Here is a 110,560-nt window from a genome sequence, read left to right on the forward strand (position 1 = left end):
AACTCATCGGTCACCACCCACGACTCAACACGTTTCGCCAAGATCTCGATCCATCGCCGCGCCCAATGCGGCTCGGATCGACAGTTTACCTATTTACGGATAAGTTCTAAGTGAATTTTTGCCACAAGGCGGCCAGCCACACGCCGACGCACAGCAGTATCGACAGCAGCACCGCCGCGCTGCCCAGGTCCTTGGCGGCCTTCGACAACGAATGCCATTCGGGTCCTATGCGGTCGATGGCGGCCTCGATCGCGCTGTTGAGCAACTCGACGATCAAGACCAGCACCACCGTGGCGACCAGCAGCGCCACCTCGACCCAGCTGCGGCCGACCCAGAAGGCGGCCGGGACCATGACGACGGCGCAGGCCACTTCTTCGCGGAAGGCGGCCTCGCGCCAACCGGCGCGAAAGCCGTTCACCGAGATCAATGCGGCGTGCCAGACGCGCCGGATGCCGCGCCGCAGGGCCTGCGGATTGACCGGATCGGAGCCGTTCATCGCCGGCTCATCGGCTTGGAGGCGATCAGCCGGGTGCCGGCCCAGGCGTCGTGCCAGAACTGCCGCTCGGGATGGAAGCGCGCCAGCAGGGCCCAGACCGCCACCCAGCCGAGGACCAGCACGGAGGCTTCGCCGCCGCCGAGCTTGAACGGCGCTATGAGCGCGAGCGGCGGCAGGAACCAGACCCAGCTGAGCAGGTAGCGCAGCAGCGCCCGGCCCTGGCTCAACGCCCGGCCCCGGCGGTCAACCACGCGGATGCCCCAGGTCTTCATGGCCAGGGTCTGCCCCTTGGCCCAGAAAAAGACGAAGTAGACGCCGAAGACAATGAACAGGAAGGCCTGCAGCAGATGCCGGCGCGAATCCATCGCGTCACGCATCTGGCCCAGGGTGCTGAAGAGCCAGCCGGCGACGAACACCACCGCGAACAGCAGCATGCCTTCGTAGAGCCAGCAGGCCATGCGGCGCCAGAGACCGGGCGTGCCCGGCAGCGGGGACGCGGCGTCGCCACCGACAGCCGAGTGCGGTCCGGTCGGGCCGGAGAGTGTGGATGCCATCGACGATCAGGGTGCCGACGATGGCTGTTCGGCCTGGCGGACCGGCGGGGTCGATACCACCGGCGGCTCCACGGTGGGGGCGCTGGGGGTTGGCGGCGGCACCTGCGCTTCGGCGGAGACGGGAGGGCTGAACGAGGGCGCCGGGGCGACCGGGCGTGCGACGGCCGTCGGCGCGGCCGGTGGCGCCAGCTGGATTCGCGGCATGTGCTGAGGGTCGGGGCCGGCTGCGGGCACCGGCACCAGCTTCTGGAGCGGCACTGGCCGGATGGCCGCGGCGGCGCCCGGCGAGGTCGTCGGGGCGCTGGCGGCGAGCCGGCTCTTTTCCTCGTCACTGAGGGCCTGGTAGGCCTCCCACTTGGCCTTGCGCTCATCGGCGGGCAAGCGTTTGGCGTCGGCGAAATTGAGACGCGCTTGAGCGCGCTCCTGGTTGCTCAGCTTGGCCCACTCTTCCATGCGGCTGTGCAGGATCTCGCGGTCTGCGGTCGACATCTCCGCGTAATCACGCACGATCGCGAGCCATTTGCGCTTATGGGGCTCGGTCAATTCATCCCAGGTGGACGCCAGGGGCTCCAGGGCCCTCTGCTGACGCGAGGTCAGGTCGCGCCAAGCGGGCTTGGCGATGGCCTTGGCCGCCGGAGCCGGTGCCTTGGCGGGCGGGGCGTCGGCGGGCGGCCCGGCCGCGGTCTCGAACGCGACCAGCACCAGCGCCGCGAACAAGACACCGGCCGCGGAAGAGAAGGGAAGTGAAGGCAGCATTCGTCGCGGGGAGGAATCAGCGCTCGCCAGCGTCGCTGGTCTTCAGGAACTGGGCAAAGCCGGGGTCGGTGTAGGCCGCGGGCGGCAGGTCATCGGTCAGGAGCGCCGAGTCGACTTCCGCCAGTTCGTCGGTACGGCGTTCTTCCTGGATCACGCTGATCGCCATCAGGCCCGCCACCAGTGCCACCAGCGGCACCACCGAGCCGATGCGCGTCCACCAGCCGCCACCCAGGACGGCGGCGTGGCCGCTGGCCACCACCACCGGGACCGATCGGAGTTCGGGTGCGGTCTTGCGGCGTGCCACCGCCTGCACGCGGGCCGCGCGCAAGCGCTCGCCGACCTCGTGCGAGAGATCGAGGTTGCCGGCAGACAGGCGCGCGGCGACCCGGCGGCCGAATTGCTCTTCGAAGGCAACGGCGGACCCTGTCGGGGTGGTGTTTGTTGGTTTCATAGCGAAATTCCCTTGGCTCTGAGCGCCTTGCTCAAGGCGTGCACGGCCCGCGAACAGTGGGTCTTGACGCTCCCTTCGGAGCAGCCCATCGCGGCGGCCGTCTCGGCGACGTCCATTTCCTCCCAGTAACGCATTAGAAAGGCCTCGCGTTGACGTCCTGGCAGTGCGGCAATTTCTTCTTCGATCTCGTGAAAGATCTGCGTGCGCCGGGTGGCGTCCTCGGCGCTCTCGCTTTCGCGCGTGTCGGTCGGGGCCTGAACGTGTTCCAGAAGGTCGAAATCGCCTTCGTCGTCGATCGATTCGAAGTCGCTCAGGTTCGAGAACAGGGCCCGCCGGGTCTTCTGGCGCCGGAACCAGTCGAGCGTGCAGTTCGAGAGGATCCGCTGGAACAGCATCGGCAGCTCGTTGGCCGGCTTGTCCCCATAGTGCTCGGCGAGCTTCATCATGCTGTCCTGCACGATGTCGAGCGCTGCCTCTTCGTCCCGCACGTGGTAGACGGAACGCTTGAATGCCCGTCGTTCGACGCTCTTCAGGAAGTCGGAAAGTTCTTTTTCAGTGGCCAAGCGAATCCGGCGCCGGGGAAGTGCGCCGCGTGGGGAAAAGTCTCGGGGACGTTTGTCTTTTTGTCGCCGCGGATTATGCCCCGGTGCCCGCCGGGCTCGCTCGGGCCGCCAATCGGGCTTCCTGCATGTCATAATCCGCCTTGCAAGTCAAAAGGCAAACGGGTCACGGTCCGGCGGTATACAGATACGCTCATGGTTGTGGCCTCAAGTCCTGACGCGGCTTCAAAAGAGCTGGCGAAGGGGCACCCAAGGTTTTTCGTTCCCGAAAAAACACAAAGGTTCATCATGGAAATCTCCAAGGCGGAACTCACTTCCGCAGCAGCCGCATCCTCCGGGATGAGCAACCAAACCCAAGAACTCATGGGCGCCGAGGTGCTGGTCAAGGCACTGCAGGCCGAGGGCGTCAAGTACGTCTGGGGCTACCCCGGCGGCGCGGTTCTCTACATCTACGACGCCTTCTACAAGCAGGACACCATCCAGCACGTGCTGGTGCGCCACGAGCAGGCCGCCGTCCACGCGGCCGACGGCTACGCGCGCGCCACCGGCGACGTCGGCGTCGCCTTGGTCACCTCCGGCCCTGGCCTGACCAACGCGGTCACCGGCATCGCCACGGCCTACATGGACTCGATCCCGATGGTGATCATCTCGGGGCAGGTGCCGACCGCCGCGATCGGCCTCGACGCCTTCCAGGAATGCGACACCGTCGGCATCACGCGGCCGATCGTCAAGCACAACTTCCTCGTCAAGGATCCGAAGGACCTGGCGATGACCATGAAGAAGGCCTTCCACATCGCCCGCAGCGGCCGCCCCGGCCCGGTGGTGGTCGACGTGCCGAAGGACGTCTCCTTCAAGAAGGTCCCCTACAGCGGCTATCCCGACAAGGTCGAGATGCGCTCGTACAACCCGGTGCGAAAGGGCCACGGCGGCCAGATCCGCAAGGCGCTTCAGCTGTTGCTGAACGCCAAGCGTCCCTATATCTATACCGGCGGCGGCGTGCTGCTCGGCAACGCGACGAACGAACTGCGTACGCTGGTCGACATGCTCGGCTATCCGGTCACGAACACGCTGATGGGCCTGGGCGCCTATCCTGCGTCGGACCGCAAGTTCCTCGGCATGCTGGGCATGCACGGCACCATCGAAGCCAACAATGCGATGCAGAACTGCGACGTGCTGCTGGCCGTGGGCGCGCGCTTCGATGACCGCGTGATCGGCAACCCGAAACACTTCGCCCAGAACGAACGCAAGATCATCCACGTCGATATCGACCCGTCGAGCATCTCCAAGCGCGTCAAGGTCGACATCCCGATCGTCGGCGACGTCAAGGACGTGCTGACCGAACTGATCTCGATGATCCGCGAGAGCACGACCCGTCCCGATGCCGGCGCGCTGGCCAGCTGGTGGAGCACCATCGAGGAATGGCGCGGCAAGGACTGCCTCAAGTACGATCGTGGCAACAAGGAAGTGATCAAGCCGCAGTACGTCATCGAGACGCTGTGGAACATGACCAAGGACGCCGACACCTACATCACGTCCGACGTCGGCCAGCACCAGATGTGGGCGGCGCAGTACTACCGCTTCGACGAGCCGCGGCGCTGGATCAATTCGGGCGGGCTGGGCACCATGGGCGTGGGCATTCCGTACGCGATGGGCATCAAGCTCGCAAAGCCGGAGTCGGAAGTGTTCTGCGTCACCGGCGAGGGTTCGGTGCAGATGTGCATCCAGGAGCTCTCGACCTGCCTGCAGTACAACACGCCGATCAAGATCTGCTCGCTCAACAACCGCTACCTGGGCATGGTGCGCCAGTGGCAGGAGATCGAGTATTCGGGCCGCTACAGCCACAGCTACATGGACGCGCTGCCCAACTTCGTGAAGCTGGCCGAGGCCTATGGCCACGTCGGCCTGCTGATCGAACGGCCGCAGGACGTGGAGCCGGCATTGCGCGAGGCGCGCAAGCTCAAGGACCGCACCGTGTTCATGGACTTCCGCACCGACCCGACCGAGAACGTGTTCCCGATGGTCAAGGCGGGCATGGGCATCACCGAGATGCTGCTGGGTTCCGAAGACCTCTAGCGCGAGCGAAAGCGAAGCCACAAGTCCCCGCGTCCGATGGACCGGGTTTCAACTTTTAAATTGACGAATCTATTGTCCGTCGAGCCCGTGTATTACCGTGCACGGGGGAGGGCGGCGAAAAGAGGAGTCCTGCTGACATGAAACACATCATTGCCGTGCTGCTCGAGAACGAGCCCGGTGCACTCTCCCGCGTCGTCGGCCTGTTCTCGGCCCGCGGCTACAACATCGAATCGCTGACCGTCGCGCCGACCGAGGACGCTAGCCTCTCGCGCATGACCATCGTCACCGCGGGCTCGGACGACGTGATCGAGCAGATCACCAAGCACCTGAACCGCCTGATCGAGGTCGTCAAGGTGGTCGACCTGACCGAAGGCGCCTACACCGAGCGCGAGCTCATGATGGTGAAGGTGCGCGCGGTCGGCAAGGAGCGCGAAGAAATGATGCGCATGGCCGAGATCTTCCGCGGCCGCATCATCGACGTGACCGACAAGAGCTACACCATCGAGCTCACCGGCGACCACGGCAAGAACGACGCCTTCCTCGAAGCCATCGATCGCGGGGCGATCCTCGAGACGGTCCGTACCGGCGCCAGCGGCATTGGCCGCGGCGAGCGCATCCTGCGCGTCTGAACCCATCCATCCACACACCAGCGAATCAACGAAGGAGCACTCTCATGAAGGTTTATTACGACAAGGACGCCGACCTCAGCCTGATCAAGGGCAAGACCGTCGCGATCATCGGCTACGGCAGCCAGGGCCATGCGCACGCGCAAAACCTGAACGACAGTGGCGTGAAGGTCGTGGTCGGCCTGCGCAAGGGCGGCGCATCGTGGGACAAGGTCGGCAAGGCCGGCCTCAAGGTCGCCGAAGTGGCCGACGCGGTGAAGTCCGCCGACGTGGTCATGATCCTGCTGCCCGACGAACAGATCGCCAGCGTCTACAAGAACGACGTCGCGCCGAACATCAAGGAAGGCGCTTCGCTGGTCTTCGCCCACGGCTTCAACGTGCACTACGGCTTCGTGCAGCCGCGCGCCGACCTCGACGTCTGGATGGTCGCCCCGAAGGCGCCCGGCCATACCGTGCGCAGCACCTACACCCAGGGCGGCGGCGTGCCCCACCTCGTGGCCGTGCACCAGGACAAGAGCGGCAAGGCGCGCGACCTGGCGCTGTCCTACGCCACCGCCAACGGCGGCGGCAAGGCCGGCATCATCGAGACCAACTTCCGCGAAGAAACCGAGACCGACCTGTTCGGCGAACAAGCGGTCCTGTGCGGCGGAACGGTGGAGCTGATCAAGGCCGGCTTCGAGACGCTGGTGGAAGCCGGCTACGCGCCCGAGATGGCGTATTTCGAATGCCTGCACGAACTCAAGCTGATCGTCGACCTGATCTATGAAGGCGGCATCGCCAACATGAACTACTCGATCTCGAACAACGCCGAATACGGCGAGTACGTGACCGGCCCGCGCATCGTCACGGACGAGACCAAGAAGGTCATGAAGCAGGTGCTGAAGGACATCCAGACCGGCGAATACGCCAAGAGCTTCGTGCTCGAAGCCGCCGCCGGCCAGCCCGCGCTGATCAGCCGCCGCCGCATCAACGCCGAGCACCAGATCGAAGTCGTCGGCGAGCAGCTGCGCGCGATGATGCCCTGGATCAAGAAGAACAAGCTGGTCGACCAGACCCGCAACTGATCGGAAACTCTCCGAGGCAAGAAGGGCCACCCTGCGGTGGCCCTTTTTCATGGAGGCGCGCTTTGCGCCTGAACTAAACTGCCACCGATGTTTGCCATCTCCCGTCCTGCCCCGTCCCCGAGCCCCTTTCCCACTGGAGGCCGACCCCATGCATGACGACACGCTTCCCGACGACGTGCCGACGCGCAAGCGGCGCAAGGGCATCTACATCCTGCCGAACCTGTTCACGCTGGCGGCCCTGTTTGGCGGCTTCTACTCGGTCGTGATGGCCATGAACGCGCGCTTCGACCTGGCGGCGCTCGGCGTCTTCGCGGCCATGATCCTCGACAGCCTGGACGGCCGCGTGGCGCGCATGACCAATACGCAAAGCGCCTTCGGCGAGCAGATGGACTCGCTGTCCGACATGGTGTCCTTCGGCGCCGCGCCAGCCCTGATCGCCTATGAGTGGTCGCTCAAGGGGCTGGGCCGCTGGGGCTGGATCGCGGCCTTCGTCTATTGCGCCTGCGCGGCGCTTCGGCTGGCGCGTTTCAACGTCAACACCGGGGTGGTCGACAAGCGCTGGTTCCAGGGCCTGCCGTCGCCGGCGGCGGCGGCACTGGTGGCCGGCTTCATCTGGCTCGTGACCGAGTGGGGCAAGCGGGGCGGCGAGGTGCTGTACCTGTCGTGGAACCAGATCACCTGGATCACTTTCGCCTTCACGCTGTATGCGGGGCTGTCGATGGTGACCAATGCGCCGTTCTACAGCTTCAAGGACATCCAGGTGAAGCGCAGCGTGCCGTTCGCCGTGATCGTGCTGATCGCGTTGGGCATTGCGGTCATCAACATCCACCCGCCGACCGTGCTGTTCGGCGTCTTCGTCGCCTATGGGCTGAGCGGCTACGTAGTGTACGCGTGGCGCAAGGCCAAGGGGCAGCAGGTGAGCGTGATCAGCATTTCAACGGATGAGCCCGACGAACGGGGCCTCCACAACTGATTTGCACTGTGCTACATTCACGGCTCCCATGAACAAGATTTCGCTGGCCCTACTACTGATCCCCTTCGGGCGGAGACGGTAGAGCGCGCGCGCAAATCCCTCACCACGGCCCGTTCGCACCAGCAACGGGCCGTTTTGTTTGGGGTTGCTGGTGGACTCCCAACCACAGCGAGAAATCCAAGATGTTGAAGCAACCCGACCGCAAGTACCGCGCCTTCGCCCCGATCGCATTGAAGGACCGCACCTGGCCCGACGCCGTGCTGACCCGCGCGCCGATCTGGCTGTCGACCGACCTGCGCGACGGCAACCAGGCGCTGGTGGAGCCGATGGACATCGCCCGCAAGATGAAGATGTTCGAGACGCTGGTGGCGATCGGCTTCAAGGAAATCGAAGTGGGCTTTCCCTCGGCCTCGCAGGTCGAGTTCGATTTCGTGCGCAAGCTGATCGAAGAAGACCGCATCCCCGACGACGTCACGATCCAGGTACTCACGCAGGCCCGCGACCACCTGATCGAGCGCACCTTCGAGGCGCTGCAGGGTGCGCCGCGCGCCATCGTGCACCTCTACAACGCGGTGGCGCCGATCATGCGGCGCGTGGTGCTGGGCATGGACGAGGACCAGATCGTCGAGCTCGCGACCACCCATGCACGCATGTTCAACGACTGCGCCGCCAGGCAGCCGGCCACGCAGTGGACCTTCGAGTACTCGCCCGAGATGTTCTCGGGCACCGATCTCGCGTTTTCCAAGCGGGTGGTCGATGCGGTCACCGAGGTCTGGGCACCGACGCCCGAGCGCAAGTGCATCGTCAACCTGCCGTCGACGGTCGAGCATTCGACGCCGAACATCTTCGCCGACATGATCGAATGGATGCACCGCCATCTCGCGCGCCGTGACGCGATCGTGCTGTCGGTGCATCCGCACAACGACCGCGGCACCGGCACGGCAGCCGGCGAGTTCGCCCTGATGGCCGGCGCCGACCGCATCGAAGGCTGCCTGTTCGGCAACGGCGAGCGCACCGGCAATCTCGACCTGGTGAACGTAGCGCTCAACCTCTACACCCAGGGCGTGTCGCCCGAGCTCGATTTCTCGAACATCGACGAGATCCGCGCCGTCGTCGAGCACTGCAACCAGTTGCCCGTGCATCCGCGGCATCCGTACGTGGGCGACCTGGTCTACACCTCGTTCTCGGGCTCGCACCAGGACGCGATCAAGAAGGCCTTCAGCGACCGCAAGGACGGCGACATCTGGGACATGCCGTATCTCCCGATCGATCCGAAGGACGTCGGCCGGAGCTACGAAGCCGTGATCCGCGTCAACAGTCAGTCGGGCAAGGGCGGCATCGCCTATCTGCTCGAGAGCGAATATGGGCTCGAGCTGCCGCGTCGCCTGCAGATGGAGTTCAGCCAGACCGTGCAGCGGGTGATGGACGTCGCAGGCAAGGAACTGACCGCGGCCGACCTCTATGCGCTCTTCGAGCGCGAGTACGGCGTGCGCGACGACAGCGGCCCGCAGCACCAGGTGCTCGAAGAGCAGGGCGAAGGCGCCGCCGCATCGGTGGTGCTGCGCGCCGACCTGCCGTGGGAGGGCGACATCCGTCCGATCGAAGGCCGCGGCAACGGACCGATCGACGCCTTCATCCACGCCCTGGCCGGCGCCACCGGGCACGCGATCCGCGTGATCGACTACCACCAGCACGCGATCGGCGCCGGTGCCGACGCCCAGGCGGTCGCCTACCTCGAACTGCGCGTCGACGAAGCGATGACGCTGTTCGGTGTCGGCATCGATGCCAATATCATCTCGGCCTCGCTCAAGGCCATCGTTTCGGGGTTGACCCGGGCGCGGGCGCGGGGCGCGCACAGCGCACAATCGGTGGCTGAACCCGCATAAGGCGACGCACGGACGCGCCCCTTGGGCGCGTCCCGGCACAAGGAGACCACGATGGCTGACAAACTGATCATTTTCGACACCACCCTGCGCGACGGCGAACAGTCGCCGGGTGCCTCCATGACCAAGGACGAGAAGCTGCGCATCGCGCGCCAGCTCGAGCGGCTGCGGGTCGACGTCATCGAGGCCGGCTTCCCGGCCAGTTCGAACGGCGACTTCGATGCCGTGAGCGCGATCGCCAAGGCGATCAAGGACTCCACCGTCTGCGGCCTGTCGCGCGCCAACGACCGCGATATCTCGCGCGCGGCCGAAGCGCTCAAGGGGGCGGCCAACGGGCGCATCCACACCTTCATCGCGACCTCGCCATTGCACATGGAGAAAAAGCTGCGGATGACGCCCGACGAGGTGTTCGAGCAGGCCAAGCTGGCGGTGCGCTTCGCCCGCAACCTGGTGGCCGACGTCGAGTTCAGCCCCGAGGACGGCTACCGCAGCGACCCGGACTACCTGTGCCGGGTGCTCGAGGCCGTGATCCACGAAGGCGCCACCACGATCAACGTGCCGGACACCGTGGGCTACGCCATTCCCGAGCTCTACGGCAACTTCATCAAGTCGCTGCGCGAGCGCATCCCGAACAGCGACAAGGCCATCTGGTCGGTCCATTGCCACAACGACCTCGGCATGGCGGTGGCCAATTCGCTGGCCGGCGTCAAGATCGGCGGTGCCCGGCAGGTCGAATGCACCATCAACGGACTGGGCGAGCGCGCCGGCAACTGCTCGCTCGAAGAGATCGTGATGGCAGTCAAGACCCGCAAGGACTACTTCGGCCTCGAGATGGGCATCGACACGCGCCACATCGTGGCCGCCAGCCGGATGGTCAGCCAGACCACCGGATTCGTGGTGCAGCCGAACAAGGCGGTGGTGGGGGCCAATGCCTTCGCCCATGCCTCCGGCATTCACCAGGACGGCGTGCTCAAGGCCCGCGACACCTACGAGATCATGCGGGCCGAGGACGTCGGCTGGAGCGCCAACAAGATCGTGCTGGGCAAGCTCAGCGGCCGCAACGCCTTCAAGCAGCGGCTGCAGGACTTGGGCGTTACCATGGAGAGCGAGGCCGACATCAACGCCGCCTTCGCCCGCTTCAAGGAACTGGCCGACAGAAAAAGCGAAATATTTGACGAAGACATCCTCGCTCTGGTCAGCGACGGAGAGCTCTCGCACGTTGGTGAGCAGTTCGGCTTTGTATCCTTGTCGCAACATAGTGAAACAGGTGAGCGGCCCCAGGCCCGCATCGTCTTCACCGTGCAGGGCAAGGAGGTCACGGGCGAGTCCGACGGCAACGGTCCGGTCGACGCGTCCCTGAAGGCGATCGAGGCCCATGTGAAGAGCGGGGCCGAGATGGTGCTCTATTCGGTCAATGCGATCAGTGGGTCGACGGAGAGCCAGGGGGAAGTGACGGTCCGTCTGCAGAATGCGGGCCGGGTGGTCAACGGGGTCGGTGCCGATCCCGACATCGTGGTCGCTTCGGCAAAAGCATACTTAAGTGCTCTCAACAAGTTACAGAGCCAAGCTGAGAGAGTGGCTGCACAAGGTTAGTTTTTCCGTGCTCCTTGTATTCGATTTGAAGAAGAGGATGCAAGTAACTGATATTGCGTGTCTTTTTTGATTTCGTTTACACTGCGGTCACCTTTTATCGCCGCTGGAGAGTTTTGAATGTCTGAAGCCCGTTCCTACCGAGTTTCCAGCCAGCGGTTCCTACCAACCCTCCGCCTTGCCGCCGTCGTTCTCTGTACGACGGCGTTTTTGTTGCCCGGCGCGCAGGCCGCCACCGCCGCCAAGAAGAAGACGGCCGTGAGCGCCGACTCGAGCCGCAAGGCCGCTTCGGGCACGAGCACGAAGCAGCCCGGCGGCAAGCCGGTCGCGAAGGTTGACAAAGCCGACAAGAGTGTGAGCGGCGGACGCAACGTGGTGGCGACGATCCGCCAGAAGAATGGCAAGACCGTGGTGGCCGTGCAGCGCCGCTCGATCGTCCGCGTCGCGGAAGCCGCGCCGGCGCGCCAGTCCTTCGGACAGATGGCCGGCCTGCACAGCACCGAAGACGCGCTCGACCTGAAGTCCAGCGTGGCCCTGGTGATCGACCAGGACACCCAGGAAGTCCTGTTCAGCAAGAACGACCACGCCGTGCTGCCGATCGCATCGTTGACCAAGCTCATGACCGGCCTGCTGATCAGCGAGGCCAAGCTGCCGTCCGATGAACTGATCACCATCACCCAGGACGACGTCGACACCGAGAAATTCAGCCGCTCGCGGCTGGTGGTGGGCACCAGCCTACCGCGCGGGGAACTGCTGCACCTGGCGCTGATGTCGAGCGAAAACCGCGCGGCGCACGCCCTCGGCCGCACCTACCCCGGCGGCCTGTCCACCTTCGTGAGCATCATGAATGCCAAGGCCAAGATGCTCGGCATGAAGGACACGAGCTACGTCGAGCCGACCGGCCTGTCGAGCCGCAACCAGTCGAGCGCCCAGGACCTGGCCCTGCTCGTGAATGCCGCTTACGCCGATGCCACCGTGCGCCAGTTGTCGACCTCGCCCGAGTACCAGGTGGAAGTCGGCAACCGTACGCTGCAGTTCAACACCACGAACCGCCTGGTCAAGAGCCCGGATTGGGACATCGGGGTGCAGAAGACCGGCTACATCTCGGAAGCCGGGCAGTGTCTGGTCATGCAAGCCAAGATCGCCGGTCGCAAGCTGATCATGGTGTTCCTGGATTCGGCCGGCAAGTTCAGCCGGATCGGGGATGCGGAGCGGGTCCGCCGCTGGGTCGAGGCGACCCATATGGGCAGGCCGAATCCGGGGATGCAGCAGGCGTTTGTGCACGCTGCGAGCTGAAGGCGAGGGGAGCGGGGACCTTTGATCAGTTGAGGACAGAGCAAAAACCGCTGCGCGGTTTGTTGGTCTGTCCCGCAAGGTCTCAGGTTCCGCAAGGTCTCACGAGGCGACCTGCTGCTCCGCCTTGTAACCCAACGCACCTGAAATCTCGTTGGCGGTGGCTTGCAGCTTCGGCAGCCAGCCCTCGTCGAGCCGGTCGGCCGGTGCCGAGATCGACAGGCCCGCGACCAGCTTGCCCTGGTCGTCGTAGATGCCGGCGGCCATGCAGCGCACGCCGAGCTCGAGTTCCTCGTTGTCGCGTGCGATGCCGTACTGGCGAGCCTTGGACAGCTCGCGCTCCAGGGCCGGCAATTGCGTGATGCTGTTGCGCGTGTGGCCGGCCAGGCCGGTCCGGGTGGCGTAGCTGCGGATGCGCTGGGGCTCGTCGACCGCCAGGAACAGCTTTCCGGTCGAGGTGAGGTGCAGCGGCGCCCGGCCACCGATGGCCCGCACCACCTGCATGCCCGAGCGCTCGCTGTAGGCGCGCTCGATGTAGACGATCTCGTCGCCCTGGCGCATGCTGAGGTTGACCGGCTGCTGGGTGAGCTTGTGCAGCTCCCGCATCGGCGTCAGAGCCGCGTCGCGCACATTGAGCCGGCCCTTGACCAGGTTGCCCAGCTCCAGCAGCCGCATGCCGAGGCGGTAGCTGCCCGCCTCGGGGCGGTCGACGAAGCGGCCGACAGCCAGGTCGTTGAGGATGCGGTGCGTGGTCGACGGATGCAGGCCCGTCTTTTCGCTGATTTCCTTGAGGGAAATCGCTTCTTCACGCGACGCCAGCACATCGATGAGCGAAAACATCCGCTCGATGACCTGGATCACGGGGGTGGCGGGAACGTCAGATTGTGGTTTTCTCATGTGCAACGCGGTGGGAGACCGGTCGCCATTTTACTTGGTGAAATGGGTTTGCGGTTGCCAGCGACCGTCGATCAGCACTTCATGCGGCGTAAAGCGCGCCTTGTAGTTCATCTTGGCGCTGCCTTCGATCCAGTAGCCGAGGTAGACGTGAGGCAGGGCGAGCTTGCGGGCCTGTTCGATCTGCCACAGCACGCTGTAGTTGCCGTAGCCGGCGCCCGGCTCGGGCTCGTAGAAGGTGTAGACCGCCGACAGGCCATCGTTCAGCACGTCGAGGATGGAGACCATCTTGAGGGCGCCGGCGCTGCCGTCGGGGAGCGTCTCGCGGAACTCGACCAGCCGCGAATTGACCCGGCTCTGGAGCAGGAACTGGGTGTACTGGTCGATGCTGTCGTGGTCCATGCCGCCACCCGAGTGGCGGCCGTTCTGGTAGCGCAGGTAGAGCTGGTAGTGCTCGGGCACGAAGCACAGCTTGAGCACCCGGGCCTGCAGGTTGGCGTGGCGCGTCACGGCGCGGCGCTGGCTGCGATTGGGCTTGAATTCGTTGGCCAGCACGCGCAGCGGCACGCAGGCGCTGCAACCGTCGCAATACGGCCGGTAGGTGAACATGCCGCTGCGGCGGAAGCCGCTCAGCACCAGGTCCGAGTAGGCGTCGTTGTGGATCAGGTGGCTCGGCGTGGCGACCTGCGAGCGCGCCTGCCGGTCCGGCAGATAGCTGCACGGATAGGGGGCCGTTGCGTAGAACTGCAGCGTGTGGAGCGGGAGATCCTTGAGGTGCGTCACGTCGGGATGGAGCTTCGCGCAGGCAGGAGTTCATTCCAGTATACGGGCTCGAAGCGCCAGACAGGGCCGGGTTCGCGGCGCGCGTGGGCGACGTGCGACACGAAGCGCTGGCGCGGCATTTCGCGGGCCCCGAGGCTGGCGAGATGGCTGGTTTTCTGCTGGCAATCGATCATGGCGATGCCATGGCGGCGGCAGAACGCGACCAAGGCCGCCAAGGCGATCTTCGAGGCGTCGGGACGGCGCGTGAACATCGATTCGCCGAACACCGCGCGGCCGATGGCGACGCAATAGAGGCCGCCCGCGAGCGCGCCGTCGATCCAGGTCTCGATGCTGTGGGCATGGCCGGCGCGGTGCAATTCGCCGTAGGCGGCCAGCATCTCCGGCAGGATCCAGGTGCCGGACTGGCCGGCCCGCGGTGCTTGGGAGCAGGCCGAGATGACCGTCTCGAAGCCGTGGTCGAAGCGGATTTCGCAGCGCGGCGAGGCGCGGAACGCGGTCAGGGTCTTGCGCAGCGACCGGTGGAGCCGGAAATCGGCCGTCTGGAGCACCATGCGCGGGTCGGGGCTCCACCACAGGATCGGCTGGCCCTCGCTGAACCATGGGAAGATGCCGCTGCCATAGGCCCGCAGCAGACTGGCGACATCGAGGCTGCCGCCGGCCGCCAGCAGGCCGGGCACGGGATCGGCATCGCCCCAGGCCAGGGCGGCATCGGGCAGGGGATCTCCAGGATCGAGCCAGGGCAGTTGCATGGTCGGAGGTATACACGGCTTCGGACGGGGTGGATCCGTTGCACAAGCCGAATGATCGCCAAAACCCTATAGTCGTTCCTGCACCCGCAAAAAATGCCCCCAACAAAGCAAGAGGACCCACGGTGACCACAGATACGAATCCCATGCGCTTCGGCAGCGGCCAGGCGGTCAGACGGCTCGAGGACGAGAAGCTGCTGGCCGGCGCCGGCCGCTACACCGACGACGTCGCACCGGCGGGCCAGAGCTGGCTTTGCTTCGTGCGTTCGCCCTATCCGCATGCGCGGCTGGGGGCGGTCGATACGGCGGCGGCCCGCGGAATGCCCGGCGTGCTCGGCGTCTTCACCGGGGCCGACCTGGACCGGGCCGGCGTCAAGCCGATGCCGGGAGCGCCCTTCAAGCGCGCCGACGGCGCCGACTGCGCGACGCCGCTGCGCCGGGTGCTGGCGCTGGAGCGCGTGCGTTTCGTCGGTGAGCCGGTCGCCGTCGTGGTCGCGGAGACTTTGACCCAGGCGCGCGATGCGGCCGAGGCGGTGATGGTCGACTACGAAGAGCTGCCGATGGTGGTCGACCTGCGGGCTGCGACCGCCGAGGGCGCGCCGCTGATCTGCGACGAGGGCACCGGCAACATCGCGGCCGAGATGCGCCACGGCAGCGCCGAAGCAACCGCGGAGGCTTTCGCCAAGGCCAGCCACGTGGTGGCGCTCGACGTCGTCAACCAGCGCGTGGTCGCGCTGACGATCGAGCCGCGCACCGTGCTGGCCGAGTTCGACCCTGCCACCGACCGGATCACGATCCGGATGAGCACGCAGATGCCTTCCGGCGTGCGCGATTCGGTGTGCGACGCGATCGGCCTCGCGAAGGACAAGGTGCGCGTGGTGGTGGGCGACGTGGGCGGCGGCTTCGGCATGAAGACCGGCGCCTATCCCGAGGACATCGCGGTCGCCTACGCCGCCCGCGCGCTGCAGCGCCCGGTGAAGTGGGTTGCGGACCGCAGCGAAGAGTTCCTGACGACCTCGCATGGCCGCGACATCGAGGCCAAGGCCGAGCTGGCACTCGACGCCCAGGGCAAGATTCTCGGCCTGCGCATCCGCACCCATGCCAACGTCGGCGCCTACGCGACCGGCACCGGGGTCGCGATCCAGCTGCTGATCGGCCCGTGGGTGCAGACCAGCGTCTACGACATCCAGACCATCGACTTCCATTTCAAGGCGGTGCTGACCAACACCGCGCCCACCGGTGCCTACCGCGGGGCCGGCCGGCCCGAGGCCATCTACACGATGGAGCGCCTGATGGACGAGGCGGCGCGCCAGACCGGCATCGACCGGATCGAACTGCGCCGGCGCAACTTCATCGGGCCGGCGCAGATGCCCTACAAGAATCCGATGCAGCAGGTCTACGACACCGGGGCCTTCGAATCGGTCATGGACCAGGCGCTGGCGCTGGCCGACTGGCAGGGCTTCGATGCCCGGGCGGCCGAATCGAAGCGGCAGGGGCGGATGCGCGGACTGGGCATCGCCACCTTCCTCGAGTGGACCGGCGGCAACGTGTTCGAGGAGCGCGTGACCGTCACGGTGCGCGCCGACGGCGTGATCGAGGTGTTTTCGGCCGTCAATGCGATGGGGCAGGGCATCGCGACCACCCTGGCGCAGCTGGTGGTCGATGCCTTTGGCGTGCCGATCGAGCAGGTGCACATCGTGCTGGGCGACACCGACCGCGGCGACGGCTTCGGCAGCGCCGGCTCGCGCTCGTTGTTCACCGGCGGCTCGGCGGTCCGGATCGGCGCCGAGCGCACCATCGAGAAGGGCCGCGAACTGGCGGCGAAAGAGCTCGAGGTGGCGACGGCCGACGTCGAATACGCTGCCGGCGTCTTCAAGGTGGCGGGCACCGACCTGAAGCTCGACCTGTTCACGCTGGCCGGCAAGCAGGCCGAGCAGCAGATCTTCGTCGACTCGACCAGCACGGTGTCGGGACCGACCTGGCCGAACGGCTGCCACATCACCGAGATCGAGATCGATCCGCCCACAGGCGAGATCAGCGTGCAGACCTATGCCTCGGTCAATGACGTCGGCCGGGTGGTCAACCCGCTGATCGTGCGCGGCCAGCTCGAGGGCGGGGCGGTGCAGGGCATCGGCCAGGCGCTGTGTGAGCGGGTGGTCTACGACAGCGAGACCGGCCAGCCGCTGACCGGCAGCCTGATGGACTACGCGGCACCGCGCGCCGACATCATCGCCACCATGTTCCGCATGGAGATGGACGAATCGACGCCGTGCAAGAACAACCCGCTGGGGGTCAAGGGCGTGGGCGAGCTGGGCACCATCGGCGCCACGCCGGCGGTGGTGAATGCGGTGGCGGATGCGCTGGCGCGCAACGGGCTGGCGGATCGGACGCCGCATCTGGACATGCCGTTGACCCCGGATCGGGTCTGGCGGTTGATGCAGGCGGCCTAGGAAGATTCAGTCAGTTGGGGACAGAGCAACAAGCCGCTTCGCCGTTTGTTGGTCTGTCCCGCAAGGTCTCAGAAATTCTCCATCGGCAACCCGACGTAGTTCTCGGCCAGCGAGGTCGAGGCCGCATGCGAATGCACCAGGTAGTCGAGCTCGGCCTCCTGGATCTTCTGGCCGAACTCGCCGGTGTCCGGGAAGCGGTGCATCAGCGAAGTGAACCACCACGAGAAGCGTTCGGCCTTCCAGACCCGGCGCAGGCAGAGGTCGGAGTAGCGGTCGAGCGCAGAGGGGGTCTTGTCGCGGTAGAAGATCTCCAGCGCGCGCGACAGGTAGTCGACGTCCGAGGCTGCCAGGTTCAGGCCCTTGGCGCCGGTCGGCGGCACGATGTGGGCGGCGTCACCGGCCAGGAACAGGCTGCCGAATCGCATCGGCTCGGCGACGAAGCTGCGCAGCGGGGCGATGCTCTTCTCGAGCGACGGGCCGGTCACGAGGCGGTCGCGGGCCTCGGGGTCGAGGCGCAGGCGCAGCTCGTTCCAGAAGGCCTCGTCGCTCCAGTTTTCGACCTTCTCTTCGGTCGGGACCTGGACGTAGTAGCGGCTGCGGGTGGCGCTGCGCATGCTGCACAGGGCGAACCCGCGGGCGGTGTTGGCGTAGATCAGTTCGTGCGACACCGGCGGCACGTCGGCCAGCACGCCGAGCCAGCCGAAGGGGTAGATCTTCTCGTAGGTGTGCAGCGAATCGGCCGGCACGCTGGCGCGGCTGACGCCGTGGTAGCCGTCGCAGCCGGCGATGAAGTCGCATTCGACCTCGTGGGTGGCGCCGTCCTTCTGGTAGCGCACCCGGGGACGGGCGGTGTCGAAGTCGTGCAGGCTGACCGACGCTGCGTTGTAGATCGTGGTCAGGCCGGCGGCAGCGCGCGCTTCCATCAGGTCGCGGGTCACTTCGGTCTGGCCGTACACCGTTACCTGCTTGCCGTCGGTCAGGCCGTGCAGGTCGATGCGGTGCCGGGCGCCCTTGAACAGCAGCTCGATGCCCTCGTGCGGCAGGCCCTCGGCCTTGGCCCGGGTGTCGACGCCGGCGCGGGCCAGCAGGTCCATCGAGATCTGCTCGAGCACGCCGGCGCGGATGCGGCCGAGCACGTAGTCGCCGCTCTGGCGTTCGAGAATGATGTTGTCGATGCCGGCCTTGTGCAGCAGTTGGCCGAGCAAGAGGCCGGCGGGGCCTGCGCCGATGATGGCAACCTGTGTTCGCATGCGAGTCTCCTGAAGTTTGTGCAAGCGTAGGGCGTTGCATCCGTTTCAGGGGACCCGGATGGCACGCGCTGTGCGATCATGAAAGCACTTGCGCGATGATCGCGCAATCCCTTTCGACCATGACCATCGCCAAACCGGATTTCATCGAGGGCATCGCCAAGGGCATGGCCGTGCTCGAGAGCTTCGACACCGAGCGCCAGCGGCTCAATGCCACCCTGGCCGCCGAGCGGGCCGGGCTCACGCGCGCCGCGGCCCGGCGCCACCTGCTGACCCTGGCACACCTGGGCTACCTGGAAACCGACGGCAGCTATTTCTGGATGTCGCCCAAGGTGCTGCGCTTCTCGGGCAGCTACCTGGCGTCGTCGCGGCTGCCGAGGGCGCTGCAGCCGACCTTGAACCGGCTCGCGGCCCAGACCCAGGAATCGTTCTCGGCCGTGGTGCTCGACGGCGAGGAGGTGGTGATCGTCGCGCGCAGCGGCAGCTACGCGGCGCCGACCCGGGTGCTGGCCTATGGCCTGCATCTCGGGGCCCGGCTGCCGGCCCACGCGACCTCCACCGGCCGGGTGCTGCTGGCCGCGCTGAGTCCGGCCGAGCTCACCGAATGGCTCAAGGCGCGGCGGCTGTCGCGGCTGACGCCCCAGACCATCACCCAGGCGCGGGAACTGCGCCAGCGCATCGCGCAGACCCGCAAGGACGATTTCTGCTTTGCCAGCGAAGAGCATGAACTCGGCGTCCAGGCATTGGCGGTGCCGCTTCGCGACATGCAGGGGCGCACGGTGGCGGCGCTCAACGTGGTGCTGTCCGGGGGGCGCTACCAGGAGGACGCGCTGCGCCGCGACCTGCTGCCGCTGCTGTTCGATGCGGCCAGAGAGGTCAGGTCCTTGCTGTGAGTCGCTACCATCTCGTTCGACCCACCGCGGATGACTGAACCATGCGACTGCTGCTGCTCGAAGACGACGTGATGATCGGCGAAGCCGTGCTCGACCTGCTGCGCGCGGAGCAGTACGCGGTCGACTGGGTCAAGGACGGCGACGCCGCCGATACCGCCCTGCGCACGCAGCAGTACGACTTGGTGCTGCTCGACCTCGGCGTGCCGCGGCGCGACGGGCTCGACGTGCTGCGCGCGCTGCGGGCCCGCAAGCAGCGCATGCCGGTGCTGATCGCGACCGCGCGCGACTCGGTCGCGCAGCGCATCGAGGGGCTCGATGCCGGCGCCGACGACTACGTGCTCAAGCCCTACGACCTCGACGAGCTGCTGGCCCGCATCCGGGCGCTGCTGCGGCGGGCTTCGGGGCGGGCCGAGCCGGTCTACGAGCACATGGGCGTGAGCGTCAATCCTGCCACCCGGGAGGTCAGCGTGGGCGGTCAGCCGGTCATCTTGTCGGCGCGCGAATGGGCGGTGCTCGAGCCGCTGCTGGCCCGGCCCGGCATGGTGCTGTCGCGGGCCCAGCTCGAGGAGAAGCTCTACAGCTGGAAGGACGAGATCAGCAGCAATGCGGTCGAGGTCTACGTGCACGGGCTGCGCAAGAAGCTGGGCGCCGATCTGATTCGCAATGTGCGGGGGGTGGGGTACATGGTGCCGAAGGAATGAAGTCGCTCCGGGCTAGGTTGCTGTGGTTCCTGTTGGCGGCCATCGTGCTGGCGGCGGGCACCCAGGCCTTCGTCACCTATCGTGCGGTGCTCGAGGCGGCCGACGACATCTTCGACCAGCACATGCAGCAGATGGCGCTGTCGCTGCGCGCCGGGCTGCCGCCGAGTTCCACGGTCGGCGGCCTTGGCGGCGGCGAGGAGAACTTCGAATTCATCGTCCAGATCTGGACCCTGGACGGCATCCGGATCTTCGATTCGGCCGCCCAGTCGGCGCTGCCGCAGCGCGCGGTGCTGGGCTTTTCCAACGTGAAGGCGCGCAGCACCACCTACCGCGTCTTCTCGCTGGCGACCGGGGCGCTGGTGATCCAGGTGGCGCAGGACATGGCGGCGCGGCGCCGCATGGCGGGCACGCTGGCTTTGCGCACCGTCGGGCCGATCGTGCTGGCGGCGCCGCTGCTGATGCTGGTGGTCTGGTGGGTGGTGAGCCGCTCGCTGGCCCCGGTGGCCCGGGTCCGCCGGCAGGTGGCGACCCGGCAGGCCGACGACCTGTCGCCGCTCAACGAAGCCGACCTGCCCGAGGAGGTGCGGCCGCTGGTGCACGAGCTGAACCTGCTGTTCGTGCGGGTGCGCCAGGCCTTCGAGGCCCAGAAGCACTTCGTCGCCGACGCGGCGCACGAACTGCGGTCGCCGCTGGCGGCGCTCAAGCTGCAGGTGCAGGGCCTGCGGCGTGCGTCCGACGATGCGACGCGCGAACTCGCGGTGGCCCGGCTGGCCGCCGGCATCGACCGGGCGACCCGGCTGGTCGAGCAGATGCTGGCGCTGGCACGGCACGAGGCCAGTGCGGCGGCGGGCGCGCGGCCGGAAGCCGTCAGCCTGCCCGAGGTCGCGCGGCTGGCGATCTCCGACACCGTGGCCGCGGCCCAGTCGCGCGACATCGACATCGGCATCGCGCGGGCCGACCCGGCGACGGTGCAGGGCCAGCCGGAGGCGCTGCGCACCCTGCTGCGCAACCTGATCGACAACGCGGTCAAGTACACGCCGCCCGGCGGCCGCGTCGACGTCGGGATCGCCGCCGGGGCGGGCGCCGTCGAATTGAGCGTCGACGACAGCGGACCCGGCCTGCCCGAGAGCGAGCGCGAGCGCGTGCTCGACCGCTTCTACCGCGCGGGCCAGCCCCAGGCCCCCGGCAGCGGCCTGGGCCTGTCGATCGTCAAGTCGATCGCCGACCTGCACGGCGCGGCGGTGTCGCTGGAGCCATCGCCTCTCGGCGGCCTGCGCGTTCTGGTTCGCTTCCCCGCAGCCTGACTGCCCGGCCGGCGCAGCCCGGCCCGTTGGTGAAACACCGCGGAACTGGCTTTGCCAGGCCGCTGGTGTTGCCCCCGGCAGGGGGCTGAGAGCCGCGGCTCCAAGCCTGCCTGCGCAGGCTTGGACGGCTCCGAAGGGCCGCTGCCTCTGGCAGCGACTCGAGGCGCCCGGACACGAAGTGCCGGGCAACCTGGGGGCGAGCCAATTTAAGCCGGGCCTAAGCTGGCGGCCCGACATTCCTTTCGTGCTCTCTTCCCATACTCGAAAGGATTCCTGATGAAAACCGGTTTGACCTCGCCTCGCGCGCTCGTGCTTTCGCTGGCAGCCGCCGGCGTGATCGGTGCCGTCGGCACTGGCGCCTACACCAGCGCCCGTGCCGTGGCCGCGCCCCCGGCGCAGGCCGTTGCCGTCGCTGGCACCACCACCGCGCCGACGGTGACCATGCCCGACTTTTCCACCATCACCGCCCGCGACGGCCAGGCGGTGGTCAACATCAGCGTCACCGGCACCACCAAGACGGCCGGCGCCGAAGGCGGCCCGCAGATGGACCCGGACGATCCGATGTATGAGTTCTACCGCCGCTTCGGCGGCGGCCAGGGCCCGCGCGGCCAGCAGCCGCAGCGCGAGACCCCGGTCCGTGGCCAGGGCTCGGGCTTCATCCTTAGCGCCGACGGCATCATCCTGACCAACGCCCACGTCGTGAAGGACGCCAAGGAAGTCACGGTCAAGCTGACCGACCGCCGCGAGTTCAGCGCCAAGGTGCTCGGCTCCGACCCCAAGACCGACGTCGCCGTGATCAAGATCGAGGCCAAGAATCTGCCCGTGCTGGCTGTCGGCAACACAAAGGACCTGAAGGCCGGCGAATGGGTGCTGGCGATCGGTTCGCCATTCGGCTTCGAGAACACCGTCACCGCCGGCGTGGTCAGCGCCAAGGGCCGCTCGCTGCCCGACGACGGCTACGTGCCCTTCATCCAGACCGACGTCGCGATCAATCCGGGCAACTCCGGCGGCCCGCTCCTCAACACGCGCGGCGAGGTGGTCGGCATCAACTCCCAGATCTACAGCCGCAGCGGCGGCTACCAGGGCGTCTCGTTCGCGATTCCGATCGAGGTCGCGATGCAGGTCAAGGACCAGATCGTCGCGACCGGCAAGGCCACCCATGCGCGCCTCGGCGTCGCGGTCCAGGAAGTGAACCAGGCCTTTGCCGATTCGTTCAAGCTCGACAAGCCCGAAGGCGCGCTGGTCTCGAACGTCGAGAAGGGCGGCCCGGCCGACCAGGCCGGCCTGCGCTCGGGCGACGTGATCCGCAAGGTCGACGGTGAGCCGATCGTGTCCTCGGGCGACCTGCCGGCCCTGATCGGGCAGAAGAAGCCGGGCAGCAAGATCGCGCTCGAGATCTGGCGCCAGGGTGCGCGCCAGGAAATCTCCGCCAAGCTGGGCGACGCGGCCGAGAAGGGCACCGCGGTGGCGAAGAACGAGGAGGGCGGCGCCAAGCAGGGCAAGCTCGGTCTCGCGCTGCGTCCGCTGCAGCCGCAGGAACAACGCGAAGCCCAGGTCGACGGCGGCCTGCTGATCGCGGAGGTCGCGGGTCCGGCGGCGCTGGCTGGCGTGCAGACGGGCGACGTGCTGCTGGCCATCAACGGCACGCCGGCGAAGAGCATCGAGCAGGTGCGCGAGGTGGTGGCCAAGGCCGACAAGTCGGTGGCGCTGCTGATCCAGCGCGACGGCAACAAGATCTTCGTGCCGGTGCGCCTGGGCTGAGGCGCCGCCCTTTGCGGGCCGGCCGATTGCGACTTAGTGCCGGTCTCGCGGGGTGATCGTCAAGGCAGCGTGCAAAAGTGCCTTGGCGATCAAATCACCGCCCAGTAACAATCCAGGCTTCACTGATCGAAAGGTTTCCCGGTGGCACTTCGCGATATAGCGCTGACTGTTCTCGAACTGGAACCCAATGAATTCCATTGGGTTCTGATGGAGGCAGTTCAGGCCGAGTCCGAGGATTGCCTGGGATTCAGGCCGATCGACTGCTCGACACAGGGTGTTCCGGACTATTCGGAGGCGCTCATCCAGGGCGCCTCGGCGCTGCGCGTGCTGCAGGGCCTCGCGCCTTTCGGCAAGCCGAAGACGCCGGTCAGCATCGGCGAGAGCACCGCGGCCGCCTTGCCCGACCCGGGCGGGGCGACCACCGCCTATTCGAGCGGACCGGACTCGTGCATGTTCACCACGGACCACTCGATCCTCTAGGTTCAGGTTTTGCGTTCAACGGCCCTGGGCATCGAAGTGCAGCGCCGTGACCGCGATCACCTGGGCCGCCCGCGAGCGGATGGTGCCTCGCTGGGACACGCCGCGAAGCACCAGCAACGGCGGGGCCGGCGTGCGGCAGGGTGCAGGGGACTGGCGATGGAAGCCGACCGCCGCGAACGGCAGCAGAAATCTGGCGGCGAGCGTGTCGGGATGTTGCATCATCCTGAAGTTACGCGGCCGCCGCTCTTTCGCCCATCTCTCCGAAGGAGGCATGGCACCCCCAAAGCGGCATAGACCGGAAGGGCGGCCACGCCGTTCGGGTATTCACCAAGGAGAGGATCGAACAATGTCGAGACTGATCGTGCTGCAGAAGAACGGTTCGGCCAAGCAGGTCAACATGACCCGCACGCCCTTCGTCGTCGGCCGTGCCGACAGCTGCGACCTGGTGCTGGACAACCCGCTCGTGAGCCGCTCCCACGCGGTGTTCGAGGCCGTGGGCGAGGCCATGACGATCCGCGATCTGCAAAGCCACAACGGGACTTATGTCAATGGCCAGCGGGTCGAGGGCGGCGCGTTGAGCAATGGCGATGAAATCAAGATCGGCGGCTACCAGATCCGCTTCCTGTCGCAGGGCGGTCCGATCGGGGCCGCGGAGGCGCTGCGCCTCGTGACCGTGCCGGGCCGCCTGGCCGACATCGACCTGCAGCGGCTGAGCGCGAAGTCCTGATCCGCGCCAGCCTCGGTTGGCAACACACGCCGTTTGGCAGATTCCCGTCGACCCGTTTGCGGCGCAGAGTGTGCGCTCGACGACTCCGGGAGCACAGCATGGACTCTGAGGTCTTGACCCTTGGCGTACTGGCGATCCTGGTGGCGGGCGGCTGGTTGATCGACCTCCTCGGCCACCGGGGGGCATCGCCGCTGCAGCGCCGCATGGTCCAGCAGATCAAGAAATCTGCCGACACGATTCGTGGCGCGCCGCTGCGCTGATCCGATCCGCGATCCGTCATCGGGAGGACGTCGGGCGGTTGTTTTTCCGTGAACAATAGCGCCCATGCTCACCCGCACCCTCGTTGGCCACCTCAAGATTTGCGATGGATCGATTCTCTGGGCCGACGAAGACGCGCACACGCTGCTCGACTATCCGTCGGGCGCGCTCACGGACATGCCCTTCGACGATGTCCTGCCGCCCGCGTCCGCAAGCGAGTTGAAGCTCCCGGCGCGCGGCGCGGTGGATGGTCGCCGGGTCGTGTTGCGGGCCCGGCACGGCCACACGATCATGGCCGACCTGCGCGGCGAGCGCATGGACGATCACTGCGTCCTGTGGAGCTTCACGCCGACGGCCCGCGGCGTGCGCGGCGAGCGGCTCGACCTGCTGTCGCGCCATGACGCGCTGACGCGGCTGCCCAATCGCGTGCCCTCGGCCGAGGAACTGAACCCTGCGCCGGTGCGCAATGGCGACGGCGAGCGCCTGCTGGCGGTCTGCTACCTTGACCTCGACCGTTTCCGCGACATCAACGAGAGCTTCGGTCCGGTGGGCGGGGATGCGGTGCTGCGCGAGGTGGCGCGCCGCCTGAAGGCCGCGGTGCCGAACGATGCCAGCGTCGCCCGGGTCGGCGGCGACGAGTTCGCGCTGCTGCTGTTCGTCAATGACGCGGCGCATTCCGAGGCTCTGCTGGAACAGATCCTGGCGCGGCTCGCGCATCCGTTCCGGCTGCAGGACCGTTCGACGCGGCTGCGCACCAGCGTCGGCGTTTCGCTGATGCGCCAGGGCGAGCAGCCGACCGAAGTCATGCTGCAGCAAGCGCAGCACGCGGTGTTCTTCGCCAAGCGGGCCGGTGGCAGCCAGGTCCATTTCTTCGACGCCGTCCTGGCCCACGAGGAACAGCAGGAACAGCAGATCCGGGAGCGGATCCAGGCGGGCCTGGCGAACCACGAGTTCCTGCTGGCCTACCAGCCCAAGGTCGACATGCTGTGCGGCCGGGTGATCGGCTTCGAGGCCCTGGTCCGCTGGCAGCATCCCGAGCGGGGGCTGCTGCAGCCATCCGCCTTCGTGCCGATGATCGAGGACCACGAGCTGGTGGAGCAGCTCGGCGACTGGGCCATCGGCGAGGCGGTGCGGCAGGCGGCCGACTGGCTGGCCGCGGGGGTCAAGACCTCGGTCAGCGTCAACATCAGTCCGCGCCATCTGCTGCGGCCGGATTTCATCGAGCGGCTCGGCTTTCACCTTGGCCGGTTTCCGCAGCTGCACGCGGGCGTGCTCGAGCTCGAGATTCTCGAGACCACCGCCATCAAGGACTTCAGCGCCGTCGCCGATTTCATCGGTGCCTGCAAGGCGCTCGGCGTGCCGGTGGTCATGGACGACTTCGGCACCGGCTATTCGTCGCTGACCTACCTGCGGCGCCTGCCCGTGAGCGCGCTCAAGCTCGACCAGTCTTTCGTGCGCGGCATGCTCGAAGACCCGGAGGACGAGGCGATCATCCGCGGCATCCTGGTGATGGCGCGCGGCTTCGGCCGCAAGACCATCGCCGAGGGGGTCGAGTCGGTGGCGCACGGCAATGCGCTGCTGGCCCTCGGCTGCACGCTCGGGCAGGGCTATGGCATCGCCAAGCCGCTGCCGGCCGCCGAGGTGCCGGGGTGGATCGCCGCGTTCGAGCAGGCCCCGCCCTGGGGCCGGGCGCCGGGCTGCTGAGCGCCAGCAGGTTCCTAGAGCAGCGGCGTGTAGGGCGAGCTCACCGGCTTGAGCGTGGCGCCGGCCGGGGCGCCGTAGCGTCCGGTGTTCCCGAGCATGTAGCGCAGGTACGCGCTGACCGTCGCCTGGCGGTAGTTCTGCGCATTGTTGAAGGCCATGGCCCCGCCCAGGAAGAGCTGCGGCGCCACCTGGTATTCGACGATACCGGCCAGGTTGTAGGCCACGCCCGTGTGGCTGTTCGACAGGTAGTAGCCGGTGAAGGGGGCCTTGTTGAGGCCCAGTCCGGTGGCGGTCGCGACGGCGCTCGCGGCGGCGGCCTGGCGCGCCGGGTCGGTCGGGAACCAGGGCGATGCGTCCTCCGTGAACGACTGGATGCCCAGCGAGGCATTGAGCCGCCACGAGAGCCGGTCGTCGCGGCCGGTCCAGTCGACCGGGAAGGCCACGCTCACATAGGACTGCGGGCTGAAGTAGCCGCCCTGGCCGAAGGTGAAGAAGCTCAGGTTCTTGTCGTAGCTCAGCAGATCGAGGTTCATGCCGGCGGTCAAGGTCGAGCCGGGCTTGTTCAGCAGGTGTACATACATGCCGCCGCCCAGTTCGTAGCGGGAGTTGTCGGCCACGTTGCGGCCGGTGATCGAATGGGCCGAGCCGTAGCCATAGAGGCCGTAGGTGCCGTCGTCGCGGGTCAGGTCGAGCCGCGCGCCGGTCGCCACCACGCCGCCCCAGCGGTCGCCGGTGCGGGTGTCCTCGGTGCCGGCGAACGACAGCAGGCTGTCGGTGACGGCGCGGCGCGACAGGTCGGCCTTCATGGACACGGTGTCGGACAGGGCGCCGCTGTAGGTGAGGTTGCCGACCGCGCTGGTCTCCTGGAAGCCGAGCGGCGTGGTGCCGATGCTGGCGTTCAGGTTCTTGCCCTCGTAGCCGACCGCGAGGCCGACGCCGCTGGCGTGCTGGCCATCCACCGCCGGGACCCTGCCCGCGAGCAGGTCGATCGCCGCCTGCGGCCCGCCGCCGAAACGGCTCGAGGTGCCGTAGTCCTGCGCCAGCGCGCCGTTGTCGAGCACCGTCGGCGTGGCGCTGAGTACCACCTTGCCGTTGCCGGCCGGGAAGCGGGCCTCGATCGGCACCTGCAGGTCCTGCAGGCGGCTCAGGCCCGATTCGCCGTCGCGGCTGCGGTAGACGCTGCCGATGTCCAGCGTCGTGCTGCGTTCGGACTGGAGGTCCTGCAGTTCGCTCAGCAACGGGTTGGCTGGCGCCGCACCGGCGCGCGGCGGGGCGTTCCAGCTGCCTTCGGTCGCCAGGCTGCTGCCGGGCACGGGGGGCGGCAGCGGATAGACCGGCTGGCCGGCGGGCTGGGGCAGCGGATAGGCCGGGGCCTGGGCGTACTGGGGCGCGGCCAGTGCCGGTGGCTGCGATGGTGCGGCGGCCGGCGCGGCCTGCTGGCTGGCCGCGGCATTGCGGCGGCGGAATTCGGCGCTGTTGCGCGGGGCGGTGGACTTGGGCGCGGCCGTGGCGGCGGTCGCCGGTGCGGCCGCGGTGCTGCCGCCGGCGCCCCAGGGCAGGTTGGCGGCCGGCTGGCTCGCGGCCGCCGCATAGACGGGCGGCGCGGCCGCAGGCAACGGCGGCAGCGCCGCCATCGGGGCCGCAGCGCCGCGCATGCCGGCAAAGGGCGAGGCCTGGGCGTTGCCGGCGCTGGCCGGATAGCCTGCCGCCGGCAGTCCGACCGGCTGCAGGTTGGCGGCGAACGGGTTGCCGCCGCTGGCGGCGCCGCCGGTCATGCCAGCGAAGGGGTTGGCCGGGGCCGCCGGCACGCCACCCTGGCCGGCTGCCAGGCCGACGCCGCCGGCCGCACGGCTGTCGGCGGCGACGGCGGCGCGCAGGTATTGCTCGGCCCGCGCGTTGTCGCCCGCATTGCGATAGACGCGGCCGGCCGCCGCCAGCACGCGCGACTGGTCGGGGGCCTGCTTCAGGGCCGCCTGGACGTAGCTCTCGGCCTCGCCGTGGGCGCGCAGCGCGCTGGCGCTGGCGGCGGCGGCGAGCAGGGTGTCGAGGTCGGTCGGACTGCGCTGCAGGATGCGCTGGTAGATCGCCAGGGCCTGCTTCTCGTCGCGCGCCGCCGCATAGAGGCGGGCCAGCGCGGCCAGCACCTGCGGGTCTTCGGGCCGCGCGGCCAGCACCGGCGCCAGCGCGTTGTAGGCCGCTTCGAGGTTGCCGGCCTCGCGCAAGGCGTCGGCTTGGCGCAGGCTGAAGGCGATCGTCAGGCGCTCGTAGTCGGCCCGCTGGGCCGTTGTCATGCTGGCCGATTGCAGCTGCCGCAGCACGGCGGAGAGTTCGACATCCTGCTGGGTCTTGAGCAGCACCGAGGCGTAGAGCAGGCGATCGCCGACGCCCGGATTCGGGCTGCGCGCCAGCAATTGCCGGCTCATCGCCAGGGCCCGTGGCGCGTCGCCGATGTCGGCGTAGGCGATGGCCAGCTGGCCCCAGAGCTCGGGCGGCATGTCGGCGCCGAGCGCCGCTTCGGTCTGCGCCAGCACGCCGCGGGCCGCGGCCACCTGGCCCTGCCGCGCCAGCGCCTGCGCCTGTTGCGCCTGGCTGGCGGCCCACAGGCGGCGCTGCAGTTGGGTCATGTCGCGGGTGCGCGAGGCGGCCGGGATGCGGTCGAGGTACTGCAGGCCGGCCGCCGGGTCGCCGGCATCGGAGGCGAGCAGGGCGCTCGCATAGAGCGCGTCGGGCATGTCGGGCTGCGACATGAGCAGGCCGTCCATGACGCCGCGGGCCTGGGCCATCATCCCCTGGCGACGGTAGATATTGGCCAGGTCGAGCCGGACCCAGGGGCTGTCGGGGGCGGCCAGCATGGCGTCCTCGAGCGTGCGCTGGGCGCCGGCGTTGTCGCCGGCTTCGATCTGGGCGCGGGCCTTGGCGCGCGCGGCCTCCACCTTGACGTCCTGCAGGCTGCCGATCTGCCTCGCCTGCTCGGGGCTGAGCCGCTGCGACAGGGCCATCGCCTCGTCGCTGCGGCCCTGGCGGGTGTAGGCCGTGATCAGGCCGCGCAGCGCCTGGGTGTCGTTGGGCTTGCTGTCGAGCGCGCGCCGATAGCCTTGCTCGGCACCGGCGTAGTCGCCGGCCGCCAGCCGAAGGTCGGCCAGCGCGACCTGTCCGACGCTCTCTCGCGGATCGATCTTCACGGCGCGTTCGAGCAGGCCCTGGGCCGTGCGCGTGTCGCCCTTGGCCCGCGCGGCATTGGCCTGGCCGACCAGGTTCCAGTAGGTGGCGCTTTGCAGCGCCGACGCCCACTTGCCGCCGCCGGCGCTTTTCGTGGCCTGCTCCAGCAGCTGCTGGGCTTCGGCGAAGCGCTCCTGTCGCAGCCGGATCAGGCCCAGGCCACCGAGCGCCTCGGCGTCGCCGGGCTCGACCTTCAGGGCCTGCTGGAAGCGCTGCTCGGCGGTCGCGGTGTCGCCGCGGTCGAGCGCCTTGAAGCCTTCGCCGAGCGGCTGGGCGCCTGGCGATGCCGGCGCCGCGGCGGTGCGGGCGGCGCTCAGGCTGTCCAGCCGCGCCTGCACGGCGGGGTCGGGATGGGCGGCCAGGAATTCGGTGTAGAGCGGCGCATCGGCCTGCCGGGCGTCCAGCCAGATCAGCGCCTGCCGCCAACTGGCCGTGGCCGCCACGCCCACCCCGGGCTGCGTCGAGAGCGCCATCAGGCTGCGGATGCCTTCGCGCCGGGTCGGCTCGCGGTAGGTCTGCAACTGGGCCAGCGCCAGCTTGTAGCCGAGGTTGTCGGGCTTGTCCTTGACCAGCTGGTCGAGTCCCTTGCGGCCTTCTTCCCAGCCCTGTTGGGTGCCGCCGAGCAGCTGGTAGTACTCGACCGCCAGCGGCTCCGGCGGCGGCCGGTTGGCGAAGATCGCGCGGTAGATCTGGATCGCTTCGGCGGTGCGCCCGGCCTTGGAGGCGGCGCGTGCGCGCTGCAGGTCGGTCTGCGGCGTGCCGGACTGCGCGCCCTGGGGCGCACCGCGCGGGTCGTCGGGATGGGCGGCGTGCAGCCGCGTGATCCAGCCGCGCGCCGGCTCGGGCTTGCCGCGCGCGAGTTCAACCTGCGACATGCCGTACATCGCATCGGCCGATTGCGGATCGATGCTCAAGAGCTTGCGCCAGCTCTCCTCGGCCAGCTCAGTCCGGCCCATGCTCTGCCAGTAGTTGCCCTGTTCGATCAGGGCCGTCTTGGCGTCGCCCTGGGCCTGCACCGGCGTGCCCGCGTACAGCGCACCCACCAGGCCCAGGCAGGCCATCAGGCGACTCGCGGCGGTGGAGCCCTTCAGGCGAGTTGGGTGGCGGGGCATAGCAGTCTCCAATGGGTTTGCAGCTGGCCGGTGCGGCTGAATGCGAAGCGGCCATCGAGCCAGGCTTGTCCGAAGAGAAGCAGCATGCGCTCGTAGTACGGAAGGGGCGCGGGCGCGGGCTGGGCCGGACTGCCGACCCGGGCGCGAACGCGCGCCAGTTCGGCGTCGAGCTGCGGCGTCAGCGCCTGCGCCTTGAGATAGGGCAGCAGCGCACCCGAGAAGCCGACCGGACCGGTGCCGCGCATGACGCCGGTGTCGGTGTCGATGAATTCGGCCATCGGCTTGCCCTGTTCGAGCAGCCGGCGCGGCCCGTAGAGCGACTTCAGCAGTGGCTGGCGGGCCGGATCGGCGGCGTGCAGCATGCCGGCCCAGAGGTAGACGCGGATGGCGTCGTAGCTGCCCACCGCGCCTTTCTCCGGATCGGCGACGAAGGCCTGCTCCTGGGTCGACCAGGCGCACCAGTCGGGCGCGAAGCCCTGCGGCGTCACGGCGGCAACCATGCGCACCGTGTTGTCGGCGATCTCGCCCCACGGGCCCTTGCCGTCCAGCTGCTGGAAGCGGCGCAGCAGCTGCAGCGGCAGGTAGCTCGGGTTGAGCCGCCACGCCGGGCCCTTGGCCACCGACTTGGGCCATGGCAGCAGCATGCGGCCGAGACCCGGCAATGTCGCGACCTCGTCGCGCGCGGCCATCGCGAGCACTGCGCGGCCCAGGGTCTGGTAGCGCGGCTCGTTCCACAGGCGGCCGGCTTCCAGCAGCGAATAGGCGATCCAGAGGTCGGAGTCGGAGGCCGGGTTGTCGTCGAGCACGCCCCAGCCGTCGTCCGGCTTGTGCCCCCACTGCCAGGCCGGCAGGCGCTGCGCGAGGCTGCCGGCCGCCAGGTTCCTCTCGGTCCATTCGAGGACGCGCGCAAAGGCGGCGCGGTCGTTGTGCACCAGCGCGAAGAACAGGCCGTACGACTGTCCTTCGGAGGTCGAGTGCTGTTTCGGCGTGTCGAAATCGACGATGCGGCCATCGGCCTGCAGGTGGCGGGCGGCGAAGGATGTCCAGTCGGTCGCCGGCAGGCAGGCGCCGAGAGCCTGCTGCGCCGCGGCGGGCAGGGCGTTGGCGAGCGGCATCAGGGCCAGGCCCGCCAGCCAGCGACGGCGGCCGATGGTCGTGGCGGGGCGGGACGGGGCGGGCGAGGGAGGTCGGGTCATGGCCAGGGGGCTTTCGAGGCCGTGTCAGCGCAGCCGACGGCGGGCGCGCAATTGAAGACTGAGATAGGCCGCCACGGCGCCGATGAAGGCCAGCGCCACCACCGCCGCCGCCAGCAGCAGCGGGCTGCGCGACAGGGTCCACTGCAGCCACATCACCGGCGGCAGCCGGCCGACGTAGTAGGTGCCCCCGGCCAGCAGGCTGCTGACCTGGGTGCCGCGCACGAAGGCGGTGCTGCCCTGGATGTCGCGCACCAGGCTCGGGCTCATCAGTGCGTTCAGCAGCGCCGGCTGCGAGGCCGCGGTGGCGACCACCGCCACCACGCTGCGCTCCTTCTGCAACGGCGACTCGAAGCCGGCCAGCACGGCATCGGTGCCGTCCTCGGCCACGGTCATCCGGGTCGTGGCGGGAAGGTCCTCGCGCTGGCGGGTGCCGGTGATCAGGTCGAGCGTGTCGTCGATCCAGCTGCCCAGGTGGAACTGCTTGGCTTCCGGGGTCCGCTTGAGCGGCATCCGGTCGGCCCATTGGGTGAAGAGCGGCTGGCTCTGCAGGCTGCCGAGGACCAGCAGGTCCTTCTGGGCCCACTGCGAGACATTGGCCGCCCGCCCGAGCGTGAGCCTGAGCGCCGGATAACCGGTGGCGTTGCCCAGGTGGCCGAGCAAGGCCAGGTAGGTCTCGACGTCGCTGGTCTCGGGCTGGTCGGGCAGCACGACGACGGTGTCCGCCAGGTCGGCCAGGCGAGAGAACGGAAAGCCGCTGTTGGCGTAGGCCGCGAGTTCGGGCATGGCGATGTAGTGCGGCAGCCGCGAGACGTCGATGGTCGAGGCCGGGTCGATGTTGCCGCGCACGTTGTCGAGCAGCGGCTTGCAGTCGCTTGCCTGCGGCTCGAAGTAGTAGTGCATGCGAAGCTGGCTGCGCGAGCCCACCAGCAGCGGCGACAGGCTGAGGCTCTTGCTCTGCGACACGGTGCCGTCGGTCAGCAGCGGCAGCAGGAACTGGTTCCACCAGTGTTCGCCGGCCGGGTTGGCCGCCCGCAGCGGCAGCGAGGCGACGAAGCTCTCGTTCAGGCTCAGGTTGAGGGTCGACTGGTCGGCCCGCACGCGCGGCGTGTAGTTGAAGCGCAGGTCGAGCGGGTAGCCGCGGCTGCGCCAGGTGAACAGGTCGGGCGCCGGCTGCAGGTTGACCTTGACCACGTCGGGCGCATAGCCCGCGACCGAGAAGTCGGCCACTGGCGCGAGTTCGCCGAGCCTCACCGGCCGGTCGTTGGCAAGCCAGCGCGGCGAGTCGTAGGGCCGGCGCGCCGGCGGTTCCTGGAAGTTGCTGACCGTCGCCGTGCCGCCGGTGAAGACCCGGCTGTTGACCGCGAGCGCCGCGGCCGCGGTGCGCAGTTCGGCGGGATTGCGGCCCAGCACCAGCAGCAGCTTGTGCGTGGCGTCGCGCGGGTGGTCGACCACGCTGAGGGTCGGGCCCTGGATCGGCGGCAGGCTAAGGCCGTCGATGGTGGTCTCGGGCGTCGCGAACACGACGGCATGGGCGGCCGGGAGTTCGCCGTTGCTGACCGGGAACACCGTGCCGCGGTAGCCGGCGAGACCGCCGAACCAGGACGAGACGATGCCTGCGGCTTCGAGGGTCGGCGTGCCGGCGGCATTGCCGAACACGAAGGGGATGCTGGCGCGGCGGACGTCGCGGCGGTCGAAGAAGGGCTGCGGCAGGGTGCCGAGGTCGGCCGCCACCTTGAGCGGCACGACATTGAGGCGCAGCGTGCTGGAGGCGTCCACCGTGGCCCACAGGCTGCTGTGCACCGGATCTTCGCACTCGCGCGTGTAGTGGCCGACCAGTTCGATGTTGATGCGGTTGAAGTCGGTGATCAGCCGCCGGTCGATCGGGATCTCGGCGCTCTGGGGCTTGCCGGCTTCGCCGCGGACCACCGGCAGCGTGGTCACCAGCACGTCGTTGACGCTGACCTTGATGTGGGACAGCTCCGGGATCAGCGCCGGCGAATAGGCATAGTTGAGCTTGAGCGCCGCGCTGGTGACCAGCTCGTCGGCCCGGACGCTGAACGGGATGCCGACCGTGCCGCTGATGCCGCGCAGGTTGATCGCGTAGTCGACGCCGAGCTGGGTCAGCGTCAGTTCGCGTGTCGTGCCCGCAGGGGGTGCCGGTTGCGTGATGGCGGGCTGGCCGGGCGCTGCGGGCGCGGTGGCCGCGGGCTTGCCCTGCGCCAGCGCCGACCCGCCGGCCCAGGCCAGCAAGGCCAGGGCGATCGCGCCGGCCTGTTTCCGATGAAGCGCCGATGTCACGTAGGTTCCTTTGCGTTGGCGGGGCGTGGCGCGGCCGGGGCCGGGCGCAATTTGCGGCCGGCGGCGCGCGCGTAGTGGCCGAACATGTCGCGGAAGCCGACCAGGCTGATGCGCGCGATGTGGCCGATCACGCGGTGGGCGGGCACCCGCGGGTGGTTGCCCCAGCGCGCGGCCCAGATGTCGGCGCGGGCGGTGGTGCACTGGACCAGCGCGCGCTCCTGCGCGAAGTCGAGCGCGGTGAACTGCAGGCCCAGGCGCTTGCCGCGGTTGAAGCGCACCGTCGCCGGAAAGCGGTATTCGGTCTCGCCGCGGTAGAGCGCCACCTCCAGCGGCGCCTCCTGCGCGAGCGCGATTTCCGTCGGCAGCTCGAGGCCCAGCCCGCCGCTGGAGAAATCGAAGGTGTTGCAGCGCATCGAATGGCCGTCCGCGAAATGCAGCGTGGCCGGCACGTTGAGCGTCACGCGGTGGGCGCCGCGCACCTGGCGCGACTCGTTGGCCGCCGCCACGCAGGCGCCCAGGATCATCAGGTTGTAGGCGGTCCAGGCCAGGTTGAGCCAGACGGTCGCGATGTTGTCGGCGTCGACCCAGGTCAGGCGCCAGAGGCCGGCCGCCACGCCGAGGAAGTTGAGCGCCAGCAGGAACAGGCTGGCCTTGGCGATCTCGGTGTCGAAGTACTGCTCCTGGATCAGGCCGCCCTTGGCCGTCACGTTGAAGCTGCCGAGCTTGGGGTTGATCAGCGCCACCAGCGTCGGGCGGAAGATGTACCAGGCCAGCACCGCCTCGTAGACCTCGTTCCAGAACAGGTAGCGGAAGCGCCCCTGGATGCGGCTGTTGGTCAGGTTGGCGTGGAACAGGTGCGGCAGCGCATAGGCGAAGATCATCGGCGCCGAGGCGTGGATCACGCTGGCGCCGAACAGCAGGTAGGCCAGCGGTGCCGTGAGGTAGATGATGCGCGGCAGCCCGTACAGGAAGTGCAGCATCGCGTTGATGTAGCAAAGGCGCTGGGCCCAGCTCAGGCCGCGCCCGAAGAGCGGGTTGTCGACCCGGAAGATCTGCGTCATGCCGCGGGCCCACCGGATGCGCTGGCCGACATGGCCGGACAGGCTCTCGGTCGCCAGGCCGGCCGCCTGCGGCAGCGCCAGGTAGGCCGTGTTGTAGCCCCGGCGATGGATCTTGAGCGCCGTGTGGGCGTCTTCGGTCACGGTCTCGACCGCGATGCCGCCGACCTCCTCGCAGATCGTGCGGCGCAGCACCGCGCAGGAACCGCAGAAGAAGGTCGCGTTCCAGAGGTCGTTGCCGTCCTGGATCAGGCCGTAGAACAGCTCGCCCTCGTTCGGCACGGTGCCGAAGGTGTCGAGGTTCTTCTCGAACGGATCGGCCGAGAAGAAATAGTGCGGCGTCTGCACCATGCCGAGCTTCGGATCGCGGCCGAACCAGCCCATGGCGATCTGCAGGAAGGAGCGCGTCGGCGTGTGGTCGCAGTCGAAGATGGCGATGAATTCGCCGCTGGTGTTCTTGAGCGCCGCGTTGATGTTGCCGGCCTTGGCATGGCGGTTGTTGTCGCGCGTGACGTGGTGCACGCCGACGCCCTCGCAGAACACCCGGAACTCCTCGCGCCGGCCGTCGTCGAGCACGTAGATGTTGATCTTGTCCGGTGGCCAGTCGATCGACTGGGCCGCCAGCACGGTCGGCCGGACCACCGACAGCGGCTCGTTGTAGGTCGGGATGAAGACGTCGACCGTCGGCCAGTCGCGCGGGTCGTCCGGCAGCGGATGCGGCTTGCGCTCCAGCGGCCAGGCGGTCTGGATGTAGCCCAGCAACAGCACCACGAAGGCATAGATCTCGGCCATCAGGAGCCCGCTGCCCAGCACCAGGTCGAGCAGGTTGTCCATGTACATGGTCTCGGTGATGCGCCAGTACATGTAGCGCGACGAGACGATGACCGACAGGAAGATCATCACGAGCGTCGGGATCCGGCCCGGGAAGCGGTTCAGCACCAGCGCGGCGATGAAGATCGCGACCGACAGCGTGAGCTGCTGGTGCAAGGTCAGAGGCGTGATGACGATCATCGGCAGCACGACCAGCGTGATGGCCCAGGCGACGATGCGGGGCAGCCGATGGCTCGGGGGAGGCGGCGCGGCGGGGGTGGTCATGGTCGGCGGATCTCTGCGGGGTGCGCCGGCGGCGCGAGACGTCGGAGGACCTGGCGCGCGCACTGGACGAAGTCGTCCGCGGCCTGGCTGAAGGGTGCGTAGCGGCGCACGTCGGTGGCGCTGGCCAGCGCCTCGCACACGGCCTGGTCCTGGTGGACCACGCCGAGCAGCCGGTCGCCGAGTTCGTGGCGAAGCGCCTGCAGCACGTCGCGATTGAGGCGCTTGCCGGCATCGACCTGGTTGACGAGGCAGACGCTGGCGATGAAGTCGGGGCGGCCGCGGCAGTACTTGTCGACCATGCGGTCGACCAGCGGCAGCGTGGCGAAGGAACCGGCGTCGGGCAGCACGGTCACCACGCCGAGCTGGGCGACGCGCAGCGCCTGCTGCAGGTAGACCGACGGCCCCGGCGGCGTATCGAGCAGCACCACGGTTTCGGGCGGAAGCCGGAAGCGCGCCAGCGTGTCGGCGAGCCAGCCCGGATGGTCGGCCAGCTGGCGTTCGAGGTCGATCTGGTGTTCGTCGTCGATCGCGCCGAAAGGCAGCAGCACCACGCCGCCACGGCCCGACTGCATCGCCTGGGCCCAGTTCGCGCGCCCGGCCAGCACGCCGGCCAGGCCGCACTCGCAGGCCGTGCGATCGAGGGCCAGGTGGAAGCGCAGTGCGTTCTGGGGATCGAGGTCGATGGCGAGGACGGATCGGCCCGCGTCCGCCAGTGAGGTGCCGAGGTTGGCCGCCACCGTCGTCTTGCCGACGCCGCCCTTGGCACCGATGACCGCGACCACGGGCATCGTCAGGAGGGCTTGCGCCATCGGGACATGAGCCCGTGGCCGCCTTCGGGGGCAGGTTGGGACTGGCCGGCCAGCCGGGCGAAAAGGAGGTCGAGCTCGCGCGGCGTGCCGGTCGGCGATGCTGCTACGGCGCTGGGCGCCGGGGCCCATGGCGTCGACACCGGTGCGGGTGCCGGTGCTGCTGCCGCGGCCGCAGGCTCCGGGGCGGCGGCAGGGAGGGCCGGCGCCGCGATGGCCGCTGCCTGTGCTGCCGGCGACCCCGGGATCAACGTCCACGCGCCCTGGGGCTGGCCGACCTCGGGTGCCGGCTCGAATTCCTTGTAGCCCTTGGCGTCGCCGCCGAACTTGCGGAACAGCCCGGCCACGTCCTCGGCTTCACGATCGTCCTTGCTCATCGCTGGAACCTGCCCAGCCGCAGCATGACCTGCGGCGATCCGTCCGTTGGCGCGGCTTCGGCCTGCACCCGCAGCTCCGGGGGTGTGCCCTGCGCCGCGAACCAGGTCTGGTAGGCGCCCTCGAAGAAGCCGCTCGCCCAGTCATCGGTGTCGGGCCCGAAGGCCATCGCCAGCGGGCTGCAGGCGTGCACGATGCGCAGGTGGTCGGCCTGTTCTTGCAGTGTGGCGAAGCCCCAGTCGATCGCCTCCCAGCGGGCGTTGAAACCGTTGCGCAGCTGCTCGACGGTGTCGCAGCGCTCGACCGGGAGCGCCAGCGCGATGCGCTCGCCGATCCGGCGGAACAGCTGGCGGATGTCTTCAGGCGGCAGGCCGGCGCTCAGTTCGGCGGCGAACGCCCGGTTGAATTCCATCCATTGGGCGGAGCATGTACGGCGTTCGTAGTAGCTGAGAAGGGCGTCTTTATCTGTCATGGGCAGCGGCTTCGATTGTCACGGCGCTGCAGCGGATTGACAACAAAGCGGTGCCCGGCTGTCGTGTGGATGCGATTCAGGGTTCAGTGGCCGACGACGCGGTTGCGTCCACCGCACTTGGCTTGGTACAGGCGGGCGTCGGCGGCCGCGATGAGCAGGTCCGGCGAAGCGTCGGGCGGCGCGACCATGGTGGCGCTGCCGATGCTGACAGTGACCGAGGTGGGCTCCGGCGCCTTGTGGGGCAGGGTCGTGCGCTCGACCTCCCGCCGCAGCGTCTCGGCGATGGCGCCGGCCTGCGCGGCCGTGACGCCCGGCAGCACCATGGCGAATTCCTCGCCACCGAAGCGAGCGGGCAGGCAGGCCGGGTCCGGCTGGGCCTTGCGGATCGCCTCGGCCACGCACTTCAGCGCGTCGTCGCCCGCCAGGTGGCCGAAGCGGTCGTTGTAGTTCTTGAAATAGTCGACGTCGATCATTAACAGCGACAGCGGCGAACCCTGGCTTTGCGAAGTGGCCCACGCGCGTGCCAGGTGGTCGTTGAACGAGCGCCGGTTCGGCAGTCCCGTGAGACCGTCGGAGTTGGTCAGCCGCTGCAGCTCGAGGTTGCTGAGCAGCAGCTTCTGCTGGCTCAGGCGCAGGGCCCGGTAGGCGTTGTCGCGCTCGACCAGGGCCATGTAGGCGCGCGAGTGGTAGCGAATCCGGGCGATCAGTTCGATCGGCTCCGGCAGCTTGACGACGTAGTCGTTGGCGCCGATGGCGAAGGCCGATCGCTTCATCTCCGGCTCGTCGTTGGAGGACAGCACGATGATCGGAATGTCGCGGGTCTCGGGCATCGAGCGGTAGGCCAGCACCAGGTCGAGGCCGTTGGCCTCGGGCATGACCAGGTCCTGGAGGATCACGGTGGGGCGCACCTCGCGCGCCCGGGCCACGGCCTCGGTGGCGTGGGTGCAGACCTGGACCTCGATCGCGGGGTCGACCGCGAGCATCTTGCGCACCATCATCGCGATCACCGGCTGGTCGTCGACCAGAAGCACGGTGACCGTATCCTGCGCGCCATCGTCCGGATCTTCGGCGCGCGTATTCCCGGGCATACTCATCGGACGATGAACGCCACGGCGAGCCGGGCGCCGGTGGGCTGGATGGTGATCGTCGGATGTGCCATGGAGACCTGGAACAGTTTCAGCAAGACGCGGGGTCGCCCGCAAGGCGGCCCGCGTCCATTATCAGGGCTCGCCCCCATGTCCCGACAAAGGCCCCGTGGATGGCAGCAGACGAGATGACACAGCCCGACGCGCAGGAAGCGCTGGCGCGCCTCGAAGCCTCGCAGCAGCGCCAGCTCGAGCTGGTCCGGCGCGTGGTGGCGCTCACGGCCGAGCGCGACAAGCTCGCGGCCCGCGTGCGCGAGCAGGACCAGGAGCTCGACGCCTCGCACAAGGTGCTGGTGGCCGCCAAGCGCCACCTGATGGTGGCCGAGGCGGCCCGGGTGGCGCAGTGGGAGTGGGACCTGGCGGGCGGCCGGGTGCTGCTCGGACGCCGCTGGGACCGGATGATCGGCGAAGAGGTCGAGGACCGCCGCTGGGAGTTGAGCGCCCTGGAGGCCCGGGTCCACCCGGACGACCTGCCGCTGGTCCGCCAGGCCCTCAAGGATGCGCTCAGCGGCAAGGCCGACCGCTACATCGCCGAGCACCGGGTCTCGACCGCCAACGGCTGGATCTGGATCGAGAGCGTCGGCATGGTCACCGAGCGCGATGCCGCGGGCGCCCCCTTGCGCCTGACCGGCTTCAACACCGACATCACGGCGCGGCGCACGATGCATGCCGAGATCGAGCAGGCCCGGGCCCAGGCCGAGGCCAGCAACCGGGCCAAGAGCGAGTTTCTCGCCAACATGAGCCACGAGGTTCGCACGCCGCTCAATGCCGTGATGGGGCTGACCCGGCTGCTGCACCAGTCGCCGCTGAACGATGAACAGCGCCAGCACCTGGAACTGATCGACAACTCCGCCACCTCGCTGCTGGCACTGCTCAACGACGTGCTCGACCTGTCGAAGATCGAGGCCGGCAAGCTGGTGTTCGAGCAGGTGCGCTTCGACGTCGGCCGCTGGGTGCGCGAGGCGGTGGCGCTGCACCGGCCGGCGGCGGCCAAGAAAGGCCTGAAGGTCGAGCTCGAGATCGCCGAGGACGTGCCGTGGAAGGTGGCGGGGGACCCGGGGCGGCTGCGCCAAGTGATCTCCAACCTGGTGTCGAACGCGGTGAAGTTCACCGACTTCGGCCGCATCTCGGTGACCGCGCGGCTGGCGCCCAACCAGAGCGAGCTGCGGCGCGACCAGCTGCGCCTGCTGTTCACGGTGCGCGACACCGGCATCGGGGTCGCGCAAGACAAGCAGGCGCACATCTTCGAAGCCTTCACGCAGGCCGATGCATCGATCACGCGGCGCTATGGCGGCACCGGGCTCGGCCTGGCCATCTGCGCGCGGCTGGTGTCGATGATGGGCGGTTCGCTGAACCTGCTGAGCCGGCCGGGCGAGGGCAGCACCTTCCGCTTCACGGCGGTGTTCGAGCAGGCGGCCGACGAGATGAGCGTGCTGACCGAACCGGCCCCGCTCGAGGCCATGAGCCTGCAGGGCCTGCACGTGCTGGTGGCCGAAGACCATGCGGTCAACGAACTGCTGATGCGCAAGCTGCTGACGCAGATGGGCTGCACCTTCCACGTGGCGCGCAACGGCGAGGAGGCGGTGCGCTGCTGGCGGGAGCGCCGCTTCGACCTGGTGCTGATGGATGTCCAGATGCCGGTGCTGAGCGGCCTCGACGCCGTGGCGCAGATCCGCGCCGTGGAAGCCGCCGAGCCGCGGCGCGGGCACACGCCTGTCGTGGCGCTGACCGCGCATGCGATGGCCGGCGACCGCGAACGCTGCCTGGCCGCCGGCATGGATTCCTATGTATCGAAACCGGTGTCGCCGGCGCTGCTGGCCCAGGCGATCCAGGAGGCCCGCGCGGCGCGCCGCGAACCGGGGGACGAGTGGGACCCCGGGCAGTTGGGCATCGAGGACCTCTTCAAGCCCGAGGCCGCGATGGCGCCGCCGGTCGACATGCGGCAACTGGTGCGCACGCTCGGCGGCGACCTGGTGGTGGTGCGCGAGATCGCGGTCGCGATGCGCAGCGACATGGCGGTGCGGCGCGAGGCGATCGCCGCGGCGCTCAGGGACGGCAACGCCACCGCCGGCCAGGAGCAGGTGCACGCGCTCAAGGGGGCGCTGGCCAGCATCGGCGCGCACCAGGCGGCACGGCAGGCCAAGAACGTCGAGAACGCGTGGCGCCAGGGCGACTGGGACACCGTGCGCGCCGCGGCCGAACTGCTGGAGCGCGAGGTGGAGCGGGTCGACGCGGCGCTCGAGGAAGTGGTCGACGGTTGAGCGTTTGAGCGCGACGGCTATTTGTTGAAGGCCGAGGCCGGCAGCCGGAGGTCGGTCAGCTTCCAGTCTGCGAAGCCGCTGCGTTCCAAGACCAGGCCGAGGCGCTCGCTGTTGGGCTCGTCGTCGGGGCGGGCGGGGTCGACGGCGTAGGCCGTGACCCGGCTGGCGCCCTGGCGCTCGATGATCCAGCGGGCCTTCGTCGGCTCCGGCGCGGCGCTGTCCGCCGGGGCGCTGCCGGGGGGCGGCGGCGCCGGCTCGGACGCGCTGCGGCCGAGCCGGCCGTTCTGCATGGCGGCCATCACCGTTTCCGGCCGCACCATCGTGTCCACCAGCGGATTGACCAGGCTCGCGCCGATGACGTTGCCGAGCGCGCTCAGCGGGTTGCCGCCGTCCTTCGGCGCCCCGAGCTTCTGCGCCAGCAGGGCCGTCAGCTGTGCCTTGAGGCTTTCGCGCAGCCGGGGATAGTCGATGTGGGCATTGAGGGCTTCGGCGTCGCCGCGCTGCGCAGCCGCCTGGAGCTGGCGCACGGCCAGAAAGGGCGACAGGTACCAGTAGCCGGCGCCGGCCAGCAGGAGCAGCATGACCAAGGCGGCCGCAGCCAGGCGTTGTGGTTTCTTCATCCCCCGATTCTGCCAATCGGGACGCGCTCGCCGCGCTTTAGTACTTGAGGGTCACGCCGGCCTTCACGCCCTTTTTCTCATTGCCGTCGGAGAAGACGCCAGCGGAATAGGACAGGTCGCCTGCCGTGCTGCCGCCGAGCGAATAGGTCGGCCGGGAGCCGGTGGTGTCGACGCCGATGTACTTGCTGCTGCCGTCAGGGCGTTGGGCGCCGACCGTGGCGCCCTTCGATTCCATCGACGTCTCGGTCGGGGACACGTTGGGCTCGACGTAGACAGTCCCGTTGTCGTCGCTCTTCAAGGGCAGTTTCGGGGTCTGAGCGAGGGCGGCGGCACAGCACGCGGCCAAGCCCAGCACTGCAACGATGGATGTGCGCATGCCTGGATCCTGAAGCCGATGAGCCGGCGGCCGCGTAGGCCCGAGTCGCCGGCTCGGCTGCGCGTTGTCCGACAGGCGAGCCGGAGCTTCTGAGGTTCAGCGGCGCATGGCGTCGCGGATGACAGCGGCCGGCCCGATTCCGAGCGAGCCAAGCAATGTCAGGACCCAGAAGGTGACCGCCGCCGGTCCGACGACGACGACTGTGGCGGTGGACATATGCTGATCGGCCCAGCCGACCGCGAGGACGACGATCGCGAAGACGATCGTCACGAAGACGCGATAGCTCGATACGCCTGGACGCCAGCGTCCGGTTCCGTCAGAAAGTCGAGCCATGCTCGGACGAACGAGGCGGGCAGATCGCAAGCGCGGGGCTGCCAATGGCTGTGGCGAGAGTTCGATGAACGGAGAAGGCATGACGGAATTGTGCGGTGCGGAACCTGACTGTTGGCCTCCCAACGGCCAGGGACTGACCAAAATCCGCGGCCTCTTTCGTTCTTGAGAAGGCACGCGTGTCCGTCACCCGACTGCTCGCCGACTATGGCTACCTGGCTGTCTTTGCGGGCTGTCTTCTCGAGGGCGAGACGATCCTGCTGCTGGCCGGATTCGCGGGCCACCAGGGTCACTTGTCGTTGCCGCTGGTCCTCGCGATCGCCTTCATCGGCGGAGCCCTGGGCGACCAGATCTTCCATTGGGCGGGGCGCGCATGGGGCACGGCGCTGCTGGGCCGGATACCCGGTTTCCATGAGCGGGCGCGGCGGGTCATCGCATTGCTGAAGCGCCACGACGCATTGCTGATCGTCGGCATCCGCTTCATGTACGGCCTGCGCATCGTCGGGCCGATCGCCATGGGCGCCGTCGGCCTGTCGCCTCGGCGCTTCAGCGTTTTCAACGTGGTCGTCGCAGCCATCTGGGCGCCGCTGGTGGGTGGCCTGGGCTACCTGTTCGGCCATGCCGTCGAGGCGTTGCTGGGCGATGTCGCGCGCTTCGAGGAAGTGGCCCTGGCCCTGATCGTCGCTGGCGCGGCCTTGTTCGCGCTCATTCACGCCAGGCTGCGGGCGAGATCGAAATCGAAGGATCCGGAATGATGAAGCGCAGCGGGTCAGTGCGTGTCGTGCTCCGTCCTGCGCCATTCCCAGGGCGGCACCGGGTTGGCGTCCCGCCAGAGCCCGATCTTCTTCGCCCGCGCTTCGGCTTCGGCGAATTCATGCTGGCCGCGGGCCTGGGGCGTCTGCTCGTGGGCATAGGCGCGGTACCACCAGGCCATTCCGAGCGTGAGCATCGCCAGTCCGGCGTCCAGTGTCTTCGGACCCGGCGGCCCCGATGCCGGCGCGACCCTGACGCTGCACACTGCACGGCCATAGCGGTCGGTCTTCGGGCAATCGAGTTCGACCTCCTTTGCGAAGACCAGTCGCGACAGCGCTTGCTTCGCGCGGGCGCCGAAAGCCTGGCGCTTCTCGGGCGCGTCGATGGCATCGAGGCGGATCTTCAGCCGTTCGTAGCCGTCTGTCCCCGGACAGCGCGCCGTCAGCGTGTCGCCATCGGTGACGCCGACCACCAGGCAGTCGCGCGGCGCGGCGTGGAGGGCGAAGGGAAGGGTGAACAAGAGCGCGAAGACGAGGCGGCGCGTCGGCCCACGAGGAACGCGAGTGCCGAATTCCTGGATCTTCATCGTGCCCCTTCATTGCTGTTGCAGACTCACCATACTAAGGCTCATCGACGGCGCATTGCCTTGCGGTAAAGCAGGCCTCGGGACGTTGGCGCTGGCGGCCCGCGCGCGCATCATCTCGTCACGGAGACGTAGGCTGTGCACACGTCGCGAAGCAAGTTGCTTCAGGCACAACGTGCAAGTAACCCTATGGCAACCGACACACCCGGAATGGGCTCGGCATTCAACGATTGGCAGGCTCTTTCTCTGGCATACGAGGCGGCGATCGAATCCCTGCGTCGCCGCGAACCGGGGGCTGGCGAAGTCCTCAGGAAGATCTCGCGCGAGCTGCAAACCTGCGAAGGGGCGAATGCCGAGAGGTCTGCTGCTGCGAAGCATCAATGAAGCCCCCAAAGGAAAATGCCCCGCTACCTTTTGAGTAGCGGGGCATCCAGTGGCCTTGCGGCACATTTTTGGCTCCTCGACCTGGGCTCGAACCAGGGACCTACGGATTAACAGTCCGGCGCTCTACCAACTGAGCTATCGAGGAACAAGCCTCAAATTATATATCGAGTGAACGGGCCGAATCCCCGCGCACCCACACGACGCGCTACAAAATTGAGGTCGCCGAAGCAAAAAAAAACGCGCCGACATGGGCGCGTTCTGCAGAGACACTCGACGCTCGTGTAGAGGCCGAATGCAGAGCCGAAGCTCTTCTTGCTTTGCCGCCGAAAAACAGGTTCACTGCGGCTTGATTCTGGCTCCTCGACCTGGGCTCGAACCAGGGACCTACGGATTAACAGTCCGGCGCTCTACCGACTGAGCTATCGAGGAACAAGCCTTAAATTATAGCGTGGTTTTCGCCCACTTCGGAACAAGCCCGAGATTCCTGCGCCGCTGCGCAGCGATGCCTCAGGCGGAGCGATTGCAGATCGCCATCAGCCGCCGTGCCGCCTCCTCGGGCTGCGGGTCGGCCACCAGCGCACGCACCACGGCCACCGAGCCGACGCCCGTGGCCAGCACCTCGGGCATGCGCTCTTCATCGACGCCGCCGATGCCGACCTGCGGGTAACCTCGCATGAGCCGCGCATACGCAGCCAGGCGCGCCACGCCTTGGGGCGCGGTCGCCATCCGCTTGAGCGTGGTCGGGTAGACCGCGCCCATCGCGATATAGCTCGGGCTTGCGAGGTCGGCGCGAAGCATTTCCGCGTAGCCGTGGGTGCTGACGCCGAGGCGAATGCCGGAGTCGCGGATCGTCCGCAATTCTGCGGGAGCCAGCGCGTCGAGGTCTTCCTGGCCCAGATGCAGGCCGTAGGCCCGCGCGGCGATGGCGTTCTTCCAGTGGTCGTTGATGAAGAGCAGGGCGCCCGTGCCGCGCACCGCCTCGACAGCCGCCTGCACCTCGTGCTCGATGGCGCCGACATCGTCCGACTTGAAGCGCAGCTGCACCGTCGGCACGCCCGCGCGCGCCATGCGGCCGACCCATTGGGCATCGGGCAGCACCGCATACAGGCCCAGCTTCTCGGGGCAGGGCGGAAACGCGTCGTTGCGGCGCGTCGGCGGAAAGGATCGCAGGCCGAAATCGGCCGGGGTGTCGGGCCAGGCCTCGGCGTCGAAGCGCCCGTTGCGCTCGCTCTGTGCCCGCCATGCGCGCGCCAGGCATTCGGCGTCGATGTCGATGAAGCCCAGGGTGCCGCAGGCCTGCTTCGCGCCGCGGTAGATCGGGTCGTCGGAGGTGAACGAATCCGCGGCGTGGCTCGTCGTGCCAAAGCGCGCGGCGTGGGCCGCCACGATGGCCCGCGTGATGTTGGAGGCGTCGGTCATGGCGGTCATTGGGAAGCGGCGTGATGCCAGAAGGGTGTGCCCAGCACCGGCGTGCTCGGCTGGGCCGAATCCTGCGCCGCCATCGCGCCGGCATGGTGGGCCGAGCGCCCGGCCTGCACCGCATCTGCGAAGGCGCCGGCCATCGCGACCGGGTCCTGCGCCAGCGCCACCGCGGTGTTCAGCAGGACGCCGTCGTAGCCCCATTCCATCACTTGGCAGGCATGCGAGGGCAAGCCCAGCCCGGCGTCGACCAGCAGCGGCACTGACAGCCGCTCGCGCAGCACCTGCAAGGCGTAGGGGTTGACAGGCCCGCGCCCGGTGCCGATCGGCGCCGCCCAGGGCATCACGGCCTGGCAGCCGACATCAACCAGCCGCTGGCACAACACGAGGTCCTCGGTGCAGTAGGGCAGCACCTGGAAGCCGTCGCGGATCAACTGCGCGGCGGCGTCGACCAGGTTCAGCGTGTCGGGCTGCAGCGTGTAGTCGTCGCCGATCAGTTCGAGCTTGATCCAGGGCGTGTCGAAGAGCTCGCGCGCCATCTGCGCCGTGGCGATCGCCTCCTGCACGCTGTGGCAGCCGGCCGTGTTGGGCAGCACCGGCACGCCGAGGCTGCGCAGCAGATCCCAGAAGCCGTTGTCGCCGCCGGCGCCGCCCAGCGTCGCGGTCTGGCGGCGCAGCGAGGCGGTGAGCATGGCGGGCCGCGCGCGCCGGACGGCCGCCTCGAGCACGTCGGGCGAGGGGTAGCGCGCGGTGCCGAGCAGCAGCCGGCTGTCGAAGCTCTGGCCGTAGAGCACGAGCGGATCGTTGGCGGGAATCGGTGTCATGGGGTGTCCTCAGCCGCCCGTCACGGGGCGGATCACTTCGATGCGGTCGTCGGCCTGCAGCAGGTGCGCGCCATAGTTCGAGCGTGGCACGAACTGGCGGTTGACGGCGACGGCGAACGGCGGTTTGGCCTCGATGAGCGCAAGCGCGTCCGACAGCGTCGCGCCGGCCGGCAGCTGGTGGGGTTGGTCGTTGATCAGCAGGTTCATGGATGGGTTGCGAGGCCGAAGCGGCCGGCCAGCGCCGACTGGCCGGTGGCCAGCAGTTCGAGCGCCACGTCGAGGATCGCCGGCGCGATCATGAAGCCGTGGCGATAGAGGCCGTTGACCTGCATCACGTGCGGGCGCAGCTCTCGCACGGCCGGCAGATTGTCGGGCAGGGTCGGGCGGCACTGGGTCGCGATCTCGACGATGCGCGCTTCCGCGAAGCCGCTGTGCACCGCGTAGGCCGCGCTCAGCAGCTCGAGCGTGGAGCGCACGCTGGCCGGCGACATGTCGTCCGATTCGATTTCGGTGGCACCGATGACGAACAGGTGATCGGGCTTGGGGGCAATGTAGATCGGGTAGCGCGGGTGCACCAGCCGCATCGGCCGCCGCAGCGTGACTTCGGGCGCATGGACCCGGATCACTTCGCCGCGCACGCCGCGCAGCGCGCTCCACTGCGGCTTGGCGCCGAGGCCGCGGCAGTCGATCACGCGTTCGGGCTGGCCGGCGGCGCCGGGACTGAAGTCGTCGGGCGTGCGCGGCGCGTGCCAGTGCAGCCGGGCCTTCGGCTGCGCCTGCAGCGTGGCCAGCAGCGCGTCGAGCAAGGCGCGGTTGTCGAGCTGGCCTTCGTCGGGCAGCAGCAGCGCCTGCGCGAAGCGCCGCCCCAGCGCGGGTTCGATGGCCTCGATGCCGGCGGCGTCGAGCGTGCGCATCGCGGGCAGCTCCGGCACCCGTTCGCCGGTGCGCTCCAGCACACGGCGCAGCCGCGCGGCCTCGGCGGCGTCCTGGCGGTGCCACAGCACCAGCGTGCCTTCGCGCTGGAAGAACACCGGGGCCGCGAGCGCTGCGATCAGCGTCGGCCAGCGGTCGAGCGCGTGGTGTCCCATGCGCACGACCGACGGCGGCGCCACGGCCGATTCGGCCAGCGGCGCGAGCATCGCGGCAGCGACCCGTGCGGCGGCGCCCTCGGCCTGCGGGCCACCGGCTTCGTACAGGTCGATCTCGCAGCCGGCCCGGGCCAGTGCCAGTGCCAGCAGGCGGCCCATGAGCCCGGCGCCGAGCACGGCCGCGGAGCGGAAAGGGAATTCTTGCAACGGGCTCATCGCGGATTCAGCGTGGGCCACGGCGTGCGTGGCCGATAATTTTCAACATGACCTCTGCATTTTCCCGCTACGCACGCGTGCTCTCGATCGCCGGCTCCGACAGCGGCGGCGGCGCCGGCATCCAGGCCGACCTGAAGACCTTTGCGGCCCTCGGCTGCTACGGGATGACCGCGATCACCGCGCTGACGGCGCAGAACACTCTCGGCGTGTCGGGCATCCACGGCGTGCCGCCGGCCTTCCTGAAGGCGCAGATCCAGGCGGTGGTCGAGGACATCGGCGTCGATGCGGTGAAGCTCGGCATGCTGCATGCGCCCGAGATCGTCGAGGTGGTGGCCTGGGCCATCGACCACTACAAGCTGCCCAACGTGGTGCTCGATCCGGTCATGGTCGCCACCAGCGGCGATCGTCTGATCGCCGCCGAGACGGTGAACGTGCTGGTGCGTGAACTGTTCCCGCGCGCGGTGGTCGTCACGCCCAACCTCGACGAGGCGGCGCTGCTGATCGGCCATGCGATCGACGGCGTCGATGCGCTCGACGACGCCGCCACCGAACTGCTCGCGCTGGGTGCCAGGGCGGTGCTGCTCAAGGGCGGTCACCTGCCGGGCGACGACGTGGTCGACGTGCTGGCTGAGGCCGACGGCGAGCGGCTGCGGCTGTCTTCCGCTCGTATCGCGAGCCGCAACCTGCATGGCACGGGCTGCACGCTGTCGTCGGCGATCGCCGCCCACCTGGCGCTCGGCCATGCGCTGCCCGAGGCGGTGGAACGCGCCCGCGGCTATGTGGTCGCCGCCATGGCGGCGGGCGCGGACATGCAGGTCGGCGCCGGTCACGGTCCCCTCAACCACGGCTTTGCGCCAGTGCCGAGCGTCCGCCTGCCTGCGCCGGGCGCGTGACCAGGGCCAGCACGAAGGTCAGGGCCAGGGTCGGCAGCGCCGAGCCCCACTGCGGCGCCCAGGCGGCGCAGGCGTGGTAGATCGCGATGCCGCCGATCCAGATGGCGGCCGCGGCCAGGTCGACGCGGCGGCTCGCCAGCGGCACCGGCGCGTTGCCGGTGCCGAGCCGGCCGAGGATCACGCCGTAGAGCGGCACGAACACCGAACTCAGCAGCAGCAGGAAGGGTTCGAGGGTGTGCATCGGCAGCACCAGCGCGAAGCCGATGCAGACCGCGGCCAGCAGCAGCCCCCAGCGCCGCACGCTCCAGCGCGGCTGCAGGCTGTGGGCCGACACCGAGCCCGAGTAGACATCGCCATAGGCGTTGTCGAGCTCGTCGATCAGGATCAGGCCGAGTGCGACCAGGCCGCCTTGCGCCAGCAGCAGGGCGGCGACCAGGTCGGTGCCGGGCTCGGCGACGCTCACGACCATCACGCCGAGCGCGTAGCACCAGACGTTGGCCAGCACATAGCCGATCCAGGTGCCGCTGAAGGCTCCGCCCAGGCCGCCCGTGCTGCGCTTGCCGTGGCGGGCGTAGTCGGCCACCAGCGGCAACCACGAGACCGGCATGGCGATCACCAGATCGAGCGCGCCGAACATGCCCATCGAGCCGTCGCCGGGGCGGGTCCAGAAAGCCTCCAGTCCCTTGGCGTGGAGCCGGGCCGCGAACTGCCAGGTCAGCCAGGCCAGCGAGAGCACCACCAGCGGCAGGCCGAAGCGGCTCACGAAGCGGCGTACAAGCTTGACCATCGAGCCGGCCAGCAAGGCCAGCAGCACGGCGCCCCACAGCAGCGTCGTCAGGATGGTGCCCAGCGGGCCGCCGAGCGACCAGCCGAATGCCTGCGCGCCGATGGCCTGGGTGCCTTCGCGCATGATCACGAGCTCGAAGGTGGTCCAGCCGATGAGCTGCACGATGTTGAGCACCACCGGCAGCCGCGCGAAGGCGCTGCCGTAGGTGGCGTTCATGAGGCCGGCGCTGGCCAGGCCGCTTTCGCAGCCGACACGGGCCGTCCAGGCCAGCAGGCCGGCGCCTATGCAGGAGCCCAGCACGATCGCCAGCATCGCGTCGCGGGTGCCGACCGCGGGCACCAGGTAGGCGCCGATCTGCATCACCAGCAGGCCGACGCCGAGGCTGAACCAGAGCGCCATGTGGTCGCGCCACTGGAAGACGCGGTGCGATTCGCCAAGCGGCGTCAGCGCCTCGTTGGCCGTGGCCGAGGCCTGTTCATGGGTTGTATTTGCCATCCATTTGCTCCATGCAAGTGTGTGGCAGGTGGGCGAGGCCGGCGACCCGACCGCCGCGCGAGAAAACGTGGCGGCCGCCGGACCAGCTTCCCTGCGCGAGGATTACCTCAGTCAGGTTCAAAGGGACTCTCTCAGCCAGCCTGCAACAGCGTGTTGCGGGCCGGCACCCCTAGCGTTGCTTCCGTCAGGCGAAGCAGGTCGATTGTAGAGCCGGCCGGGACCGGCGGGCCCGCTCAGGCGGCGGGAGTGCCCGTGGGCTTCGCCGAGCGCGCGTCGTCGCGGGCGATCAGCGGCACGACGATGCGGCGCACACCGATGGCCAGCACCCAGAACACCCCCGTGATCACGATCGCCAGCGCGAGCCCGGCGGCGATGTCGAAGGGGAAATGGGCGCCAACGTAGATGCGCGCCCAGCCGGTGACCAGTGCGATTGCGAACACCGCGAGGCCGAGCGTTCGCAAGGCCGGGCGCAGACAGAGCACCAGCGCCAGCGTGAACATCACGCTCGCATGCGCGCTCGGCAGCGACCCCCTGGCCCCGTGGGCGATGTAGTTCGGGCTCAGGCCGGCGACGAAGGGCCTGGGGAGGTTGAGAGCCTGGGCCAGCGCGTGCGCGGCCAGCGAGGCGGCGCCGGCGGCGGCCAGGGTCGCCATCAGGTAGCCGCGTTGTGCGGGCTGCCGCCAGGCGGCCACGGCCAGCAGCGCCAGGCAGAGCCAGGAGGTTCCCTCGGCCAACAGCGTCGCCAGCCAGAGGAACTGCGCGTCGGGCGAATGGCCCGCGCCGAGCCATTGGAAAAGAGAGATGTTGACGTCCTGCATGTCAGGCGATCCTAAGGCCAGCGGGTGTCCCCACCATGAACGCGGTGTTCACGTGCGATTCAGGCATCGATCGGTTCTCAGTGGGCGACGCCGAGCAGCGTGTGCAGCCGCGTGCTGGTGGTGGTGTACTGCAGCGGAATCGACTTGTCGGGAAACACGATCGCCGCCGCGCCCCAGGCCGCCAGCGTGGCCTCGTGGAAGCCGCAGACGATCAGCTTCTTCTTGCCGGGGTAGGTGTTGATGTCGCCAACGGCGAAGACCCCGCGCTCCTGGGTCTGGAATTTCTCGGTGTCGACCGGCAACTGCTTGCGCTCGAGCGCCAGTCCCCAGTCGGCGATCGGTCCGAGTCGCGGCGAGATGCCCAGGCAGCCGATCAGGGTGTCGAAGGGCAGCGCGACGGTCTGCGCGTCGGGCGTGGCGACTTGAAGATGGGCCGGGTCGAAACCGACCGGCTGCCCGACCTGGAGCCGAAGGGCGCCGGCGGCGATGCGCTCGCGCAGTGCCGCGACCGTGGCCTCCTCGGCCTGGAAGACGTCGCGGCGATGCAGCAGCGTGACCGCCTTGGCCAGCGGCAGCAGCGCCAGCGCGGTCTCTAGCGCGGCATCGTCGCCGCCGTGGACGATCACCGACTGGCGCGCAAAGCGTTCGAGGGCGTCGGGGTGGTAGAAAAGCCGCGTGCCTTCGAGGCTGGCGATGCCTTCGACCGCGATGCGCCGCGGGACGAAGGCGCCGACGCCGGCGGCGATGAAGACCGTCTTGCAAAGGAAGGCGTTGCCGCGCGAGGTCCCGAGCAGCAGGCGGCCGTCGTCCTGGCGGGCCAGCGTCGCGACCTGCTCGTCGAAGTGGATGCGCGGCTTGAACGGCGCGATCTGCTGCAGCAGGGAATCGGCCAGGCCGCGCCCGGTCGTGACCGGCGTGCCCGGGATGTCGTAGATCGGCTTGTCGCCGTACAGCGCCACGCACTGGCCGCCCGCGCGCGGCAGGGCGTCGACGATGTGGCAGGAAATCTCGAGCAGGCCAAGCTGGAAGGCCTGGAACAGCCCGACCGGGCCCGCGCCGATGATCAGTGCATCGGTTTCGATGGGCGCAGCCGGCGTACTCAGCGCACCAACTCCCCGATCTTGTCGGTCTTGTCTTTCCACTCGTCGGCATCGGGCAGCGCGGGCTTGCGCTTGGTGATGCTCTTCCAGCCGTCGGCCAGCGCCAGTTCGGCGTTGAGCTTGATGAAGGCCAGCTGGTTGGCCGGCAGGTCTTCTTCGGCGTAGATGGCGTTCACCGGGCACTCGGGGATGCAGACCGCGCAGTCGATGCACTCGTCGGGATCGATGACCAGCATGTTCGGCCCTTCACGGAAGCAGTCGACCGGACAGACGTCGACGCAATCGGTGTATTTGCAGCGGATGCAGGATTCGGAGACGACGTGGGTCATTTTCTTGGCAAGCGGAAGGGAATGATCGGGGAAACCCCGAATTTTAGGCCTTTGTGGCGGCAGGCCGCACCAGCACCGCGGCGGAGGTGCGGTGCGAGGCGGTATCGACCAGGATCAGCGAGCCCAGGGTGCGCGACTGGGTGAAGGGCAGCACGGCCAGCGGCTGCTGCAGCGACAGCACCACGTCGCCGATGGCGTTGGCTTCGAGCTTGTCGGTCGGCTCGGCGTCCAGCGTCGTGATGTTCACGCGGTCGATGATGCGCGCCACCTTGGCCTTGACCCAGCGGTGGCCCTGCAGCGCCCAGTAGACCCGGCCGGCCACCAGCGGCTCGTCGTCGAGCCAGGCCACCGTGGCGGTGATCTCGCGCACCGGCTCGAAGGCGTCGGGGGCCAGCAGCCAGTCGCCGCGCGAGACGTCGAGTTCGCGGTCGAGCACGATGCCGGCGCTGTGGCCCGCATGCACGGCCTTGGGCTCGCGCGTGTGGCTCAGCACCTGGGCCACGGTGGCGTGCTGGTTGCTCGGCAGCACGCTGATGCGCTGGCCGGGCTCGATGTGGCCGCTGGCGACCCGTCCCCAGAACACGCGGCGGCCGCGCGAGGTGTCGGCCGAGGCCGAGAACTTCTCGACCCATTGCACCGGGAACGCGAAGGGCACGGACTCGTCCTGTGCGGTGACAGGCAGCTGCTCGAGCAGTTCGAGCAGGCTCGGGCCCTTGTAGCCGGCCCAGTCGGGGTGGCGCGACGCCACGTTCCAGCCCTTGAGCGCGGAGATCGGCACCGTGGCGGCGACCTGCACGCCAGCCGCTTCGGCGAAGTTCGCGAGCGCCTCCGAAATGCGTTCGAAAGCCAGCTCGGCATCGTCGATGGCATCGAGCTTGTTGACCGCGAACACGATCGACTGCACGCGCAGCAGATGGCACAGCAGGGTGTGGCGGCGGGTCTGCGGCAGCAGTTCGCGCCGGACCACTTCGCCGTCGCCGACCTCGGCGGCCCAGGCCAGCTTGGTCGCGTCGACCAGCACCACGGCGGCGTCGGCGCTCGATGCGGCCGTGACCATGTTGCGCGTGTACTGCTCATGGCCCGGCGCGTCGCCGATCACGAACTTGCGGTGCGCGGTCGAAAAGTAGCGGTAGGCGACGTCGATCGTGATGCCCTGCTCGCGCTCGGCCGACAAGCCGTCGGTCAGCAGCGCCAGGTCGGTCTCGCCGCCGCGCTGCACGCCGGCCAGCTGGTCCTGCAGCACGGTCTTGCTGTCGACCAGCAGGCGGCCGATGAGGGTGCTTTTGCCGTCGTCGACGCTGCCGCAGGTGATGAAGCGCAAGGCGGCGCCGGTCTCGGCGTGAAGGGCGGTGGACGCCGGGGAGGGGGTCGCGATCGTCATCAGAAGTAACCGTCTTTCTTGCGCTTTTCCATCGAGGCTTCGGAGGTCTTGTCGTCCATCCGCGTGGCGCCGCGTTCGCTGACGTCAGCCGCCAGCGTCTCGACCACCACGTCGCCGGCATCGGCCGCCAGGCTGTCGACCGGGCAGGTGCAGGTGATGTCGCCGACGGTGCGGAAGCGCACGTCGCGCACTTCGACCTGCTCGCCATCGCGCGGCGGCGTGAGCTCGGTGACGGGCACCAGCAGGCCGCGGCGCTCGACGACTTCGCGCTTGTGGGTGTAGTAGATCGAGGGCAGGGCGATGTGCTCGCGTTCGATGTACTGCCAGACGTCGAGTTCGGTCCAGTTCGAGATCGGGAAGACGCGGAAATGCTCGCCCGGTGCGAGCCGCGTGTTGAACAGCGTCCACAGCTCGGGCCGCTGGTCCTTGGGCTGCCATTGGCCAAAGCTGTCGCGGTGCGAAAAGATGCGTTCCTTGGCGCGCGCCTTCTCCTCGTCGCGGCGGGCGCCGCCGATCAGCGCGTCGAAGCGGAATTCCTCGATCGCCTCGAGCAGGGTCACCGACTGGTGCACGTTGCGCGATTCGCCCGGGTGGGCGAGGCGCACTGTGCCGCGCCTCATCGAATCCTCGACGTTGCGCACGATCAGCTCGGCACCGAGTTCCTTGGCGCGTTGATCGCGGAAGGCTGTCACTTCAGGGAAGTTGTGGCCGGTGTCGATCATCAGCAGCGGATACGGGATGCGGCCGGCGCCGAAGGCCTTCTCGGCGCACTTCAGCAGCACCAGCGAATCCTTGCCGCCCGAGAACAGCAGGGTCGGCCGCTCGAAGGAGGCTGCGACCTCGCGCAGGATGAAGATGGTTTCTTCTTCCAGGGCGTCGAGCTGGGTGTTGGACAGGTGGGCCAGCGTCTGTGCGGTCGACAGCAGCAGGTCGGGTTCGGTTCGGGCGTTCATCGGGTGCGATCTTGAATGCGGGGAGTCGGTGCGGCGTTGGCGCTCAGTGCGCGAGGTGCAATCCGCACTCGCGGTTGTCTTCGCCCTTGGTCGGGTCCACGTAGTCGAAGTTGTTGGGCAGGCCATGCGCCTCGCAGTAGGCGTACAGGTCCTTCGACGACCAGTGCAGCAGCGGCGCGACCTTGATCAGGCCGTCCGGATTGACGCTGACCGGGTCCATCTGCGCGCGCACGGCCGTGTCGGTGGCCCGCAGCGCGGTGAACCAGACCTTCGGCGCGGTCTCGCGCAGGGCGCGGGCGAAGGGCTCCAGCTTGACCTCTTCCGTGAAGGCGGCGTGGCGCGGATCGTCGAGTGCCGGCGTCGGACCTTCCACCGCCTCGCGATGCGCCCGCGAGCGGCGCGGCAGGTAGATGTGCAGGTCGAGCCCCAGCTGCTTCGTCACTTCGTCGGCGAAGCGGTAGGTGGCCTCGGTGTTGTAGCCGTTGTCCATCCAGACCACCGGCACATCGGGCTTCGCACGCGTGACCATGTGCAGGATCACGGCCTCGAAGGGGCGGAAATTGGTGGTGACGATGGTCGGCTGGCCGAGGCCGATGGCCCAGTCCACCAGCCCCTCGGCGTTGCGGCCGAGTTCGGTGTTGATGCGTGCGAGGTCGATGCTCATGCCGAAGGCTCCGATGCGGGCTCGGGTGCCGCGACGAAATGCGGCGCGGCCTGCACTGCGTCGCCCTGGTAGAAGGCGGCGAAGCGGTCGAATTGGCGCTGCGCGGCCGAGGCGTCGACGCCTTCCTTGAGCACGGCGCTCGAGAAGCCGGTGCGCTGCATCTGCACCAGCTGGTCGATCAGCACGTCGCCGGTGGCGCGGATGTCGCCCTTGAAGCCCAGGCGGCGGCGCAGCAGGAAGGCCTGGCTGTAGGCGCGGCCGTCGGTGAACTTCGGGAAGTCGAGATCGATGCGCTCGACGTCGTCCAGGCAGACCTCGATCGCCAGCGGATCGGCATCGTTGGGCAGCTGCAGCACGGTCGGGTCGCCATCGTCGACGTGGTCCTCGGCGGCGATCAGTCGAAGGGTCTTGTTCATTCGGAAACCTCCGCGCTACGCGCTACGGTATTCGCCTTCGGGGCGGCCGGGCGGCTCATGCGGCCACCTCGACCTTGAAGCGGGCGCCGTTGGCGGCGGCCTTGAAGGGTTCGATGCCGACCCGGCGCAGCGCGTCGATGAAGGTCTCGCCGGCTTCGCGGGTGTCGCGGTAGGTGTTGAGCACGGCCTCGATCACGTCGGGCACTTCGGCCGCCGAGAACGACGGGCCGACCACCTTGCCGGCCTGCGCCGCGCCGCTGAGCAGCGAGCCGTCGGAGCCGCCGAGCGTGACCTGGTACCACTCCTTGCCGTCCTTGTCGACCCCGAGGATGCCGATATGGCCGCTGTGGTGGTGGCCGCAGGAGTTGATGCAGCCGCTGATGTGGAGGTCGATCTCGCCGAGGTCGTCGAGTTCGTCGAGGTCCTGGTAGCGCTCGGTGATGGCTTCGGCGATCGGGATCGAGCGCGCGTTGGCCAGGGCGCAGAAGTCGCCGCCGGGGCAGGCGATCATGTCGGTCAGCAGGTGGACGTTGGCGCTGGCGAAGCCGGCCTCGCGGGCGTTCAGCCACAGCGCGTGCAGGTCCTCGGCATGCACCCAGGGCAAGAGCAGGTTCTGGTCGTGCGTGACGCGCACCTCGCCGGCGCTGAAGCGGTCGGCCAGCCGGGCGGCGGTGTCGAGCTGGTCGGCCGAGGCATCGCCGGGCGCCTGCAGGCGGCGCTTGAACGACAGCGTCACGGCGCGCAGCGCCGGGTTCTGGTGCGGCGCCACGTTGCGCGCCAGCCAGCGCGCGAACATCACGTCGTCGGCGGCCTGCGCGCGCAGGTCGGCATCGGTGGCCTCGGCGCTGCGGAACACGCGGGTGGCGAGCTGCGGCGGCACGAAGGAGGCGCTCACGCGGTCGAGTTCGGCCTGCGTGATGGTGTGCGGCGCACCGTCGTGCTCGATGACCTGCTTGTACTCGGCCTCGACGTCGTCGATGTAGCGCTGGCCCTCGGCCTTGACCAGGATCTTGATGCGCGCCTTGTAGATGTTGTCGCGCCGGCCGTAGCGGTTGTAGACCCGGATCACCGCTTCGAGGTAATTCATGATCTGGTTCCAGGGCAGGAACTCGCGCAGCACGGTGCCGATGATCGGCGTGCGGCCCATGCCGCCGCCCACCTGCACGCGGAAGCCCAGCTCGCCGGCCTCGTTCTTGACCAGGTGCAGGCCGACGTCGTGCCAGCCGGTGGCGGCGCGGTCTTCCTTGGCGCCGGTGATGGCGATCTTGAACTTGCGCGGCAGGAAGGCGAATTCGGGGTGCAGCGTGCTCCACTGGCGCATGATCTCGGCGAAGGGGCGCGGGTCGGCGATCTCGTCGACCGCGATGCCGGCGCGTTCGTCGCTCGTGATGTTGCGGATGCAGTTGCCGCTGGTCTGGATGCCGTGCATGTCGACCGAGGCCAGCAGGTCCATCACGTCGGCCGACTTGGCCAGCGGGATCCAGTTGTACTGCACGTTCTGGCGCGTCGTGAAGTGGGCGTAGTGGGTCGGCAGCTTGTGCGTGCCGAGCTTGCCTTGCGTGGCCAGCGCGTGCTTGTAGACCTCGGCCTCGGGCTCGTCGTACTCGCGGGCGATCTTCGCCAGCACGCGCAGCTGGCGGCTCGACAGTTCGCCGTAGGGCACGGCCACCCGCAGCATCGGCGCGTAGCGCTGGACGTACCAGCCGTTCTGCAGGCGCAGCGGACGGAATTCGTCCTCGGCGAGCTTGCCGCTCTGCCATCGCTCCAGCTGGTCGCGGAATTGCGCGGCGCGCAGGTGCACGAACTGGCGGTCGAAATCAGTGTATTGGTACATCGTGTGTCAGTTGCTGGAAGGCGGCGCGTCCACCACCCGTCAAAGCGAGCGTGGAATGTAAGAGCGAGCCTTATGGAAACAAACTATTTTTTGGTTCGCGCCTTATGCGGATAAGCTTATTCGCCAGTCCCCATGCGGGTTTGCGGGCGATTCGAGTGCGCTTCCGGATAAGGCGGAAGCGCTGGGGAACCGTCGATTCTAGGAAAGGGCGCGGCGTCGTGCAGGGCGCCGCCGGGCGCTCAGCAGCAGCGCCCCACGCCCTGGCCGTAGCGGCGCTCGATCACCTTGGCGCAGTAGTCGTCGCGGGAGAGCACCGGCGCGCCGGGATGAAGCTGGGCCGCGTGTTCCAGGTAGCGCTCGTAGTCGGGCATGCCGAAGACCTGCCGGCAGGCCGAGCAGAGGCTCTGCCAGCGGCGGCCCAGCGAGCGCTCGGCCTCGGGATTGCCGGCGTCGTTCACGGCATCGCTCCCTGCGGCCCGCTCATCGGCGGGATCTCCTGCGCCGTCGGCCTGGACTGCTTCAGGGCCTGCAGGCAGATCTTGGCGGCGAACACGCACATCGCGACCACCAGCAGCACGAAGAAGCCGCAGACCACGGCGTCGAGCGTGTTGTTGAAGGCCACGCGCTGCATCTCGGCGATCGACTTGGCCGGTGCGATCAGCGTGCCTTGCGCGGCCGCATCGCCGAACTTGCGCGCCAGCGCCAGGAAGCCGATGGCCGGGTCGGGGTGGAAGATCTTCTGGACGCCGGCGGTCAGTGTCGTGACCAGCAGCCAGGCGGTCGGCGCCAGCGTGACCCAAACGTAGCGTTCGCGCTTCATCTTCACGAGCACGCTGGTGCACAGCAGCAGCGCGATGCCGGCCAGCATCTGGTTGCCGACGCCGAACAGCTGCCACAGCGTGTTGATGCCGCCGAGCGGATCGACCACGCCCTGGTACAGAAAGTAGCCCCAGAGTCCGACGCACAGCAGCGTCGCGACGATGTTGGCGGGCAGGAACTCGGTGTCGCCGAGCGGCTTGTAGAGGTGGCCCAGCATGTCCTGGATCATGAAGCGGCCCACGCGCGTGCCGGCGTCGACCGCGGTCAGGATGAAGAGGGCCTCGAACAGGATCGCGAAGTGGTACCAGAAGGCCTCCATCGACTTGCCGCCGAAGGCCTGGCCGAGGATCTGCGCCATGCCGACCGCCAGGGTCGGCGCACCGCCGGCGCGCGACAGGATGCTGGTCTCGCCGATATCGATCGCGGTCTGGTTGATGAGCTCGGGCGTGATCGTGAAGCCCCAGCCCGAGATCACCTCGGCCGCGTGGGCCGCGGTGGTGCCGATCACCGCCGCCGGCGCATTCATCGCGAAATAGATGCCGGGGTCGAGCACGCTGGCGGCCGTGAGCGCCATCACAGCGACGAAGGACTCGGCCAGCATGCCGCCGAAGCCGATGAAGCGCATGTGCGACTCTTTCTCGACCATCTTCGGCGTCGTGCCCGACGAGATCAGGGCGTGGAAGCCCGACACCGAGCCGCAGGCGATGGTGATGAACAGGAAGGGGAACAGCTTGCCCGAGAACACCGGCCCGCTGCCGTCGATGAAGCGGGTGGTGGCCGGCATCGCCAGCAGCGGCGCGACGTAATAGATGCCCAGCGCCAGCGCCACGATGGTGCCGATCTTGAGGAAGGTGCTGAGGTAGTCGCGAGGCGCCAGCATCAGCCAGACGGGCAGGCTGGCCGCGATGGCGCCATAGACGATCAGCGCCCAGGCCAGCTGCGGGCCGGTGAGGGTGAACCACGGCGCCCAGGTGGCGCTCTCGGCCACCGCCCGGCCGAGGAAGATCGATGCCAGCAGCAGCACCACGCCGAACACCGAGGCCTCGCCGACGCGGCCCGGCCGGATGATGCGCATGTAGACGCCCATCAAAAGCGCGATCGGGATGGTGGCGAAGATCGTGAACAGGCCCCAGGGGCTGCCGGTGAGCGCCTTCACGACGATCAGCGCCAGCACCGCCAGGATGATGATCATGATCGCCAGCACGCCGACCAGCGCCAGCGTGCCGGGCACCGGGCCGAGCTCCATCTTGATCATCTCGCCGAGCGACTTGCCGTCGCGCCGCACCGACGCGAACAGCACGATGAAGTCCTGCACTGCACCGGCCAGCACCACGCCGGAGAGGATCCACAGCGTGCCGGGCAGGTAGCCCATCTGCGCCGCCAGCACCGGCCCGACCAGCGGCCCGGCGCCCGCAATGGCCGCGAAGTGGTGGCCGTAGAGCACCCATTTGTTGGTCGGCACGTAGTCCATGCCGTCGTTGTGGCGCAGCGCCGGCGTGACGCGCGTGTCGTCCAGCCGCAGCACCTTGTCGGCGATGAACTTGCTGTAGAAGCGGTAGGCGATGAAGTAGACGCACAGCGCCGCGGTCACGAGCCAGACCGCGTTGACGCTCTCGCCCCGGCCCAATGCCAGCGCTGCGAACGAGAAGGCGCCGAGGATGGCGATCGCCGGCCACAGCAGCAGGGAGGTCAGCTTGTTCATGGCGCGGCTCCTGTTGGCAAAGCCGCCGATTCGGACATGACCGTCGGCATGTCTCCTTCGGCGGCAGCCATCTTCCTGCCGCGGCGGCGCCGGCGCAAGGCGCAGATTGAATCGGATTGCGACTGCCCGGATCGGATAGCGCCTAAGCCATATGGACCGGGGCGCGCCCAAGCCCTAATGTTGGTTAATAGCTAAGTAGTACAAATAACAACTGGGAGTTGCCGTGCATCGGTCGAAAAGAGGACAGCTGGCGAAGCTGAGGGGCGAGATGGTGCGCTGCCGCCTGGCCGTGGTCGCCGCGCGCGAAGAGATGATCGAGTCGCTCGGCGACTTCATGTGCGGCAGCGGCACGCCGCCGGGCCTGGAGGACATCCGGGCGCTCGAGCGCCTCTGCGAAGCGCAGGAGGAGGCCGAGACGGCCTATGCACGCCGGCTGGCGGCGCCGCCCGAGCACCACCCGGCCGCCTTGCGGCTGCGGGTGGGGTGATTCCAGGCCGGCGCCGGGCCGCCCCAAGGCGGCCTGCGGCCCCCTCGGGGGGCAGCGACCCACACGCAGTGGGGGAGCGTGGGGGCCAAGTCCTCAGAAGGAGCCGACTGTCGAGCCCAGCACGATGACGGCGATCAGCGCGATCAGCGCACCGACGATGCCGACCATCACGATGTCGAAATAGCTCTCGCCGTGCTTGGTGCCGCAGACCGCCAGCAGCGTGACGACCGCGCCGTTGTGCGGGAGGCTGTCGAGGGTGCCGGCGCCGATCACCGCCACCCGGTGCATCAGCGCCGGGTCGAGGCCGGTGGTGGCGGCCAGCTGCATGAAGGTGCCGCCCAGCGCGTCGAGGGCGATCGTCAGGCCGCCCGAGGCCGAGCCGGTGAGGGCGGCCAGGATGTTGGTCGACAGCGCCAGCGAAACCAGCGGCCCGCCGCCGATGCCCAGCACCCATTCGCGCACCAGCTCGAAGGCGGGCATGGCGGCCACCACGGCGCCGAAGCCGACCAGGCTGGCGACGCAGACCACCGGCAGCACCGAGGCATTGGCGCCGGCATCGACCGTGGCGCGCAGCGAAGGCAGGCGCTTCCAGTTCAGCGCGACCAGCACCGCCATGGCCGCGGCCAGTGCCACCAGCACCGCCCAGACGCCGCCGACGTTGGCCAGGCCGATGCCGCCGAAGCGGGCCTCGGCCAGGTAGTCCGTGTTCATGCGTGGCAGCACCACCAGCGCCATCAACAGGTTGACGACGACGACCACCACCAGCGGGGCCAGGGCCGCCACGATGCCGGGCTGGCCGCTGCCGTGCTCGCCGTGCTGGACTTCGGCCGGGTCGAAGCTGCCGGCGGTGGTGGCGCGCTCGCGCACCACGGGGTCTTCCGCGGCATCGATGTGGGCGTCCGAGTCCGGGGTGCCGAAGCTCTCGCCGGCCGCGCGCGCCTTGGCCTCGGCGCGCCGAAGCCACCACATCCCGAAGCCCAGCATGATCGCCGAGGCGATCACGCCCAGGCCGGGCGCGGCGAAGGCCGTGGTGCCGAAGAAGGGCATCGGGATCGCGTTCTGGATGGCGGGCGTGCCGGGCAGCGCCGACATCGTGAAGGTCGAGGTGCCGAGCGCGATCGCCGCCGGCATCAGGCGGGCCGGGATGTTCGCGGCCCGGAACAGGGCCTGCGCCATCGGGGCCAGCACGAAGAAGGCGACGAACAGGCTGACGCCGCCATAGGTGACCAGCGCACCGGCCAGCACCACCGCGAGCATCGCGCGCTGGGGCCCGAGCTTCTCGGTCATGAAGCGGGCGATGGTCTGGACCGATCCGCTGTCGTCCATCAGCTTGCCGAACACCGCGCCGAGCAGGAACAGCGGGAAGAAGCTGGCCAGGAAGCCGGCCGCGGAACCCATGAAGGTCTGGGTCCAGTGGGCGAGCAGCGGCTCTCCGGCGAACAGCGCGGCGATCAGCGCCGCGGCCGGTGCCAGCACCAGCACGCTCCAGCCTCGATAGGAGAGCCAGATCAGCAGCCCGAGGCCGATGAAGATGCCTGCGAGTCCCATGGCTCAGACCCCTTCGAGCAGGGCTTCGAGGTCGAGCGTCGAGCGCTTGCCGATGTCGCCCTTGTGGGCGTCGAGGAAGGCTTGCGCCGAGCGCCGGCCTTCATCGCGCAGCTGGCACAGGAAGGGCCACTCCGAGATCATCTTGGACGAGGCGCCGAGCGCCAGCATGGCGTCGGTGGCGATGCGGTGGATGCGCATCCGGGCCCACGCGGCGCCTTCGCCGTGCCCCGGGTCGGCCACCTGGTGCAGCAGCGCGATCATGCGCAGCTCCTTGAGCAGCGGCGAGTTGAAGGACAGCTCGTTGAGCCGGTTGTTGATCTCGGCGGCGCTGCGCGGAACGCCGGCCCGCTCGACCGGGTTGATCTGGATCAGCAGGGTGTCGCTCGACTGGCATTCGCGGATCAGCGGCGTCATCGTCGGGTTGCCGGCATAGCCGCCGTCCCAGTACGGATCGCCGTCGATCTCGACCGCGTGGAACATGGTCGGCAGGCAGGCCGAGGCCAGCAGCACGTCGGGCGTCAGCTCGGCGTTGCGGAACACCCGGCCCCGGCCGGTGCGCACGTTGGTGGCGGTCACGAAGAGCTTGATCGGCGATGCCGAGAGGCGGTCGAAGTCGATCAGGTCCGACAGGATGCCGCGCAGCGGGTTCATGCCGCGCGGATTGAGGTCGTAGGGCGACCAGAGGCGGGTGGCCAGGTCGGCGGCGATGAAGGCCGGCGAGTTGTCGAGCGTCCAGGTGCCGCTGAGCATGTCCATCCAGCTGCGCTTGAAGGGGCTGTACTTGGCGGCATCCGAGACGCCGCGCCAGAACCTGTCGAGCGATTCGCGCGCTCCTTCGGCCCCTCCCGCCGCGTGGCCGCATGCCAGCGCCGCCGCATTCATGGCGCCGGCCGAAGTGCCCGAGATGCCGTCCAGCTGCAGCCAGGGTTCTTCGAGCAGGCGGTCGAGGACGCCCCAGGTGAAGGCGCCGTGCGAACCGCCGCCCTGCAAGGCCAAGTCGATGGGAAAAGTCTTCAATCAGAACCTCCGAAGTGACGACAGTGTCCCGGCACCGCGTGTCCGAACAGTGTCATCAGCAAGAACCGCGCCCAGGAAAAGACGCCGGAAGCCACTTTAAGTGCCGGCCGGTCGTTGCGGCAAGGTCTTCGTCGGGCTTGCGGTCGGACGGTTTTTGACGGTCAGCCCGAGATTCGCCGCACCATCACGGTCGCTTCCAGCCCCTCGTAGGCCTCCGGCTCGCCATACCAGCTGCCCGAGATCGGCGCCGCCAGCGCCGGGTCGCGTGCCACGCCGACCCGGATCAGCTGGGCGCCGCCCATGAGGTTGTTGGTGGGATCGAAGGCGATCCAGCCGGCGCCCGGCAGGTAGGCGTGCAGCCACGCATGCGTGCTGCCGGCGCCGCTGACGGCCAAGCCCGGCTCGGCGGGCTCGCCGGTGTCGAGCGCCGCATCGTAGAGATAGCCGGAGACGAAGCGGGTGGCGATGCCGAGGCGGCGCGCGGCCTCCATCATCAGCAGCGCGTAGTCGCGGCAGCTGCCGCTGCCGAGCGTGAGCGTCTCCAGCGGCGTCTGCGTGCCTTCCTCGTCGCGGGCCGCATAGCGCAGGCTCTGGCCGATGTGCGCGTTCATGCGGGTCAGCACGTCGCGCGTGTTGTTCGGCTGGTCGGTGTGCAGGAACTGGTGGGCCCAGCGGATCAGCGTCCCGTCCGGATCCTCGTGGTGCGGCCGCAGGTAGTGCTCGAGGTCGAGCCGGTCCTCCAGCGAATAGGCGAAGGGCAGCACCTCGGCGGCGGGGTCAAGCGCCAGTTCGTCGATCGGCGTCGGCAGGTGCTCGATGGTGAACGAACAGACGATGCGCAGCTCGCGCGCCTCGCCCATCGGCTGCACCAGCGCCACCGAATTGGAGTGCGGGTCGTGGATCATTCGCACATAGGCCTCGGGACTGACCACCAGGTCGGTCGCCAGCACCCGCAGGTCGTGGCTGTCGCGCGGCCTGAACATCACGCGGTGCAGCCCGAACGTGACCGGCGTCTTGTAGCGGTAGACGGTGGTGTGGGTGATGTCGTAGCGGATGGCCATGGACCATTGTGGACCCGCGAGGGCTGGCCTAGAAAGCCTGCCGACCGCTCTCGCGCCAGGCGCGCTGCGTGCCCAGGGCGGCCGCGAGCTTGGCCTGCAGCGGCAGGGGCTCGCCATGCCACTGCGCGGCCAGCAGCTCGGCGCACAGCGCGGCGAAGCTGAGGCCGCGTGAGCCGAGCGCGGTGCAGAGCCAGACGCCGTCGGCCGTCCCGGGTCCGAGCGGGCCGACCAGCGGCCGGCGGTCCGCCGAGGCGCAGCGCACGCCGGTCCAGGTCCGGGTGGCGCCGGTCGCGAACTGCCCGTCGAGCCGTGCTGCGGTTTCAGGCAGCAGCCGCGCCAGCCGCTCGCGATTGAATGCTGTGTCGGCGCTGCGCGGCGCGGCATCGGTGCTGTCGCGGTCGAAGGTGGCGCCGACGAACCAGCCCGGGCCCTCCGGGCCGGGCACGTCGGCGATCAGGTGGCCGTCGCCGTTCACGGGCGCTTCGGGCAGGCCCAGGCCATCCGTCATGCGGCCCGATTCGACCTGGCCGCGCACGGGCTGCAGCGGGTATTCGGGCGCCAGCGCGCGGCTTTCGAAGCCGGCGGCGACGACCACCCGGTCGGCCTCGGCCAGCGATCGGCCGTCGGCGTCGCGCAGCACCCAGCGCGGCGCGCCGGTGCCGCCGGCTTCGATGCGCGCCACGCGGCAGCCCATCCGCAGCGTGATGCCGGGCCGCGCGAGCCAGGCGTCGACCAGGCGCGCCGGCCGCACCCAGCCGGCGCGCGCATGCCAGAGGGCGGCCGAAGCGGCCGGCAGGCCCGCGGCCAGCAGCCGGTCCGGATCAGCCCGCCAGCTTTCATTGGGTCCCGCGGCCGACCAGCCGGGCGGCAGGCGGTCGTCGCCGTCGGTGCGCCGCTCGAGCACGCCGCTGGCGCGCCAGTCCGAGCCCTCGGCCAGCCATTGTTCGAGCTGCTGCCAGGTGGCGCGGATCCCGGCGCGGGTCAGGCGCGAGAGCAGGGCGTCGTCGGGAGAGACGTGCGGCGCCAGCAGCCCGGCCGGCAGGCTGGAAGCCCCCGAAGCCGGCCGCTGGGCGGCATCGAGCACCTCGACCTGCCAGCCGCGGCGCGCAAGGCTGGCCGCGACCGCGGCGCCGGCCAGACCGGCGCCGACCACGGCACAGCGCCGGGCGGCGAGCGGCGCCGCCTCAGGGCCGCGCCGGCGCACTTCCCAGGTCGGTTCGAACACGCCCTGCAGGCAGTCGCGCTTGGGTGGCATCCCGGGTGCCCTGGTCAGCTGGAAGCCGCACTGGGCCAGCGCATCGCAGACCGCCCGGGCGATGGTCCAGGTCGCGACCCGCGTGCCGCGGCGAGCGAAGCGCGAGACCGCCTTGAGGGTGTCGGCAGACCACATGGCGGGGTTGCGCTGCGGGCTGAAGCCGTCGAGAAAGAGGCTGTCGGCCTCGAAGCGTTGTGCGCGCAGCATCGGCTGAACGTCGCCGATGCACAGCGTGAGCAGCACCTGGCCGGCGTCGAACCAGAGCCGGTGAAAGCCCGGCAGCAGGCCGTGCCATTGCGACGCGAGTTGCACCGCCTGCGGCAGCAGGTCGGGATAGGCCTGGGCCGCACGCAGCAGGTCGTCGCGCGAGACGGGAAAGGCCTCGATCGACACGAAATGCAGCAGCCGAGGCCGCTGCGGGTCGCGCCGCCAGGCCTGCCAGGTTGTCAGGAAATTGAGCCCGAAACCGAAGCCGGTTTCGAGAATCCGCCATTGCGGCGCTTCGGCCCAGGCGGCGGGCAGCCCGCAGCCGCCGAGGAACACATGCCTGGCCTGCGCGGGCGCGCCGCTTTCAGAGTGGTAGATGTCGTCGAAGCGCGCGCTGCGCGGAATGCCGTCCGCGCGCCAGTCGACGGGCTCGGCCACGGCAGGGGAGCCTTCGGCTCAGGCCGGTGGCGGCACGTAGCCCTGCGCCACGTCGGCGCCTTCGCCGAAGAAGTGCTTTTCCATCTGGCGCGCCAGGTATTGGCGGGCCCGCGCGTCGGCCAGGTTGAGCCGGTTCTCGTTGACCAGCATGGTCTGCTGCTTGAGCCAGGCGGCCCAGGCTTCCTTGCTGACGTTCTCCCACAGCCGCTTGCCCAGTTCGCCGGGATAGGGCGGGAAATCGAGTCCTTCGGCTTCTTTGCCGAGCTTGATGCACTGAACCATGCGAGCCATTTGGATTCCTCTGGGGTGTCTTAGTTGTTTTAGCTATTTAGAACTGAGAACTCAGTCGTTCTCGATTCCATATGCCGTAATCAGAATACGTGGCTTCAGCTTTATGCCCAATACGAGCACAAGACCATGAGCCTTCGCCGCGACTTTATCAAGCTTTCCCTCGGCGCTGCCGCCGCCGCCAGCTTCGCCCTGACCGCGATGCCGTCGTTCGCGCAGGGCGTGACCCTGCTCAACGTCTCGTACGACCCGACCCGCGAGCTGTACGTGGACTACAACCAGGTCTTCGCCAAGTACTGGAAGGCCAAGACCGGCCAGGACGTGACGATCAAGCAGTCGCACGGCGGCTCGGGAAAGCAGGCCCGCTCGATCATCGACGGCATCGACGCCGACGTCGCCACGCTGGCCCTGGCCGGCGACACCGACGCGCTGGTCACCCACGGCGGCCTGGTCAAGCCCGACTGGCAGAAGCGGCTGCCGCACAACTCGGCACCCTACACCTCGACCATTGTCTTTCTCGTCAAGAAGGGCAATCCGAAGGGCCTGAAGGACTGGGACGACCTGGTCAAGCCCGGCGTGCAGGTGATCACGCCCAATCCGAAGACCTCGGGCGGCGCGCGCTGGAACTACCTGGCGGCGTGGGAGTTCGCCAAGCGCAAGTACGGCGGCGACGACAAGGCCAAGGAATTCGTCGGCAAGCTCTACAAGAACGTGCCGGTGCTCGACACCGGGGCCCGCGGCTCGACTATCACCTTCGTGCAGCGCGGCGTCGGCGACGTGCTGCTGGCCTGGGAGAACGAGGCCTTCCTGGCGCTGAAGGAATTCGGTCCGGAGAAGTTCGACATCGTGGTGCCGTCGATCAGCATCCTGGCCGAGCCCACCGTCGCGGTGGTCGACAAGGTGGTCGACAAGAAGGGCACGCGCGCCGTGGCCGAGGAATACCTGAAGTACCTGTACTCGGACGAAGGCCAGGACGTCGCCGGCCGCAACTACTACCGCCCGACCTCCGACAAGGCCAAGGCCAAGTACGCGTCGCAGTTCCCGAAGCTCACGCTGTTCACGATCGACGATGCCTTTGGCGGCTGGAACAAGGCCGACAAGGCGCACTTCGCCGACGGCGGCTCGTTCGACCAGATCTACCTGAGCAAGTGATTTCGCCATGACGGTGCTTCTCATTGCCGGCAGTCCCTCCGCACCGTCGCGTTCGGCGGTGCTCCTCGACGCGGTCGCGGCGCGGCTGGCCGAGCGCGCCGTGCCGGTCGAACGGCTGGCGATCCGCGAACTGGCGGCCCACGCGCTGCTGCTCGGCGAGGCCTCGCACCCGTCGGTGCAGCAGGCGGTCGAGCAGGTGCGGCGTGCCGACGTGGTGGTGATCGCGACGCCGGTCTACAAGGCGGCGTACAGCGGCGTGCTGAAGGTCTTCCTGGACCTGCTGCCGCAGTCGGCGCTGAAGGGCAAGACGGTGCTGCCCCTGGCCACCGGCGGCAGTCCGCACCACATGCTGGCGCTCGACTATGCGCTGCGCCCGGTTCTGCAGTCGCTGGCGGCGCGGCAGATCCTGCCGGGCGTCTATGCGACCGACGGCCAGGTCACGCTGCAGCCCGAAGGCGCCTACCAGCTGCAGGCCGAGCTCGCGCAGCGGCTCGACGAAGCCGTCGACACGCTGGCCAGCGAAGGGCTCAAGCTGCAATCGCCATCGCGCTGGGGCTTCGAGCCCGTCGCGTTCTCGCAGGTGCGATGTAGCGTCTGACGGCGCGCACTGCGCCGCCTCACTCCAACCCTCTCGATTCGCGTTCATCGCCGCACGGCGGCGAGGGAGCGCCGTTGCCTGAAAGAAATCCATGCCACCCATTCCGACCGACCCGCTCCAGCCTCGCCGCAGCGCCCGCACGCGGCTGGCCGACTTCGCGATCAGCGTCGCCGTGGTGGCCGCGATCTCGCTGATCACGGGCTTCTTCGCGGCCACTTCGGCCACCTCGTGACATCGACCCCCGACCCATCGAAAGCATCCTCATGAACTCGCATTCGCATTCGTCCACCCGCCGCCGACTGATCCAGGGCACCGCCGCCGCCATCGCGCTGCCCGCGCTCGGCGCCTTTGCACAGGCCCCCGCGCGCACGCTGCGGATCGGCAACCAGAAGGGCAACCTGAGCCTGCTCAAGGGCCGCGGCACGCTCGAAAAGCGGCTCGCGCCGCTCGGCGTTTCGGTCAAGTGGACCGAGTTCACGGCCGGCCCGGTGCAGCTCGAGGCGCTCAACGTCGGCTCGATCGACTTCGGCGACGTCGGCGAAGCGCCGCCGATCTTCGCGCAGGCCGCCGGCGCGCCGCTGGCCTATGTCGCGGCCACGCAGCCGCGGCCGCAGTCCGAGGCGGTGATCGTGCCGAAGGGGTCGGCGATCCAGTCGGTGAAGGATCTCAAGGGCCGGAAGGTGGCGCTCAACAAGGGCAGCAACGTCCATTACTTCCTGGTCAAGCTGCTCGAGAAGCACGGCCTGGCCTACGGCGACGTCAGCGTCGTCTTCCTGCCGCCGGCCGACGCCCGCGCCGCGTTCGAGAAGGGTTCGATCGACGCCTGGGTGATCTGGGACCCGTTCCTGGCCGCGGCGCAGAAGACGCTCGATGCGCGCCTGCTCGCGGACGCCACCGGCGTGGTCGGCAACCGGGCCTTCTATTTCTCGTCGCTCGACTTTGCGGGCAAGAACGCCGACGTGATCAAGATCCTGATCGAGGAACTCGACAAGGTCGATCAGTGGGCGCAGGCCAACAGGGGCGCCTTCGCGGCCGAACTCGCGGCGCTCTGGGGCCTGCCGCAACCGGTGGTCGAGCTGTCGGTGTCGCGTACGCCGTTCGGCACCGGGCCGATCACCAAGGCGATCCTCGGCGAGCAGCAGCAGATCGCCGACACCTTCCTTGCGCTCGGGCTGATTCCCAAGAAGATCAACCTGCTCGAAGCCGCCGTCTGAGGAGCCCGTGCCCATGCAAGTCTTCTGGTTCCTCCCCACCCACGGCGACAGCCGCTACCTCGGCACCGCCGAAGGCGCGCGCCCGGTCGACCTGGCCTATCTGCAGCAGATTGCCGGCGCGGCCGATTCGCTCGGCTACGAAGGCGTGCTGATTCCCACCGGGCGCTCTTGCGAGGACCCGTGGGTCATCGCCTCCAGCCTGATCGGCGCGACCCGGCGGCTCAAGTTCCTGGTCGCGGTGCGGCCCGGGCTGCACCAGCCCAGCCTGGCCGCGCGCATGGCGGCCACCTTCGACCGGCTCTCGGGCGGGCGGCTGCTGGTGAACCTCGTGACCGGCGGCGACCAGGCCGAGCTCGAAGGCGATAGCGTGTTCCTTGGGCATGCCGAGCGCTACGAACAGTCGGCCGAGTTCATCCGCATCTGGCGCGAGATCATCGCCAGGAGCCACGACAGCCAGAGCTTCGACTACGACGGCAAGCACCTGAGCGTGAAGGGCGCGAAGCTGCTGTTCCCGCCGGTCCAGAAGCCGTACCCGCCGGTGTGGTTCGGCGGCTCGTCGGCGCCGGCGCACGAGCTCGCGGCCGAGCAAGTCGATGCCTACCTCACCTGGGGCGAGCCGCCGGCCGAAGTCGCGAGGAAGATCGCCGATGTGCGCCAACGCGCACAGCGCAAGGGCAGGGCGGTCAAGTTCGGCATCCGCCTGCACGTCATCGTGCGCGAGACCGAGGACGAAGCCTGGCGCGCCGCCGAATCGCTGATCTGCCGGGTCGACGACGAGACCGTGGTCCGGGCCCAGGCCGCCTTTGCGCGGATGGATTCCGAAGGCCAGCGCCGGATGGCGGCGCTGCACGCCGGCGGCGCGAAACGCAGCCGTGCCGAGCTCGAGATCAGTCCCAACCTCTGGGCCGGCGTCGGCCTGGTGCGCGGCGGCGCGGGCACCGCGCTGGTCGGCGATCCGAAGACCGTGGCGGCCCGCATCGAGGAATACGCGGCGCTGGGCATCGACAACTTCATCCTCTCGGGCTATCCGCATCTGGAGGAGTCCTACCGCTTTGCCGAGCTGGTGTTCCCGCTGCTGCCCCGCAAGCAACGGCCGGGCCTGCCGGGCCAGGTCCTGAGCGGGCCTTTCGGCGAGGTCGTCGCCAATCTCGATGCGCCGTCGCGCCTCGCCGCGCAGAGCTGAGGAGATCGAATGAACCAACAAGTGCAGGTATTGCCGGTGGCTGCGCCGTCGCTGAATGGCGCCCGGACCTTCGCGGCCGGCGTGCTGCGCCGCCTGGTGCCGTGGCTGGTGCCGGTCGGGCTGATCGTCGCCTGGCAGATCGCCTCGTCGCTGGGCTGGCTGTCGACCCGCGTGCTGCCGGCGCCGATCGACGTGCTCAAGGCCGCATGGCGGCTGACCGCGTCGGGCGAGCTCTGGACCCACGTGAAGGTCAGCGCCGCGCGGGCGCTGGCCGGCCTCGCGATCGGCGGCGGCCTCGGGCTCGCGCTGGGCCTGCTCACGGGCTCGGTGCGCTTCTTCGAGACGCTGCTCGACTCGACCATCCAGATGGTGCGCAACATCCCGGCGCTGGCCCTGATCCCGCTGGTGATCCTGTGGTTCGGCATCGACGAATCGGCCAAGCTGTTCCTGATCGCGGTGTCGGTGTTCTTCCCGATCTACCTCAACACCTTTCACGGCATCCGCAATGTCGATCCGCAGCTGATCGAGATGGGCCGCACCTACGGCCTCACCCGCTGGCAGCTCTACAGGGAAGTGATCCTGCCAGGCGCGATGTCCTCGATCCTGGTCGGCCTGCGCTTTTCGCTCGGCCTGATGTGGGTGATCCTGATCGTGGCCGAGACGATCTCGGCGCAGTCGGGCATCGGCTACCTCACGATGAACGCGCGCGAGTTCCTGCAGACCGACATCGTGCTGGTGGGGATCCTGCTGTATGCGCTGCTCGGCAAGCTGGCCGACCTGTTCGCGCGCGGACTTGAACGCTGGTGGCTGCGCTGGCACCCGGCTTATGGAGTGACGAAATGAGTGCAGTGCTTCAGCAGACCCCCGAGGACGCCGGCGGCGTGCGCCTCGACATCCGTTCCCTGCGCAAGCGCTACGGCGAGCGCGAGGTGCTGCGCAACACTCAGCTGCATATCGAGCCCGGCCAGTTCATCGCCATCGTGGGCCGCAGCGGCTGCGGCAAGAGCACCTTGCTGCGCCTGGTGGCCGGCCTGGAAGAGGCCACCGAAGGCACGCTGCAGGTCGACGGCAAGGCCATCGACGGACTGCACGACGACACGCGGATCATGTTCCAGGAAGCCCGCCTGCTGCCCTGGCGCCGCGTCATCGACAACGTCACCCTCGGACTGCCGCCCGAGAGTCGGGCGCGCGGCGAGGAAGTCCTGGCGCAGGTCGGACTGGCCGAGCGGCGCGGCGAATGGCCGGCGCGGCTGTCGGGCGGCCAGCGGCAGCGGGTCGCGCTGGCCCGTGCGCTGGTGCACCGGCCGCGGCTGCTGCTGCTCGACGAGCCGCTGGGCGCGCTCGACGCGCTGACCCGCATCGAGATGCACCGGCTCATCGAGGGGCTGTGGCTGCGCCATCGCTTCACGGCGCTGCTGGTCACGCACGACGTGCAGGAGGCGGTGGCGCTGGCCGACCGCGTGATCCTGATCGAGGACGGCCGCATCGCGCTCGACGAGAACATCACGCTCGCCAGGCCGCGCTCGCAGGGCGATGCGGCGTTCGCGGCGATCGAGAAACGCATCCTCGACCGCGTGCTGCAGAAGCCCGACGAAGGCGAAGCCGAACCCGCCAACGACACCCGCTGGGCCGACGGACCCGCGCACGTGCTGCGCTGGGCCGTCTGACCCCCTCTGTTTCAACCCACCCACCCGAAGGAGTTTTCCATGTCCATCCAGGCCATCAATGTGCGCAACCAGTTCAAGGGCAAGGTCCGCGAGATCATCCGCGGCGATGTCGTCTCCGAAGTCGACGTCGAAACCGCGTGGGGTATCGTGACCTCGGTGATCACCACGCGCTCGGTCGACGAACTGCAGCTCAAGCCCGGCTCCGACGTCGTCGCGCTGGTGAAGTCGACCGAGGTGTCGATCGCCAAGCTCTGAGCGCGAGAAACCCGCCCGCCGTGGGGTCTTGCGCGATGGTGCATCGTCGGGGCCCCACGACTGGAGGAGTTGGCATGTCTTTGTTCGATGTCGGCGCCATCGTCAGTGCGCTGCATGATGCGCGCGACGAATGGCGCGATTCGCAGCGGCGCTCGCGCGAGCCCGGCAGCCGCGAGTTCCCGTCGCGCGAGGCGCTGGCGGACATTGTCGAGTCGCTCAAGGGCGCGCTGTTCCCGATGCGCCTCGGCCCGCCCGACCTGCGCCATGAGAGCGAGGATTTCTATGTCGGCTACACGCTCGACTCGGCACTCAACGCACTGCTGAACCAGGCCCGGCTCGAATTGCGCTACACGGCGCGCCACGAGCCGCGCGCGGCCGAGGACATCGACGCCCAGGCCGGCGCCGCGGTGCGCGAGTTCGCCGCCGCGCTGCCGGGCATCCGCCGCCTGCTCGACGGCGACGTGCTGGCCGCCTTCCAGGGCGACCCGGCGGCGCGCAGCGTCGACGAGGTGCTGCTGTGCTATCCGGGCATCCTGGCCATGATCCACCACCGGGTCGCGCACCAGCTCTATCGCCTCGGCCTGCCGCTGCTGGCACGCATCGCCGCCGAGCTGGCGCACGCTCAGACCGGCATCGACATCCACCCGGGCGCCCAGATCGACGCCGGTTTCTTCATCGACCACGGCACGGGCGTGGTGATCGGCGAGACCGCGGTGATCGGCAAGCGCGTGCGCATCTACCAGGCCGTCACGCTGGGCGCCAAGCGCTTTCCGACCGATGCCGAAGGCAACCTGCAGAAGGGCCTGCCGCGCCATCCGGTGGTCGAGGACGACGTCGTGATCTATGCCGGCGCGACCATCCTGGGCCGGGTGACGCTGGGCAAGGGCGCGACCATCGGCGGCAACGTCTGGATCACCGACGATGTGCCGCCAGGCGCCGGCGTGACGCAGGCCAGCCTGCAGAATGCGCCGCAACGGCGGCTGGTCTGAGGCGTTTTTCTTGCAGCCGGCGTATCGTGCGGGCTGCAGGATTCGTCCGTGTCTTCTTCAACCCGTACTCAAGGAGTCTTCATGAGCCAGAAAAAGATCGCTGTCGTCATCGGCAGCCTGCGCAAGGATTCGCTGAACCGCAAGCTGGCGCTCGCGATCGCGCATCTCGCGCCGGAGGATTTCACCTTCGAGCATGTGCGCATCGACGATCTGCCGCTGTACAACCAGGACGACGACGGCAAGCAGGCGCCGTCGGTGCTGCGCCTGAAGACCGAGATCGCGGCCGCGGACGGCCTGCTGTTCGTGACGCCGGAATACAACCGGTCGATTCCCGGCGTGCTCAAGAACGCGCTCGACAACGCGTCCCGGCCCTACGGCCAGAGCGCCTGGGCCGGCAAGCCGGCCGGCGTGGTGGGGGTGTCGGTGGGCACGGTCGGCACGGCCGCCGCGCAACAGCACCTGCGGCCCATCCTGGCCTACCTCGACGTCCCGACGATGGGCCAGCCCGAGGTCTTCATCCAGAACAAGGAAGGCATGTTCGACGACAAGGGCCATATCGCCGAAGGCAGCAAGCAGTTCCTGCAGAGCTGGGTCGACAAGTACGTGGCCTGGATCAAGACCCACACCGGAAAGTAAGGCGCCACAACGCCAAAGGGACGGCCCGCTCGATGCGGGTCGTCCCTTTGGTTGGACCGGACGCGCGATGCGTCCGGCGCGGGATCAGGCAGCCAGCGTGGCCTGGTCCTGGTTGGCGGCCTTGCCGGTCGCGACGGCGATGTCGGCGCGGGCGGCTTGCAGCGCGGCGGCCTTCGCCGCATCGCCCATCCCGATGCCTTCGGCGCGCACGAAACGCACGTCGGTGATGCCGAAGAAGCCGAAGATCACCTTCAGGTAGCTCTCCTGGTGCTCCATCGCCTGGCCGCCTTCACTGGTGGAGTACATGCCGCCACGGGTCGAGGCCACGATCACGGTCTTGCCGGTCGCCAGGCCGACCGGGCCCTTGTCGGTGTACTTGAAGGTGCGGCCGATCTGCGCCAGGCGGTCGATCCAGGCCTTGAGCTGGGTCGGCACCGTGAAGTTGTAGAGCGGGGCGCCGACGACGATCACGTCGGCCGCCAGGAACTGCGTCACCAGCCGCTCGGAGACTTCGTTCTCGTGGCGTTGGGCGTCGGTCGGCTCGGCCTGGACACCGACCTTGATGCCGAGCGCATCGGCGCTGAAATGGTTGGGGGTGTCGACCGCGAGGTCGAGGTAGTCGACCGTGGTGTGCGGGTGCGCCTTGCGCCAGTCGGCGACGATTTCGGCGGTGAGCTGGCGGGAGACGGAATTGGTTCCGAGAACGCTGGAATCGACGTGCAGGAGTTTCATGATCATTGCTTTCTTTGAAAGCGCCGGCACTGGAATCGGTCGGCGTGGGATGAATTCTATTTTTGTGGCGATTGATTGATAAGTCTGCAAAAATGGCTTAGTTCGTCCCACAAATAGGACAATGAGCCGATGCAAGACTTGAACGACATGGTGTTTTTCGCCGAGGTCGCCGAACGCGGGGGCTTCGCGACCGCGAGCCGGGCACTCGGCGTGCCCAAGTCCCGCCTGTCGCGGCGGGTGGCCGACCTCGAGGCGCAGCTCGGCGTCCAGCTGATGCAGCGCAGCACCCGGCGCCTGTCGCTGACGCCGGCCGGCGAGATCTACCTCAAGCACTGCGCGGCGATGCGCGATGCCGCGCAAGCGGCGGCCGAGGCGGTGGCCCAGATCCAGACCGAGCCGAGCGGCACGGTGCGGCTGAGCTGTCCGGTGACGCTGGCCCACAGCAGCGTCGGGCCGCTGCTGCCGGAATTCATGCAGCGCTATCCGCAGGTCCGGGTCGAGATGCGGGTGCTGAACCGGCCGGTCGATCCGGTCGAGGAGGGCGTCGACCTGGCCCTGCGGGTGCGTCCGGCGATCGAGGACAGCGCCACCCTGGTGGCGAAGAATTTCGGCGTCAGCCGCGGCCTCCTGGTCGCCAGCCCCGACCTGATGCGCCGCCAGGGTCCGGTGGCGCTGCCGGCCGACCTCTCCAGGCTCGACAGCGTCGCCATGTCGACCGGCGAGGGCCGGGCCAGCTGGCGGCTCGAAGGCCCGAGCGGCAAGGTGATCGTCCACACCCACGCGCCGCGCTATGTGGCCGACGACCTCCTGACGCTCAAGTTCGCCGTGATGCAGGGGGTCGGCGCCTCGGTCATGCCCGACTACATGTGCCACCGCGAGATCAGCGCCGGCCGGCTGGTCGAGGTGCTGCCGGGCTGGGGGCCGGCGCCGGGGATCTGCCACGTCGTGTTCCCGGCACGCCGTGCGCTGGTGCCGGCGGTGCGCCGCCTGATCGATTTCCTGGCCGAAAACCTCGACGGGGCGGAGCCGCACCATCTGGCGGAATGAGGCGCTTATGTCCAAAAAGCCATATTCAAACAAGTAGATATTCGTTTGTCGTTGAAGCGATGGTTCGGACAATGGCGCTCCCACCCGGAACAACGAGAACCACCATGCCCACCCTGCGCCTCGGCGACACCGCCGCCGTCTTCACCCGTGTCCGCGCCTGACGCGGCCGACGAGCAAGCAGGCGGCGCGTGAGCAAACCGACGATCGTCATCGTGCCGGGCTGGCGCGATTCCGGCCCCGGCCATTGGCAGAGCCTGTGGGCCGAGCGCATGCAGGGCGCGGTGCGGGTGGTGCAGGACGACTGGGTCACGCCGAGCCGCGCCGCCTGGGTGGCCACGCTCGAGAAACTGGTGCTCGACAGCCCGGGCCCGGTGATCGTCGCCGCCCACAGCCTCGGCTGCATCGCGACCACCCACCTGTCGGAGGCGGCCGCGGCGCGCATCCAGGGCGCACTGCTGGTCGCGCCCGCCGACCCCGAGCGCCGCGCCGTGTTGAACGATTTCGCCCCCGTGCCCTTTGCCCCGCTGCCTTACCGCAGCATCCTGGTGGCGAGCAGCAATGACCCTTTCTGCCCGGTGCGGCTGGCCGGCGCCTATGCCCGGGCATGGGGCAGCGAATTCGTTCGGATGCAGAATGCCGGCCACATCAACATCGAATCCGGACACGGCGACTGGCCCCTGGGCCTGGCGCTGCTCCAATCGCTGACCGACGAGCCGACCACGCTGATGGCCGGCCGCAAGAATCCAGAACCCTTGGCAACCCTATGACTTCCAGAATCAAGACCCTCATCGGCACGCTGGTGCTCGCCGCCAGCGGCGCCGCATCGGCCCAGACCCTGCTCAACGCCTCGTACGACGTGGCGCGCGAGTTCTACAAGGACTACAACGCCGCCTTCGTCGCCAACTACAAGAAGACCACCGGCAAGGAGGTCAAGATCGACCAGTCGCATGGCGGCTCGAGCGCCCAGGCGCGGGCCGTGGCCGACGGCCTCGACGCCGACGTGGTGACCATGAACACCTCGACCGACATCGACTTCCTGGCCAATGCCGGCGTGGTCGCCAAGGACTGGCCCAAGCGCTTCCCGTACAACGCCTCGCCGACCACTTCGACGATGCTGTTCCTGACCCGCAACGGCAACCCGAAGGGCATCAAGGACTGGGACGATCTGATCAAGCCCGGCGTCCAGGTCGTGGTCGTGAACCCCAAGACCGGCGGCAACGGGCGCTACGCCTACCTGGCGGCCTGGGGCTACGTGAAAAAGAAGGGCGGCACCGACGCCCAGGCGGCCGAGTTCGTCGGCAAGCTGTTCAAGAACGTGCCGATCCTGGCGCGCGGCGGACGCGATGCCACCACCGCCTTCCTGCAGCGCAACATCGGCGACGTGCTGATCACCTTCGAATCCGAAGTGGTGTCGATCGACCGCGAGTTCGGCTCGGGCAAGGTCGACGCGGTGTATCCGTCGATCAGCATTCTGGCCGAGAACCCGGTCGCGATCGTCGAGCGCACGGTCAACAAGAAGGGCACCGGCGAACTCGCCAAGGCCTACCTCGACTACCTCTATTCGGAAGAAGCGCAGGAGATCGCCGCCAAGCACGCGCTGCGCCCGCGTTCCGAGGCGGTGCTCAAGAAGAACGCCGCGACCTTCAAGCCGCTGCAGCTGTTCACGGTGCAGGAACTGTTCGGCAGCTTGTCCGAAGCGCAGAAGGTGCACTTCAACGACGGCGGGCAGTTCGACAAGCTGTACACGCCCGGCGCCAAGTAAATGAGCGGTGCTGCTACATCGGCGCTGTCGTCCGCGGCAGCGCCGCTTGCGTCTGGAGCGGTCCGCGGCGTTTCGCGCCGCGTGCTGCCGGGCTTCCACCTCACGCTCGGCTATGCGGTGCTCTACCTGAGCCTGATCGTGCTGATCCCGCTGTCGGCGCTGGTCTTCAAGACCTTCACCATGAGCTGGGAGCATTTCTGGGTGGCGGTGACCGCGCCGCGCGTGATGGCTTCGTACCGGCTGACCTTCGGCGCCTCGCTGATCGCGGCACTGGTCAACCTGGTGTTCGGGCTGCTGGTGGCCTGGGTGCTGGTGCGCTACAAGTTCCCGGGCAAGCGCATCGTCGACGCGCTGGTCGACCTGCCGTTCGCGCTGCCCACCGCGGTGGCCGGCATCTCGCTGACCGCTCTGCTGGCCGGCAATGGCTGGGTCGGCCAGTTCCTCGAACCGCTCGGCATCAAGCTGGCCTTCACGCCGGCCGGCGTCGTGATCGCGCTGATCTTCATCGGCCTGCCGTTCGTGGTGCGCACGGTGCAGCCGGTGCTCGAAGACACCGAGAAAGAACTCGAAGAGGCCGCCACCAGCCTCGGCGCGACCCGGCTGCAGACCTTCACCAAGGTGATCCTGCCGTCGATCATGCCGGCGCTCCTGACCGGCTTCGCGATGGCCTTCGCGCGTGCGATCGGCGAATACGGCTCGGTGATCTTCATCGCCGGCAACATGCCGATGATCTCGGAGATCACGCCGCTGATCATCATCGGCAAGCTCGAGCAGTACGACTACGCGGGCGCCACCGCGGTGGCGCTGGTGATGCTGGTGATCTCGTTCCTGCTGCTGCTGGTCATCAACGGCCTGCAGGGCTGGAAGCGGCGCCGGTCGGAGGCTTGAGCCATGAGCGCACCTTCGAAAACCATCCGCCGCGTGCAGGCCGGCACCACCGAGTCGGCCTGGGTTCGCCGCACCTTGATCGGCGTCGCGCTGGCCTTCATGTTCCTGTTCCTGGTGCTGCCGCTGGCGGCGGTCGCGGCCGAGGCGCTGCGCAAGGGCGTCGGCGCCTACCTCGAGGCGCTCAAGGAGCCCGATGCCTGGGCGGCGATCCGCCTGACCCTGCTGACGGCCGCCATCGCGGTGCCGCTGAACCTGGTCTTCGGCGTCGCCGCGGCCTGGGCCATCGCCAAGTTCGAGTTCCGCGGCAAGGCGGTCCTGACGACGCTGGTCGACCTGCCGTTCGCGGTGTCGCCGGTGGTGGCGGGCCTGATCTACGTGCTGGTGTTCGGCGCCCAGGGCTGGTTCGGCCCGTGGCTGCAGGCGCACGACATCAAGATCATCTTCGCCGTGCCCGGCATCGTGCTGGCGACAGTGTTCGTGACCTTTCCGTTCATCGCCCGCGAGCTGATCCCGCTGATGCAGGCGCAGGGCACCGACGAGGAGCAGGCGGCGATCGTGCTCGGCGCGACCGGCTGGCAGACCTTCTGGCGCGTCACCTTGCCCAACATCAAGTGGGGCCTGCTGTACGGGGTGATCCTGTGCAACGCCCGGGCGATGGGCGAGTTCGGCGCGGTGTCGGTGGTCTCGGGCCACATCCGCGGCCAGACCAACACGATGCCGCTGCACGTCGAAGTGCTCTACAACGAATACCAGTCGGTGGCCGCCTTCGCGGTGGCCTCGCTGCTGGCCATCCTGGCGCTGGTCACGCTGGTGATCAAGTCGGTCATCGAATGGCGCCACGAGCGCGAGATGAAGGCGATCGCCGAGCTGCCGCCGGAACGTCCGACGCCGGCCGCCTGAAAGAGAGAAATCATGAGCATCGAAATCAGAAACGTCAGCAAGCAATTCGGCGACTTCCACGCCCTGCGCGATGTCAGCCTGGACGTGGCCTCGGGCGAACTGGTCGCGCTGCTGGGGCCTTCGGGCTGCGGCAAGACCACCTTGCTTCGCATCATCGCGGGCCTGGAAACCGCCGGCACCGGCAGCATCCTGTTCGCGGGCGAGGACACCACCGATGTCCATGTGCGCGAGCGCCAGGTCGGCTTCGTGTTCCAGCACTACGCGCTGTTCCGCCACATGACGGTGTTCGAGAACGTCGCCTTCGGCCTGCGGGTCAAGCCGCGCGGCCTGCGCCCGAGCGAGGCGCAGATCAAGACCAAGGTGCACGACCTGCTGAAGCTGGTGCAGCTCGACTGGCTGGCCGACCGCTATCCGGCCCAGTTGTCGGGCGGCCAGCGCCAGCGCATCGCCCTGGCGCGCGCGCTGGCGGTCGAGCCCAAGGTGCTGCTGCTCGACGAGCCCTTCGGCGCGCTCGACGCCAAGGTGCGCAAGGAACTGCGCCGCTGGCTGCGCCGGCTGCACGACGAACTGCACGTGACCAGCATCTTCGTCACCCACGACCAGGAAGAAGCGCTCGAAGTGGCCGACCGCGTGGTCCTGATGAACAGCGGCCGCATCGAGCAGGTCGGCTCGCCGCAGGAGGTCTGGGACCACCCGGCGAGCCCCTTCGTCTACGGCTTCCTGGGCGACGTCAACCTGTTCCATGGCCGTTCGCTCGAGGGCGAGGTTCAGGTCGAAGGCATCCGGCTCGACACCCGCGACCAGCAGGGCTTGCGCGACGGCAAGGCGCTGGCCTATGTGCGGCCGCACGACCTCGACGTGGCGCGCTACGCGCCGGGCGCCAGCGGCATCGTCGCGACCCTGACCCGTGCCATCGTGGTCGGACCGATCGCGCGGCTGGAACTGGAACCGGTCGAATCGAATCCAGATAATCCGGGCTCCGGAACCATCATCGAGGCGCAACTCCCTGCGCAACAGTTCCGGGACCTTGGTCTTGGCGAGGGCGACAAGGTGGTCGCCACGCCGCGCAAGGCCAGGGTGTTCGTAGAGGATTGGGTTTCACCTTGAAGTTTTTCGACTGGTATTTCGGCGCGCCGAGGCGCGCCCTGGCGCTGATCTGCGTGGCCTGCATCGCGATGCTGGCCTTCGGCATGTACCTGCAGCATGTGGTGGGCCTCGAGCCGTGCCCGATGTGCGTCGTGCAGCGCTATGCGCTGGTGCTGGTGGCCGTGTTCACCGGGCTCGGCGCGGCCAGCGGCAGCAAGGCCTTGCGCATCGCCACCATCCTGACGGCCCTGGTCGTGGCCGTGGGCGGCGCCTACACGGCGGCGAGCCAGAGCTGGCTGCAGTGGTATCCGCCGGAGGTGGTCTCGTGCGGGCGCGACATCTACGGAATGATCGAGACCTTTCCGCTGCAGCGCGCGCTGCCGATGATCTTCCGCGGCGCCGGCGACTGCTCGCAGATCGACTGGACCTTCCTTGGCCTGTCGATCGCCAACTGGTCGTTCATCGCCTTCACGGGGTTCGGGCTGGCGCTGCTGGTGCTGCTGGCGCGGTCGTTCCGCCGGCCGCCTATCCGGCCGGCGCTCAAGACCGTCCGCTGAGGCCTACAGAGGCAGGGTGTCGAAGGCCGCGTAGGCCGTCGCCAGCCAGGTCTTCACGCGCTGGCGCTCGAGCAGCCCCAGCGCGTGCGGGCCCTCGCGGTCGTTGACCGCCTTCCAGAAGCTCGTGTTGCGCGCATCGATCTTGCGCATGCTGGCGTCGTGCAGCCGGGGCAGGGCGATCACGCGGGCGCCGTGCGCCGTGGCCTTGCTGAGCGACTGCGATCCGAGCAGCAGGCCGAAGTCGTTGCCGCGCCCGTAGTTCTGCACCACGATGTAGTTCGGCCGGTCGCCGAAGGTGTCGATCAGGGTGCCGAGCAGGTCGCTGGAATCCTTGCCGTCGTCCAGCACGTGCCAGAAATTCACCGCGACGCCGAGTTCGGCGAAGACGTCGAACAGGTCCGACTCCTTGATCCAGCGCGACAGCGGCGCCAGCGTCTGGGCCGCGAGGTCGACGATCACGCTCTGCTGCGGATTGGTTTCGAAGCCGTTGACCACCGTGTCGAGGCCCTCGAAGCTGTCCACCACCACCTGCGACGCGAAGCCCTCGTAGAAACGGGTGAAAGAGCTGTGCGAACGGTCCGTGTCGAAGCCCACGAAAGGCCGGCTGTGGTCGATGAAATACTGCGCCAGCACCCGCGCCGTGACCGACTTGCCGACACCGCCTTTTTCGCCGCCGATGAAATTGATGGAGCTCATGAGGTTCCTGCGAGAGTGGGAAGAAACGCGATCGATTCTAGGTGCGGGGCTGGAATGGGCCTGGTGCCTGCAAGGATCGCGCCATGGGCGTCTACGAAACTCGCTGCGCTGCTGTTCGGGGCGCGTGCCGAGGGCACCGGGTGGCCCCCTCCGCGAATGTCCCCCGCCTTCGGCTCCTCCTCTATTTCGCTGCGGGGGCCACCCGGCGCCCTCGGCACGGGCAGCGCCAGGTGGTTCCGGTCAACCAATAACGGCCGTGACGGCTCGCGCCGATGGTGTGCTCTGCGCAGCGAAATAAAGGAGGAGCCCGAAGGGCGGGGGACATTCGCGGAGCAGAGCACACCGTCGGCGTGAGCCCGCCCCCCCGGCCAGAAGCCTCACTTCGGCACCATCGAAAGAAACGGCCCCAGGCTCCCCAGGAACCAGTTCTGGCTGAAGTCGAGCGCCGCGCGCCGGTACTTCTCGTCGGCCTGCGCCGCGAGCAGGTCCAGCCGAGCCACCACCTTGGACAGCTCGCGGTCGACCAGCAGGTTGCGCCCGCGTTCGCTGATCTCGGTGGCCAGCAGCAGCGGCTGCCCGTCGGGGCCGGTCTTCGAACCGATCAGCCACAGCGAGATCTCGAAGTTGCGCGCCGCCCGGTAGCTGTTCTCGGCACTGACGCCGTCGAGCATGTTCTGCTCCCAGGTGTCGCCGTTGGCCTGCTTGAGCAGCGCCGCCCAGCCGACCACCAGCGCGGCGACGCGGTCGCCCTCGAAGGGCTTGGGCGCGGTCTCGAAGGCCAGGCGGACGGCGTCGATGCCATAGGCGCCATGCAACTGCGGCAGCGGCGCGTTCTGCGAGATCGATTCCCAGGTGCGCTGGATCGCCTCGTCGGCGCTGCCGCACCACTTGCGCCATTCGCGCGGATTGCGTCGATAGAGCGAGATCTGCACGCGCCGCACCGACTGCAGGTTGTCGCGCAAGGCCAGGTTGGCGATGCGGTTCGCGCCGCTCTGGAGCCATTCGTTGCTGGCATAGGGTTCGGCGCGCTGGGTGGAGCCGCAGGCCGCGAGCGCCAGGGCCGCCGCGCCGCTGCCGATGAGCCACGCACGGCGAGCAAGACACGGGGAAAGAGGGGAAACGCGCATGGTCCGCACGTTATCATCCTCGCCTCAGGTGGCGGCCTGGCCTGGACGTGCCAGCCGCCGGAATCTGCTTACAAATCAACACCTTGGCACCCAACCTTGGCAAAACAACTGGCTTAGGGCCGACCTGACGTGCGTCTCAATTCCATCAAGCTCTCGGGCTTCAAGTCCTTCGCCGAACCCACCAATTTCCTGCTTCCCGGCCAGCTGGTCGGGGTGGTCGGTCCCAACGGCTGCGGCAAGTCGAACATCATGGATGCCGTGCGCTGGGTGCTCGGCGAATCGCGTGCCTCCGAGCTGCGCGGCGAGTCGATGCAGGACGTGATCTTCAACGGCACGACCACCCGCAAGCAGGCCAGCCGCTCCAGCGTCGAACTGGTGTTCGACAACGCCGACCACCGCGCGGGCGGCCAGTGGGCGCAGTTCGCCGAGATCGCGGTCAAGCGGGTGCTGACCCGCGACGGCAACTCCAGCTACTACATCAACAACCAGCCGGTGCGCCGGCGCGACGTGCAGGACGTGTTCCTCGGCACCGGCCTGGGGCCGCGCGCCTACGCGATCATCGGCCAGGGCACGATCAGCCGGATCATCGAATCCAAGCCCGAGGAACTGCGCCTGTTCCTCGAAGAGGCCGCCGGCGTCTCGAAGTACAAGGAGCGCCGCCGCGAGACCGAGAACCGGCTCGGCGACACGCGCGAGAACCTGACGCGGGTCGAGGACATCCTGCGCGAACTCAACAGCAACCTCGAGCGGCTCGAGAAGCAGGCCGAGGTGGCGGCGCGCTACAACCAGCTCACCGGCGACGCCACGCGCAAGCAGCACCAGCTGTGGTTCCTGAAGCGCACCGAGAGCGAGGCCGACCAGGCCAAGGTCAAGGCCGACGCCGAGCGCGCGATCAACGACCTCGAATCGCGCACCGCCGACCTGCGCCACATCGAGGCCGAGCTCGAAACAGTGCGCCAGGCCCACTACGCGGCCGGCGACCAGGTCAACCAGGCCCAGGGCAAGCTCTACGAGGCCAGCGCCGAGGTCGGTCGGCTCGAAGGCGAGATCCGCTTCGTGGTCGAGGGGCGCCAGCGGGTCGAGCAGCGGCTGGTGCAACTGCGCGAGCAGATGGGGCAATGGGGCACCCGGCGCGACGACGCCGAGGCCGAGATCGAGACCCTGGCCGGCCAGGGCGTGAACGCCGAGGAGCAGGCCGAACTGCTGGCCGCCCAGCTCGAGGAGCACGACGCCCGCATGCCCGAGCTCGAAGACGCGCAGCAGCGGGCCCAGAACGAGGCCAACGCCCAGCGCGCGACGGTGGTGCAGGTGCAGCAGCAGATCCAGGTGCTGGCCGCCGACCAGCGCAACATCGAGGACCAGAGCCGCCAGCTCAACCTGCGCGCCGAGCGGCTGCGCACCGACCAGAACGCGCTCGCGGCGCCCGACGAGGGGCGCTTGCGCGAGCAGCAGGAGCAACTGGCGATGGCCCAGGAGGCGGCGGCCGAATCCGATGCGCGCCTGCAGGAACTGCAGGAAGCCGTGCCGCAGCTCGACGACGACCGGCGCACGCGGCAGCAGGCCGTCAATGCCGAAGGGGCGCGCCACGCCGACCTGTCGGCGCGGCTGGAGGCGCTCAAGGCCTTGCAGGAGAAGGTCAAGACCGACGGCAAGCTCGCGCCCTGGCTCGCCAAGCACGGGCTCGAAAGCCTGCAGGGCCTCTGGAGCCGCATCCACATCGAGCTCGGCTGGGAAGACGCGCTCGAATCGGCCTTGCGCGAGCGCATGGGCGCGCTCGAAGTCAGCCGCCTCGACATGGTCCGCGCCTTTGCCGCCGATGCGCCGCCGGCCAAGCTGGCCTTCTATTCGCCGCCGCTGGCGGGCCTGCCGCCGGGTGCGTCGTCGCTGCCGCGGCTGTCCGACCTGCTGCGCCTGGCCGACGCCGGCCAGCAGGCGCTGCTGGCCGAGTGGCTGCACGGCTGCTTCACGGCCACCAGCCTCGAAGAGGCGCTGGCGCAGCGCGACAGGCTGCAGCCCGGCGAGGTGATCTACATCAAGAGCGGCCATGCGGTCACGGCGCACAGCGTCAGCTTCTATGCCCAGGATTCGGAACAGGCCGGCCTGCTGGCGCGCCAGCAGGAAATGGAGAACCTGGAGCGCCAGCTGCGCGCCCAGACCCTGATCGCCGACGAGTCGCGCACCGCGCTGGCCCGTGCCGAGGCGGCCTACGGCGATGCCGCCCAGCGCCTGGTCGCGGCGCGTCGCGAAGCGGCCGAGACCCAGTCGCAGGCGCACGCGCTGCAGGTCGAGACGCTGCGCCTGTCGCAATTGGCCGAGCAGACGCGCGCCCGCAGCGAACAGCTGTCGAACGACTTGGGCGAGGTGACGGCGCAGCTCGAGGAGCTGCAGGAAAAGCGCATCGCCGCCGAGTCGCGCTTCGAAGAGCTCGACATGCAGCTCGCCGACAGCCAGGAACGCCATGCGCAGCTCGATGAGAAGGTCATCGAGGCCGGCCGTGCGCTCACGGCCAGCCGCGAACAGCATCGCAGCCTCGAGCGCCAGGCGCAGGAAGCCACCTTCGCGCAGCGCACCCTCGAGGCGCGCCGCGGCGAGCTGAGCCGCGCGATCGAGACCGCCAGCCAGCAGATCGTCGCCCTGACCGACGAAGAAGAACGCGCGCGCGCCGAGCTCGGCCGCCTGTCCGACGCCGCCGCCCAGGCCGGGCTGCAGGACGCGCTGTCGCTCAAGCTCGAACGCGAGACCGCGCTCGGTGCCTCGCGCAGCCAGTACGACGACCTGACGATCAAGCTGCGCGCCAGCGATGAGCGCCGGCTGCAGCTCGAGCGCGAGCTCGACCCGCTGCGCCAGCGCATCACCGATTTCCAGCTCAAGGAGCAGGCCGCGCGGCTGGGCTTCGAGCAATACCAACAGCTGCTGGCCGAGGCCGAGGCCGACCTCGAGGCGGTCGCGCTGTCGATCGAGACCGACAAGGTCCGGCTCACCGGCCTGCAGGGCGAGATCGACCGGCTCAACCGCGAAGTGGCTGCGCTCGGCGCGGTCAACCTGGCGGCGCTCGAGGAACTGGCCGTCGCCAGCGAGCGCAAGACCTTCCTCGATGCCCAGTCGGCCGACCTGAACGAAGCCATCGGCACGCTCGAAGACGCGATCCGCAAGATCGACGCCGAGACCCGCGACCTGCTGGGCGGCACCTTCAAGATCGTCAACGAGCACTTCAGCCGGATGTTCCCGGAGCTCTTCGGCGGCGGCAATGCCCGGCTCATGATGACCGGCGACGAGATCCTCGATTCCGGCGTGCAGGTCATGGCCCAGCCGCCGGGCAAGAAGAACCAGACCATCCACCTGCTGTCGGGCGGCGAGAAGGCGCTGACCGCGATCGCGCTGGTGTTCGCGATCTTCCAGCTGAACCCGGCGCCGTTCTGCCTGCTGGACGAAGTGGACGCGCCGCTGGACGACGCCAACACCGAACGCTATGCCAAACTCGTCACAGCCATGAGCCGCGAAACCCAGTTCCTCTTCATCAGCCACAACAAGATCGCCATGGAAATGGCCGAGCAGCTGATCGGCGTGACCATGCAGGAGCAGGGCGTCTCGCGCATCGTGGCGGTCGACATGGAGTCGGCGGTATCGATGGTCGAAGCCGCTTGAGCACCAGGGGCCCATGAGCAATCTCACCGTCGCCCTCGCCATCCTCGGCGGACTGGTTCTCGCCACCGTGGTCGGCTACAACACATGGATGTCGCGCCGCAATGCGCCGAAGCAGCCCGACGCGCCCGCCAGCAGCGAACCGGCCGCGCCGGAGGCCGCTCCCAAGGGGGAGTTCGAGCCCGTGCTGCATGTCGATCCGCACCAGGTCCCCGGCAACGAGCGGCACGAGCCGCTGTTCGATCCGGACCTGCCGGCGCCGAGCGCACTGGCGGCACCGTCGGCCGAGCGCCGCGGCGGCCTCGATCCGCTGATCGACATCATCGCCCCGGTGTCGCTCGACGGCCTGGCCTCCGGCGACGCCGCGATCGCGGCCATGCCGGCAACCCGGCGCGCCGGCAGCAAGCCGGTGGCGGTCGAGGGGCTCAATGAATTCACCGGCGAGTGGGAGCCGGCGGTGGCCGGGCAGCGCTATGGCGCCTTCCAGGTCGGCGTGCAGATGGCCAACCGCACCGGTGCGCTCAACGAGATCGAATACTCCGAGTTCGTGGTCAAGGCCCAGGCCTTCGCCGATGCCCTCAACGGCGCGCCCGAGTTTCCCGAGATGCTCGACGAGGTGGCGCGGGCCCGCGAGCTCGACCAGTTCGCGAGTTCGCACGATGCCCAGCTGAGCTTCGTGCTGCGTGCCCGCCATGCGGCCTGGAGCCCCGGCTACGTGCAGCAGAACGCTTCCCGCCTCGGCTTCGTGGCCGGCATCATCCCGGGGCGCATGGTGCTGCCGGCGGGCGAGCAGGGGCTGCCGCCGATCCTCGGGCTGTCCTTCGATACCCAGGCCGCGCTGGCCGACGATCCGGCGCAGTCGGCGATCCGCGAGCTGACCCTGAGCCTCGACGTGCCGCAGGTCGACCGCGCGGAGCGCCCCTTCGAGCGCATGCGCGAGTCGGCCGCCGCGCTGGCGCGCGAGATGGACGGTGTGGTCACCGATAGCGACGGCCAGCCGCTGCGCGACGAGACCATGGATGCCATCGGCGTCGACCTCGAGCAGCTCTACGACACGCTCGACACGCGCGACCTGTCGGCCGGCTCGCCGCTGGCGCGGCGTTTGTTCAGCTAGTCCGGAGATCCCCATGCCCACGCGCGAAGACGCAGCTCGCGAGGCCGCTGCGCTCAGCGAGCAGCTGCACCGCCACGCCCATCTCTACTACGTGCTCGACGCGCCCGAACTGCCGGACGCCGAGTACGACCGGCTGTTCCAGCGGCTGCAGGCCCTGGAGGCCGAATTCCCCGAACTGCGCACCCCCGATTCGCCGACCCAGCGGGTCGGCGGCAAGCCGCTCGACGGCTTCGCCAAGGTGCGCCACAAGGTGCCGATGCTGTCGATCCGCACCGAGACCGACATCACGCCCGCCGGTGCCAGTGCCTTCGACGCCCGGGTCCGCAAGGAGCTCGGACTGGCCGAGGATGGGCCGCAGGTCGAATACGTCTGCGAGCTGAAGTTCGACGGCCTGGCGCTGAACCTGCGCTACGAGGACGGCGTGCTGGTGCAGGCCGCGACCCGCGGCGACGGCGAGATCGGCGAGGAAGTGACCCAGAACATCCGCACGGTGCAGCAGATCCCGCTGCGCCTGCAGGGTGAGGCATCGGCCATTCCGCCGGTGGTCGAGGTGCGCGGCGAGGTCTACATGCGGCGCGACGACTTCGACGCGCTCAACGAGCGCCAGCGCGAGAAGATCGCGGGCGGCCAGAAGAATGAGAAGGTCTTCGTCAATCCGCGCAACGCGGCGGCGGGCGCGGTGCGCCAGCTCGATCCGGCGATCGCGGCCCAGCGGCCGCTGAGCTTCTTCGCCTACGGCCTCGGCGAGGTGACGCCGCCCGAGCAGGGCGGGCCGGACTGCCCGACGCAGTTCGACTGGCTGCAGCAGTTCAGCGCCTGGGGCTTCCCGGTGGCGGCGCAGAACGCACGGGCCCGTGGCGCCATCGAACTGATCGCCTTCCACGAGACCATCGGCCGCCAGCGCGACACGCTGCCCTACGACATCGACGGCGTGGTCTACAAGGTTGACAGCATCGCGTTGCAGCGGCAGCTAGGCTTCGTCTCGCGAGAGCCGCGCTGGGCGGTCGCCCACAAGTACCCGGCCCAGGAGCAACTCACCGAGGTGCTGGCGATCGAGATCCAGGTCGGGCGCACCGGCAAGCTCACGCCGGTGGCCAAGCTGGCGCCGGTGTTCGTCGGCGGCGTGACCGTGACCAACGCGACCCTGCACAACGAAGACGAGACTCGGCGCAAGGACGTGCGCGTGGGCGACACGGTGATCGTCCGGCGCGCCGGCGACGTGATTCCCGAGGTGGTCGGCGTGCTGCCCGAGAGCGCGGCTCGGCCCGAAACCGAACGCGGCCCGATCTTCACGATGCCGCACAAGTGCCCGGTCTGTGGATCGGACGCGGTTCGCGAGGAGGGCGAGGTCGACTACCGCTGCACCGGCGGGCTGTTCTGCGCAGCGCAGCGCAAGGAAGCGATCCTGCATTTCGCGGCCCGGCGCGCGCTCGACATCGAAGGCCTGGGCGACAAGCTCGTCGAGCAGCTGGTCGATGCCGAGCTGATCCGCACGCTGCCCGACCTCTACAAGCTGGGCTTCACGACGCTGGCCGGCCTGGACCGCATGGCCGACAAGTCGGCCAACAACATCGTCGCGGCGCTGGAGGCGTCGAAGAAGACCACGCTGCCGCGCTTCCTGTTCGGGCTCGGCATCCGGCACGTGGGCGAAAGCACGGCCAAGGACCTGGCGAAGCATTTCGGCAAGCTCGACGCCATCATGGACGCGAGCGAGGAGCAACTGCTCGAGGTCAACGACGTCGGTCCGGTGGTCGCGACCAGCCTGCGCACCTTTTTCGACCAGCCGCACAACCGCGAGGTGGTCGAGCAGTTGCGCGCCTGCGGCGTCCACTGGGAAGAGAGCGAGCCCGCCGCCCGCGCGCCCAGGCCGCTGGCGGGAAAGACCTTCGTCATTACCGGTACCCTTCCTACGCTGGGTCGCGACGAGGCGAAGAACAAACTCGAAGAGGCCGGCGCCAAGGTGGCGGGCTCGGTGAGCAAGAAGACCGATTACGTGGTGGCCGGCGCCGAGGCCGGCAGCAAGCTGGACAAGGCGCGCGACCTCGGCGTGACCGTGATCGACGAAGCGCAGATGCTGGAAATCCTCGCCCAAGGACTATCCTGAGATTGTTTCGTTTTCCCGGTCAACAGGCGGGCGCGCCGGCCGTTGAATCGAAGATGACCCAGGAGGTCCGGATGAAGCGATTTCGTTCTGTGTCGGCCACCATCGCCGTGGGGGGCGCCGCCTTGCTCGGCGGCTGCGTGGCGCCCGGTCCGTACTACGCGGGCGCGGCCTACCCCTACTACGCCGACCCGGTCGTGGTGGCGCCATCGGTCTACATCGGCGCCGCCGGCTACTACGGCTGGGGCGGCTACTACGGCGGCTACCGCTATCCGGGGTGGCCTGGCTACTACGGCCGGGCCGGCTACTACGGGCATCCGGGCTACTACGGTCGGCCCGGGTACTACGGTCGGCCCGGGTACTACGGTCGGCCCGGGTACTACGGCAGGTACTACGGACGACGCTAGGCCACCGCGATAATCGCGCATGGCCATCCGCGAAATCCTCAAGATGGGCGACCCCCGGCTGCTGCGCATCGCGCAGCCGGTCGCCGCCTTCGACACCGACGAGTTGCACCTGCTGGTGCGCGACATGTTCGAGACCATGTATTCGGTCAATGGCGCCGGGCTCGCTGCGCCGCAGATCGGGGTCGACCAGCAACTGGTGATCTTCGGCACGGACACGGTGAACCCGCGCTACCCTGATGCGCCGATCGTCCCGCGCACGGTGCTGCTGAACCCGGTCGTCACGCCGATCGGGGACGAGGAGGAAGAGGGCTGGGAGGGCTGCCTGTCGGTGCCGGGCCTGCGCGGCGTGGTGCCTCGCTTCGCGAACATCCGCTACACCGGCTTCGACCCGTACGGGGACCCGATCGATCGCACGGTGAGCGGGTTCCATGCCCGCGTCGTCCAGCACGAGGTCGACCACCTGCTGGGCAAGCTGTATCCGATGCGGGTGCGCGACTTCTCGCGCTTCGGCTTCACCGAAGTGCTGTTTCCGGGGCTCGATGCGGGCGAGGATGACTGAAGGCTGAACAATGAGTCGAGGGCCGTTGCATCGATTTCGAGCGCAACAGCCATCGTTCTGCGCATCGTGGTGTGCGGTGTCTTGTTCGATGCATTGATCCCCCTTTCTCCCTTCATCGTCGAATCCGGGACTTTCAGCGAATCCTGTCCGTGGGATTCTTGATTTTTTCCGGCACCCAGTTTCTTGCTCCGGGATTTGCCAATGCGGGGGAGCCCGAGCAGCTGCTTCTTGTCTCCACGCTTGGCTGCATCGGCAAACCCGCGAAGCGCACGGCGGGTAGCCGCGACTTCGACGGCGCGGCGCGTCTCGCAGACCGCACCGGCCGATCGAAGCCGCTTTCAAGCTAGTTCAGTCGCCCGCTGGTGCCGCCCAGGCTGAAACGCCCGGCGCCCAGGAACGCCACCGCCAGCGCCGCGAACAGGAACATGCCCTGCAGTTCAAGCGCCCAGCCGCCCGACTTGCCGATGACCGTCAGGTCCTTGATGTGGACCAGCCAGATGGCGACCAGCATGTTGATGACCGTGATCCAGGCCGCCGGACGGGTGTAGACGCCGATGATCAGGAGCACTGGCGCCAGCAACTCGCCCACGTAGACCAGGTAGGCGAGGGCGCCCGGCAGGCCATGCGAAGTCAGCATGCCCTCGACGAAGCCAACGCCGTTGCTGAGCTTCGAGATGCCGTGAAGCAGGATCAGGATACCCAGGGCCAGACGCAGGACGAGCTTGCCGGTGTCATCGGAACGGATCATGTGAAAAACCTTTCGTTGCTAAAAACAGGCGCGATTGTGGTCGATCTGGCGCGGAGGTGTCGAACGACGACCTTGCCGCGTCGACGATAGCCACTTGTGGGGGCGTGGCGACATGCCGCAAACCAGTTCCTGCCCGCCCCACGTAAACTGCCGCCCTGCCGTCATTTCGAAGAAAAGAGGACCACCGCATGAATTCACGCATCCGCCCGGCGCTCGCCGCAGTCGCCGCCATCCTGGCCTTCGCGGCCGCGCCGGCTTTCGCCGGCAAGACGCTCGACGCCGTCAAGCAGCGCGGCACCGTCAAGTGCGGCGTGACCAACGGGGTGGCCGGCTTCTCGGCGCCCGACACCCAGGGCAACTGGTCCGGGCTTGATGTCGACACCTGCCGCGCGATCGCCGCGGCCGTGCTCGGCGACGGCAAGAAGGTCGAGTTCGTGCCGCTCAATTCGCAGCAGCGCTTCTCGGCCCTGCAGGCCGGCGAGATCGACATCCTGGCGCGCAACACCACCTGGACGCTGACCCGCGACGCATCGCTCGGCTTTCACTTCACGACCATCACCTACTACGACGGCCAGGGTTTCCTGGTGCCCAAGAAGCTCAAGGTGACGAGCGCCAAGCAGCTCAAGAACGCCACCATCTGCACCCAGGCCGGCACCACCAACGAAAAGAACGTCGCCGACTGGTTCAAGGCCCAGAACATCCCGGTCAAGACGGTCGTGTTCGAGAGCTTCGAGGCTTCGTTCAAGGCCTTCTTCGCCGGCCGCTGCCAGGCGTTCACGACCGACACCTCGGCGCTCGCGGGCCTGCGCAACAAGGAAGCTCCGAACCCCGACGACTACGTGATCCTGCCCGAGCTGATCTCCAAGGAGCCGCTGGCGCCGCTGGTGCGTCGTGGCGACGACGAATGGTTCGCGATCGCCAAGTGGGTGCCCAACGCGCTGATCGAGGCCGAGGAGTTCGGCATCACCCAGGCCAACATCGACGAGCTCAAGGCCTCCAGCAAGGACCCGGCGCAGCAGCGCCTGGTCGGCAGCGGCGACGACCTCGGCAAGCTGCTGGGACTCGACAAGGACTGGTCCTACCGCGCGATCAAGGCGGTCGGCAACTACGGCGAGATGTTCGAGCGCAACGTCGGCCCGAAATCGGTGCTCAAGCTGCCGCGCGGCTCGAACAACCTCTGGAACAAGGGTGGGCTGATGTACGGATTGCCGGTGCGATGAGCCGGCGCCGGGCCGCCTGGCTCGCCTGGGCCCTGCAGGCCCTGCTGATCGCGGCGATCGCGTCCGGCGTCTTCTGGCTGGTTCAGCATGCGCTCGAGGTGCTTCGCAGCCGCGGCGTGCACTCGGGCTTCGACTTCCTGCTGCAGCCGGCGGGTTTCGAGATCTCCGAGGGCTGGCTCGATTTCGATGCCGGCCAGCCGTTCTGGCGCGCCTTCCTGGCCGGCCTGATCAACACGGTGCGCGCCGCCGTGCCGGCCGCGCTGATCGCGGTCGTGCTCGGCACGCTGGTCGGCATCGGCCGGCTGGCGCCGCACGTGCTGGTGCGCGGGCTTTGCGGCGCCTATGTGGAGACGATCCGCAACGTGCCGCTGCTGGTGCAGCTGCTGATGCTGTACTTCGCGCTCACCCAGTTGCTGCCTGATTCCACCGAACCGCTCGAACTGCTGCCGGATGTCTGGCTCAGCAAGGGCGGGCTGTCGCTCCCCTGGCCGGTGCGGGAGGAGGGCGCGTGGTGGCCCAGCCACCTCGAATGGCCCGAGCGCGGCAGCTTCAATGTCAGCGGCGGTGCGGCGCTGAGTCCCGAATACCTGGCGGTGGTGACCGCGCTGGCGCTCTACACCGCCTCCTTCGTCGCCGAGATCGTGCGCGCCGGCATCGCGTCGGTCGCGCAGGGCCAGAAGCTGGCCGCCCAGGCGCTGGGCCTGACCGGGTGGCAGCAGCTGCGCATCGTGGTGCTGCCGCAGGCGCTGCGCGTGATCGTGCCAGCCCTCACCAACCAGCTGCTGAGCCTGACCAAGAACTCCTCGCTCGCGGTGGCGGTCGGCTATCCGGAGCTGGTCTCGATCGCCAACACCTCGCTCAACTCGACCGGCCGCGCCTTCGAGTGCATCGCGGTGATCATGGCGGTGTACCTCGGGCTCTCGCTGCTGATCTCCTGGGCCATGAACCGCTACAACGCGCGCGTCGCGCTGCGGGGCTGGCGATGAGCGTCGGTGTTCGGGCGCCGATCGCATGGCGCAAGGAACTGTGGGGCTCGCCGCTGCGCGCGGCCTTCACGCTGGCGCTGCTGCTGCTGTTCGCCTGGGCGGGGTTCCACGCGTTCGAATGGGCGGTGCTGCAGGCCGTGTTCCATCCGGATGCGCAGGCTTGTCGGGCCGTGCCGCATGGCGCCTGCTGGGGTGTCATCGCCGAGAAGTGGCGACCGATCCTGTTCGGCCGCTATCCCTACGAAGAGCAGTGGCGGCCGGCGGTCGCCGTCACGCTGCTGTCGCTGACCACGCTGCTGAGCGCCTGGCCGCGCAGCTGGCGCTGGTGGCTGCTGCCGCTCTGGCTGGTTTCGCTGTCCGCGTTCGGGGTGCTGATGCGCGGCGGTGTAGCGGGACTGGGGGCGGTGGCGACGAATCGCTGGGGCGGCCTGCCGCTCACCATCGGGCTGGCGGTCGTCGGCCTGGCGCTGGCCTTTCCGCTGGCACTGGTGCTCGCACTCGGCCGGCGCTCGGAGTGGCCGCTGATCCGCACCCTGTGCGCGACCTACATCGAACTGGTGCGCGGCGTGCCGCTGATCTCGGTGCTCTTCATGGCTTCGTTCCTGCTGCCGCTGCTGTGGCCCGCCGGCTGGCAGCCCGACGTGCTGGTGCGGGTGCTCGCCGGCCTGTCGCTGTTCGTCGCCGCCTACCTGGCCGAGATCATCCGCGGCGGACTGCAGGCGGTACCGCGCGGCCAGGTCGATGCCGCGATGGCGCTCGGCTTCGGCCGCTGGCCGGTGCAGCGCGACATCGTGCTGCCGCAGGCGCTGCGGCTGGTGGTGCCGGCCCTGACCAACAACGTGGTCGGCACCTTGAAGGACACCTCGCTGGTCACCGTGGTGGGCCTGTTCGAGCTGACCGGCGCGCTGGGCCTGGCGCTGGGCGGCGACCCGACCTGGCGGCCGTTTTACCTCGAGGGCTACCTGTTCATCGCCGCCGTGTACTGGGTGCTGTGCTTCGGGCTGTCGCGCTACAGCGGCTGGCTGGAAAGGCGGCTGTCGAGCGGGCACAGTTGAATCGCATCGACGGCTGGCATCGCCTTCAGGTCTTGCGGATCGTCAACTCGGCGAAACCGGTCGCAGGATCGAACTCGCGGGTGAACCGCCACGCCGGCAGCCATGCCACCAGCAGCTCGGCGGTCGTGCGCACGATGCAGCCCGGCGCGACATGGCCCCCGCGCACCCGGCCTTCGGAATCGGACACGCTCATGTGCAGGTGCGAGCCGGTGGGCGACAGGGTGCCCGCCAGCGTCAGGATCTCCAGGTCGCCGAGCAGGGTCGCGGGTGTCTCGATGCCGGCGTAGCGCAGGCGTGCGGCGCCCAGGCTGCCGATCCCCGAGAGCACGAACCCGGCCGCGCAGCTCCGCGCGGCCAGCGCCGCATCGAGGGCGCCGCGCAGGTCGTCGCCGGGGTGCAGGCGCAGCGGCGTCGCTTCCACCTCCGGCTCCTCAGGCCGCCAGCGCCTCGAGCAGCTCGGTCTCGATCGCCAGCTGGGCCCGCTGGCCCTGGAGCTCCGGGCCGCTGATCAGGAAGGTGTCCTCGACCCGCTCGCCCAGGGTCGTGACCTTCGCCAGCTGCAGGTTCAGGTGGTGGCGCGCCAGCACGCGGGCGACCGAATAGAGCAGTCCGGCGCGATCGCTGGCCGAGATGCTGAGCAGCCAGCGCTGCGCCTTCTCGTCGGGCAGCAGGCTGACGCGCGGCTTGATCGGGAAGCTGCGCACCCGGCGCGAGACCCGGCCCTTGCTCGGCGCCGGCAGCGGGCCGGCCTCCCTGAGCGTCTTGGCCAGGCCGGTCTCGACCATGCTGATCAGGTCGCGGTAGTGCTCGGGGATGAAGGTGGTCACGACCTGGAAGGTGTCGAGCGCGAAGCCGTTGCTCGCCGTGTGCACCTTGGCGTCCAGGATGCTGAAGGACGACTGGTCGAAGTAGCCGCAGATGCGCACGAACAGGTCGGCCTGGTCAGGCGTGTAGACCACCACCTGCAGGCCTTCGCCGACCGGCGACAGCCGGGCCCGCACGATCGGCGGCGTGTGCGGATCGATCGGCACGCCGGCATGCGGTACGTGGCGCGACAGCTGCTTGGCGTGCCAGGCGATCTCGTTGGCGTCGTGGCGCATGAAGTAGCCGACATCGAGCGTCTCCCAGAGCGCCTTGTGCGCATGCAGGGGCTCGGCGTACAGCGCCAGCTGCACCAGCGCCTCGCGCTTGCGGGCCTCGATCTCGGCGCCGGGGTCGGGCATGCGGCCGCCCAGCACGCGCGAACTCAGCCGGTAGAGGTCCTCGAGCAGCTTGCCCTTCCAGGCGTTCCAGACCCTCGGCGAGGTGCCGCGGATGTCGGCGATGGTCAGCAGGTAGAGCGCCGTGAGGTAGCGCTCGTTGCCCACGCGCTTGGCGAAGGCGCCGATCACCTCGGGATCGCTCAGGTCCTGCTTCTGCGCCACCTGGCTCATCACCAGGTGCTCCGAGACCAGGAACTCGATCAGCTTGGCGTCTTCGCGCGGGATCTCGTGCTGGCGGCAGAAGCGCCGCACGTCGCGTGCGCCCAGGGTCGAGTGGTCGCCGCCGCGGCCCTTGGCGATGTCATGGAACAGCGCCGCGATGTAGAGGATCCAGGGCTTGTCCCAGCCGGCCGCCAACTGCGAGCAGAAGGGGTATTCGTGCGCATGTTCGGCGATGAAGAAGCGCCGCACGTTGCGCAGCACCATCAGGATGTGCTGGTCGACCGTGTACACATGGAACAGGTCATGCTGCATCTGGCCGACGATGCTGCGGAACACGCGCAGGTAGCGCCCCAGCACCGAGGTCTGGTTCATCAGCCTGAGCGCGTGCGTGATGCCGCGCGGCTCCAGCAGCATCCGCATGAAGGTCGCGTGGTTGACCGGGTCGTTACGGAACTTGCTGTCCATCACGTGGCGCGCGTTGTAGAGCGCCCGCAGCGTGCGCGCCGACAGGCCGTTGACGCCGATGGTCTTCTGATAGAGCAGGAAGGTCTCGAGGATCGCGTGCGGATCCTTCAGGTAGAGGTCGTCGCTGGCGACCTCGATCAGGCCGCCCTTCTCGAAGAAGCGCTCGTTGATCGGCGTCGGCTGGTCGGCCTGCGGCTGCAGCTTCTCGGCGATGTTGAGCAGCAGGATCTGGTTGAGCTGGGTGACCGCCTTGGCGGCCCAGTAGTAGCGCCGCATCAGCGCCTCGCTGGCCTTGCGCTGCGACTCGCCGACATAGCCGAAGGTGGCGGCCACCGCGGTCTGGAGGTCGAACACCAGCCGGTCCTCGCGGCGATTGGCAGTGACGTGCAGGCGGGCGCGGATCAGGCTCAGGAGCGCCTCGTTGCGCTTGATCTGCTGGATCTCGAACGCGGTCGCCAGGCCATTCCTGGCGAGGTCGTCCCAGCGGTTGCCGAAGCCCGCGGCCTTGGTCATCCACAGGATGGTCTGGAGGTCGCGCAGGCCGCCTGGCGACTCCTTGCAGTTGGGTTCGAGCGCGTAGGGCGTGTTGTCGAACTTCTGGTGGCGGTGCCGCATCTCCTGCGACTTGGCGGCGAAGAAGGCCTGCGGGTCGATGGCGGCGAAGAAGTTCTTGCGGAAGCTCGCATAGAGCTTCTTGTCGCCGATCACCAGGCGCGATTCGAGCAGCGAGGTCTGGACCGTGACGTCCTTGGCGGCTTCGTCCAGGCATTCGGAGACCGTCCGCACGCTGGAGCCGATCTCGAGCCCGGCATCCCAGCACTGGCCGATGAAGGCCTCGAGCCGTGCCGGCTCGACCCCGCTGTCCTCGCCCTCGGGCAGCAGCAGCAGCACATCGACGTCGGAGTAGGGAAACAGCTCGCCGCGCCCGAAGCCGCCCACCGCCACCAGCGCCAGCCGGTGGCCGAAGCCGGCGTCGGCCCACAGCGCGCCGAGCGTCTCGTCGGCCAGCGCCGCCAGCTGCCGCAGCACGGTGTGGACGCTGCGCGTCGGCGCCCGCGCGCTGCGCAGCTGGTCGAAGAGCGCCAGCTTGTGCGTGCGATAGGCGTCGCGCAGCGAGGCAATGTCGACCATGGGCGCCAGGAGCAGCCGGCGCGGTTTCAAGCCGCGGCGCTGACGAAGGCCGGCACGGGTGGGCTGCCGGCCGACAGCGTCAGCACCTCGTAGCCGGTCTCGGTGACCAGCACCGTGTGTTCCCACTGCGCCGACAGCGAGTGGTCGCGGGTGACGATGGTCCAGCCGTCGTATTGGCCACCCTTGGCGTCTTCCTTGATCTCGCGCTTGCCGGCGTTGATCATCGGCTCGATCGTGAAGGTCATGCCCGGCTTGAGCTCCTCGAGCGTGCCCGGCCGGCCGTAGTGCAGCACCTGCGGCTCCTCGTGGAAGCCCCGGCCGATGCCGTGGCCGCAGAATTCGCGCACCACCGAGAAGCCGTTGCTTTCGGCGAAGCGCTGGATGGCGAAGCCGATGTCGCCGAGATGGGCGCCCGGCTTGACCTTGACGATGCCGTGCCACATGGCGTCGTAGGTGAAGGCGCACAGCCGCTTGGCCGCGATCGAGGCATCGCCGACCACGAACATCCGGCTGGTGTCGCCGTGCCAGCCGTCCTTGATGACCGTGATGTCGCAATTGATGATGTCGCCCTTCTTGAGCGGCTTGTCATTCGGGATGCCGTGGCAGACCACGTGGTTGACCGAGGTGCAGATCGACTTGGGGTAGGGCGTGCTGCTGGCGCCCATGTAGTTCAGGGGCGCCGGAATGGCGCCCTGGACCTGCGTGATGTAGTCGTGGGCGAGCTTGTCGATCTGGTTGGTCGTGACGCCGGGCACGACGTGGGGCGTGAGGTAGTCCAGGACCTCGGAGGCCAGGCGGCAGGCCACGCGCATGCCGGCGACGCCCTCGGCGTCTTTGTAGGTAATGCTCATGGCCGGAATTATCCCATCCGAGCCGTTAAAATTCAGGGTTAGCGCGGATGGCCCCAGTCAGCGGCCGCCGCCTCATTCTCATGAATCCCAACGCGGCCCCTGCGGCCGACCCGAACGTGACGCTGCCCGTGAACCCGTCTTCCCCTCGTGCTGTCCATGCCGCCCCCGTGGTGAGCTTCTTCGAGGGCGGCAGCGCCCTCAGCGATTTCCGGGCCCGGCAGCTGCTGCCCCGCCTGCAGGCGGTCGAGCCGCGCATCGAGGGCCTGAGCGCCCGTTTCGTCCACCTGGTGGTCACCGACGACCCCCTCGACCAGGGCGCGAAAGAGCGGTTTGCCGCCCTGCTGGGCTATGGCGAGCCCTTCGTGGCGCCGGCCAAGGCCGGGTCGACGGTGGTGGTCACGCCCCGGCTGGGCACGGTGTCGCCCTGGGCCTCCAAGGCCACCGATATCGCCCACAACTGCGGCCTGGCGCTGCGCCGGGTCGAGCGGGTGACCGAGTACCACCTGGTGCTCAAGGCGCCCCTGCTCGGCAAGGCGCCGGTGCTCGAAGGCGACAAGCTGGCCGCGGTGGCCGACCTGCTGCACGACCGCATGACCGAATCGGTGCTGGCCCGGATCGAGCAGGCGGCCGAACTGTTCGCCGAACTGCCGCCGCAGCCGATGGCGCAGGTCGACGTCCAGGGCGGCGGCCGGGCGGCGCTGGTCGAGGCCAACAGCCGCTTCGGCCTGGCCCTGGCCGAGGACGAGATCGACTACCTGGTCGATGCCTTCACCCGCCTGGGCCGCAACCCGAGCGACGTCGAGCTGATGATGTTCGCCCAGGCCAACAGCGAGCACTGCCGTCACAAGATCTTCAACGCCGACTTCGTGATCGACGGCGCGGCGCAGCCGCAGAGCCTGTTCTCGATGATCCGCAACACCGAGCGCCTGAGCCCGCAGCACACGGTGATCGCCTATGCCGACAACGCCTCGGTCATGGAGGGCACGCAGATCGAGCGTTTCGTGGCCGCCTCCGAATCCGGCGGCTACCGCAAGGAAGAGGCGCTGAGCCACGTGCTCATGAAGGTCGAGACCCACAACCATCCGACCGCGATCTCGCCGTTCCCGGGCGCCTCCACCGGCGCCGGAGGCGAGATCCGCGACGAGGGCGCCACCGGGCGCGGCTCCAAGCCGAAGGCCGGCCTGACCGGCTTCACGGTCTCGAAGCTGTGGCCCGCCGAGGGCAGCTACGGCAAGCCCGGCCATATCGCGAGCCCGCTGCAGATCATGACCGAGGGCCCGCTGGGCGGCGCCGCCTTCAACAACGAGTTCGGCCGGCCCAACCTGCTGGGCTACTTCCGCGAATACGAACAGGCGATCGAGAGCGACCGGGACACGGTCCAGCGCGGCTACCACAAGCCGATCATGATCGCCGGCGGCCTCGGCAGCATCGATGCCGGCCAGACCAAGAAAATCCGTTTTCCCGCCGGCGCGCTGCTGATCCAGCTCGGCGGGCCGGGCATGCGCATCGGCATGGGCGGCAGCGCCGCCAGCTCGATGGCGACCGGAGCCAATGCGGCCGAACTCGACTTCGACTCGGTCCAGCGCGGCAACCCGGAGATCGAGCGCCGGGCGCAGGAAGTCATCAACCATTGCTGGCAGCAGGGCGAGGCCAACCCGATCCTGGCGATCCACGACGTCGGTGCCGGTGGCTTGAGCAACGCCTTCCCCGAGCTGACCAACGACGCCGGCCGCGGTGCGCGCTTCGACCTGCGGGCGGTGCCGCTCGAAGAATCCGGCATGGCGCCCAAGGAGATCTGGTGCAACGAGAGCCAGGAGCGCTACGTGCTGGCCATCGCGCCGGAGTCGCTGGCGCAGTTCCGCGCCTTCTGCGAGCGCGAGCGCTGCCCGTTCTCGGTGGTCGGCGTGGCGACCGAGGAGCGCCAGCTGCTGGTGGCCGACGAAGGCGCCGAGGCGCAGCCGGTCGACATGCCGATGGACGTGCTGCTGGGCAAGCCGCCGAAAATGCTGCGCGACGTTCAGACCGTGGCGCGCAGCTTCAAGCCGCTCGATCTGACGGGCGTCGACCTGCAGCAGGCCGCGATCGACGTGCTGGCGCACCCGACCGTGGCCTCGAAGCGCTTCCTGATCACCATCGGCGACCGTACCGTCGGCGGCCTGAGCCACCGCGACCAGATGGTCGGCCCGTGGCAGGTGCCGGTGGCCGACTGCGCCGTCACGCTGGCCGACTACCGCGGCTTCGCGGGCGAGGCGATGAGCATGGGCGAACGCACGCCGCTGGCCGCGCTCGACGCCCCGGCTTCGGGCCGGATGGCGGTGGCCGAGGCCATCACCAACCTGCTGGCGGCGCCGATCGAACTGTCGCGGGTCAAGCTGTCGGCCAACTGGATGGCCGCCTGCGGCGAGCCCGGCGAGGATGCGGCGCTGTACGAGACCGTCAAGGCCGTCGGCCTCGAGCTCTGCCCGGCGCTCGGCATCTCGATCCCGGTGGGCAAGGATTCGCTGTCGATGCGCACCCAGTGGCAGGTCGGCGGCGAGGCGAAGAAGGTCACGTCGCCCGTGAGCCTGATCGTCACCGCCTTCGCCACCTTGGCCGACGTCCGCGGCACGCTGACGCCGCAGCTCGATGCCGGCGAGCCCGACAGCACGCTGGTGCTGGTCGATCTGGGCCGCGGCAAGCAGCGCATGGCCGGCAGCATCCTGGCGCAGACGCTGGGCCAGAGCGGCGACACGGTGCCCGACCTCGACGATCCGCAAGACCTGGTGAAGCTGGTCGCCGCGGTCAACGCGCTGCGCGCCGAGGGCAAGATCCTCGCGCTGCACGACCGCAGCGACGGCGGCCTGTTCGCGGCCGCCTGCGAGATGGCCTTCGCCGGCCATGTCGGCGTGGCGCTCAATGTCGACCTGCTGGTCACCGAGGGCGACGGCATCAGCGACAGCCGCGCCGAATACGGCGACGCCAAGAACTGGGCCGGCCAGGTCAGCGCGCGGCGCGAAGAGCTCACGCTCAAGGCGCTCTTCAACGAAGAGCTGGGCCTGCTGCTGCAGGTGCGCACCGCCGAGCGCAACGAGGTCATGCAGACCCTGCGCGCCCACGGGCTCAGCGCCCACAGCCACTTTGTCGGCAAGACCCGGCCGGCCAGTTCGCCGATGGACGCCGGCAAGGGCAAGGTCGAAGTGTGGCGCGACGCCAAGGCGGTCTTCAGCGCCAGCCTCGCCGACCTGCACCAGGTCTGGGATTCGGTCAGCTGGAAGATCTGCCGCGAACGCGACAACCCCGACTGCGCCGATGCCGAACACGCCGCCGCCGGCGACCCGCAGGACCCGGGCGCCCACGTGCTGCTGGCACCGGGCGCGACCGACGACGTGGCCGCGCCATTCCTCAATCTGGCCCGCCCCAAGGTCGCGATCCTGCGTGAGCAGGGCGTCAACTCGCATGTCGAGATGGCCTATGCCTTCACAGAGGCCGGCTTCGAGGCCTTCGACGTCCACATGACCGACCTGCAGACGGGCAGGGCGGACCTGGCCGACTTCAAGGGGGTGGTGGCCTGCGGCGGCTTCAGCTACGGCGACACGCTGGGCGCCGGCATCGGCTGGGCCCGCAGCATCACCTTCAACCCGAGGCTGGCCGAGCAGTTCAAGGGCTTCTTCGGCCGCGCCGACACCTTCGGCTTGGGCGTGTGCAACGGCTGCCAGATGTTCGCCGAGCTGGCCGACATCATTCCGGGCGCCGAGGCCTGGCCGCGCTTCACGACCAACCAGAGCGAGCGCTTCGAGGCCCGGCTGTCGATGGTCGAGGTGCTCGAGTCGCCCAGCCTGTTCTTCGCCGGCATGGCCGGCAGCCGCATGCCGATCGCGGTGGCGCACGGCGAGGGCTACGCCAACTTCAAGCACCGCGGCGACCCGGCCCGGGCGATCGCGGCGATGCGTTTCGTCGACAACCACGGCCAGGCGACCGAGCGCTATCCGTTCAACCCGAACGGCAGCGCCGGCGGCCTGACTTCGGTGACCACCGCCGACGGCCGCTTCACGGCGCTGATGCCGCATCCGGAACGGGTTTTCCGCAACATCCAGATGAGCTGGACCTCGGGCGACCGCAGCGCGCTCAGCCCCTGGATGCGGATCTGGCGCAACGCGCGCAAGTGGGTGGGCTGAGCCCCGTGCGGCGACGTTCGGTGCTCGGCGCCAGCGCCGTGGTGGGCGGCGCGCTGCTCGGAAGGATGCCCCTGTCCGGCGCGGCCGAAGCCTTCGGCGCGCTGAAGAAATCGCCGCGCATGCCGCTGCTCTTCGTCGGCCACGGCAGTCCGATGAACGCCATCGGCGACAACGCCTATCGAAGGAGCTGGCAGGCGCTCGGCGCCGAGTTCGGCGCCCGCTACCCGAAGCCGCAGCTCATCCTGTGCGTCTCCGCGCACTGGCTGACACGCGGCGGCTGGTTCCTCACGGGCATGGCCCGGCCCAAGACCATTCATGACTTCGGCGGCTTTCCGCAGGAGCTGTTCGATCAGCAGTACCCCGCGCCCGGGGCGCCCGAAGCGGCAGCGCAGATCGCACGGGGCGTGCGCCAGCCGCTCGACGGCGCCGCGCTGGGCTTGGACGAGGCCGAGTGGGGCTTCGACCACGGCACCTGGTCGGTGGTCAAGCCGATGTTCCCGCGCGCCGACATCCCCGTGGTGCAGCTCAGCATGGACTACAGCCGCCCACCGGCCCAGCACTACCAGCTCGGCCAGCAGCTGCGGGCGCTGCGCGTGCGCGGCGTGCTGATCGTCGGCAGCGGCAATATCGTGCACAACCTGCGCGCCACGCGCCGCGAGGCCAGCCCCGACCAGGCCTACGACTGGGCGATCGAGTTCGACCGCATCGTCGGCGAGCAGATCAGGAACGGCCAGCTCGCCGCCCTGCCGGACTTCAAGAGCCTGGGCCCGATCGCGGCGCAGGCCCATCCCACGCACGATCACTACCTGCCGCTGCTCTACGCCGCCGGTGCGGTCGATGGCAAGGAAGCGCCGCGCTTCTTCAACGCCGACTTCCAGTCGGCATCGATCTCGATGCGTTCGGTGGTCTGGGGCTGAAAGCAAAAAGGGCCGGCGAAAGCCCGGCCCTCTTGAGGAATACGGTGGAACCGGCCTCGCCGGGCCCGCGGCAATTACTCGACCTTGGCCTTCGCCCGCAGGTCTTCCTGGTACTTCTGCAGCCGCTGCTGCTGCAGCTGCTGCACGACCTGCGGCTTGACCTCTTCGAGCTTCGGCAGCTGCGCCTGGCGGATGTCGTCGACACGGATGATGTGGTAGCCGAACTGCGACTTCACCGGTGCCGCCGTGGTCTCGCCCTTCTTGAGCTTGATCATGGCTTCCGAAAATTCGGGCACGAAGCTCGCGGGCGCGGCCCAGTCGAGGTCGCCGCCGTTGGCGCCCGAGCCCGGGTCCTTGCTCTGCTTCTTCGCGATGTCCTCGAACTTGGCGCCCTTCTTGAGGTCGGCCAGGATCTTGTTGGCCTGGTCCTCGGTCTCGACCAGGATATGGCGCGCCTTGTATTCCTTGCCGCTGTTGGCGGCGACGAACTTGTCGTACTCGGCCTGGACGTCCGCGTCGGTCACCGGGTTGTTCTTGCGGTAGTTCTCGAACAGCTGGCGGATCAGGATCGCCTGGCGCGCGAGCTCGAGCTGGTTCTTGTAGTCGTCGGTGCCGTCCAGACCTTGCTTCTGGGCTTCTTGCATGAAGACCTCGCGCGCGATGACTTCCTCGCGCAACTGTCCCTGCATCTCGGGCGTGACCGGGCGGCCGGCGGCCGCGAGTTGCTGGGCCAGCACGTCCATGCGCGCCTTCGGCACGGCCTTGCCGTTCACGATGGCGGCGTTCTGCGCCAGGGCGGCGAACGGAATGGCGCCGACCAGGGTGGCGAGCGCGACGGCCTTGAGGATGTTTTTCTTCATAAGGGGAGGGGGTTGTCGCCGCACGACCGTGCGGGTGATGTGAACGACGCCCTAGAGCGTCTCGATGGCAAGCGCGTGGAGGCCCTGTGCGATGAAAAGTTGCAGCGCATCATACACAAGCCGATGGCGCGCCACGCGGGGCTTGCCGGCGAACAGAGGGGAGGCGATGCGGACCCGGAAATGCGTGCCGTAGCCTTCGGCGCCGGCGCCCGCATGGCCGGCGTGGGCGGCGCTTTCGTCGATCACCTCGAGCGCCGTGGGCTGCAGCGTTTCGCGCAGCCGCGCTTCGAGGTCGCTGGCGGTCGGGAGGTTCATGCTGCGGGCTTGTCCGATTTGAGATGCGGCGAGATGTAGATCCCCTGCGCGACCAGGAACACGATCGGGAAGACGTAGCCCCAGAGCTTGAAGTTGACCCAGGCCTCGGTCGTGAAGTAGGCCGCGACATAGCCGTTGAGGACCGCCATGAAGAGGCAGTAGGCGATCCAGGCGACGTTGAGCTTGCCCCAGACCTGGGCCGGAAGTTCGAGTTGCCCGCCCAGCAGCATCTTCAGGAAGTTCTTCTTGAAACCCCACAGCGCGACCGCCAGCGCAATCGCCATGGCGCCGTAGAGCACCGTCGGCTTCCACTTGATGAAGCGGTCGTCATGCAGCGCGAGCGTGAGCGAGCCGAACAACAGGATCAGCACCAGCGTCGCCTTCTGCATCGGCTGCAGCCGGCGCTCCATGAACCAGATGATCGCCATCTGCAGCGCGGTGGCGCCCATCAGCACGCCGGTCGCGGTGTAGATGTCGTAGAGCTTGAAGGCGCCGAAGAACAGCAGGATCGGGAAGAAGTCGAGGATGAGTTTCATGTTCGGCTTCAGTCGGTTTCGCGATCCTTGAACTCGAGCGAAGCCGAATTCATGCAGTAGCGCAGGCCGGTCTCGGTCGGTCCGTCGGGGAACACATGGCCCAGATGGGCGCCGCAGTTGGCGCAGACGTTCTCGGTGCGCACCATGCCGTGCGAGCGGTCGACGATGTTGCGGATCGCGCCGGGCACGGCCTCCTGCGAGAAGCTGGGCCAGCCGCAGCCGGCGTCGAACTTGGTGGCCGACTCGAACAGCTTGGCGCCGCAGCAGATGCAATGGTAGGTGCCGTCGTCCCAATGGGCTTCGTACTTGCCGGTGAAGGGCCGCTCGGTGGCGGCGTGCCGCGTGATCTCGAAGGCGCCGCGCTCGGCGCCCTTCTCGGCCAGCAGGGCCTTCCATTCGGCATCGGTTTTCTGGACGGGTGAAGTCATGATGAGCAGCTGATTTCGATCGTGGAGGCCCAGTCGGGCGGGAAGCCGGCGAACGCGTCGCGGCCGGCATGTTCGTCAAATGGGGATTCGAGCAGGCGCAGCAAGGTGGCGACGCCGGAGAAATCCTTTTGCCCGGCGGCTTCGATCGCCTGCTGGCCCAGGTGGTTCCGCAGGACGAATTTTGGATTGCTGCGCAGCATCCGGGCGGCGGTGTCCGCGGCCGGCGTGCCGGCACGGCGCCCGGCGTAGCTCTGCAGCCAGGCATCCAGGCCCGGCCGGTCGACGAACAGGTCGCGCACCGGCTCGACATCGCCGCTGGCCACGCCATGGGAGAGCCGGCGCCAGAAGATCGTGTAGTCGACCTTTTCCTGGGCCAGCAGTTTGAGCACGCCTTCGATCAGGGCGCGGTCGCCCTCGGCGGCCTCGGCGAGGCCCAGCTTGGCCCGCATCCGGGCCTCGAACTCGCGCGGGAACACGGTCTTGTACGATTCCAGCGCGGCGACTGCGACCTCTTGGTCGCCGATCAGCGGCAGCAGGGCCTGGGCCAGGCAGAACAGGTTCCAGTAGGCGACGTTGGGCTGCTGGTTGAAGGCGTAGCGGCCGGAGGTGTCGCTGTGGTTGCAGATGTGGCGCGGGTCGAAGCCGTCCAGAAACTGGAACGGCCCGTAGTCGATCGTGAGCCCGAGGATGCTCATGTTGTCGGTGTTCATCACGCCGTGGCAGAAGCCGACCGCCTGCCATTGGGCCACCAGGGCGGCGGTGCGTTCGCTGACCGCCTCGAGCAACGCGGCATAGGCATTGCCTCCGAAGCGGGGGCTGACGCGGCACTCCGGGTAGTAGCGGTCGATCACGTAGTTGGCCAGGGCGCGCAGCTCGTCTTCGCGCTGGTTGGCGGCGAAATGCTCGAAGTGGCCGAAGCGGATGAAGCTGGGCGCGACCCGCGCCACGACGGCGGCGGTTTCGAGTTCTTCGCGGCGTACCCGGGCGTCGGAGCCGGTCACGCACAAGGCCCGCGTGGTCGGGATGCCCAGGCCGTGCATGGCCTCGCTGCAGAGGAATTCGCGGATGCTCGAACGCAGCACTGCCCGGCCATCGCCCATGCGGGAGTAGGGCGTCGGGCCGGCGCCCTTGAGCTGGACCTCGAGTCCCCCGGCGGTTTCACCCAGGAAAATCGCGCGGCCATCGCCGAGCTGTCCGGCCCAGACGCCGAACTGATGGCCGCTGTAGACACTGGCGAACGGGCGGGTGCCGGCGACTGGCGAATTGCCGACAAAGGCGGCCAGGCCTTCGTCGGATTGCAGCCAGGATGGGTCCAGGCCGAGATCGCCTGCCACGCGGGCGCTGACGCCGACCCAGTAGGGGTCGGGCAGGGGGCGCGGCTGGAGTTCGGTGAAGAAGGCGGGGCCCAGCGCCGAAAAGCCCGGGGCCCAGCGCAGACCCAGGTCGACCAGGTCCGCTTCGTCTGCAAGCATGCTCATGGGGCGATTGTCCTGCAGCGGGCGAGACCCCGGGCAGCTGAGGCCATCCCGGGGCGTGGCCAAGGCGGTTAAAGTATATACATTGTCGATACATGGGGGTGTCATGCACGTGGTGATCAAGAAGTGGGGCAACAGCGCCTCGGTCCGGCTTCCGGCGTCCGTGATGAAGTCGCTCAACCTGCAACTCGATCAGACGGTGGATGTGCGCGACGAAGGTGGCCGCATCGTGATCGAGCCGGTGCGCGATGCGGTCGACCTGGCGGACCTGCTGGCCGGGATCACGCCCGAGAACCTGCACGGCGAGGCCGAGTTCGGTCCGGCGGTCGGCAAGGAATGGTGATGGCGAGCCGCTACGTGCCCGAAACCGGGGACATCGTGTGGCTGCAGTTCGATCCGCAAGCCGGGCACGAGCAGTCGGGCCATCGCCCGGCACTGGTGCTGAGCCCGGCCGCCTACAACGGCAAGACCGGCTTGATGCTGTGCTGCCCGATGACGACGCAGATCAAGGGCTATCCCTTCGAGGTCCCGATTGCCGGCAGCCGGGCGACCGCGGTGCTCGCGGACCAGGTCAAGGGCCTGGACTGGAAGACTCGGAGGGCGATCCGAAAGGGGCAGGTTTCGGCGCGGGAGTTGTCGGATGTCAGGGCCAGGATCCTGGCGCTGGTCGGGAAGCCCTGAGGCGCCAAGGCGCCGCACTCAGCTCGGCACCGTGCCGCCATCAAGGCATCGCGCCCGGTACTGCGCCGGCGGCAATCCGAACCAGCGCTTGCACGCCCTGAAAAAATTGCTGCTGTCCACAAAGCCGAGCAGGTCGGCGACATCGGTCAGGGTGTGGCGCCGGTCGGCCAGGTACTGCTGGGCCAACTCGCGCCGGGTCTGGTCGAGCAGGGCCTGGTAGGAATTCGATTCGGCCTGCAGCCGCCGCTGCAGGGTGCGCTCGGTGACGCCGAGCCCGGCGGCCACATCCTGCCGGCGCGGCTCGCCCGCGGGCAGCCGGCGCGCGATCTCGGCGCAGACCCGCCGGCTGATCGTGCTGTCGGCCAGGCTGATCAGTTGCTCGTCGAGCAGGCGCTCGTGCAGCGCCGCCAGTGCCGGGTGCTGCGAAGGGATCGCCGCTCGCATGTCGGCGTCGGCCAGCAGCAGCCGGTTGGCGGCGGCGCCGAAGCGGATCGCGCAGCCGAAGGCGGCCCGGTGCGGCGCCTCGCTCGACGGTGCCGGGTACACGAACTCGACCGCCAGCGGCCGCAGTTCGCGCCGCGTCAGCCAGCCGCACAGCACCAGCATGGTCAGCATCCCGTACTCGACCCGCTGGCGCGGCACCGGCCGTCGGCTGCCGACGTGGCCGAGCACCAGCCAATGGCCGCGCGGCTCGGCGTCGAGTTCGAAGGTGGCGGCGTCCGAGACCACCGCCAGGTAGCGCGCCAGGCGCTCCAGGCCCGCATGCAGATACGGGCTGCAGGTCATCGCGTGACCCAGCGTGTCGAGATTGCCGTGGCGGGCGGCCAGTTCGCGCGAGAGGCCCAGCGTGGCCTTGCCGGAGCGGGCCACGGCCAGCTGCCACAGCTGGCTGATGTCGTCGGCCGGAAAGCGGGCCTCGGGCCGGTCGAGCCCGGTGGCGTCGAAGCCGCAGTCGCGCAGCAGGGACGGCACATCGAGCCCTTCGGCCGCGAACATGTCGAGCACGCCCCGCAGCCAGGCGCCCGAACTGGTGCGCAGCGGGGCCGAGGGGGGCGCAGGTCGCACCGATTCCGATGGTCGCGTCTCTGAAGTCACTGGATTGGCGCGCTTGCGATAGCAGGCATGGGGCGGGTCGTTCCTAGAATTTTTCCGGGCTCGCGAAGAAGCCCAGAAGTATCGCGGCCGGTCCCGGCCGCGCGCATTCCGGATAACCCGACGAGGAGACAAGACATGACCACGACAAGCCGGAAATGGGGCGCGGGATTGGTGCTACTGTGCGCCATGATCGCCGCTTGCGGCGGATCGTCCGATCCCACTTTCAGCGTTCCGCCGCCCGCGGCGGCCGCGACCCCGACCATGACGCCGACGACCTCGACCACCGTTCCCGAGACACCGCCCGCCGAAGCGCCCACGGTGCGCACCACCGCCCAGGGCAAGGTCGAAGGCATCGAAGACAGCGCCCGCTCGGGCACCTGGTCCTGGAAGGGCCTGCCGTTTGCCCGGCCGCCGGTCGGCGCGCTGCGCTGGCGGGCCCCGGCCGAGCCCGAAGCCTGGGCCGGCATCCGACCGGCCAAGCAGTTCGGCAACCCCTGCCTGCAGAACGGCCGCCTCTACGGTCCCGGCGCCAACAACACCTACGACGCCACGATCGCCAGCACCTTGAACACCCCGGTCGGCAGCGAGGATTGCCTGACGCTCAACATCTGGCGTCCGGCGAGCAGCGACGAGAAGCTGCCGGTGCTGCTCTTCATCCACGGCGGCAGCAACATCTCGGGCTACACGGCCGACCCGGTCTACGACGGCGCCAATCTGGCGAAGAAGGCCAATGCGGTCATCGTCACGGCCAACTACCGCCTGGGCGTGCTCGGCTTCCTGAACCTGCCGCAACTGCACGTGGGCGGCACCGAAGGCGACGATTCGGGCAATTTCGCGTTGCTCGACAACCTGGCGGCGTTGCGCTACGTCCAGAAGAACATCGCCGGTTTCGGCGGCGACGCCGCCAACGTCACGGTGATGGGGCAGTCGGCCGGCGCGATCAACCTGCTGGCCCTGATGGCGTCGCCGATGGCCAAGGGCCTGTTCCACAAGGCGATGCCGCTGTCGGGCGGCATCTCGCTGGCGACCAACCTGCCGCCCGGCAGCCTGCCGACGCTGAATCCGGCCTCGGCCTACCTGGCGCAGGGCAACGGCCTGCTGCTGAACCTGCTGGTGGCCGACGGCAAGGCGGCCGACCTGGCTGCGGCCACCACCTACGCCGCCGGGATGAGCCCGGCCGACGTCGCCGACTACCTGCGCGCCAAGGACGCCAGGACCATCCTGGGCATCGTGCTCGCCAAGGGCCTGACCGGCTCGGGCCCGATCCCGGACGGCACGTTCTTGCCGACCGACCCGATCGCGGCGATGGCCGCCGGCCAGTACCTGAAGGTGCCGACCCTGGTCGGCGTCACGCGCGACGAGGGCAAGCTCTTCACGCCCTTCCTGCCGCTGGTCGGCGGCCCCAAGCCCGGCCTCAAGATCGACGATGCGACCCGCTTCACGATGATGCAGAACTTCAACCCGGACGCGGCCACCACCTTGACCTCGGCCGACATCATCGACCCGGCCTACCTGCCG

Annotated in this window: 107 protein-coding genes, 2 tRNA genes and 1 riboswitch (1 of these 110 cut by a window edge); of the genes, 52 read left to right on the forward strand and 57 right to left on the reverse strand. The window is 68.7% G+C overall.

Annotation, left to right across the window (positions count from 1 at the left end; translation table 11 throughout):
- Positions 1 to 106: 106 nt before the first annotated feature.
- From QZH52_RS21950 to QZH52_RS21970, 5 genes are all read right to left on the reverse strand, one after another.
- On the reverse strand, positions 107 to 496 hold the full coding sequence (locus QZH52_RS21950; protein ID WP_301812708.1) for a diacylglycerol kinase: 390 nt from the start codon (positions 494 to 496) through the stop codon (positions 107 to 109).
- Positions 493 to 954 (reverse strand): RDD family protein, encoded by a 462-nt coding sequence (locus tag QZH52_RS21955; RefSeq protein ID WP_436411620.1) that lies wholly within the window; start codon positions 952 to 954, stop codon positions 493 to 495. The genes QZH52_RS21950 and QZH52_RS21955 overlap by 4 nt, the downstream gene beginning before the upstream one ends.
- Before the next feature lie 102 nt (positions 955 to 1,056).
- A complete protein-coding gene (locus tag QZH52_RS21960) occupies positions 1,057 to 1,806 on the reverse strand; it encodes a DUF3106 domain-containing protein (protein WP_301812710.1) in 750 nt (249 codons plus the stop codon).
- A 16-nt stretch (positions 1,807 to 1,822) separates the two neighbouring features.
- Entirely contained in the window at positions 1,823 to 2,257 is a 435-nt protein-coding gene (locus tag QZH52_RS21965) for a DUF3619 family protein (protein WP_301812711.1), read from the reverse strand.
- On the reverse strand, positions 2,254 to 2,820 hold the full coding sequence (locus QZH52_RS21970) for an RNA polymerase sigma factor (protein ID WP_301812840.1): 567 nt from the start codon (positions 2,818 to 2,820) through the stop codon (positions 2,254 to 2,256). The genes QZH52_RS21965 and QZH52_RS21970 overlap by 4 nt, the downstream gene beginning before the upstream one ends.
- A gap of 285 nt (positions 2,821 to 3,105) precedes the next feature.
- Here QZH52_RS21970 and QZH52_RS21975 point away from each other — a divergent pair, with 285 nt between their 5' ends.
- From QZH52_RS21975 to QZH52_RS22005, 7 genes are all read left to right on the forward strand, one after another.
- Positions 3,106 to 4,890, forward strand: a complete 1,785-nt coding sequence (locus QZH52_RS21975) for an acetolactate synthase 3 catalytic subunit (RefSeq protein ID WP_301812712.1) — start codon at positions 3,106 to 3,108, stop codon at positions 4,888 to 4,890.
- A gap of 137 nt (positions 4,891 to 5,027) precedes the next feature.
- Complete coding sequence (gene ilvN, locus QZH52_RS21980) at positions 5,028 to 5,519, forward strand: acetolactate synthase small subunit (RefSeq protein WP_068683703.1); 492 nt, start codon at positions 5,028 to 5,030, stop codon at positions 5,517 to 5,519.
- 44 nt (positions 5,520 to 5,563) lie between these two features.
- Positions 5,564 to 6,580 carry a ketol-acid reductoisomerase gene (ilvC, locus tag QZH52_RS21985; RefSeq protein WP_286368026.1) on the forward strand — a complete coding sequence of 339 codons (1,017 nt, stop codon included), beginning with the start codon at positions 5,564 to 5,566 and terminating at the stop codon, positions 6,578 to 6,580.
- Between the two features lie 148 nt (positions 6,581 to 6,728).
- Positions 6,729 to 7,553, forward strand: a complete 825-nt coding sequence (gene pssA / locus QZH52_RS21990; protein WP_301812713.1) for a CDP-diacylglycerol--serine O-phosphatidyltransferase — start codon at positions 6,729 to 6,731, stop codon at positions 7,551 to 7,553.
- A 182-nt stretch (positions 7,554 to 7,735) separates the two neighbouring features.
- On the forward strand, positions 7,736 to 9,439 hold the full coding sequence (gene leuA, locus QZH52_RS21995) for a 2-isopropylmalate synthase (RefSeq protein WP_301812714.1): 1,704 nt from the start codon (positions 7,736 to 7,738) through the stop codon (positions 9,437 to 9,439).
- 51 nt (positions 9,440 to 9,490) lie between these two features.
- A complete protein-coding gene (locus QZH52_RS22000; RefSeq protein ID WP_301812715.1) occupies positions 9,491 to 11,029 on the forward strand; it encodes a 2-isopropylmalate synthase in 1,539 nt (512 codons plus the stop codon).
- 117 nt (positions 11,030 to 11,146) lie between these two features.
- Positions 11,147 to 12,322, forward strand: coding sequence for a serine hydrolase (locus tag QZH52_RS22005; RefSeq protein ID WP_301812716.1), 1,176 nt, complete (start codon positions 11,147 to 11,149; stop codon positions 12,320 to 12,322).
- Between the two features lie 99 nt (positions 12,323 to 12,421).
- Here the strand turns inward: QZH52_RS22005 and QZH52_RS22010 are convergent, their stop codons facing one another.
- The 3 genes from QZH52_RS22010 to aat are packed head-to-tail and all read right to left on the reverse strand — an operon-like array spanning position 12,422 to position 14,745.
- Positions 12,422 to 13,216: an IclR family transcriptional regulator gene (locus tag QZH52_RS22010; protein ID WP_286532024.1), complete on the reverse strand. Its 795-nt coding sequence runs from the start codon at positions 13,214 to 13,216 to the stop codon at positions 12,422 to 12,424.
- 30 nt (positions 13,217 to 13,246) lie between these two features.
- Entirely contained in the window at positions 13,247 to 13,996 is a 750-nt protein-coding gene (locus QZH52_RS22015; RefSeq protein WP_286528825.1) for an arginyltransferase, read from the reverse strand.
- A complete protein-coding gene (aat, locus tag QZH52_RS22020; RefSeq protein WP_301812717.1) occupies positions 13,993 to 14,745 on the reverse strand; it encodes a leucyl/phenylalanyl-tRNA--protein transferase in 753 nt (250 codons plus the stop codon). The genes QZH52_RS22015 and aat overlap by 4 nt, the downstream gene beginning before the upstream one ends.
- 122 nt (positions 14,746 to 14,867) lie before the next feature.
- Here aat and QZH52_RS22025 point away from each other — a divergent pair, with 122 nt between their 5' ends.
- Positions 14,868 to 17,192 carry a xanthine dehydrogenase family protein molybdopterin-binding subunit gene (locus QZH52_RS22025; protein WP_301812718.1) on the forward strand — a complete coding sequence of 775 codons (2,325 nt, stop codon included), beginning with the start codon at positions 14,868 to 14,870 and terminating at the stop codon, positions 17,190 to 17,192.
- Positions 17,193 to 17,260: 68 nt separating this feature from the next.
- Here QZH52_RS22025 and pobA read toward each other — a convergent pair whose 3' ends face one another.
- Complete coding sequence (pobA, locus tag QZH52_RS22030) at positions 17,261 to 18,442, reverse strand: 4-hydroxybenzoate 3-monooxygenase (RefSeq protein ID WP_301812719.1); 1,182 nt, start codon at positions 18,440 to 18,442, stop codon at positions 17,261 to 17,263.
- A 119-nt stretch (positions 18,443 to 18,561) separates the two neighbouring features.
- On the opposite strand from pobA, the gene QZH52_RS22035 reads away from it, so the two are divergent.
- The 5 genes from QZH52_RS22035 (at position 18,562) to QZH52_RS22055 (ending at position 23,578) form a co-directional block, all read left to right on the forward strand.
- Positions 18,562 to 19,332 (forward strand): IclR family transcriptional regulator domain-containing protein, encoded by a 771-nt coding sequence (locus QZH52_RS22035; RefSeq protein WP_301812841.1) that lies wholly within the window; start codon positions 18,562 to 18,564, stop codon positions 19,330 to 19,332.
- Between the two features lie 41 nt (positions 19,333 to 19,373).
- Complete coding sequence (locus tag QZH52_RS22040) at positions 19,374 to 20,033, forward strand: response regulator (protein ID WP_301812720.1); 660 nt, start codon at positions 19,374 to 19,376, stop codon at positions 20,031 to 20,033.
- Positions 20,030 to 21,337 carry an ATP-binding protein gene (locus QZH52_RS22045; RefSeq protein WP_301812721.1) on the forward strand — a complete coding sequence of 436 codons (1,308 nt, stop codon included), beginning with the start codon at positions 20,030 to 20,032 and terminating at the stop codon, positions 21,335 to 21,337. The genes QZH52_RS22040 and QZH52_RS22045 overlap by 4 nt, the downstream gene beginning before the upstream one ends.
- 276 nt (positions 21,338 to 21,613) lie before the next feature.
- Positions 21,614 to 23,098, forward strand: coding sequence for a DegQ family serine endoprotease (locus QZH52_RS22050; RefSeq protein ID WP_301812722.1), 1,485 nt, complete (start codon positions 21,614 to 21,616; stop codon positions 23,096 to 23,098).
- A gap of 207 nt (positions 23,099 to 23,305) precedes the next feature.
- A complete protein-coding gene (locus QZH52_RS22055; protein WP_286528840.1) occupies positions 23,306 to 23,578 on the forward strand; it encodes a hypothetical protein in 273 nt (90 codons plus the stop codon).
- Between the two features lie 15 nt (positions 23,579 to 23,593).
- Here the strand turns inward: QZH52_RS22055 and QZH52_RS22060 are convergent, their stop codons facing one another.
- Positions 23,594 to 23,800, reverse strand: a complete 207-nt coding sequence (locus QZH52_RS22060; protein WP_301812723.1) for a hypothetical protein — start codon at positions 23,798 to 23,800, stop codon at positions 23,594 to 23,596.
- A 124-nt stretch (positions 23,801 to 23,924) separates the two neighbouring features.
- Between QZH52_RS22060 and QZH52_RS22065 the strand changes: the two genes are divergently transcribed.
- The 3 genes from QZH52_RS22065 to QZH52_RS22075 all read left to right on the forward strand — a co-directional run bounded on the left by QZH52_RS22065 (position 23,925) and on the right by QZH52_RS22075 (position 26,267).
- Entirely contained in the window at positions 23,925 to 24,305 is a 381-nt protein-coding gene (locus QZH52_RS22065; protein ID WP_301812724.1) for an FHA domain-containing protein, read from the forward strand.
- A 98-nt stretch (positions 24,306 to 24,403) separates the two neighbouring features.
- Positions 24,404 to 24,565: a hypothetical protein gene (locus QZH52_RS22070; RefSeq protein WP_301812725.1), complete on the forward strand. Its 162-nt coding sequence runs from the start codon at positions 24,404 to 24,406 to the stop codon at positions 24,563 to 24,565.
- 64 nt (positions 24,566 to 24,629) lie between these two features.
- A complete protein-coding gene (locus QZH52_RS22075; protein WP_301812726.1) occupies positions 24,630 to 26,267 on the forward strand; it encodes a putative bifunctional diguanylate cyclase/phosphodiesterase in 1,638 nt (545 codons plus the stop codon).
- A gap of 14 nt (positions 26,268 to 26,281) precedes the next feature.
- On the opposite strand, the gene QZH52_RS22080 is transcribed toward QZH52_RS22075, so the two are convergent.
- From QZH52_RS22080 to QZH52_RS22115, 8 genes are all read right to left on the reverse strand, one after another.
- Positions 26,282 to 30,598, reverse strand: a complete 4,317-nt coding sequence (locus QZH52_RS22080; protein ID WP_301812727.1) for a cellulose biosynthesis protein BcsC — start codon at positions 30,596 to 30,598, stop codon at positions 26,282 to 26,284.
- Entirely contained in the window at positions 30,574 to 31,794 is a 1,221-nt protein-coding gene (bcsZ, locus tag QZH52_RS22085; protein ID WP_301812728.1) for a cellulose synthase complex periplasmic endoglucanase BcsZ, read from the reverse strand. Before bcsZ ends, QZH52_RS22080 begins: the two co-directional genes overlap by 25 nt.
- A gap of 24 nt (positions 31,795 to 31,818) precedes the next feature.
- Positions 31,819 to 34,092 carry a cellulose biosynthesis cyclic di-GMP-binding regulatory protein BcsB gene (bcsB, locus tag QZH52_RS22090; protein WP_301812729.1) on the reverse strand — a complete coding sequence of 758 codons (2,274 nt, stop codon included), beginning with the start codon at positions 34,090 to 34,092 and terminating at the stop codon, positions 31,819 to 31,821.
- Entirely contained in the window at positions 34,089 to 36,245 is a 2,157-nt protein-coding gene (bcsA, locus tag QZH52_RS22095; protein WP_286532008.1) for a UDP-forming cellulose synthase catalytic subunit, read from the reverse strand. The genes bcsB and bcsA overlap by 4 nt, the downstream gene beginning before the upstream one ends.
- A complete protein-coding gene (gene bcsQ / locus QZH52_RS22100) occupies positions 36,242 to 37,054 on the reverse strand; it encodes a cellulose biosynthesis protein BcsQ (protein ID WP_301812730.1) in 813 nt (270 codons plus the stop codon). The genes bcsA and bcsQ overlap by 4 nt, the downstream gene beginning before the upstream one ends.
- On the reverse strand, positions 37,036 to 37,428 hold the full coding sequence (locus QZH52_RS22105) for a hypothetical protein (RefSeq protein WP_301812731.1): 393 nt from the start codon (positions 37,426 to 37,428) through the stop codon (positions 37,036 to 37,038). Before QZH52_RS22105 ends, bcsQ begins: the two co-directional genes overlap by 19 nt.
- A complete protein-coding gene (gene bcsD, locus QZH52_RS22110) occupies positions 37,425 to 37,898 on the reverse strand; it encodes a cellulose biosynthesis protein BcsD (RefSeq protein ID WP_301812732.1) in 474 nt (157 codons plus the stop codon). Before bcsD ends, QZH52_RS22105 begins: the two co-directional genes overlap by 4 nt.
- Before the next feature lie 83 nt (positions 37,899 to 37,981).
- Positions 37,982 to 38,929: a diguanylate cyclase domain-containing protein gene (locus QZH52_RS22115; RefSeq protein ID WP_301812733.1), complete on the reverse strand. Its 948-nt coding sequence runs from the start codon at positions 38,927 to 38,929 to the stop codon at positions 37,982 to 37,984.
- 242 nt (positions 38,930 to 39,171) lie between these two features.
- On the opposite strand from QZH52_RS22115, the gene QZH52_RS22120 reads away from it, so the two are divergent.
- Positions 39,172 to 41,304: an ATP-binding protein gene (locus tag QZH52_RS22120; RefSeq protein WP_301812734.1), complete on the forward strand. Its 2,133-nt coding sequence runs from the start codon at positions 39,172 to 39,174 to the stop codon at positions 41,302 to 41,304.
- Positions 41,305 to 41,321: 17 nt separating this feature from the next.
- On the opposite strand, the gene QZH52_RS22125 is transcribed toward QZH52_RS22120, so the two are convergent.
- The 3 genes from QZH52_RS22125 to QZH52_RS22135 all read right to left on the reverse strand — a co-directional run bounded on the left by QZH52_RS22125 (position 41,322) and on the right by QZH52_RS22135 (position 42,570).
- Positions 41,322 to 41,924, reverse strand: coding sequence for a DUF2939 domain-containing protein (locus QZH52_RS22125; RefSeq protein ID WP_301812735.1), 603 nt, complete (start codon positions 41,922 to 41,924; stop codon positions 41,322 to 41,324).
- A gap of 37 nt (positions 41,925 to 41,961) precedes the next feature.
- Complete coding sequence (locus QZH52_RS22130) at positions 41,962 to 42,300, reverse strand: hypothetical protein (RefSeq protein WP_301812736.1); 339 nt, start codon at positions 42,298 to 42,300, stop codon at positions 41,962 to 41,964.
- A gap of 96 nt (positions 42,301 to 42,396) precedes the next feature.
- The gene (locus tag QZH52_RS22135; RefSeq protein WP_301812737.1) at positions 42,397 to 42,570 is read right to left on the reverse strand and encodes a hypothetical protein; all 174 of its coding nucleotides are present in this window, start codon (positions 42,568 to 42,570) and stop codon (positions 42,397 to 42,399) included.
- Between the two features lie 239 nt (positions 42,571 to 42,809).
- On the opposite strand from QZH52_RS22135, the gene QZH52_RS22140 reads away from it, so the two are divergent.
- On the forward strand, positions 42,810 to 43,385 hold the full coding sequence (locus tag QZH52_RS22140) for a DedA family protein (RefSeq protein WP_301812738.1): 576 nt from the start codon (positions 42,810 to 42,812) through the stop codon (positions 43,383 to 43,385).
- Between the two features lie 14 nt (positions 43,386 to 43,399).
- Here QZH52_RS22140 and QZH52_RS22145 read toward each other — a convergent pair whose 3' ends face one another.
- On the reverse strand, positions 43,400 to 43,969 hold the full coding sequence (locus tag QZH52_RS22145) for a thermonuclease family protein (RefSeq protein ID WP_301812739.1): 570 nt from the start codon (positions 43,967 to 43,969) through the stop codon (positions 43,400 to 43,402).
- A 186-nt stretch (positions 43,970 to 44,155) separates the two neighbouring features.
- Between QZH52_RS22145 and QZH52_RS22150 the strand changes: the two genes are divergently transcribed.
- Positions 44,156 to 44,350: a hypothetical protein gene (locus tag QZH52_RS22150; RefSeq protein WP_301812740.1), complete on the forward strand. Its 195-nt coding sequence runs from the start codon at positions 44,156 to 44,158 to the stop codon at positions 44,348 to 44,350.
- A 69-nt stretch (positions 44,351 to 44,419) separates the two neighbouring features.
- Here the strand turns inward: QZH52_RS22150 and QZH52_RS22155 are convergent.
- The 6 genes from QZH52_RS22155 to QZH52_RS22180 form a co-directional block, all read right to left on the reverse strand.
- Positions 44,420 to 44,495, reverse strand: a tRNA-Asn gene (locus tag QZH52_RS22155).
- A gap of 208 nt (positions 44,496 to 44,703) precedes the next feature.
- A tRNA-Asn gene (locus tag QZH52_RS22160) sits at positions 44,704 to 44,779 on the reverse strand.
- Between the two features lie 78 nt (positions 44,780 to 44,857).
- Positions 44,858 to 45,778, reverse strand: coding sequence for a thiamine phosphate synthase (locus tag QZH52_RS22165; protein ID WP_301812741.1), 921 nt, complete (start codon positions 45,776 to 45,778; stop codon positions 44,858 to 44,860).
- The gene (locus tag QZH52_RS22170) at positions 45,775 to 46,593 is read right to left on the reverse strand and encodes a thiazole synthase (RefSeq protein ID WP_301812742.1); all 819 of its coding nucleotides are present in this window, start codon (positions 46,591 to 46,593) and stop codon (positions 45,775 to 45,777) included. The genes QZH52_RS22165 and QZH52_RS22170 overlap by 4 nt, the downstream gene beginning before the upstream one ends.
- 9 nt (positions 46,594 to 46,602) lie before the next feature.
- Complete coding sequence (gene thiS / locus QZH52_RS22175; RefSeq protein WP_286531996.1) at positions 46,603 to 46,800, reverse strand: sulfur carrier protein ThiS; 198 nt, start codon at positions 46,798 to 46,800, stop codon at positions 46,603 to 46,605.
- Positions 46,797 to 47,897, reverse strand: coding sequence for an FAD-dependent oxidoreductase (locus tag QZH52_RS22180; RefSeq protein WP_301812743.1), 1,101 nt, complete (start codon positions 47,895 to 47,897; stop codon positions 46,797 to 46,799). The genes thiS and QZH52_RS22180 overlap by 4 nt, the downstream gene beginning before the upstream one ends.
- A 47-nt stretch (positions 47,898 to 47,944) precedes the next feature.
- Between QZH52_RS22180 and thiD the strand changes: the two genes are divergently transcribed.
- Positions 47,945 to 48,790: a bifunctional hydroxymethylpyrimidine kinase/phosphomethylpyrimidine kinase gene (thiD, locus tag QZH52_RS22185; RefSeq protein ID WP_301812744.1), complete on the forward strand. Its 846-nt coding sequence runs from the start codon at positions 47,945 to 47,947 to the stop codon at positions 48,788 to 48,790.
- On the opposite strand, the gene QZH52_RS22190 is transcribed toward thiD, so the two are convergent.
- The 11 genes from QZH52_RS22190 to QZH52_RS22240 all read right to left on the reverse strand — a co-directional run bounded on the left by QZH52_RS22190 (position 48,735) and on the right by QZH52_RS22240 (position 60,088).
- On the reverse strand, positions 48,735 to 50,072 hold the full coding sequence (locus QZH52_RS22190; protein WP_301812745.1) for a purine-cytosine permease family protein: 1,338 nt from the start codon (positions 50,070 to 50,072) through the stop codon (positions 48,735 to 48,737). The two genes, thiD and QZH52_RS22190, sit on opposite strands and share 56 nt — an antisense overlap.
- A 71-nt stretch (positions 50,073 to 50,143) precedes the next feature.
- A riboswitch (TPP riboswitch) is annotated at positions 50,144 to 50,253 on the reverse strand.
- Positions 50,254 to 50,305: 52 nt separating this feature from the next.
- A complete protein-coding gene (locus QZH52_RS22195) occupies positions 50,306 to 50,890 on the reverse strand; it encodes a phosphatase PAP2 family protein (protein ID WP_301812746.1) in 585 nt (194 codons plus the stop codon).
- A gap of 77 nt (positions 50,891 to 50,967) precedes the next feature.
- Positions 50,968 to 52,032, reverse strand: coding sequence for an NAD(P)/FAD-dependent oxidoreductase (locus QZH52_RS22200; protein ID WP_301812747.1), 1,065 nt, complete (start codon positions 52,030 to 52,032; stop codon positions 50,968 to 50,970).
- The gene (gene fdxA, locus QZH52_RS22205) at positions 51,990 to 52,319 is read right to left on the reverse strand and encodes a ferredoxin FdxA (protein ID WP_162574924.1); all 330 of its coding nucleotides are present in this window, start codon (positions 52,317 to 52,319) and stop codon (positions 51,990 to 51,992) included. Before fdxA ends, QZH52_RS22200 begins: the two co-directional genes overlap by 43 nt.
- A 43-nt stretch (positions 52,320 to 52,362) precedes the next feature.
- Positions 52,363 to 53,700: a sulfate adenylyltransferase subunit 1 gene (locus tag QZH52_RS22210; protein WP_301812748.1), complete on the reverse strand. Its 1,338-nt coding sequence runs from the start codon at positions 53,698 to 53,700 to the stop codon at positions 52,363 to 52,365.
- A complete protein-coding gene (gene cysD, locus QZH52_RS22215; RefSeq protein WP_301812749.1) occupies positions 53,700 to 54,653 on the reverse strand; it encodes a sulfate adenylyltransferase subunit CysD in 954 nt (317 codons plus the stop codon). The genes QZH52_RS22210 and cysD overlap by 1 nt, the downstream gene beginning before the upstream one ends.
- Positions 54,654 to 54,696: 43 nt before the next feature.
- Positions 54,697 to 55,317, reverse strand: a complete 621-nt coding sequence (locus QZH52_RS22220) for a phosphoadenosine phosphosulfate reductase domain-containing protein (protein WP_301812750.1) — start codon at positions 55,315 to 55,317, stop codon at positions 54,697 to 54,699.
- Positions 55,314 to 55,733: a DUF934 domain-containing protein gene (locus tag QZH52_RS22225; protein WP_301812751.1), complete on the reverse strand. Its 420-nt coding sequence runs from the start codon at positions 55,731 to 55,733 to the stop codon at positions 55,314 to 55,316. Before QZH52_RS22225 ends, QZH52_RS22220 begins: the two co-directional genes overlap by 4 nt.
- Before the next feature lie 55 nt (positions 55,734 to 55,788).
- Positions 55,789 to 57,567: a nitrite/sulfite reductase gene (locus QZH52_RS22230; RefSeq protein WP_301812752.1), complete on the reverse strand. Its 1,779-nt coding sequence runs from the start codon at positions 57,565 to 57,567 to the stop codon at positions 55,789 to 55,791.
- A 239-nt stretch (positions 57,568 to 57,806) separates the two neighbouring features.
- Entirely contained in the window at positions 57,807 to 58,025 is a 219-nt protein-coding gene (locus QZH52_RS22235; RefSeq protein WP_286531985.1) for a YbdD/YjiX family protein, read from the reverse strand.
- Entirely contained in the window at positions 58,022 to 60,088 is a 2,067-nt protein-coding gene (locus tag QZH52_RS22240) for a carbon starvation CstA family protein (RefSeq protein WP_301812753.1), read from the reverse strand. The genes QZH52_RS22235 and QZH52_RS22240 overlap by 4 nt, the downstream gene beginning before the upstream one ends.
- A 223-nt stretch (positions 60,089 to 60,311) precedes the next feature.
- On the opposite strand from QZH52_RS22240, the gene QZH52_RS22245 reads away from it, so the two are divergent.
- Positions 60,312 to 60,575 (forward strand): hypothetical protein, encoded by a 264-nt coding sequence (locus tag QZH52_RS22245; RefSeq protein ID WP_286531983.1) that lies wholly within the window; start codon positions 60,312 to 60,314, stop codon positions 60,573 to 60,575.
- A gap of 93 nt (positions 60,576 to 60,668) precedes the next feature.
- On the opposite strand, the gene QZH52_RS22250 is transcribed toward QZH52_RS22245, so the two are convergent.
- The 5 genes from QZH52_RS22250 to QZH52_RS22270 form a co-directional block, all read right to left on the reverse strand.
- On the reverse strand, positions 60,669 to 62,123 hold the full coding sequence (locus tag QZH52_RS22250; RefSeq protein WP_301812754.1) for a GntP family permease: 1,455 nt from the start codon (positions 62,121 to 62,123) through the stop codon (positions 60,669 to 60,671).
- A 3-nt stretch (positions 62,124 to 62,126) separates the two neighbouring features.
- On the reverse strand, positions 62,127 to 63,140 hold the full coding sequence (locus QZH52_RS22255) for a patatin-like phospholipase family protein (protein WP_301812755.1): 1,014 nt from the start codon (positions 63,138 to 63,140) through the stop codon (positions 62,127 to 62,129).
- A 161-nt stretch (positions 63,141 to 63,301) separates the two neighbouring features.
- A complete protein-coding gene (locus QZH52_RS22260) occupies positions 63,302 to 64,201 on the reverse strand; it encodes a transglutaminase family protein (protein ID WP_301812756.1) in 900 nt (299 codons plus the stop codon).
- Positions 64,202 to 64,229: 28 nt separating this feature from the next.
- Positions 64,230 to 66,101 (reverse strand): bifunctional tRNA (5-methylaminomethyl-2-thiouridine)(34)-methyltransferase MnmC2/FAD-dependent 5-carboxymethylaminomethyl-2-thiouridine(34) oxidoreductase MnmC1, encoded by a 1,872-nt coding sequence (gene mnmC / locus QZH52_RS22265; RefSeq protein WP_301812757.1) that lies wholly within the window; start codon positions 66,099 to 66,101, stop codon positions 64,230 to 64,232.
- Between the two features lie 18 nt (positions 66,102 to 66,119).
- Positions 66,120 to 66,392, reverse strand: a complete 273-nt coding sequence (locus QZH52_RS22270; RefSeq protein ID WP_286531978.1) for an oxidative damage protection protein — start codon at positions 66,390 to 66,392, stop codon at positions 66,120 to 66,122.
- Between the two features lie 126 nt (positions 66,393 to 66,518).
- On the opposite strand from QZH52_RS22270, the gene QZH52_RS22275 reads away from it, so the two are divergent.
- The 10 genes from QZH52_RS22275 to QZH52_RS22320 all read left to right on the forward strand — a co-directional run bounded on the left by QZH52_RS22275 (position 66,519) and on the right by QZH52_RS22320 (position 74,083).
- Positions 66,519 to 67,541, forward strand: a complete 1,023-nt coding sequence (locus QZH52_RS22275) for a sulfate ABC transporter substrate-binding protein (RefSeq protein ID WP_301812758.1) — start codon at positions 66,519 to 66,521, stop codon at positions 67,539 to 67,541.
- Positions 67,542 to 67,548: 7 nt separating this feature from the next.
- The gene (ssuE, locus tag QZH52_RS22280; RefSeq protein ID WP_301812759.1) at positions 67,549 to 68,139 is read left to right on the forward strand and encodes an NADPH-dependent FMN reductase; all 591 of its coding nucleotides are present in this window, start codon (positions 67,549 to 67,551) and stop codon (positions 68,137 to 68,139) included.
- Positions 68,140 to 68,230: 91 nt separating this feature from the next.
- Positions 68,231 to 68,371 carry a hypothetical protein gene (locus tag QZH52_RS22285; RefSeq protein ID WP_301812760.1) on the forward strand — a complete coding sequence of 47 codons (141 nt, stop codon included), beginning with the start codon at positions 68,231 to 68,233 and terminating at the stop codon, positions 68,369 to 68,371.
- Between the two features lie 31 nt (positions 68,372 to 68,402).
- Positions 68,403 to 69,353, forward strand: a complete 951-nt coding sequence (locus QZH52_RS22290; RefSeq protein WP_301812761.1) for a sulfonate ABC transporter substrate-binding protein — start codon at positions 68,403 to 68,405, stop codon at positions 69,351 to 69,353.
- A 13-nt stretch (positions 69,354 to 69,366) separates the two neighbouring features.
- Positions 69,367 to 70,536, forward strand: a complete 1,170-nt coding sequence (gene ssuD / locus QZH52_RS22295) for an FMNH2-dependent alkanesulfonate monooxygenase (protein ID WP_301812762.1) — start codon at positions 69,367 to 69,369, stop codon at positions 70,534 to 70,536.
- A 9-nt stretch (positions 70,537 to 70,545) separates the two neighbouring features.
- A complete protein-coding gene (gene ssuC, locus QZH52_RS22300) occupies positions 70,546 to 71,379 on the forward strand; it encodes an aliphatic sulfonate ABC transporter permease SsuC (RefSeq protein WP_301812763.1) in 834 nt (277 codons plus the stop codon).
- Complete coding sequence (locus QZH52_RS22305) at positions 71,376 to 72,203, forward strand: ATP-binding cassette domain-containing protein (RefSeq protein ID WP_301812764.1); 828 nt, start codon at positions 71,376 to 71,378, stop codon at positions 72,201 to 72,203. Before ssuC ends, QZH52_RS22305 begins: the two co-directional genes overlap by 4 nt.
- A 39-nt stretch (positions 72,204 to 72,242) precedes the next feature.
- Positions 72,243 to 72,458, forward strand: coding sequence for a TOBE domain-containing protein (locus QZH52_RS22310; protein WP_028250350.1), 216 nt, complete (start codon positions 72,243 to 72,245; stop codon positions 72,456 to 72,458).
- Between the two features lie 74 nt (positions 72,459 to 72,532).
- Positions 72,533 to 73,447 carry a serine O-acetyltransferase EpsC gene (gene epsC, locus QZH52_RS22315; RefSeq protein ID WP_301812765.1) on the forward strand — a complete coding sequence of 305 codons (915 nt, stop codon included), beginning with the start codon at positions 72,533 to 72,535 and terminating at the stop codon, positions 73,445 to 73,447.
- An 81-nt stretch (positions 73,448 to 73,528) separates the two neighbouring features.
- On the forward strand, positions 73,529 to 74,083 hold the full coding sequence (locus tag QZH52_RS22320; RefSeq protein WP_301812766.1) for an NADPH-dependent FMN reductase: 555 nt from the start codon (positions 73,529 to 73,531) through the stop codon (positions 74,081 to 74,083).
- An 84-nt stretch (positions 74,084 to 74,167) separates the two neighbouring features.
- On the opposite strand, the gene QZH52_RS22325 is transcribed toward QZH52_RS22320, so the two are convergent.
- The gene (locus tag QZH52_RS22325; protein WP_301812767.1) at positions 74,168 to 74,815 is read right to left on the reverse strand and encodes an FMN-dependent NADH-azoreductase; all 648 of its coding nucleotides are present in this window, start codon (positions 74,813 to 74,815) and stop codon (positions 74,168 to 74,170) included.
- A gap of 129 nt (positions 74,816 to 74,944) precedes the next feature.
- On the opposite strand from QZH52_RS22325, the gene QZH52_RS22330 reads away from it, so the two are divergent.
- The 7 genes from QZH52_RS22330 (at position 74,945) to QZH52_RS22360 (ending at position 81,055) form a co-directional block, all read left to right on the forward strand.
- On the forward strand, positions 74,945 to 75,862 hold the full coding sequence (locus QZH52_RS22330; RefSeq protein ID WP_301812768.1) for a LysR family transcriptional regulator: 918 nt from the start codon (positions 74,945 to 74,947) through the stop codon (positions 75,860 to 75,862).
- A 188-nt stretch (positions 75,863 to 76,050) separates the two neighbouring features.
- A complete protein-coding gene (locus tag QZH52_RS22335) occupies positions 76,051 to 76,629 on the forward strand; it encodes an RBBP9/YdeN family alpha/beta hydrolase (protein ID WP_301812769.1) in 579 nt (192 codons plus the stop codon).
- On the forward strand, positions 76,626 to 77,624 hold the full coding sequence (locus tag QZH52_RS22340; RefSeq protein ID WP_301812770.1) for a sulfate ABC transporter substrate-binding protein: 999 nt from the start codon (positions 76,626 to 76,628) through the stop codon (positions 77,622 to 77,624). Before QZH52_RS22335 ends, QZH52_RS22340 begins: the two co-directional genes overlap by 4 nt.
- Positions 77,625 to 78,512, forward strand: a complete 888-nt coding sequence (gene cysT / locus QZH52_RS22345; RefSeq protein ID WP_301812771.1) for a sulfate ABC transporter permease subunit CysT — start codon at positions 77,625 to 77,627, stop codon at positions 78,510 to 78,512. It abuts the gene before it with no gap.
- Positions 78,513 to 78,515: 3 nt separating this feature from the next.
- Positions 78,516 to 79,412: a sulfate ABC transporter permease subunit CysW gene (gene cysW, locus QZH52_RS22350; RefSeq protein WP_301812772.1), complete on the forward strand. Its 897-nt coding sequence runs from the start codon at positions 78,516 to 78,518 to the stop codon at positions 79,410 to 79,412.
- Positions 79,413 to 79,424: 12 nt separating this feature from the next.
- On the forward strand, positions 79,425 to 80,519 hold the full coding sequence (locus QZH52_RS22355) for a sulfate/molybdate ABC transporter ATP-binding protein (RefSeq protein WP_286531962.1): 1,095 nt from the start codon (positions 79,425 to 79,427) through the stop codon (positions 80,517 to 80,519).
- On the forward strand, positions 80,516 to 81,055 hold the full coding sequence (locus tag QZH52_RS22360; protein WP_301812773.1) for a disulfide bond formation protein B: 540 nt from the start codon (positions 80,516 to 80,518) through the stop codon (positions 81,053 to 81,055). Before QZH52_RS22355 ends, QZH52_RS22360 begins: the two co-directional genes overlap by 4 nt.
- 3 nt (positions 81,056 to 81,058) lie before the next feature.
- On the opposite strand, the gene QZH52_RS22365 is transcribed toward QZH52_RS22360, so the two are convergent.
- Both QZH52_RS22365 and QZH52_RS22370 read right to left on the reverse strand, forming a co-directional pair.
- Positions 81,059 to 81,751, reverse strand: a complete 693-nt coding sequence (locus tag QZH52_RS22365; RefSeq protein ID WP_286527688.1) for a P-loop NTPase family protein — start codon at positions 81,749 to 81,751, stop codon at positions 81,059 to 81,061.
- A gap of 377 nt (positions 81,752 to 82,128) precedes the next feature.
- On the reverse strand, positions 82,129 to 82,878 hold the full coding sequence (locus QZH52_RS22370; RefSeq protein ID WP_301812774.1) for a hypothetical protein: 750 nt from the start codon (positions 82,876 to 82,878) through the stop codon (positions 82,129 to 82,131).
- A 129-nt stretch (positions 82,879 to 83,007) separates the two neighbouring features.
- Between QZH52_RS22370 and smc the strand changes: the two genes are divergently transcribed.
- The 6 genes from smc (at position 83,008) to QZH52_RS22400 (ending at position 91,048) form a co-directional block, all read left to right on the forward strand.
- Positions 83,008 to 86,523 (forward strand): chromosome segregation protein SMC, encoded by a 3,516-nt coding sequence (gene smc / locus QZH52_RS22375; RefSeq protein WP_301812775.1) that lies wholly within the window; start codon positions 83,008 to 83,010, stop codon positions 86,521 to 86,523.
- Positions 86,524 to 86,536: 13 nt separating this feature from the next.
- Entirely contained in the window at positions 86,537 to 87,634 is a 1,098-nt protein-coding gene (locus QZH52_RS22380; protein WP_286531959.1) for a cell division protein ZipA C-terminal FtsZ-binding domain-containing protein, read from the forward strand.
- Between the two features lie 13 nt (positions 87,635 to 87,647).
- Positions 87,648 to 89,738, forward strand: a complete 2,091-nt coding sequence (ligA, locus tag QZH52_RS22385) for an NAD-dependent DNA ligase LigA (RefSeq protein ID WP_301812776.1) — start codon at positions 87,648 to 87,650, stop codon at positions 89,736 to 89,738.
- A 71-nt stretch (positions 89,739 to 89,809) separates the two neighbouring features.
- Complete coding sequence (locus QZH52_RS22390; protein ID WP_301812777.1) at positions 89,810 to 90,142, forward strand: hypothetical protein; 333 nt, start codon at positions 89,810 to 89,812, stop codon at positions 90,140 to 90,142.
- A 19-nt stretch (positions 90,143 to 90,161) separates the two neighbouring features.
- Entirely contained in the window at positions 90,162 to 90,701 is a 540-nt protein-coding gene (gene def / locus QZH52_RS22395; RefSeq protein WP_286527675.1) for a peptide deformylase, read from the forward strand.
- Positions 90,702 to 90,850: 149 nt separating this feature from the next.
- The gene (locus QZH52_RS22400; RefSeq protein WP_301812778.1) at positions 90,851 to 91,048 is read left to right on the forward strand and encodes a hypothetical protein; all 198 of its coding nucleotides are present in this window, start codon (positions 90,851 to 90,853) and stop codon (positions 91,046 to 91,048) included.
- On the opposite strand, the gene QZH52_RS22405 is transcribed toward QZH52_RS22400, so the two are convergent.
- A complete protein-coding gene (locus QZH52_RS22405) occupies positions 91,045 to 91,449 on the reverse strand; it encodes a DoxX family protein (RefSeq protein ID WP_301812779.1) in 405 nt (134 codons plus the stop codon). The genes QZH52_RS22400 and QZH52_RS22405 overlap by 4 nt on opposite strands.
- 188 nt (positions 91,450 to 91,637) lie before the next feature.
- Here QZH52_RS22405 and QZH52_RS22410 point away from each other — a divergent pair, with 188 nt between their 5' ends.
- The 3 genes from QZH52_RS22410 to QZH52_RS22420 are packed head-to-tail and all read left to right on the forward strand — an operon-like array spanning position 91,638 to position 94,710.
- A complete protein-coding gene (locus QZH52_RS22410) occupies positions 91,638 to 92,669 on the forward strand; it encodes an amino acid ABC transporter substrate-binding protein (RefSeq protein WP_301812780.1) in 1,032 nt (343 codons plus the stop codon).
- Positions 92,666 to 93,655 carry an amino acid ABC transporter permease gene (locus tag QZH52_RS22415; protein WP_301812781.1) on the forward strand — a complete coding sequence of 330 codons (990 nt, stop codon included), beginning with the start codon at positions 92,666 to 92,668 and terminating at the stop codon, positions 93,653 to 93,655. Before QZH52_RS22410 ends, QZH52_RS22415 begins: the two co-directional genes overlap by 4 nt.
- A complete protein-coding gene (locus tag QZH52_RS22420; RefSeq protein ID WP_301812782.1) occupies positions 93,652 to 94,710 on the forward strand; it encodes an amino acid ABC transporter permease in 1,059 nt (352 codons plus the stop codon). The genes QZH52_RS22415 and QZH52_RS22420 overlap by 4 nt, the downstream gene beginning before the upstream one ends.
- Positions 94,711 to 94,735: 25 nt before the next feature.
- On the opposite strand, the gene QZH52_RS22425 is transcribed toward QZH52_RS22420, so the two are convergent.
- From QZH52_RS22425 to map, 3 genes are read right to left on the reverse strand one after another with little or no spacing between them, the layout of a single operon-like run.
- Complete coding sequence (locus QZH52_RS22425; protein ID WP_286531940.1) at positions 94,736 to 95,131, reverse strand: PPC domain-containing DNA-binding protein; 396 nt, start codon at positions 95,129 to 95,131, stop codon at positions 94,736 to 94,738.
- 10 nt (positions 95,132 to 95,141) lie between these two features.
- Positions 95,142 to 97,730 carry a [protein-PII] uridylyltransferase gene (locus QZH52_RS22430; RefSeq protein ID WP_301812783.1) on the reverse strand — a complete coding sequence of 863 codons (2,589 nt, stop codon included), beginning with the start codon at positions 97,728 to 97,730 and terminating at the stop codon, positions 95,142 to 95,144.
- A 26-nt stretch (positions 97,731 to 97,756) separates the two neighbouring features.
- Positions 97,757 to 98,581 (reverse strand): type I methionyl aminopeptidase, encoded by an 825-nt coding sequence (gene map / locus QZH52_RS22435; protein ID WP_286531938.1) that lies wholly within the window; start codon positions 98,579 to 98,581, stop codon positions 97,757 to 97,759.
- A gap of 80 nt (positions 98,582 to 98,661) precedes the next feature.
- Between map and purL the strand changes: the two genes are divergently transcribed.
- Together purL and ygiD are read left to right on the forward strand one after the other, a co-directional pair.
- Positions 98,662 to 102,735 carry a phosphoribosylformylglycinamidine synthase gene (gene purL / locus QZH52_RS22440; protein WP_436411621.1) on the forward strand — a complete coding sequence of 1,358 codons (4,074 nt, stop codon included), beginning with the start codon at positions 98,662 to 98,664 and terminating at the stop codon, positions 102,733 to 102,735.
- A 65-nt stretch (positions 102,736 to 102,800) separates the two neighbouring features.
- Complete coding sequence (ygiD, locus tag QZH52_RS22445) at positions 102,801 to 103,652, forward strand: 4,5-DOPA-extradiol-dioxygenase (RefSeq protein ID WP_301812842.1); 852 nt, start codon at positions 102,801 to 102,803, stop codon at positions 103,650 to 103,652.
- Between the two features lie 74 nt (positions 103,653 to 103,726).
- Here ygiD and QZH52_RS22450 read toward each other — a convergent pair whose 3' ends face one another.
- The 5 genes from QZH52_RS22450 to QZH52_RS22470 are packed head-to-tail and all read right to left on the reverse strand — an operon-like array spanning position 103,727 to position 107,269.
- Positions 103,727 to 104,512 (reverse strand): foldase protein PrsA, encoded by a 786-nt coding sequence (locus QZH52_RS22450; protein ID WP_286527637.1) that lies wholly within the window; start codon positions 104,510 to 104,512, stop codon positions 103,727 to 103,729.
- A gap of 51 nt (positions 104,513 to 104,563) precedes the next feature.
- Positions 104,564 to 104,827, reverse strand: coding sequence for a BolA family protein (locus QZH52_RS22455; RefSeq protein ID WP_301812785.1), 264 nt, complete (start codon positions 104,825 to 104,827; stop codon positions 104,564 to 104,566).
- Positions 104,824 to 105,363 (reverse strand): septation protein A, encoded by a 540-nt coding sequence (locus QZH52_RS22460; RefSeq protein WP_301812786.1) that lies wholly within the window; start codon positions 105,361 to 105,363, stop codon positions 104,824 to 104,826. Before QZH52_RS22460 ends, QZH52_RS22455 begins: the two co-directional genes overlap by 4 nt.
- Before the next feature lie 8 nt (positions 105,364 to 105,371).
- Positions 105,372 to 105,791, reverse strand: a complete 420-nt coding sequence (msrB, locus tag QZH52_RS22465; protein WP_286367924.1) for a peptide-methionine (R)-S-oxide reductase MsrB — start codon at positions 105,789 to 105,791, stop codon at positions 105,372 to 105,374.
- A complete protein-coding gene (locus QZH52_RS22470) occupies positions 105,788 to 107,269 on the reverse strand; it encodes a protein adenylyltransferase SelO (RefSeq protein WP_301812787.1) in 1,482 nt (493 codons plus the stop codon). Before QZH52_RS22470 ends, msrB begins: the two co-directional genes overlap by 4 nt.
- Before the next feature lie 103 nt (positions 107,270 to 107,372).
- Between QZH52_RS22470 and QZH52_RS22475 the strand changes: the two genes are divergently transcribed.
- Together QZH52_RS22475 and mazF are read left to right on the forward strand one after the other, a co-directional pair.
- Positions 107,373 to 107,609, forward strand: a complete 237-nt coding sequence (locus QZH52_RS22475; RefSeq protein WP_286367922.1) for an AbrB/MazE/SpoVT family DNA-binding domain-containing protein — start codon at positions 107,373 to 107,375, stop codon at positions 107,607 to 107,609.
- Complete coding sequence (mazF, locus tag QZH52_RS22480) at positions 107,609 to 107,947, forward strand: endoribonuclease MazF (protein ID WP_301812788.1); 339 nt, start codon at positions 107,609 to 107,611, stop codon at positions 107,945 to 107,947. Before QZH52_RS22475 ends, mazF begins: the two co-directional genes overlap by 1 nt.
- Positions 107,948 to 107,965: 18 nt before the next feature.
- Here mazF and QZH52_RS22485 read toward each other — a convergent pair whose 3' ends face one another.
- Complete coding sequence (locus tag QZH52_RS22485; protein ID WP_301812843.1) at positions 107,966 to 108,943, reverse strand: AraC family transcriptional regulator; 978 nt, start codon at positions 108,941 to 108,943, stop codon at positions 107,966 to 107,968.
- Between the two features lie 234 nt (positions 108,944 to 109,177).
- Between QZH52_RS22485 and QZH52_RS22490 the strand changes: the two genes are divergently transcribed.
- Positions 109,178 to 110,560: the 5' portion of a carboxylesterase/lipase family protein gene (locus tag QZH52_RS22490; protein ID WP_436411619.1), read on the forward strand. Its footprint extends 420 nt past the window's final position; only the first 1,383 of its 1,803 coding nucleotides appear in the window; it begins with the start codon at positions 109,178 to 109,180; the stop codon falls past the right edge of the window.

Source organism: Variovorax ginsengisoli (assembly GCF_030486595.1).
Taxonomy (GTDB): domain Bacteria; phylum Pseudomonadota; class Gammaproteobacteria; order Burkholderiales; family Burkholderiaceae_C; genus Variovorax; species Variovorax ginsengisoli_B.

Excerpts from the sequence above, each read along its gene's own strand:
- QZH52_RS22355 (WP_286531962.1), top strand. The coding sequence starts at position 79,425 with ATGAGCATCGAAATCAGAAACGTCAGCAAGCAATTCGGCGACTTCCAC.
- thiD (WP_301812744.1), top strand. The coding sequence starts at position 47,945 with ATGACCTCTGCATTTTCCCGCTACGCACGCGTGCTCTCGATCGCCGGC.
- QZH52_RS22000 (WP_301812715.1), top strand. The coding sequence starts at position 9,491 with ATGGCTGACAAACTGATCATTTTCGACACCACCCTGCGCGACGGCGAA.
- QZH52_RS22145 (WP_301812739.1), bottom strand. The coding sequence starts at position 43,969 with ATGAAGATCCAGGAATTCGGCACTCGCGTTCCTCGTGGGCCGACGCGC.
- QZH52_RS22050 (WP_301812722.1), top strand. The coding sequence starts at position 21,614 with ATGAAAACCGGTTTGACCTCGCCTCGCGCGCTCGTGCTTTCGCTGGCA.
- QZH52_RS22250 (WP_301812754.1), bottom strand. The coding sequence starts at position 62,123 with ATGGGACTCGCAGGCATCTTCATCGGCCTCGGGCTGCTGATCTGGCTC.
- bcsZ (WP_301812728.1), bottom strand. The coding sequence starts at position 31,794 with ATGACCCGACCTCCCTCGCCCGCCCCGTCCCGCCCCGCCACGACCATC.
- QZH52_RS22180 (WP_301812743.1), bottom strand. The coding sequence starts at position 47,897 with ATGAGCCCGTTGCAAGAATTCCCTTTCCGCTCCGCGGCCGTGCTCGGC.
- QZH52_RS22005 (WP_301812716.1), top strand. The coding sequence starts at position 11,147 with ATGTCTGAAGCCCGTTCCTACCGAGTTTCCAGCCAGCGGTTCCTACCA.
- pssA (WP_301812713.1), top strand. The coding sequence starts at position 6,729 with ATGCATGACGACACGCTTCCCGACGACGTGCCGACGCGCAAGCGGCGC.
- leuA (WP_301812714.1), top strand. The coding sequence starts at position 7,736 with ATGTTGAAGCAACCCGACCGCAAGTACCGCGCCTTCGCCCCGATCGCA.
- fdxA (WP_162574924.1), bottom strand. The coding sequence starts at position 52,319 with ATGACCCACGTCGTCTCCGAATCCTGCATCCGCTGCAAATACACCGAT.
- QZH52_RS21960 (WP_301812710.1), bottom strand. The coding sequence starts at position 1,806 with ATGCTGCCTTCACTTCCCTTCTCTTCCGCGGCCGGTGTCTTGTTCGCG.
- QZH52_RS22455 (WP_301812785.1), bottom strand. The coding sequence starts at position 104,827 with ATGAACCTCCCGACCGCCAGCGACCTCGAAGCGCGGCTGCGCGAAACG.
- bcsQ (WP_301812730.1), bottom strand. The coding sequence starts at position 37,054 with ATGGCGCAAGCCCTCCTGACGATGCCCGTGGTCGCGGTCATCGGTGCC.
- QZH52_RS22420 (WP_301812782.1), top strand. The coding sequence starts at position 93,652 with ATGAGCGTCGGTGTTCGGGCGCCGATCGCATGGCGCAAGGAACTGTGG.
- QZH52_RS22230 (WP_301812752.1), bottom strand. The coding sequence starts at position 57,567 with ATGTACCAATACACTGATTTCGACCGCCAGTTCGTGCACCTGCGCGCC.
- QZH52_RS21975 (WP_301812712.1), top strand. The coding sequence starts at position 3,106 with ATGGAAATCTCCAAGGCGGAACTCACTTCCGCAGCAGCCGCATCCTCC.
- map (WP_286531938.1), bottom strand. The coding sequence starts at position 98,581 with ATGAGCATTACCTACAAAGACGCCGAGGGCGTCGCCGGCATGCGCGTG.
- QZH52_RS22225 (WP_301812751.1), bottom strand. The coding sequence starts at position 55,733 with ATGAACAAGACCCTTCGACTGATCGCCGCCGAGGACCACGTCGACGAT.
- QZH52_RS22290 (WP_301812761.1), top strand. The coding sequence starts at position 68,403 with ATGAACTCGCATTCGCATTCGTCCACCCGCCGCCGACTGATCCAGGGC.
- QZH52_RS22165 (WP_301812741.1), bottom strand. The coding sequence starts at position 45,778 with ATGACCGCCATGACCGACGCCTCCAACATCACGCGGGCCATCGTGGCG.
- QZH52_RS22105 (WP_301812731.1), bottom strand. The coding sequence starts at position 37,428 with ATGAGCAAGGACGATCGTGAAGCCGAGGACGTGGCCGGGCTGTTCCGC.
- QZH52_RS22485 (WP_301812843.1), bottom strand. The coding sequence starts at position 108,943 with ATGTTCGCGGCCGAAGGGCTCGATGTGCCGTCCCTGCTGCGCGACTGC.
- QZH52_RS21965 (WP_301812711.1), bottom strand. The coding sequence starts at position 2,257 with ATGAAACCAACAAACACCACCCCGACAGGGTCCGCCGTTGCCTTCGAA.
- ygiD (WP_301812842.1), top strand. The coding sequence starts at position 102,801 with ATGCCCCTGTCCGGCGCGGCCGAAGCCTTCGGCGCGCTGAAGAAATCG.
- QZH52_RS22460 (WP_301812786.1), bottom strand. The coding sequence starts at position 105,363 with ATGAAACTCATCCTCGACTTCTTCCCGATCCTGCTGTTCTTCGGCGCC.
- QZH52_RS22275 (WP_301812758.1), top strand. The coding sequence starts at position 66,519 with ATGAGCCTTCGCCGCGACTTTATCAAGCTTTCCCTCGGCGCTGCCGCC.
- cysW (WP_301812772.1), top strand. The coding sequence starts at position 78,516 with ATGAGCGCACCTTCGAAAACCATCCGCCGCGTGCAGGCCGGCACCACC.
- QZH52_RS22370 (WP_301812774.1), bottom strand. The coding sequence starts at position 82,878 with ATGCGCGTTTCCCCTCTTTCCCCGTGTCTTGCTCGCCGTGCGTGGCTC.
- epsC (WP_301812765.1), top strand. The coding sequence starts at position 72,533 with ATGTCTTTGTTCGATGTCGGCGCCATCGTCAGTGCGCTGCATGATGCG.
- QZH52_RS22310 (WP_028250350.1), top strand. The coding sequence starts at position 72,243 with ATGTCCATCCAGGCCATCAATGTGCGCAACCAGTTCAAGGGCAAGGTC.
- cysD (WP_301812749.1), bottom strand. The coding sequence starts at position 54,653 with ATGAACGCCCGAACCGAACCCGACCTGCTGCTGTCGACCGCACAGACG.
- bcsA (WP_286532008.1), bottom strand. The coding sequence starts at position 36,245 with ATGACCACCCCCGCCGCGCCGCCTCCCCCGAGCCATCGGCTGCCCCGC.
- ssuD (WP_301812762.1), top strand. The coding sequence starts at position 69,367 with ATGCAAGTCTTCTGGTTCCTCCCCACCCACGGCGACAGCCGCTACCTC.
- QZH52_RS22470 (WP_301812787.1), bottom strand. The coding sequence starts at position 107,269 with ATGAGCATGCTTGCAGACGAAGCGGACCTGGTCGACCTGGGTCTGCGC.
- aat (WP_301812717.1), bottom strand. The coding sequence starts at position 14,745 with ATGCAACTGCCCTGGCTCGATCCTGGAGATCCCCTGCCCGATGCCGCC.
- QZH52_RS22330 (WP_301812768.1), top strand. The coding sequence starts at position 74,945 with ATGCAAGACTTGAACGACATGGTGTTTTTCGCCGAGGTCGCCGAACGC.
- purL (WP_436411621.1), top strand. The coding sequence starts at position 98,662 with ATGAATCCCAACGCGGCCCCTGCGGCCGACCCGAACGTGACGCTGCCC.
- msrB (WP_286367924.1), bottom strand. The coding sequence starts at position 105,791 with ATGACTTCACCCGTCCAGAAAACCGATGCCGAATGGAAGGCCCTGCTG.
- ilvN (WP_068683703.1), top strand. The coding sequence starts at position 5,028 with ATGAAACACATCATTGCCGTGCTGCTCGAGAACGAGCCCGGTGCACTC.
- QZH52_RS22075 (WP_301812726.1), top strand. The coding sequence starts at position 24,630 with ATGCTCACCCGCACCCTCGTTGGCCACCTCAAGATTTGCGATGGATCG.
- QZH52_RS22035 (WP_301812841.1), top strand. The coding sequence starts at position 18,562 with ATGACCATCGCCAAACCGGATTTCATCGAGGGCATCGCCAAGGGCATG.
- QZH52_RS22220 (WP_301812750.1), bottom strand. The coding sequence starts at position 55,317 with ATGAGCATCGACCTCGCACGCATCAACACCGAACTCGGCCGCAACGCC.
- QZH52_RS22340 (WP_301812770.1), top strand. The coding sequence starts at position 76,626 with ATGACTTCCAGAATCAAGACCCTCATCGGCACGCTGGTGCTCGCCGCC.
- QZH52_RS22410 (WP_301812780.1), top strand. The coding sequence starts at position 91,638 with ATGAATTCACGCATCCGCCCGGCGCTCGCCGCAGTCGCCGCCATCCTG.
- QZH52_RS22285 (WP_301812760.1), top strand. The coding sequence starts at position 68,231 with ATGCCACCCATTCCGACCGACCCGCTCCAGCCTCGCCGCAGCGCCCGC.
- QZH52_RS22060 (WP_301812723.1), bottom strand. The coding sequence starts at position 23,800 with ATGATGCAACATCCCGACACGCTCGCCGCCAGATTTCTGCTGCCGTTC.
- QZH52_RS22390 (WP_301812777.1), top strand. The coding sequence starts at position 89,810 with ATGAAGCGATTTCGTTCTGTGTCGGCCACCATCGCCGTGGGGGGCGCC.
- QZH52_RS22260 (WP_301812756.1), bottom strand. The coding sequence starts at position 64,201 with ATGGCCATCCGCTACGACATCACCCACACCACCGTCTACCGCTACAAG.
- ssuE (WP_301812759.1), top strand. The coding sequence starts at position 67,549 with ATGACGGTGCTTCTCATTGCCGGCAGTCCCTCCGCACCGTCGCGTTCG.
- QZH52_RS21950 (WP_301812708.1), bottom strand. The coding sequence starts at position 496 with ATGAACGGCTCCGATCCGGTCAATCCGCAGGCCCTGCGGCGCGGCATC.
- QZH52_RS22055 (WP_286528840.1), top strand. The coding sequence starts at position 23,306 with ATGGAGGCAGTTCAGGCCGAGTCCGAGGATTGCCTGGGATTCAGGCCG.
- QZH52_RS22320 (WP_301812766.1), top strand. The coding sequence starts at position 73,529 with ATGAGCCAGAAAAAGATCGCTGTCGTCATCGGCAGCCTGCGCAAGGAT.
- QZH52_RS22450 (WP_286527637.1), bottom strand. The coding sequence starts at position 104,512 with ATGAAGAAAAACATCCTCAAGGCCGTCGCGCTCGCCACCCTGGTCGGC.
- QZH52_RS22040 (WP_301812720.1), top strand. The coding sequence starts at position 19,374 with ATGCGACTGCTGCTGCTCGAAGACGACGTGATGATCGGCGAAGCCGTG.
- def (WP_286527675.1), top strand. The coding sequence starts at position 90,162 with ATGGCCATCCGCGAAATCCTCAAGATGGGCGACCCCCGGCTGCTGCGC.
- QZH52_RS22305 (WP_301812764.1), top strand. The coding sequence starts at position 71,376 with ATGAGTGCAGTGCTTCAGCAGACCCCCGAGGACGCCGGCGGCGTGCGC.
- QZH52_RS22475 (WP_286367922.1), top strand. The coding sequence starts at position 107,373 with ATGCACGTGGTGATCAAGAAGTGGGGCAACAGCGCCTCGGTCCGGCTT.
- pobA (WP_301812719.1), bottom strand. The coding sequence starts at position 18,442 with ATGCGAACACAGGTTGCCATCATCGGCGCAGGCCCCGCCGGCCTCTTG.
- ligA (WP_301812776.1), top strand. The coding sequence starts at position 87,648 with ATGCCCACGCGCGAAGACGCAGCTCGCGAGGCCGCTGCGCTCAGCGAG.
- QZH52_RS22170 (WP_301812742.1), bottom strand. The coding sequence starts at position 46,593 with ATGACACCGATTCCCGCCAACGATCCGCTCGTGCTCTACGGCCAGAGC.
- QZH52_RS22065 (WP_301812724.1), top strand. The coding sequence starts at position 23,925 with ATGTCGAGACTGATCGTGCTGCAGAAGAACGGTTCGGCCAAGCAGGTC.
- QZH52_RS22405 (WP_301812779.1), bottom strand. The coding sequence starts at position 91,449 with ATGATCCGTTCCGATGACACCGGCAAGCTCGTCCTGCGTCTGGCCCTG.
- thiS (WP_286531996.1), bottom strand. The coding sequence starts at position 46,800 with ATGAACCTGCTGATCAACGACCAACCCCACCAGCTGCCGGCCGGCGCG.
- QZH52_RS22070 (WP_301812725.1), top strand. The coding sequence starts at position 24,404 with ATGGACTCTGAGGTCTTGACCCTTGGCGTACTGGCGATCCTGGTGGCG.
- QZH52_RS22210 (WP_301812748.1), bottom strand. The coding sequence starts at position 53,700 with ATGACGATCGCGACCCCCTCCCCGGCGTCCACCGCCCTTCACGCCGAG.
- mazF (WP_301812788.1), top strand. The coding sequence starts at position 107,609 with ATGGCGAGCCGCTACGTGCCCGAAACCGGGGACATCGTGTGGCTGCAG.
- QZH52_RS22270 (WP_286531978.1), bottom strand. The coding sequence starts at position 66,392 with ATGGCTCGCATGGTTCAGTGCATCAAGCTCGGCAAAGAAGCCGAAGGA.
- QZH52_RS22415 (WP_301812781.1), top strand. The coding sequence starts at position 92,666 with ATGAGCCGGCGCCGGGCCGCCTGGCTCGCCTGGGCCCTGCAGGCCCTG.
- QZH52_RS22325 (WP_301812767.1), bottom strand. The coding sequence starts at position 74,815 with ATGAAACTCCTGCACGTCGATTCCAGCGTTCTCGGAACCAATTCCGTC.
- QZH52_RS21955 (WP_436411620.1), bottom strand. The coding sequence starts at position 954 with ATGGCCTGCTGGCTCTACGAAGGCATGCTGCTGTTCGCGGTGGTGTTC.
- QZH52_RS22125 (WP_301812735.1), bottom strand. The coding sequence starts at position 41,924 with ATGAAGAAACCACAACGCCTGGCTGCGGCCGCCTTGGTCATGCTGCTC.
- QZH52_RS22195 (WP_301812746.1), bottom strand. The coding sequence starts at position 50,890 with ATGCAGGACGTCAACATCTCTCTTTTCCAATGGCTCGGCGCGGGCCAT.
- QZH52_RS22430 (WP_301812783.1), bottom strand. The coding sequence starts at position 97,730 with ATGGTCGACATTGCCTCGCTGCGCGACGCCTATCGCACGCACAAGCTG.
- QZH52_RS22150 (WP_301812740.1), top strand. The coding sequence starts at position 44,156 with ATGGCAACCGACACACCCGGAATGGGCTCGGCATTCAACGATTGGCAG.
- QZH52_RS22080 (WP_301812727.1), bottom strand. The coding sequence starts at position 30,598 with ATGCCCCGCCACCCAACTCGCCTGAAGGGCTCCACCGCCGCGAGTCGC.
- bcsD (WP_301812732.1), bottom strand. The coding sequence starts at position 37,898 with ATGACAGATAAAGACGCCCTTCTCAGCTACTACGAACGCCGTACATGC.
- QZH52_RS22010 (WP_286532024.1), bottom strand. The coding sequence starts at position 13,216 with ATGAGAAAACCACAATCTGACGTTCCCGCCACCCCCGTGATCCAGGTC.
- ssuC (WP_301812763.1), top strand. The coding sequence starts at position 70,546 with ATGAACCAACAAGTGCAGGTATTGCCGGTGGCTGCGCCGTCGCTGAAT.
- QZH52_RS22190 (WP_301812745.1), bottom strand. The coding sequence starts at position 50,072 with ATGGCAAATACAACCCATGAACAGGCCTCGGCCACGGCCAACGAGGCG.
- cysT (WP_301812771.1), top strand. The coding sequence starts at position 77,625 with ATGAGCGGTGCTGCTACATCGGCGCTGTCGTCCGCGGCAGCGCCGCTT.
- ilvC (WP_286368026.1), top strand. The coding sequence starts at position 5,564 with ATGAAGGTTTATTACGACAAGGACGCCGACCTCAGCCTGATCAAGGGC.
- QZH52_RS22240 (WP_301812753.1), bottom strand. The coding sequence starts at position 60,088 with ATGAACAAGCTGACCTCCCTGCTGCTGTGGCCGGCGATCGCCATCCTC.
- QZH52_RS22365 (WP_286527688.1), bottom strand. The coding sequence starts at position 81,751 with ATGAGCTCCATCAATTTCATCGGCGGCGAAAAAGGCGGTGTCGGCAAG.
- QZH52_RS22045 (WP_301812721.1), top strand. The coding sequence starts at position 20,030 with ATGAAGTCGCTCCGGGCTAGGTTGCTGTGGTTCCTGTTGGCGGCCATC.
- QZH52_RS22120 (WP_301812734.1), top strand. The coding sequence starts at position 39,172 with ATGACACAGCCCGACGCGCAGGAAGCGCTGGCGCGCCTCGAAGCCTCG.
- QZH52_RS22380 (WP_286531959.1), top strand. The coding sequence starts at position 86,537 with ATGAGCAATCTCACCGTCGCCCTCGCCATCCTCGGCGGACTGGTTCTC.
- QZH52_RS22130 (WP_301812736.1), bottom strand. The coding sequence starts at position 42,300 with ATGCGCACATCCATCGTTGCAGTGCTGGGCTTGGCCGCGTGCTGTGCC.